96 protein-coding genes and 1 pseudogene (2 of these 97 cut by a window edge) are annotated in these 114,947 nt (G+C 64.9%); 50 read left to right on the forward strand and 47 right to left on the reverse strand.

Features of this window, described 5'->3' with window-relative positions:
- From fdxA to ACSYDV_RS03700, 4 genes are all read left to right on the forward strand, one after another.
- Nucleotides 1-322: the 3' portion of a ferredoxin FdxA gene (gene fdxA / locus ACSYDV_RS03685; protein ID WP_438322384.1), read on the forward strand. Its footprint begins 17 nt before the window's first position; only the last 322 of its 339 coding nucleotides appear in the window; its start codon lies beyond the left edge, outside the window; the stop codon is at nt 320-322.
- Nucleotides 323-457: 135 nt separating this feature from the next.
- On the forward strand, nt 458-1,108 hold the full coding sequence (locus ACSYDV_RS03690) for an ATP-dependent Clp protease proteolytic subunit (protein ID WP_438322385.1): 651 nt from the start codon (nt 458-460) through the stop codon (nt 1,106-1,108).
- Between the two features lie 169 nt (nt 1,109-1,277).
- Nucleotides 1,278-2,549 carry an ATP-dependent Clp protease ATP-binding subunit ClpX gene (gene clpX, locus ACSYDV_RS03695; RefSeq protein WP_438322386.1) on the forward strand — a complete coding sequence of 424 codons (1,272 nt, stop codon included), beginning with the start codon at nt 1,278-1,280 and terminating at the stop codon, nt 2,547-2,549.
- 273 nt (nt 2,550-2,822) lie between these two features.
- Nucleotides 2,823-6,269, forward strand: coding sequence for a TonB-dependent receptor (locus ACSYDV_RS03700; RefSeq protein WP_438322387.1), 3,447 nt, complete (start codon nt 2,823-2,825; stop codon nt 6,267-6,269).
- 103 nt (nt 6,270-6,372) lie between these two features.
- Here ACSYDV_RS03700 and ACSYDV_RS03705 read toward each other — a convergent pair whose 3' ends face one another.
- From ACSYDV_RS03705 to ACSYDV_RS03750, 10 genes are all read right to left on the reverse strand, one after another.
- Entirely contained in the window at nt 6,373-6,783 is a 411-nt protein-coding gene (locus ACSYDV_RS03705) for a SufE family protein (RefSeq protein ID WP_438322388.1), read from the reverse strand.
- Between the two features lie 150 nt (nt 6,784-6,933).
- Nucleotides 6,934-7,188, reverse strand: coding sequence for a hypothetical protein (locus tag ACSYDV_RS03710; protein ID WP_438322389.1), 255 nt, complete (start codon nt 7,186-7,188; stop codon nt 6,934-6,936).
- 25 nt (nt 7,189-7,213) lie between these two features.
- Entirely contained in the window at nt 7,214-7,477 is a 264-nt protein-coding gene (locus ACSYDV_RS03715) for a hypothetical protein (protein WP_438322390.1), read from the reverse strand.
- 28 nt (nt 7,478-7,505) lie between these two features.
- Entirely contained in the window at nt 7,506-7,703 is a 198-nt protein-coding gene (locus ACSYDV_RS03720; RefSeq protein WP_438322834.1) for a hypothetical protein, read from the reverse strand.
- A gap of 101 nt (nt 7,704-7,804) precedes the next feature.
- Complete coding sequence (locus ACSYDV_RS03725) at nt 7,805-8,125, reverse strand: hypothetical protein (RefSeq protein ID WP_438322391.1); 321 nt, start codon at nt 8,123-8,125, stop codon at nt 7,805-7,807.
- A gap of 14 nt (nt 8,126-8,139) precedes the next feature.
- Nucleotides 8,140-8,439, reverse strand: a complete 300-nt coding sequence (locus ACSYDV_RS03730; RefSeq protein ID WP_438322392.1) for a hypothetical protein — start codon at nt 8,437-8,439, stop codon at nt 8,140-8,142.
- A gap of 50 nt (nt 8,440-8,489) precedes the next feature.
- Nucleotides 8,490-8,870 (reverse strand): envelope stress response membrane protein PspC, encoded by a 381-nt coding sequence (gene pspC / locus ACSYDV_RS03735; protein WP_438322393.1) that lies wholly within the window; start codon nt 8,868-8,870, stop codon nt 8,490-8,492.
- A gap of 1 nt (nt 8,871) precedes the next feature.
- Nucleotides 8,872-9,147 carry an envelope stress response membrane protein PspB gene (gene pspB, locus ACSYDV_RS03740; protein ID WP_438322394.1) on the reverse strand — a complete coding sequence of 92 codons (276 nt, stop codon included), beginning with the start codon at nt 9,145-9,147 and terminating at the stop codon, nt 8,872-8,874.
- A 12-nt stretch (nt 9,148-9,159) separates the two neighbouring features.
- Nucleotides 9,160-9,822, reverse strand: coding sequence for a phage shock protein PspA (pspA, locus tag ACSYDV_RS03745; protein ID WP_438322395.1), 663 nt, complete (start codon nt 9,820-9,822; stop codon nt 9,160-9,162).
- A gap of 99 nt (nt 9,823-9,921) precedes the next feature.
- Nucleotides 9,922-10,092, reverse strand: a complete 171-nt coding sequence (locus ACSYDV_RS03750) for a hypothetical protein (protein ID WP_438322396.1) — start codon at nt 10,090-10,092, stop codon at nt 9,922-9,924.
- 171 nt (nt 10,093-10,263) lie between these two features.
- Between ACSYDV_RS03750 and pspF the strand changes: the two genes are divergently transcribed.
- Nucleotides 10,264-11,298 (forward strand): phage shock protein operon transcriptional activator, encoded by a 1,035-nt coding sequence (pspF, locus tag ACSYDV_RS03755; protein WP_438322397.1) that lies wholly within the window; start codon nt 10,264-10,266, stop codon nt 11,296-11,298.
- Between the two features lie 31 nt (nt 11,299-11,329).
- Here the strand turns inward: pspF and ACSYDV_RS03760 are convergent, their stop codons facing one another.
- Nucleotides 11,330-11,851 carry a hypothetical protein gene (locus tag ACSYDV_RS03760; protein ID WP_438322398.1) on the reverse strand — a complete coding sequence of 174 codons (522 nt, stop codon included), beginning with the start codon at nt 11,849-11,851 and terminating at the stop codon, nt 11,330-11,332.
- A 228-nt stretch (nt 11,852-12,079) separates the two neighbouring features.
- Between ACSYDV_RS03760 and rplU the strand changes: the two genes are divergently transcribed.
- The 3 genes from rplU (at nt 12,080) to ACSYDV_RS03775 (ending at nt 13,647) form a co-directional block, all read left to right on the forward strand.
- On the forward strand, nt 12,080-12,499 hold the full coding sequence (gene rplU, locus ACSYDV_RS03765; protein ID WP_438322399.1) for a 50S ribosomal protein L21: 420 nt from the start codon (nt 12,080-12,082) through the stop codon (nt 12,497-12,499).
- A 42-nt stretch (nt 12,500-12,541) separates the two neighbouring features.
- Complete coding sequence (rpmA, locus tag ACSYDV_RS03770; RefSeq protein WP_438322400.1) at nt 12,542-12,811, forward strand: 50S ribosomal protein L27; 270 nt, start codon at nt 12,542-12,544, stop codon at nt 12,809-12,811.
- Between the two features lie 239 nt (nt 12,812-13,050).
- Nucleotides 13,051-13,647, forward strand: a complete 597-nt coding sequence (locus ACSYDV_RS03775) for a GNAT family N-acetyltransferase (RefSeq protein ID WP_438322401.1) — start codon at nt 13,051-13,053, stop codon at nt 13,645-13,647.
- 90 nt (nt 13,648-13,737) lie between these two features.
- On the opposite strand, the gene ACSYDV_RS03780 is transcribed toward ACSYDV_RS03775, so the two are convergent.
- Nucleotides 13,738-14,370 carry a DUF937 domain-containing protein gene (locus tag ACSYDV_RS03780; RefSeq protein WP_438322402.1) on the reverse strand — a complete coding sequence of 211 codons (633 nt, stop codon included), beginning with the start codon at nt 14,368-14,370 and terminating at the stop codon, nt 13,738-13,740.
- A gap of 177 nt (nt 14,371-14,547) precedes the next feature.
- On the opposite strand from ACSYDV_RS03780, the gene ACSYDV_RS03785 reads away from it, so the two are divergent.
- The 3 genes from ACSYDV_RS03785 to ACSYDV_RS03795 all read left to right on the forward strand — a co-directional run bounded on the left by ACSYDV_RS03785 (nt 14,548) and on the right by ACSYDV_RS03795 (nt 17,680).
- A complete protein-coding gene (locus tag ACSYDV_RS03785) occupies nt 14,548-14,964 on the forward strand; it encodes a DUF3597 domain-containing protein (protein ID WP_438322403.1) in 417 nt (138 codons plus the stop codon).
- A 127-nt stretch (nt 14,965-15,091) separates the two neighbouring features.
- Entirely contained in the window at nt 15,092-16,936 is a 1,845-nt protein-coding gene (locus ACSYDV_RS03790) for a DUF885 domain-containing protein (RefSeq protein ID WP_438322404.1), read from the forward strand.
- A gap of 243 nt (nt 16,937-17,179) precedes the next feature.
- Nucleotides 17,180-17,680: a hypothetical protein gene (locus ACSYDV_RS03795; RefSeq protein WP_438322405.1), complete on the forward strand. Its 501-nt coding sequence runs from the start codon at nt 17,180-17,182 to the stop codon at nt 17,678-17,680.
- Here the strand turns inward: ACSYDV_RS03795 and ACSYDV_RS03800 are convergent.
- Together ACSYDV_RS03800 and ACSYDV_RS03805 are read right to left on the reverse strand one after the other, a co-directional pair.
- On the reverse strand, nt 17,665-18,129 hold the full coding sequence (locus tag ACSYDV_RS03800) for a hypothetical protein (RefSeq protein ID WP_438322406.1): 465 nt from the start codon (nt 18,127-18,129) through the stop codon (nt 17,665-17,667). The genes ACSYDV_RS03795 and ACSYDV_RS03800 overlap by 16 nt on opposite strands.
- A gap of 49 nt (nt 18,130-18,178) precedes the next feature.
- Nucleotides 18,179-19,780: a phosphoenolpyruvate carboxykinase gene (locus ACSYDV_RS03805; protein ID WP_438322407.1), complete on the reverse strand. Its 1,602-nt coding sequence runs from the start codon at nt 19,778-19,780 to the stop codon at nt 18,179-18,181.
- A 253-nt stretch (nt 19,781-20,033) separates the two neighbouring features.
- Here ACSYDV_RS03805 and ACSYDV_RS03810 point away from each other — a divergent pair, with 253 nt between their 5' ends.
- The 8 genes from ACSYDV_RS03810 to ACSYDV_RS03845 all read left to right on the forward strand — a co-directional run bounded on the left by ACSYDV_RS03810 (nt 20,034) and on the right by ACSYDV_RS03845 (nt 26,205).
- Nucleotides 20,034-20,744, forward strand: coding sequence for a response regulator (locus ACSYDV_RS03810; RefSeq protein ID WP_438322408.1), 711 nt, complete (start codon nt 20,034-20,036; stop codon nt 20,742-20,744).
- Entirely contained in the window at nt 20,737-22,350 is a 1,614-nt protein-coding gene (locus ACSYDV_RS03815; protein ID WP_438322835.1) for a sensor histidine kinase, read from the forward strand. The genes ACSYDV_RS03810 and ACSYDV_RS03815 overlap by 8 nt, the downstream gene beginning before the upstream one ends.
- Before the next feature lie 54 nt (nt 22,351-22,404).
- Nucleotides 22,405-22,851, forward strand: coding sequence for an HPr kinase/phosphorylase (locus ACSYDV_RS03820; protein WP_438322409.1), 447 nt, complete (start codon nt 22,405-22,407; stop codon nt 22,849-22,851).
- The gene (gene rapZ / locus ACSYDV_RS03825; protein ID WP_438322410.1) at nt 22,848-23,789 is read left to right on the forward strand and encodes an RNase adapter RapZ; all 942 of its coding nucleotides are present in this window, start codon (nt 22,848-22,850) and stop codon (nt 23,787-23,789) included. Before ACSYDV_RS03820 ends, rapZ begins: the two co-directional genes overlap by 4 nt.
- Nucleotides 23,790-23,827: 38 nt before the next feature.
- Complete coding sequence (locus ACSYDV_RS03830; protein WP_438322836.1) at nt 23,828-24,232, forward strand: PTS sugar transporter subunit IIA; 405 nt, start codon at nt 23,828-23,830, stop codon at nt 24,230-24,232.
- A complete protein-coding gene (locus ACSYDV_RS03835; protein ID WP_438322411.1) occupies nt 24,229-24,507 on the forward strand; it encodes an HPr family phosphocarrier protein in 279 nt (92 codons plus the stop codon). Before ACSYDV_RS03830 ends, ACSYDV_RS03835 begins: the two co-directional genes overlap by 4 nt.
- 5 nt (nt 24,508-24,512) lie before the next feature.
- Complete coding sequence (locus ACSYDV_RS03840; protein WP_438322412.1) at nt 24,513-25,334, forward strand: TrmH family RNA methyltransferase; 822 nt, start codon at nt 24,513-24,515, stop codon at nt 25,332-25,334.
- A 160-nt stretch (nt 25,335-25,494) separates the two neighbouring features.
- Nucleotides 25,495-26,205, forward strand: a complete 711-nt coding sequence (locus ACSYDV_RS03845) for an META domain-containing protein (protein WP_438322413.1) — start codon at nt 25,495-25,497, stop codon at nt 26,203-26,205.
- Between the two features lie 34 nt (nt 26,206-26,239).
- On the opposite strand, the gene ACSYDV_RS03850 is transcribed toward ACSYDV_RS03845, so the two are convergent.
- Nucleotides 26,240-27,595 carry a DNA recombination protein RmuC gene (locus tag ACSYDV_RS03850; protein ID WP_438322414.1) on the reverse strand — a complete coding sequence of 452 codons (1,356 nt, stop codon included), beginning with the start codon at nt 27,593-27,595 and terminating at the stop codon, nt 26,240-26,242.
- A gap of 251 nt (nt 27,596-27,846) precedes the next feature.
- On the opposite strand from ACSYDV_RS03850, the gene ACSYDV_RS03855 reads away from it, so the two are divergent.
- Nucleotides 27,847-28,941, forward strand: a complete 1,095-nt coding sequence (locus ACSYDV_RS03855; protein WP_438322415.1) for a hypothetical protein — start codon at nt 27,847-27,849, stop codon at nt 28,939-28,941.
- A gap of 20 nt (nt 28,942-28,961) precedes the next feature.
- Here ACSYDV_RS03855 and ACSYDV_RS03860 read toward each other — a convergent pair whose 3' ends face one another.
- Together ACSYDV_RS03860 and ACSYDV_RS03865 are read right to left on the reverse strand one after the other, a co-directional pair.
- Complete coding sequence (locus tag ACSYDV_RS03860) at nt 28,962-29,432, reverse strand: vgr related protein (RefSeq protein WP_438322416.1); 471 nt, start codon at nt 29,430-29,432, stop codon at nt 28,962-28,964.
- On the reverse strand, nt 29,433-29,963 hold the full coding sequence (locus ACSYDV_RS03865) for a copper chaperone PCu(A)C (RefSeq protein ID WP_438322417.1): 531 nt from the start codon (nt 29,961-29,963) through the stop codon (nt 29,433-29,435).
- 154 nt (nt 29,964-30,117) lie between these two features.
- Here ACSYDV_RS03865 and dnaK point away from each other — a divergent pair, with 154 nt between their 5' ends.
- Both dnaK and dnaJ read left to right on the forward strand, forming a co-directional pair.
- The gene (gene dnaK / locus ACSYDV_RS03870) at nt 30,118-32,022 is read left to right on the forward strand and encodes a molecular chaperone DnaK (protein ID WP_438322418.1); all 1,905 of its coding nucleotides are present in this window, start codon (nt 30,118-30,120) and stop codon (nt 32,020-32,022) included.
- Between the two features lie 60 nt (nt 32,023-32,082).
- Nucleotides 32,083-33,204, forward strand: a complete 1,122-nt coding sequence (dnaJ, locus tag ACSYDV_RS03875) for a molecular chaperone DnaJ (RefSeq protein WP_438322419.1) — start codon at nt 32,083-32,085, stop codon at nt 33,202-33,204.
- 100 nt (nt 33,205-33,304) lie between these two features.
- Here dnaJ and ACSYDV_RS03880 read toward each other — a convergent pair whose 3' ends face one another.
- On the reverse strand, nt 33,305-35,617 hold the full coding sequence (locus ACSYDV_RS03880) for a patatin-like protein (protein ID WP_438322420.1): 2,313 nt from the start codon (nt 35,615-35,617) through the stop codon (nt 33,305-33,307).
- A gap of 143 nt (nt 35,618-35,760) precedes the next feature.
- On the opposite strand from ACSYDV_RS03880, the gene ACSYDV_RS03885 reads away from it, so the two are divergent.
- The 4 genes from ACSYDV_RS03885 to ACSYDV_RS03900 all read left to right on the forward strand — a co-directional run bounded on the left by ACSYDV_RS03885 (nt 35,761) and on the right by ACSYDV_RS03900 (nt 43,029).
- On the forward strand, nt 35,761-38,013 hold the full coding sequence (locus ACSYDV_RS03885; protein WP_438322421.1) for a TonB-dependent receptor: 2,253 nt from the start codon (nt 35,761-35,763) through the stop codon (nt 38,011-38,013).
- Nucleotides 38,014-38,015: 2 nt separating this feature from the next.
- Nucleotides 38,016-39,104 carry a PepSY-associated TM helix domain-containing protein gene (locus tag ACSYDV_RS03890; RefSeq protein ID WP_438322422.1) on the forward strand — a complete coding sequence of 363 codons (1,089 nt, stop codon included), beginning with the start codon at nt 38,016-38,018 and terminating at the stop codon, nt 39,102-39,104.
- A gap of 151 nt (nt 39,105-39,255) precedes the next feature.
- Entirely contained in the window at nt 39,256-41,424 is a 2,169-nt protein-coding gene (locus ACSYDV_RS03895) for a primosomal protein N' (RefSeq protein ID WP_438322423.1), read from the forward strand.
- A gap of 123 nt (nt 41,425-41,547) precedes the next feature.
- On the forward strand, nt 41,548-43,029 hold the full coding sequence (locus tag ACSYDV_RS03900; protein WP_438322424.1) for a tetratricopeptide repeat protein: 1,482 nt from the start codon (nt 41,548-41,550) through the stop codon (nt 43,027-43,029).
- A gap of 6 nt (nt 43,030-43,035) precedes the next feature.
- On the opposite strand, the gene ACSYDV_RS03905 is transcribed toward ACSYDV_RS03900, so the two are convergent.
- The 3 genes from ACSYDV_RS03905 to ACSYDV_RS03915 are packed head-to-tail and all read right to left on the reverse strand — an operon-like array spanning nt 43,036 to nt 45,362.
- Nucleotides 43,036-43,794 carry an isocitrate lyase/PEP mutase family protein gene (locus ACSYDV_RS03905; protein ID WP_438322425.1) on the reverse strand — a complete coding sequence of 253 codons (759 nt, stop codon included), beginning with the start codon at nt 43,792-43,794 and terminating at the stop codon, nt 43,036-43,038.
- A 39-nt stretch (nt 43,795-43,833) separates the two neighbouring features.
- Entirely contained in the window at nt 43,834-44,895 is a 1,062-nt protein-coding gene (gene ada, locus ACSYDV_RS03910; protein ID WP_438322426.1) for a bifunctional DNA-binding transcriptional regulator/O6-methylguanine-DNA methyltransferase Ada, read from the reverse strand.
- On the reverse strand, nt 44,892-45,362 hold the full coding sequence (locus tag ACSYDV_RS03915; protein ID WP_438322427.1) for a DUF1203 domain-containing protein: 471 nt from the start codon (nt 45,360-45,362) through the stop codon (nt 44,892-44,894). Before ACSYDV_RS03915 ends, ada begins: the two co-directional genes overlap by 4 nt.
- Before the next feature lie 164 nt (nt 45,363-45,526).
- Between ACSYDV_RS03915 and ACSYDV_RS03920 the strand changes: the two genes are divergently transcribed.
- On the forward strand, nt 45,527-46,339 hold the full coding sequence (locus tag ACSYDV_RS03920; protein WP_438322428.1) for a DUF2306 domain-containing protein: 813 nt from the start codon (nt 45,527-45,529) through the stop codon (nt 46,337-46,339).
- Nucleotides 46,340-46,394: 55 nt separating this feature from the next.
- Nucleotides 46,395-47,939: a S1C family serine protease gene (locus tag ACSYDV_RS03925; protein WP_438322429.1), complete on the forward strand. Its 1,545-nt coding sequence runs from the start codon at nt 46,395-46,397 to the stop codon at nt 47,937-47,939.
- On the opposite strand, the gene ACSYDV_RS03930 is transcribed toward ACSYDV_RS03925, so the two are convergent.
- Together ACSYDV_RS03930 and ACSYDV_RS03935 are read right to left on the reverse strand one after the other, a co-directional pair.
- Nucleotides 47,914-48,441 (reverse strand): P-loop nucleotide/nucleoside kinase family protein, encoded by a 528-nt coding sequence (locus ACSYDV_RS03930; protein WP_438322430.1) that lies wholly within the window; start codon nt 48,439-48,441, stop codon nt 47,914-47,916. The genes ACSYDV_RS03925 and ACSYDV_RS03930 overlap by 26 nt on opposite strands.
- Nucleotides 48,438-49,115 carry a dienelactone hydrolase family protein gene (locus tag ACSYDV_RS03935; protein WP_438322431.1) on the reverse strand — a complete coding sequence of 226 codons (678 nt, stop codon included), beginning with the start codon at nt 49,113-49,115 and terminating at the stop codon, nt 48,438-48,440. Before ACSYDV_RS03935 ends, ACSYDV_RS03930 begins: the two co-directional genes overlap by 4 nt.
- Before the next feature lie 206 nt (nt 49,116-49,321).
- On the opposite strand from ACSYDV_RS03935, the gene ACSYDV_RS03940 reads away from it, so the two are divergent.
- The 6 genes from ACSYDV_RS03940 to ACSYDV_RS03965 all read left to right on the forward strand — a co-directional run bounded on the left by ACSYDV_RS03940 (nt 49,322) and on the right by ACSYDV_RS03965 (nt 55,909).
- The gene (locus ACSYDV_RS03940) at nt 49,322-49,888 is read left to right on the forward strand and encodes a F0F1 ATP synthase subunit delta (protein WP_438322432.1); all 567 of its coding nucleotides are present in this window, start codon (nt 49,322-49,324) and stop codon (nt 49,886-49,888) included.
- Between the two features lie 3 nt (nt 49,889-49,891).
- A complete protein-coding gene (gene atpA, locus ACSYDV_RS03945; RefSeq protein ID WP_438322433.1) occupies nt 49,892-51,421 on the forward strand; it encodes a F0F1 ATP synthase subunit alpha in 1,530 nt (509 codons plus the stop codon).
- A 71-nt stretch (nt 51,422-51,492) separates the two neighbouring features.
- Nucleotides 51,493-52,368: a F0F1 ATP synthase subunit gamma gene (locus tag ACSYDV_RS03950; protein ID WP_438322434.1), complete on the forward strand. Its 876-nt coding sequence runs from the start codon at nt 51,493-51,495 to the stop codon at nt 52,366-52,368.
- Between the two features lie 24 nt (nt 52,369-52,392).
- Nucleotides 52,393-53,916 (forward strand): F0F1 ATP synthase subunit beta, encoded by a 1,524-nt coding sequence (gene atpD, locus ACSYDV_RS03955; protein WP_438322435.1) that lies wholly within the window; start codon nt 52,393-52,395, stop codon nt 53,914-53,916.
- 47 nt (nt 53,917-53,963) lie between these two features.
- Nucleotides 53,964-54,221 (forward strand): ATP synthase F1 subunit epsilon, encoded by a 258-nt coding sequence (locus tag ACSYDV_RS03960; protein ID WP_438322436.1) that lies wholly within the window; start codon nt 53,964-53,966, stop codon nt 54,219-54,221.
- 194 nt (nt 54,222-54,415) lie between these two features.
- A complete protein-coding gene (locus tag ACSYDV_RS03965) occupies nt 54,416-55,909 on the forward strand; it encodes a TadA family conjugal transfer-associated ATPase (RefSeq protein WP_438322437.1) in 1,494 nt (497 codons plus the stop codon).
- Between the two features lie 3 nt (nt 55,910-55,912).
- On the opposite strand, the gene ACSYDV_RS03970 is transcribed toward ACSYDV_RS03965, so the two are convergent.
- A complete protein-coding gene (locus tag ACSYDV_RS03970; RefSeq protein ID WP_438322438.1) occupies nt 55,913-56,101 on the reverse strand; it encodes a hypothetical protein in 189 nt (62 codons plus the stop codon).
- A 78-nt stretch (nt 56,102-56,179) separates the two neighbouring features.
- Between ACSYDV_RS03970 and ACSYDV_RS03975 the strand changes: the two genes are divergently transcribed.
- Nucleotides 56,180-57,010 carry a class I SAM-dependent methyltransferase gene (locus ACSYDV_RS03975; RefSeq protein ID WP_438322439.1) on the forward strand — a complete coding sequence of 277 codons (831 nt, stop codon included), beginning with the start codon at nt 56,180-56,182 and terminating at the stop codon, nt 57,008-57,010.
- Entirely contained in the window at nt 57,007-57,786 is a 780-nt protein-coding gene (gene aat, locus ACSYDV_RS03980) for a leucyl/phenylalanyl-tRNA--protein transferase (RefSeq protein ID WP_438322837.1), read from the forward strand. The genes ACSYDV_RS03975 and aat overlap by 4 nt, the downstream gene beginning before the upstream one ends.
- 35 nt (nt 57,787-57,821) lie before the next feature.
- Here aat and ACSYDV_RS03985 read toward each other — a convergent pair.
- The 4 genes and pseudogenes from ACSYDV_RS03985 to ACSYDV_RS04000 all read right to left on the reverse strand — a co-directional run.
- Nucleotides 57,822-58,058: pseudogene (locus ACSYDV_RS03985) on the reverse strand (DUF2155 domain-containing protein); the annotation flags it as partial.
- A gap of 173 nt (nt 58,059-58,231) precedes the next feature.
- The gene (locus ACSYDV_RS03990) at nt 58,232-58,618 is read right to left on the reverse strand and encodes an NADH:ubiquinone oxidoreductase subunit NDUFA12 (protein ID WP_438322440.1); all 387 of its coding nucleotides are present in this window, start codon (nt 58,616-58,618) and stop codon (nt 58,232-58,234) included.
- 75 nt (nt 58,619-58,693) lie between these two features.
- Nucleotides 58,694-59,143 (reverse strand): DUF192 domain-containing protein, encoded by a 450-nt coding sequence (locus tag ACSYDV_RS03995; RefSeq protein WP_438322441.1) that lies wholly within the window; start codon nt 59,141-59,143, stop codon nt 58,694-58,696.
- 36 nt (nt 59,144-59,179) lie between these two features.
- A complete protein-coding gene (locus ACSYDV_RS04000; RefSeq protein ID WP_438322442.1) occupies nt 59,180-59,752 on the reverse strand; it encodes a regulatory protein RecX in 573 nt (190 codons plus the stop codon).
- A 181-nt stretch (nt 59,753-59,933) separates the two neighbouring features.
- Between ACSYDV_RS04000 and ACSYDV_RS04005 the strand changes: the two genes are divergently transcribed.
- The 3 genes from ACSYDV_RS04005 to ACSYDV_RS04015 all read left to right on the forward strand — a co-directional run bounded on the left by ACSYDV_RS04005 (nt 59,934) and on the right by ACSYDV_RS04015 (nt 64,877).
- A complete protein-coding gene (locus ACSYDV_RS04005) occupies nt 59,934-61,682 on the forward strand; it encodes a fatty acyl-AMP ligase (RefSeq protein ID WP_438322443.1) in 1,749 nt (582 codons plus the stop codon).
- Nucleotides 61,683-61,774: 92 nt separating this feature from the next.
- The gene (locus ACSYDV_RS04010; RefSeq protein WP_438322444.1) at nt 61,775-64,126 is read left to right on the forward strand and encodes a putative bifunctional diguanylate cyclase/phosphodiesterase; all 2,352 of its coding nucleotides are present in this window, start codon (nt 61,775-61,777) and stop codon (nt 64,124-64,126) included.
- Nucleotides 64,127-64,289: 163 nt separating this feature from the next.
- Nucleotides 64,290-64,877 carry a CHAP domain-containing protein gene (locus ACSYDV_RS04015; protein ID WP_438322445.1) on the forward strand — a complete coding sequence of 196 codons (588 nt, stop codon included), beginning with the start codon at nt 64,290-64,292 and terminating at the stop codon, nt 64,875-64,877.
- A 179-nt stretch (nt 64,878-65,056) separates the two neighbouring features.
- Here the strand turns inward: ACSYDV_RS04015 and ACSYDV_RS04020 are convergent, their stop codons facing one another.
- The gene (locus tag ACSYDV_RS04020; protein ID WP_438322446.1) at nt 65,057-65,329 is read right to left on the reverse strand and encodes a DUF3297 family protein; all 273 of its coding nucleotides are present in this window, start codon (nt 65,327-65,329) and stop codon (nt 65,057-65,059) included.
- Nucleotides 65,330-65,704: 375 nt separating this feature from the next.
- On the opposite strand from ACSYDV_RS04020, the gene ACSYDV_RS04025 reads away from it, so the two are divergent.
- Both ACSYDV_RS04025 and ACSYDV_RS04030 read left to right on the forward strand, forming a co-directional pair.
- Nucleotides 65,705-66,637: a hypothetical protein gene (locus ACSYDV_RS04025; protein ID WP_438322447.1), complete on the forward strand. Its 933-nt coding sequence runs from the start codon at nt 65,705-65,707 to the stop codon at nt 66,635-66,637.
- Nucleotides 66,638-66,690: 53 nt separating this feature from the next.
- A complete protein-coding gene (locus ACSYDV_RS04030) occupies nt 66,691-68,283 on the forward strand; it encodes a ShlB/FhaC/HecB family hemolysin secretion/activation protein (RefSeq protein ID WP_438322448.1) in 1,593 nt (530 codons plus the stop codon).
- Here ACSYDV_RS04030 and ACSYDV_RS04035 read toward each other — a convergent pair.
- From ACSYDV_RS04035 to ACSYDV_RS04045, 3 genes are read right to left on the reverse strand one after another with little or no spacing between them, the layout of a single operon-like run.
- Nucleotides 68,255-68,734 carry a hemerythrin domain-containing protein gene (locus ACSYDV_RS04035; protein ID WP_438322449.1) on the reverse strand — a complete coding sequence of 160 codons (480 nt, stop codon included), beginning with the start codon at nt 68,732-68,734 and terminating at the stop codon, nt 68,255-68,257. The genes ACSYDV_RS04030 and ACSYDV_RS04035 overlap by 29 nt on opposite strands.
- Before the next feature lie 31 nt (nt 68,735-68,765).
- Nucleotides 68,766-70,148, reverse strand: coding sequence for an ATP-binding protein (locus ACSYDV_RS04040; RefSeq protein ID WP_438322450.1), 1,383 nt, complete (start codon nt 70,146-70,148; stop codon nt 68,766-68,768).
- Between the two features lie 23 nt (nt 70,149-70,171).
- Nucleotides 70,172-70,885, reverse strand: a complete 714-nt coding sequence (locus tag ACSYDV_RS04045; RefSeq protein ID WP_438322838.1) for a response regulator — start codon at nt 70,883-70,885, stop codon at nt 70,172-70,174.
- 172 nt (nt 70,886-71,057) lie between these two features.
- On the opposite strand from ACSYDV_RS04045, the gene ACSYDV_RS04050 reads away from it, so the two are divergent.
- Nucleotides 71,058-73,421, forward strand: a complete 2,364-nt coding sequence (locus ACSYDV_RS04050) for a TonB-dependent receptor domain-containing protein (RefSeq protein WP_438322451.1) — start codon at nt 71,058-71,060, stop codon at nt 73,419-73,421.
- Between the two features lie 326 nt (nt 73,422-73,747).
- Here the strand turns inward: ACSYDV_RS04050 and typA are convergent, their stop codons facing one another.
- The gene (typA, locus tag ACSYDV_RS04055) at nt 73,748-75,580 is read right to left on the reverse strand and encodes a translational GTPase TypA (protein WP_438322452.1); all 1,833 of its coding nucleotides are present in this window, start codon (nt 75,578-75,580) and stop codon (nt 73,748-73,750) included.
- Between the two features lie 198 nt (nt 75,581-75,778).
- Between typA and ACSYDV_RS04060 the strand changes: the two genes are divergently transcribed.
- From ACSYDV_RS04060 to ACSYDV_RS04070, 3 genes are read left to right on the forward strand one after another with little or no spacing between them, the layout of a single operon-like run.
- Nucleotides 75,779-76,438 carry a GbsR/MarR family transcriptional regulator gene (locus ACSYDV_RS04060; protein WP_438322453.1) on the forward strand — a complete coding sequence of 220 codons (660 nt, stop codon included), beginning with the start codon at nt 75,779-75,781 and terminating at the stop codon, nt 76,436-76,438.
- A 2-nt stretch (nt 76,439-76,440) separates the two neighbouring features.
- A complete protein-coding gene (locus ACSYDV_RS04065; RefSeq protein WP_438322455.1) occupies nt 76,441-77,826 on the forward strand; it encodes a cytochrome ubiquinol oxidase subunit I in 1,386 nt (461 codons plus the stop codon).
- Nucleotides 77,823-78,830 (forward strand): cytochrome d ubiquinol oxidase subunit II, encoded by a 1,008-nt coding sequence (locus ACSYDV_RS04070; protein WP_438322456.1) that lies wholly within the window; start codon nt 77,823-77,825, stop codon nt 78,828-78,830. Before ACSYDV_RS04065 ends, ACSYDV_RS04070 begins: the two co-directional genes overlap by 4 nt.
- Before the next feature lie 20 nt (nt 78,831-78,850).
- Here the strand turns inward: ACSYDV_RS04070 and ACSYDV_RS04075 are convergent, their stop codons facing one another.
- Together ACSYDV_RS04075 and ACSYDV_RS04080 are read right to left on the reverse strand one after the other, a co-directional pair.
- On the reverse strand, nt 78,851-79,285 hold the full coding sequence (locus ACSYDV_RS04075) for a hypothetical protein (RefSeq protein WP_438322457.1): 435 nt from the start codon (nt 79,283-79,285) through the stop codon (nt 78,851-78,853).
- 455 nt (nt 79,286-79,740) lie between these two features.
- Nucleotides 79,741-80,403 carry a 5'-methylthioadenosine/S-adenosylhomocysteine nucleosidase family protein gene (locus ACSYDV_RS04080; protein WP_438322458.1) on the reverse strand — a complete coding sequence of 221 codons (663 nt, stop codon included), beginning with the start codon at nt 80,401-80,403 and terminating at the stop codon, nt 79,741-79,743.
- A gap of 212 nt (nt 80,404-80,615) precedes the next feature.
- On the opposite strand from ACSYDV_RS04080, the gene ACSYDV_RS04085 reads away from it, so the two are divergent.
- The 3 genes from ACSYDV_RS04085 (at nt 80,616) to ACSYDV_RS04095 (ending at nt 83,585) form a co-directional block, all read left to right on the forward strand.
- Entirely contained in the window at nt 80,616-81,575 is a 960-nt protein-coding gene (locus ACSYDV_RS04085; RefSeq protein WP_438322459.1) for a bile acid:sodium symporter family protein, read from the forward strand.
- Between the two features lie 62 nt (nt 81,576-81,637).
- Nucleotides 81,638-82,849 carry a toxic anion resistance protein gene (locus ACSYDV_RS04090; protein ID WP_438322460.1) on the forward strand — a complete coding sequence of 404 codons (1,212 nt, stop codon included), beginning with the start codon at nt 81,638-81,640 and terminating at the stop codon, nt 82,847-82,849.
- A 13-nt stretch (nt 82,850-82,862) separates the two neighbouring features.
- Nucleotides 82,863-83,585: a hypothetical protein gene (locus ACSYDV_RS04095; RefSeq protein ID WP_438322461.1), complete on the forward strand. Its 723-nt coding sequence runs from the start codon at nt 82,863-82,865 to the stop codon at nt 83,583-83,585.
- Here ACSYDV_RS04095 and ACSYDV_RS04100 read toward each other — a convergent pair.
- Together ACSYDV_RS04100 and ACSYDV_RS04105 are read right to left on the reverse strand one after the other, a co-directional pair.
- Nucleotides 83,582-84,985 (reverse strand): FAD/NAD(P)-binding protein, encoded by a 1,404-nt coding sequence (locus tag ACSYDV_RS04100; protein WP_438322462.1) that lies wholly within the window; start codon nt 84,983-84,985, stop codon nt 83,582-83,584. The two genes, ACSYDV_RS04095 and ACSYDV_RS04100, sit on opposite strands and share 4 nt — an antisense overlap.
- A complete protein-coding gene (locus ACSYDV_RS04105) occupies nt 84,982-85,875 on the reverse strand; it encodes a TauD/TfdA dioxygenase family protein (protein WP_438322463.1) in 894 nt (297 codons plus the stop codon). Before ACSYDV_RS04105 ends, ACSYDV_RS04100 begins: the two co-directional genes overlap by 4 nt.
- A 280-nt stretch (nt 85,876-86,155) precedes the next feature.
- On the opposite strand from ACSYDV_RS04105, the gene ACSYDV_RS04110 reads away from it, so the two are divergent.
- Entirely contained in the window at nt 86,156-87,730 is a 1,575-nt protein-coding gene (locus ACSYDV_RS04110; RefSeq protein WP_438322464.1) for an EAL domain-containing protein, read from the forward strand.
- Between the two features lie 30 nt (nt 87,731-87,760).
- Here ACSYDV_RS04110 and ACSYDV_RS04115 read toward each other — a convergent pair whose 3' ends face one another.
- The 10 genes from ACSYDV_RS04115 to ACSYDV_RS04160 form a co-directional block, all read right to left on the reverse strand.
- Entirely contained in the window at nt 87,761-88,273 is a 513-nt protein-coding gene (locus ACSYDV_RS04115; protein WP_438322465.1) for an Mpo1 family 2-hydroxy fatty acid dioxygenase, read from the reverse strand.
- Nucleotides 88,274-88,560: 287 nt separating this feature from the next.
- A complete protein-coding gene (locus tag ACSYDV_RS04120) occupies nt 88,561-89,412 on the reverse strand; it encodes an ROK family protein (protein ID WP_438322466.1) in 852 nt (283 codons plus the stop codon).
- 5 nt (nt 89,413-89,417) lie between these two features.
- Nucleotides 89,418-90,125, reverse strand: coding sequence for a FadR/GntR family transcriptional regulator (locus ACSYDV_RS04125; RefSeq protein WP_438322467.1), 708 nt, complete (start codon nt 90,123-90,125; stop codon nt 89,418-89,420).
- On the reverse strand, nt 90,122-90,871 hold the full coding sequence (locus tag ACSYDV_RS04130; RefSeq protein WP_438322468.1) for a helix-turn-helix transcriptional regulator: 750 nt from the start codon (nt 90,869-90,871) through the stop codon (nt 90,122-90,124). The genes ACSYDV_RS04125 and ACSYDV_RS04130 overlap by 4 nt, the downstream gene beginning before the upstream one ends.
- A gap of 53 nt (nt 90,872-90,924) precedes the next feature.
- Nucleotides 90,925-92,232, reverse strand: coding sequence for an MFS transporter (locus ACSYDV_RS04135; protein WP_438322469.1), 1,308 nt, complete (start codon nt 92,230-92,232; stop codon nt 90,925-90,927).
- Complete coding sequence (locus ACSYDV_RS04140; protein ID WP_438322470.1) at nt 92,232-93,635, reverse strand: FAD-binding oxidoreductase; 1,404 nt, start codon at nt 93,633-93,635, stop codon at nt 92,232-92,234. The genes ACSYDV_RS04135 and ACSYDV_RS04140 overlap by 1 nt, the downstream gene beginning before the upstream one ends.
- A gap of 2 nt (nt 93,636-93,637) precedes the next feature.
- Complete coding sequence (locus ACSYDV_RS04145) at nt 93,638-95,764, reverse strand: TonB-dependent receptor (protein ID WP_438322471.1); 2,127 nt, start codon at nt 95,762-95,764, stop codon at nt 93,638-93,640.
- 314 nt (nt 95,765-96,078) lie between these two features.
- Entirely contained in the window at nt 96,079-96,852 is a 774-nt protein-coding gene (locus tag ACSYDV_RS04150; protein ID WP_438322472.1) for an SDR family NAD(P)-dependent oxidoreductase, read from the reverse strand.
- A gap of 5 nt (nt 96,853-96,857) precedes the next feature.
- Entirely contained in the window at nt 96,858-98,342 is a 1,485-nt protein-coding gene (locus tag ACSYDV_RS04155) for a carboxylesterase/lipase family protein (RefSeq protein WP_438322473.1), read from the reverse strand.
- A gap of 137 nt (nt 98,343-98,479) precedes the next feature.
- A complete protein-coding gene (locus ACSYDV_RS04160) occupies nt 98,480-114,013 on the reverse strand; it encodes an autotransporter-associated beta strand repeat-containing protein (RefSeq protein ID WP_438322474.1) in 15,534 nt (5,177 codons plus the stop codon).
- Between the two features lie 487 nt (nt 114,014-114,500).
- Between ACSYDV_RS04160 and ACSYDV_RS04165 the strand changes: the two genes are divergently transcribed.
- Nucleotides 114,501-114,947 carry the beginning of a sulfotransferase family protein gene (locus ACSYDV_RS04165; protein WP_438322475.1) on the forward strand. 1,005 nt of this gene lie beyond the right edge of the window, so the window shows 447 of its 1,452 coding nt (coding positions 1-447); its start codon is at nt 114,501-114,503; its stop codon lies off the right edge, out of view.

Below are 114,947 nucleotides of genomic sequence, written 5' to 3' on the forward strand. Positions count from 1 at the left end.
CGATGCCTGTGTCCGGTGCAAATATATGGATTGTGTCGAGGTTTGCCCCGTCGACTGTTTCTATGAGGGCGAGAATATGCTCGTCATCAACCCCAATGAATGCATCGATTGCGGCGTTTGCGAGCCCGAATGCCCGGCCGAGGCGATCCTGCCCGATACCGAAAGCGGTCTCGAAAAATGGCTGGAAGTGAACACCAAGTTCAGCGCCGAATGGCCGAACATCACGATCAAGCGCGACAGCCCCGCCGACGCCGACGAATTCAAGGGCGTCGAAGACAAGTTCGACAAATATTTCTCGCCCGAGCCCGGCGAAGGCGACTGAGGCGCGTCGGGGCGGGACATTTCCGCCCCCACCTCCCCTCTTGAAACAATCGTCCTTGGCGCCGATGTAGATGGCGAAGGGGCCAGCCCGCCGATTCCTGGCGGGGCATCCCGGACAATGAAGGACGAAATACAAATGATCGATCCGCTGAGTGCGCTGGTACCCGTAGTCGTCGAACAGACGAGCCGCGGCGAACGCAGCTTTGACATTTTCTCCCGCCTGCTGCGCGAACGGATCATCTTCGTCACCGGCGAGGTCGAGGATAATATGGCCTCGCTCATCACCGCCCAGTTGCTGTTCCTCGAATCGGAAAATCCGAAGAAGGACATCTGGATGTACATTAACTCGCCGGGCGGAGTCGTCACGGCGGGCATGGCGATCCACGACACGATGCAATATATTCGTCCGCGCGTCGGCACGGTCTGCATCGGTCAGGCGGCGTCGATGGGCAGCTTCCTGCTCGCGGCGGGCGAACCCGGCATGCGCGTTGCGCTCACCAACGCACGCGTGATGATTCACCAGCCTTCAGGCGGCGCACGCGGCATGGCATCCGACATCGAAATTCAGGCGCGCGAGATCTTGCGGATCCGCAAGCGGATGAACGATCTCTATGTCAAATATACCGGCAAGCCGTTGAAAGAGATCGAAAAGGCGATGGACCGCGACACGTTCCTCGAGGCTGACGAAGCCAAGGCATTCGGCCTGGTCGATCAGGTCTATGACCGCCGCCCGGGTATCGCCGACGGCGACGCGCCCAAGGACGTCAGCGAAGGCCCGACGCCCTGATTTTTCTGCCCGGCCCGGGAACGGAAATCGCGTCTCTTGACGCCATCTTTACCGCTCCCTGCCAGGCAGACATTGTCCCCGTGTCACCCAATTGCCATATTGTAATTGGGTGACCGCGGACTAGGATGAACGCGGCAGCGCCCTTTTGGCGCCCGCCAGAGGAATATATATGACGAAACTAAGCGGCTCAGACAGCAAGAGCACTCTCTACTGCTCCTTCTGCGGCAAGTCGCAGCACGAAGTCCGCAAGCTGATTGCCGGACCGACCGTGTTCATCTGTGACGAATGCGTTGAACTGTGCAACGACATCATCCGCGAAGAGATCAAGGGCGGGATCGCCGCGCGCAAGGATGGCGCGGTGCCGACGCCGCTGGAAATCTGCCAGCACCTCGACGCCTATGTGATCGGCCAGAACAAGGCGAAGCGCGTCCTGTCGGTCGCGGTCCACAATCATTACAAGCGCCTTGCGAACAGCGGCCGCGGCGAAGACGTCGAACTGGCGAAGTCGAACATTCTGCTCGTCGGGCCGACCGGCAGCGGCAAGACCCTGCTCGCGCAGACGCTCGCGCGCTTCCTCGACGTGCCCTTCACCATGGCCGATGCGACGACACTGACCGAAGCCGGCTATGTCGGCGAGGATGTCGAGAATATCATTCTCAAGCTGCTGCAGGCGTCCGACTATAATGTCGAAAAGGCGCAGCGCGGCATCGTCTATATCGACGAGATCGACAAGATCAGCCGCAAGGCCGAAAATCCCTCGATCACCCGCGACGTGTCGGGCGAAGGCGTGCAGCAGGCCTTGCTCAAGCTGATGGAAGGCACGACCGCGAGCGTTCCGCCGCAGGGCGGCCGCAAGCATCCGCAGCAGGAATTCCTCCAGGTCGATACGACGAACATCCTGTTCATCGCGGGCGGCGCGTTCAGCGGGCTGGAAAAGATCATCGGCGACCGCCTGCAGGGCAAGTCGATCGGCTTCGGCGCGCATGTCGCCGGCCCCGACGAGCGCCGCATGGGCGAAGTACTGAAGAATATCGAGCCCGAGGATCTACTGAAATTCGGCCTGATCCCCGAGTTCGTCGGCCGGCTGCCCGTCATCGCGACGCTCGAGGATCTCGACATCGACGCGCTGGTCAAGATTCTGGGCGAGCCGAAGAACGCGCTGGTCAAGCAGTACCGCAAGCTGTTCGATCTGGAAGAGGTCGTCCTGACGTTCACCGACGATGCGCTGGTCGCGGTCGCCAAAAAGGCGATCGAACGCAAGACCGGCGCGCGCGGCCTCCGCTCGATCGTCGAGGCGATCCTGCTCGATACCATGTTCGATCTGCCCGACCTGACCGATGTGGTCGAGATCGTCGTCGACAAGGACGTCGTCGAGGGCCGCAAGGATCCCGTGCGCGTTTATGCCGACAAGGCGAAGGAAGCGGCTGGCGACGCCGCCTGAATCGAGTCGCGCCAAAAGCGGCGCGCCTCCTTTCTTTATGTTGCATTGCAGCAACAGTTGCGGGAAAAAACGCATCGCGGCCTGTGGATAACTCCCGGGCCGCGACGCAAATTCGCGCTTTCCCGTCCCTCATCTGATCGCCCGCCCCCTCGCGGCTTGCACTGTCACATTTGCTGTCACAATCGTGCCACATGCGGGCTTCAGGGGCGCTCGCAGGTCAAGCGCGCCCTATTGTCGCGCTGACAGACGCTACCAATTAGGGGACTTCCTGACATGAAACTTCGTTATTCGATCGCCGCTAGCCTGATGGCTATCAGCGTCGCGTCCGTCATCGCGGCGCCGGCGCAAGCGCAGCAGATCACCACCGGCATCCAGGGCCAGGTCAAGGACGACAGCGGCGCCGCGATCGGCGGCGCAACCGTCGTCGTCACCGACACCCGCACCGGTTCGGCCCGCACGATCACCACGAGCACCGATGGCCGCTTCACGACGACCGGCCTGACCACGGGCGGCCCGTACACGATCGCCGTCAACGCCGACAGCTTTGAAGGTCAGACGATCCAGGACGTCTATACCTCGCTGCAGGGCAACACCGACCTCACCTTCGCGCTCGCATCGGGCGGCGGCGAAATCGTCGTCACGGGCAGCCGCGTCAAGCTCACCCAGCTCGCCGTCGGTCCGGGCATCAGCTTCTCCACGGAAGTCCTTCAGAGCGCCCCGTCGTTCAACCGCGACGTGCGCGACATCATCCGTCTCGACCCGCGCGTCAGCCTCGACCGTGATGACACTGGCTCGGGCCAGGATCGCATTTCGTGCCTCGGCGGCAACGATCGCGGCAACGCCTTCACCGTCGACGGCATCAGTCAGGGCGACGTTTACGGCCTCAACGATACCGGTTTTTCGTCGCGTAGCTCGACCCCGATCCCCTATGACGCGATTCGCGAAACGCAGGTTCAGTTCGCACCGTTCGACGTCGATTACGGCGCCTTCACCGGCTGCGCGATCAACGTCGTGACCAAGTCGGGCACCAACGAATATAAGTTCGGCGGCTATTTCGAATATAGCGACAGCGGTATGCGCGGCGACTCGGTCAAGGGCCTGCCCGTTGCCCCTGTGAAACCCGAAAAGCGCTGGGGCGTCTGGGCCGGCGGCCCGATCATTAAGGATCGCCTCTTCATCTTTGGCGCCTATGAACATCATGAAGCCGGCCAGTCACAGGATGACGGCCCGACGGGCGCAGGCTATGCCAACCCTCAGACCGGTATCAGCGTCGACCAGTTTAACGCGATTTCGGACGTTCTGAGTGACGTATACGGCATCGAAACTGGCCCGCTCGTCACCAACCGTCCCTTCACCAACGATCGCTATTTCGGCCGCCTCGACTGGCAGATCAACGACGATCACCGCTTCGAAGCGACCTATCAGCGTCTGGAAGAAGGCTCGACCCGTCCCGATGATCTGTTCACGGGCAACTCGCCGCAAGCCATCGGCCTTAACACCTTCTCGGTCAGCGGCACCGTTTCCGATTATTATTCGGGACGCCTCTATTCGCAGTGGAGCGATAATTTCTCGACCGAACTGCGCTATTCGCGTTCGAAAGTAACCGATCGCCAAGATCCTGTCGGCGGCGGCGAAGCCCAGTCGGCAAACCCGATTCCGCGCATCATCGTCGGCATCGACAATGCAACCGGCATCGACGGCACCGTTCTCGCCGGCCCCGGCAACTCGCGCTCGGCCAACGACCTGCGCACCAGCATCAATCAGTATCGCGCCGTTGCGAAGCTGGTGTCTGGCGCCCACACGCTGAAGGTCGGCTTCGAACTCAACCAGGCCGACTTGTTCAACCTGTTCGTCCAGAATGCCACCGGCACGCTGGTGTTCCGGAACATTGCCGATCTGCAGGCCGGCTTGCTCTCGCCGGGCATCGCCAATGGCTCCATCTGTTCAGCGACGACCACAACGACCCCGATCAACGTTGTGAACGGCTGCACCGCCGGTGCCTTTGGAAACTTCTCGTCGACCGGCGACGTTAACGCAGCAGCGGCAGAGTTCCAGCGCAGCATTTACACGATCTTTGCGCAGGACGAATGGGAAGTCAGCGATCGCCTGACCGCTGTTATCGGCGTCCGCGCCGATTGGTATGACGGCGGCCGACCGAAGCTCAACCCGATCTTCCAGCAACGCTACGGCTTCCCCAACACCACCGGTTTCAGCAACCTCGCTCCGGTCGTAATGCCGCGCCTTGGCGTGACCTATGACATGGACGATTTCGCCGTGTTCGGTCGGCCGAAGCTGACGGGCGGTGTCGGCGTCTTCTCAGGCGGCGATCCTGTCGTGTGGTTCGGCAACGCTTTCCAGAACGACGGCCGCGGCTTTGCACAAGGCAGCAGCCAGTCGTCGAATTGCCCCACCGGCCAAATCAGCGTTCTGTCTGGGGGCACGTTCACGGGCGTTCCGGCATGCATCCGCGCCGACGGCATCTCGCAGGCCGCCGGCGGTCTTGGCGATACCCAGTCGATCAGCCCGAACATCAAGATGCCGACGGTGCTGCGCGCCAACATCGGCTTCACGTCGGAACTGAACTTTGCCTCTTCGGGCTTCTTCAGCGGCTGGAATGTGGCGCTTGACTACATCTACAGCAAGTACCGCAACCCGTTCACGATCGTCGATCTCTCGCAGACGATCAATCCGGCGCTCGGTCTCAACGGCTACACTGTCGACGGTCGCCCGATCTATCGTGCGATCGATACCAATGTTGCCGGCTGTAACGCCGAACTTGTTGGCCTGAATCCGGGTCCCGTCTACTCCGGCGTCACCGCAGCCTGCTTCAACACGCAGCGCGATGACGAACTGCAGTTGACCAACAGCGCCGGCTATCGCAGCCACAACGTGTCGTTCATCCTGTCGAAGACCTTTGACGGCGGATTGTTCACGCAAAATGGCAATGTCGATTTCAACATCGGCTATGCCTATACCGACGCACAGGATCGCCGGAACATGTACAACTCGACGGCCGGGTCCAACTATGACCAGACCGCCGCGTTCGACCGGCAGAACCCCGCAGCGTCGCGGGGCTTCTTCAGCAGCAAGCATAATATCTCGACGCGCCTCGCTTTCCGCGAGGAGTTTTTCGAGGGTCTGTCGACGCGCCTTGCCATCACGGCCATCGCACGCTCGGGTCGTCCGTACAGCCTGACCTTCACCGGCGGCAGCGTGTTCAACGACAGCCAGTCGGGTACCGAAAATGCACTCGTGTACCTGCCGACCGGCATCACCGATCCGAACATCTCGCCTTCGTCGAACATGACGGCGGTGCAGGATCTGGTTGCCTTTGCCAGCGGCCTTGGTTGCGCCAAGAAATATCTGGGTCGGACCGTTCCGCGCAACACCTGCTCGAACGACTGGTATTTCGACGTCGACCTCAGCTTCTCGCAGGACATTCCGGGTCCGGGTCGCCTGTTCGGCAAGAATGACAAGCTGAAGCTTTATGCCACGATGGACAACTTCCTGAACTTCCTCGACCAGGACTGGAACGTCCAGCGTCGCCGTGACTTCGCAGGGCGTCAGGACATCGCCAATCTGTCGTCGACGGGTGTCGATGCGCAGGGCCGCTACATCATCACGGGCTTCGCCGGTCAGGCGAACATCGATGCCGACAATGGCATCAATGTCAGCTCGTCGGTGTGGCGCCTGAAGGTTGGCGTATCCTACGAATTCTGATCACAGTCAGACAAAGGAAAAGGGCGCGGGAGGCAACTCCCGCGCCCTTTTTCATGCCCGATGAAAATCCATCAGCGGCGCACCCGCCGCTGACTAACCTACGTCAGCCCGCGGCGATACGCCGCGCGGTGTCCTGAACCAGCGCGATCATATTGGGGACGCCCTGCGTGCGGTTCGACGACAGCTGGCGCGTCAGCTCGAACGGCGCGAGCGCCGCCGCGACATCCATCTCCGCCACCTCGGCCGCCGGCTTGTCCTGCACCGCGGACAGCACCAGCGCGACGATGCCCTTGGTAATCGCGGCATTGCTGTCGGCAAGGAAGTGGAGCGCGCCGTTGCTCTGTGGAACGGGATAGACCCAGACGCTCGCCGAACAGCCGCGCACCAGTGTCGCGTCGGTCTTCAGCGCATCGGGCATCGGCTCGAGCGTGCGGCCAAGCTCGATCAGCAGACGATAACGATCGTCGCCGTCGAGGAAGTCATATTCGTCGAAAATGTCGGTGAGGCTGCGCATGCGACGTGCACTGGCAGAAACGGCGACGGGGCGAAAGGGGCAAGGCGCCCGTCGCCCTCCACCGTCATTGCGCGCGGAGTGAAGCAACCCGGAGCGGAGCAAGGCGGCCCCGAATTGCTTCACTGCGCGCGCAATGGCGGCAGCGAGAGGTCAAAGATCGACCCCCGCGGCGATCGCCTCAAGCTTGCGCAACCGTTCCTTGAGGTCGGCAATCTCGATCCGCGACCCGGCGTGCGGGACGGCGGGGTCGTGCTGGGCGTCACGCCCGGCGGCGAGTTCATCGCGCTTCAGCTGAATCCAGTCACGCCAGCCGCGCAGCGCGACCAGGCTCATGATGGTCAGCGCGATCAGCGCGACGGCGGCGGGGACAAGGTTGGTAGCAAGATCGGAAGTGATGGCGGCCATGCTTCGGCTCCTTCTTCGTCACATATCAGGGGACAGAGCGGTCGCGCAGTTTCTCGATTTCTTCGTCGAGGCTGGCGGCGCGGTTATGGTCGGTGGCGATGCGTTCGAGCACCTGGATGCGTTCCTTCAGCGCGCGGATTTCGGCCTGCAGCGCCTTGGTTTCTCCATTGTCCTGAGCGACGAAATACTCGCCGCCCTTATGATCGCGGCGGATGCCGTGCTTGGCGCGGACAATGCTGCCGATCGTCACGATCAATACGATGCCGACAACCATCTCGAATGGGCCCATGGGGAAGATCCTTTCCGTATATCTTGTTCTAGTTGAGCGGCGCGTCGCGCAGCTTTTCAATTTCGTCGGACACCTCGATGCCGCGGTCGGTCACGATACGTTCGAGAACGCGAACGCGAGCCTCCAGCCGTTCGGTGTGCGCCGCATATTGCGCCGCCTTTTCAGCGGTCTCGTTCGACAGCAGGGTCAGTTGCTTTTCCTTGAACTTCAGGTGGCGCTTGTACATGTCGCCGCCGATGCCGAGGATCACGGGGATCCCCACAACGATGAAGAAAAAGCCGAGGACGAAAGCACCGTTCATCGTTTCGCTCCGTTCAGTTCGACGTTTTAATTCGAGGGGCGCCGCAGCGCCTCAATCTCGTGGCTCAGCCGGTGGCCTTCGTCGGTGACGATGCGCTCGATCACCGCGAGGCGATCCTTCACCGAACCCAGTTCGGCCCGCAGCTGGGCATTTTCCTGACTGACCAGCTTGACGCGTTCCATCGCCTCGTCGCTGGTCTTGGGATAGACGGCCTGACCCCATGCGCCGTCGAGCGGATAGCCGTTCTTGACGCGCAGCCAGGTGGTGAAAACCCATCCGCCGATCGCGAGCAGCGCGATGATAACGGCTGCGGGCGAGATGGTGCTGAGTATATCGCTAGCGTTCATTGTCTTATTTCCTCTCAGCGCAGCCGGTCGATCTGGTTGGCGAGCTCTGCGGCCTGACCGTTGGTTTCGGTTGCGATGCGTTCGAGTACCGAAATGCGTTCTTCCAGCCGGCCGATTTTGTCTGCGAGCCTGGCATTGTCACCTGTCAGCAGCGCGATTTTTCGATCAGCGTCGGCGTCGGTTCGATGAACCGTACCGCCCCATTCATTCTCGACCGGATAGCCATGCTTGGCGCGGATCCATGTGGTGAACATCCAGCCGCCGATCGACAATGCGATGATTGCGATCACAAAAGTGGGACCACCCCAGCTCATCCTGTTTCTCCCTGTTGCCGTCCAACCGCCCTTGGTCCGCCGGCGCCCGATTAACGGAGCGCGTCGATTTCGTCGGCAAGGCGGCGGTTATGGCTGGTGTAATATTGTTCGATGTCGGCGAGGCGGCGGTCGATGTCGCGGAAGCGCGACTTGATGTCGCGGGTCGACGCGGTCGGGTTCGATCGCACGCCCTGCCAGAATTTCGCTTCCTCGTTCGATCCGTAAAGAGCGAACGGCTTGGGCGTGCCCATCCAGGCGACGATCCAGTAAGCGATCAGCGTCCACGGAAAGCCCCCCATCAAGGTCAGGAGGACCGCGCCGACGCGGACCCAGAGGACATCGACGCCGCTATAGTCCGCGATACCCGAACACACACCGCTCCATTTGGCGTTTTGTTTGTCGAGATAGAATTTGGTGCGACTGGCAGACATCTCAGTTCCTCCGCGTGTTATTTTCAAGCTGCGCCAGATCTTCGTCGCTCCGCACCGAAGGGCGGAAGTCGGGATGGTCGGCGCGGATGATGCGTTCGACGGTGTGCAGGCGGCCTTCGAGCCGTCGTGCCGTGTCGTACAGTTCATCGAGCAGTTGTTCGTCTTCCCCAGTCAGCGTCTTGGCCTGCTTCCACTTGGTGATGTAGTGGAGGATCAGCCAGGGCAGACCGAGGAAGAGCGTTCCGATGACGATCGGGACGATGATGATTTCTTCCATCGGTCCGGCTCCTTATTTCTTGGCCTGCGCCGCTTTCAGCGCGGCAAGTTCGTCGGCGACCTGATCGGCGGCCTGCAGTTCGGCGATTTCCTCATCGAGCGACTTTTTATAGCCCAGGCCCAGCGCATCCGCGCGACCTTCAGCCTCATCGACGCGGCGTTCAAGTATCTCGAAGCGCGAGAAGGCATCTTCAACGCGGTCGCCGTTGGTCATTTCACGCAGCTTGTAGCGATTTTCGGCGCTTTCAAGGCGATTGACGACGCTCGACTGACGCGTGCGCGCTTCGGAAAGCTTCTTCTGCAGCTTGGCGATATCGCCTTCATAGCCCGAGAGCGCATCGTCGAGAACCGCGATTTCGGTCTTCAGACGCGCGGCCATGTCGCCGGCCTTCTGCTTTTCGACAAGCGCGGCGGTGGCGAGGTCTTCGCGGTCCTTCGACAGCGCGAGCTCGGCCTTTTCCTTCCAGCTGTCCTGCAGGCTTTCCAGCTTGGTGATGTGCCGGCGCATTTCCTTCTGATCCGCGATCGTGCGGGCGGCGGAGGCGCGAACTTCGACAAGCGTTTCGTTCATCTCGAAGATGATCTGGCGGATCATCTTTTCCGGATCTTCGGCCCGGTCGAGCAGGTCGGTGACATTGGCGGCGATGATGTCGCGGGTTCGTGAAAAAATACCCATTTGAAAACTCCTGTCGAAAACCTTGAGACCATTGTCTGATTTAGAAAGGCTGGTGCCGGGGCGGGGCAAGGGGGGAGAGAGCCCCGGCACCAGATCCGGTCAGGCCAAGGGACTGACCGCCGGGGACGTGGCAGCACCGACCAGCGTAGCGGCGGGGGCGCCGGTGATGCTGGTGGCGATTTGCGGCTGGTCGATCACGCCGACGAGGATGGCCAGCGCTCCCGCCGCGCTGAGCGCGAAACTGGTGGCCTGGGCAAACATCACTGACATGGTCGAACCTTCCTCTGCTGCACCGGCACATCGTGCGCCGGTTCGATGGATACTATGCAGGAGCTGTGCCAATTGCCCGGCGCCCCGGAAAAGCGCCGGTTTCGAGCCGCATGCGGGTGTCCATCCGCATTTTCCTTGCCAATCAACGGGAAAATTTGCCAATGATTGGGAATGGAGCGCGAAACGCAGTTCATCGGCCAGTCGGCAACCTTTCAGGATGCGGTCGACCGCGCCAGCCAGGCAGCCGCGCTCGACCGCCCGGTGCTGGTGATCGGCGAACGCGGCACCGGCAAGGAATTGATCGCCGAGCGCCTGCACCGCCTGTCGACGCGCTGGGACCGCCCCTATGTGATCATGAATTGCGCCGCGATGCCCGAGACGCTGATCGAATCGGAATTGTTCGGGCACGAAGCGGGCTCCTTCACCGGGGCCACGCGCACCCGCGCCGGGCGCTTCGAGGAAGCCGACGGTGGCACGCTTTTTCTGGACGAACTCGCCACCATGTCGATGGGCGCGCAGGAACGGCTGCTGCGCGCGGTCGAATATGGCGAAGTGACGCGCGTCGGCTCGTCGCGCCCGATTCGCGTCGATGTCCGCATCGTTGCGGCGACCAACGAACATCTGCCCGCGCTGGTCGAGGCGAATCGCTTTCGCGCCGACCTGCTCGACCGCCTGTCGTTCGAGGTCATCACCCTGCCCCCGCTCCGCGCGCGCGAAGGCGACATCGAAGTGCTCGCCGAATATTTCGGGCAGCGCATGGCCGCCGTGCTCGGCTGGGACGAATGGCCGGGCTTCGGCCCGCGCGCCCTCGCCGCGATGGAGGGGCACGACTGGCCGGGCAATGTCCGCGAACTCAGGAACGTCATCGAACGCGCCATCTATCGCTGGGCCGATCCGGAAAAACCGGTCGATGCGCTGAGCTTCGACCCCTTCGCGAGCCCCTGGCAGCCGGCAACGCGCACCTCCACGGCAAGGACGCCGGACGACACCCCATCCCCCGCTACGCGCGACGTATCGCCTCCCCAAGCCGCCACGCCGTCCGGCACCGTCAGCGACCTACGCGCCGCCGTCGATGCCTATGAACGGCAAATATTGTCCGACACCATGGCGCGCTGCCGCTTCAACCAGAAGGTCGCGGCGGAGGCATTGGGACTAAGCTATGACCAGATTCGCCACGCGCTCAAAAAACATGGGCTGAATCAATAATCCTCGACTCACGGACGCGAGAAAAGACTTCTTACTGTCCCGGCAGCTGCGCGTTCAGCGCATTCAGCACCGCATCCTGCGTCGAAGCCAGGTCGGCCAGCCGGTCGCGCAGCGCATATATATCGGGCAGCCCGTCGATCGCCTCGTCGACACTGCGCTCGACATAGAGGCGGTCGATATCGGCGAGCGCGCCGGTGAGCGGCGCCCGCGCGGCGGTGAGGCGCGAAATGGCCTGCTGTGCGACGACCCAGCGCTCGCTGGCGACCGGCGCCCCCGCAGCGGCCGCCACCTGCGACGCGGTGGAATTGCGCTCGGCGGCAAAGGCCTGCTGCGCACTCGCCGCATCCGATTCCCAGCGCGCGAGTCGCCCGGCGAGGTCGGCAGGCAAAGGCCCCGGCGGCGCCACGACCACAGGCGGCGGCGCCACGTCGAATCGCCCCTCGACCGCACGCTTGGCGAGCGACGGCCCATCGCCGCCTTGCGCGGCCGCACACGCCGACATCATCGGAGTCGCGACCAGGATCAGGGATCCCAAAAGAAAAGCACGCTTCATCACCAACCCTGATATGGGGGGGCGAGCGAGGCAGCAAGTGCCGAATCGGCAATGCGCGCGATAATCCGCCCCGCACCGGGCTTTTGGACGAAAAGCACGGGATTTGGCGGTTGACAGCAACGGCATGGCTCGCTAGTGGCGCTGACTTTCCCGCATGCCGGAAAAATCGCCAGCTTCGGCCGGTGACTGGTGCGCGGGTGACTTAGTTTTTTGATTGGATGGAAGACCATGTTCGCAATCGTGCGCACGGGCGGCAAGCAATATCGCGTCGCCGCTGGAGACAAAATCGCTATCGAGAAGATCGAAGGCGAAGCTGGCGATACCGTGTCGCTGGGCGACATTCTGCTGGCCGGTGACGGCGGCGACGTGAAGGACGCGAAGGGTCTGACCGTCTCGGCCGAGATCATCGCGCAGACGCGCGGCGAAAAGGTCATCGTTTTCAAGAAGCGTCGCCGGCACAACTACCGTCGTCGTAACGGCCACCGCCAGTCGCTGACGCTGCTGCGCATCCTTGCTGTCGGCGATGCCAAGAAGGCCGCGCCGAAGAAGGAAGCCGCACCGAAGGCCGAAAAGGCTGAAGCTGCTCCGGCTACCGAAGCCGCCGCCAAGCCCGCTGCCAAAAAGGCAGCCCCCAAGAAGGAAGCCTGAGCGCGGTAACGCAGCTCGGCCCAGATTTAAGGAGCATCCCTCATGGCACATAAAAAAGCAGGCGGTTCATCGCGCAACGGTCGCGACTCAGCCGGCCGTCGCCTTGGCGTGAAGAAGTTCGGCGGTCAGGAAGTGATCGGCGGCAACATCATTATTCGCCAGCGCGGCACGCGCGTCTATCCGGGCGTCAATGTCGGCATGGGCAAGGACCACACGCTCTTCGCAACCGCCGAAGGCCGCGTCCGATTCCACGACGGCAAGCTTGGCCGCAAATATGTATCGGTCGACATGATGGCCGAAGCCGCCGAATAAGGACGATCGCTGACGGGTCGTCCTATCCAAGGGATGACCCGGAGCTGTCCTTTCCGCCCCAAGCGGAAACCAAGTTCGAAAAGAGGGAGACGGGTCACCCCGGACTCCCTTTTTTCTTGCCTGAAATCCGTGCATTAGCGGTCAGGCGTGAAAATCGGGCCTTCCATCTCCCTCCACATCGATTGTCGTCAAAGCGTCACCATCTGGCGTCAGGGCGACAGGCAAATGGGAGTGATAAGATGTTTGCGCGTACCGAAAGACTGTTGCTGCGGCCCGGCTGGCTGGAAGATGCGCCCGCGCTGGCGCAGGCAATCGGCGAGGAAAGCGTCGTCCGCAATCTCGCGACCGCACCCTGGCCCTATGGCGAAGCCCAAGCGCAGGAGTTTCTGAGTAAGCCGCTCGACCCCGATCAGCCGCGCTTCCTGATCTTCGCCCGCACCGGCGGCGCGCCGCGCCTTGTCGGCGGCTGCGGCATTTCGCCGGACCCCGAGGGCGCGCTGGAAATGGGTTACTGGATCGCCCGGCCTTATTGGGGTCTTGGTTTTGCGACCGAGGCGGGACGCCAGCTCATCCGCATCGCCCGCGCGATGGATATGCCCCGGCTGACCGCGGGCCATTTCGTCGACAATCCGGCGTCGGGCGCCGTGCTGCGCAAGCTGGGCTTTCGTCCCACCGGGCGTATCGCACCCCGCTACAGCCTCGCGCGTGGCGGCCTGTCCGATTGCGCCCTGTTCGAAGAAGGCCCCGGTGACGCCGATGGAGCCGTCACCCCGATGCGAACCCGCATCGGGGTGGACGAGGATTTTCGTCAGGAACTACGCCTGATGGCTGCGTGACAATCGGCATCGCCCCCGCGAAGGCGGGGGCCGCCGGCAAACTTGTGCCACGTCGATAACGGCCCCCGCCTTCGCGGGGGCGACGCTATTTTATCCACGCAGCTTGTTCGCCATACCCATGATGTCGTCGAGCGGATTGCCGTCGCCATCGAGGTCGAGCATATTGGCGAGGCCGCCCAATCCGCCCGCCGAAGGCGCCGCACCGCCCCCCATCGCGCCGCCCAGCACATTGCCGAGCATGCCGCCAAGGCCGCCGCCACCGCTCGATCCGCCGCCGAGCGCGCCTCCGATCAGGTCGCCAAGACCGCCGCCGCCCGACTGGCCGCCGCCCTGCTTCGCCATATAGCCCGCAACCATCATCGCGAGGATCGGCAGCATCTGTTTCAAAAGACCGCTGTCGATCCCCGTTTGCGTCGCCGCCTGCCCCGCGACGGTGCGGCTGACATCCTTCGACCCGAAAATCTGTCCGAGCACATCATTGCCCTGATCGACCGGGGTCGGCTGCGACCCCAGCACCGAATCGAGCAGGCCGCCGCCGCCAAGCTGGCCGAGCAGCCCGCCGAGCCCCTCGATCCCCCCGCCCTCTGCCTGTTTCTTGAAACCGCCGAGAATCGCGGGGAGCAGCGCGTCCGCACCCGCTTTCGCGATCGAGGGCGACACGCCAAGTTCTTTCGCCATCGATTCGATGCCGCCCGCCTGGGCCAGAATATCGGTGAGATTCATTTTGCCATTCTCCCTCTCCGGCGCGGATCGAACGGCGCCGATGCGGCGTTACTATACCAGCGCGCGGGCGGAGGACGAGATGTTCATTTCGCTGTCATTCGGCTGTGCGTAACCTTAGCATGCGGCCATGCGACTCCCATCCCGGGGACCGCAGCGCAATTTAGTGGGAGCAAGTTCATGGGCATTTTCAGCAGTATCAAGGATGCTATCTTCGGCAAGAAGGCCGTGGCCGCAGAGCCCGCCGCTCCGTCACCGTCGGCCAGTGCCGTCGGATCCGCACTCGACGCCGCAACCAGCGCCATGGCTGCCGCACCCGCCGCCCCGACCGCGATCAGCGAAGTCGATGTCGTTGCGATCCTGTCGGCGCAGGCCGCAAACGCCGGTCAGCCGCTCAACTGGGACAGTTCGATCGTCGACCTGATGAAGCTTGTCGGCATCGATCCCAGCCTCGACAACCGCAAACAGCTCGCCGAAGAGCTTGGCTATACCGGCGAGCGTAACGGCAGCGCCGAAATGAACATCTGGCTGCACAAGGCCGTGATGCGCGAACTCGCCGCGAACGGCGGCACCGTGCCCGCCGCCCTCACCGACTGAGGGACGGTCCATAAATTCGGCAGGGGTCGGGAGGGCAATGGCTTTCCCGGCCCCTTTTCGTTGACCACCACGCGCATGCGCTCCAGACAGGTTTCAGAAGAAACAAAGTCGCCAAGGGAGCGCTCACGTGCACGACAGTCTTTCCACCCCCATAAGCCGCCGTCAGACCCTCGCCGCCCTCGGCGCGGGCACCGCCAGCCTCTCGCTCGCCGCGCCGGCATGGGCCGCCGACGCCCCCGCAGCGTCGGGCGCGGAGACCTTGCTCGCATCGGTCGCCGAAAATCTGCTGGCGCATGGGCCGGAGGGCGCAACGTCGCTCGGTATCGACACCGGCGTTCGCGCCGCGATGCGCGCGAAGCTCGGCGATCGTTCGGCGGCCGGCGTTCAGGCCCTCGCCGACACGCTGAAATCCGACCTCGCGCGTGTCCGCGCGTTCGACAAAGCGGGTCTCGACCACAGCAACCGCACCAGCCTCGCGGTGGTCGAAAGCGCCTATGGCGTTGCACTCGACGGCTTTGCCCTGCCCTATGGCGATGTCGCGGTCGGCGGCTGGCGCAACACGCCCTATGTGGTGATCCAGAATGTCGGCGCCTATCTCGATGTGCCCAAATTCCTCGACAGCGACCACCCGGTAAAGAACGCCGCGGATGCCGAGGCCTATCTGTCGCGGCTCAACGCCTATCCGGGCGCGCTCGACGGAGAGACCGACCGGCTCAAGGCCGCAGGCAGACAGGGCCTGATCGCGCCTGCCTTCCTGATCGACAAGGCAGTCAGGCAGATGGAGGCAAGCCTCGCCGACGCGCGGAATGGCGGCGGCCTGGTCGACAGCCTCGCCAGGCGCACCCACGAAGGCAAGATCGCGGGCAATTGGGGTCCGCGCGCCGATGCGATCACGCGCGGCGCGGTCGTCCCCGCACTCGAACGCCAGCTCGCCGAACTGAAGGCGCAGCGCGGCAAGGCGACGATGGATGCCGGCATGTGGGCGCGGCCGGGCGGCGACCAATGGTATGCCTGGGCGCTGCGCGCCTCGACGACCACGCGCATGACCCCCGAAGAGGTTCACCAGATGGGCCTCAGCGAACTGGCCGAACTCCATGGCCGTATGGACCCGATCTTCAAAAAGCTCGGCTATACGAAGGGTTCGGTCGGCGACCGGATGAACGCGCTCGCCAAGGATCCGGCCTATAAATTTCCCGACAATGATACGGGGCGCGCCGAAATCGTCGCTTATATCCAGACTTGGCTCGGCAAGATCCGGGCGCAGCTGCCGCGCGCCTTCCGCACGCTGATGAAGGGCAATGTCGAGGTCAAGCGCCTGCCGCTCGCCGAGGAGCCGGGGGCGCCCGCGGCCTATGGCGGCGCAGGGTCGATCGACGGTTCGACTCCGGGCCGGATGTGGATCAATCTGCGCACCACCGATCTCCACAGCAAATACAGCCTGCCCGACCTGACGATGCACGAGGCGATTCCCGGCCATGCGTGGCAGGGTGAATATGCGAACCAGATGCCGCTGATCCGCTCGATGCTGGCGTTCAATGCCTATTCGGAAGGCTGGGGCCTCTATGCCGAACAACTCGCTGACGAACTTGGCCTCTATGATGATTTCGAGGTCGGTCGGCTCGGCTATCTCCAGTCGATCGCCTTTCGCGCGTGCCGTCTCGTCGTCGATACCGGCATCCACGCCAAGCGCTGGACCCGCGAAGAGGGCGTCCGCTTCTTTGTCGAACAAAATGGCTCGAACCCGCTGGAGGTCGCGAGCGAAGTCGACCGCTATTGCAGCTGGGCCGGACAGGCGTGCGGCTACAAGGTTGGCCACAGCGAGATCAACCGTCAGCGCGGGCTGGCGCAGGCAGCGCTGGGCGCGAAATACGACCTGCGCGACTTCAACAATGTCGTCGTCGAGGGCGGCAACGTCCCGCTCGACGTGCTGGCGAAGAATGTCGATGCCTATGTGGCGAGCGCGAAGACCTGAGGCGAAGCGCGTCAACCGTCCGGTGCTGGCGGCGCAGTTCGATTGGCTCGCTGCCCGCTATCCCGCCGGACCGATGACCCATGATCCGACCATGCCCTTTGTTCGTTGCGCCACCGAAGCGCAGCGGCGATCGAGGCAGCCTTCCTCGCGGCAAGGGGCTGCAAACCCGGCGCGGTTAGGTATTGATCGGCAGCGCCGAAAGGCTCAGGATTATCCTTCGATATCAAGGGGGGATGACGATCGATGCTTTCGCTATTGCACGCCGCTGCGCTGATGATGACCACAACCCCTGCCATTACGGCACCGGCGGGCTGCCCTGACACAGCGGCCGAGGCCGACGCTGTCCTGAAGCAGGCAGCAGACACTTCGGGCATTGCCGAGATGCAGCGCATGATCGGACGCTATGAGCCGGTGGCCATCGAACGGCTGGGGGTAGTTTCAAAAAAAGCATATCGGCAGCAAAGCGGGCTTTCGACCAAACATCTCTCCGACGTCAATTTTTACCTCGACGGCGCACTCCCCGATTATCACGCAGCCTTCCTTTCCGCGCATCCGGCGCGCAAGAAGTTCAAGGTCGACTGTACGGATGAGCGCTGTTCGTGGCGTCCGGCCGACGGCAACGACTTGAACGAAGACCGGATCGACAAGCTTGTTCCGAAAAGCGGTCTCTACATGGCCCGCATTTCTCCATCGAAGGATAAGGCGGGGCAAGTGATTCTCTCCTGCATCTATCGCGGCCCCTGAATCTTCGGCAGCGGAGCCAGATCGGGTTCAACGAACCCCCGCCGCGCGGGCACGGAGAACAGCAGATCGCGGCTATAGAAGCGCAGCGGCCAGTCGCGCCGCCCCATCGGCGATAGCAGCAGCGCATTGGCGCGTGCCGCCAGCCCGGTCTCTGCGGTCTGCGCCAGAAACAGCCGGACCCCCGCGACATAGGCGCGGGTGATGCTGTCGTGATAGCCATTCTGGTCGTCGTTCACGCCGCCGACGCTCTCGTTGAAGCGGCGGATGATCGGGCCGATCTCGAGATCGATATCGATGTCGGGGCGCTCCGCGAGCAGCCACAGGCATGCCCCCAGATGCGCCTCGTGCGTCCACGCCTCGCGTGGCAGGGCGCAGGCGAGCAGCCCCTCGCCAATCGCGCGGATTTCGGTATCGCGCTCGAACAGGCGCGCGGTAAATTCGGTGGTCATTTTTCCGGTCCTTCCGGGTGAAGTGTCACCCGGAAGATATCCGGGTCAATTATGCCGCGACTGCAGCCTGCGGAGCGGCCTGACGGACGCCTTCGTCGACATGGTCCGCAAATTGCGCGAAATTGTCGATGAATTGCTGGACCAGCCCCTGCGCGGTGCGGTCATAGTCGGCCTTGTCGGTCCAGGCTTCGCGCGGATCGAGGATCGCGCTGTCGACGCCCGCCACCGCGACCGGAAATTCGAAACCGAAGTTCGGGTCTTTGCGGAATTCGGCGTCGTTCAGGCTGCCGTCGAGCGCCGCGTTGAGCAGCGCACGCGTCGCCTTGATCGGCATGCGGCTGATCCCCGGCATCGTCGCCTTGCCGCCGGTCCAGCCGGTGTTGACGAGCCAGCACTGGACGCCGCCCTTGGCGATGCGCTCTTTCAGCAGATTGCCGTAAACCGAGGGATGGCGCGGCATGAAGGGCGCGCCGAAGCAGGTCGAGAAGGTCGCCTCGGGCTCGGTCACGCCGATTTCGGTGCCCGCAACGCGCGCCGTATAGCCCGACAGGAAATGATACATCGCCTGTTCGGGGGTCAGCTTGGCGATCGGGGGCAGCACGCCATAGGCATCGGCGGTCAGCATGATCACCGTCTTGGGCACCGGGCCCATATTCTCGGTCGAGGCATTGGGGATGAAGTCGATCGGGTACGAACCGCGGCTGTTCTCGGCGAGGCTCGCATCGTCGAAATCCAGCTCGCGGGTCGCGGGATCGATCACGACATTTTCGAGCACGGTACCGAAACGCTTGGTCGTCGCGAAAATTTCGGGCTCGGCCTCGGGCGACAGGCGGATCATCTTGGCGTAGCAGCCGCCTTCAAAGTTGAAGACCGCGGTGTCCGACCAGCCATGTTCGTCATCGCCGATCAGCGTGCGGCTGGCATCGGCCGACAGCGTCGTCTTGCCGGTGCCGCTGAGGCCAAAGAAGACCGCGGTGTCGCCATTGGCGCCGATGTTCGCCGAACAATGCATCGGCATCACGCCGTCGACGGGGAGCAGATAGTTGAGGATGCCGAACACCGACTTCTTCATCTCGCCGGCATAGGCGGTGCCGCCGATCAGCACGAGCTTCTCGGTAAAATTCACCGCGACGACGGTTTCGGTGCGCGATCCATGTTTCGCCGGGTCGGCGCGGAAGCTCGGCAGGTCGATGATCGTATATTCGGTCGCAAAGGCTGCCAGTTCGGCGTCGGTCGGACGGACGAGCAGGGTGCGAATGAACTGGCTGTGCCATGCAAATTCGGTGACGACCTGCACGCTGACGCGATGCTCGGGCTGCGAGCCGCCGAACAGCTGCTGGCGATAGACGCGCGGACGTTCGGCGAGATGCGCGAAGAAATCGGCCTTGAGCGCGGCAAAATGTTCCGGGGTCATCGGGACGTTGGTCTTGCCCCACCAGATGGTGTCGGCGGTTTCCGCATCCTGGACGATGAACTTGTCCTTGGCCGAGCGGCCGGTGTGCTTGCCGGTCGCGACAACGAGCGGGCCATCCTTGGCGAGCAGGCCTTCACCGTGGCGAATCGCATCCTCCACCAGCTGCGCCGTGCCCCAGTTTTCAGCGATCTCCGCCCGCGTTTCGACGGTCGCATTGCCGATCACCAACTGTGTCATTGTCTTGCCTTTCCCTTGTCCGGTCCGGATCTGCGCCCGCTCCCTTGCATAGGTATGCATCACCTGCCGAACAGAAGGGCAGGCCCGCATCTGCATGGGTGCCGACGTGACGCCGATTCCGTAGATGCGGCCGCGTTAGCGAGGATGAACGGAGAGGTCAAAAGATTATAGCCGCATTGCGCGCCGATCCGTGGCAGTTGTCGGCCGGGATCGGATCGGCTAGCTTTGTCGGCGACCTCGCAACGGAAAGAGCATGACGGCAACCATCGCGCTGGTCGACGACGACCGCAACATCCTGCAATCGCTGTCGATCGCGCTCCAGGCAGAGGGGTTCGTGACGCGCGTCTATTCGGACGGCGAGGCGGCGCTGAAGCCTCTGCTCGACAATCCGCCCGACCTTGCCGTCTTCGACGTCAAAATGCCGCGGATGGACGGGCTCGAGCTGTTGCGGCGGCTCCGCGAAAAAAGCCAGCTTCCGGTCATATTCCTGACCAGCAAGGACGACGAAATCGACGAGGCACTGGGCCTCGCGATGGGGGCCGACGATTATATCGCGAAGCCCTTTTCGCAGCGGCTGGTGATTGCCCGCATCCGCGCGATCCTGCGCCGCGTCGAACTCAACAGGAATTTGCCCAGCGAGGATGACGAGCCCGTCGCCGAACCGATCACCCGCGGCCGGTTGCAGATGGACCCGGCACGCCACAAGGTCAGCTGGGACGGCAAGGACGTCACCCTGACCGTCACGGAATTTCTGATCCTCGAAACCCTCGCATCGCGTCCCGGTATCGTGCGCAGCCGCAACCAGTTGATGGACGCCGCCTATCAGGACGATGTCTATATCGACGACCGCACGATCGACAGCCACATCAAGCGCCTGCGCCGCAAATTCCGCGAGGTCGATCCCGAATTCGACGCGATCGCCACCCTTTATGGTGCGGGATACCGCTTTGCCGACGATGTCTGACGCCAAAAGACCCGAAGGCAGCATCGCCGAGCAGGAGGAAGCTCCGCTCGTCTGGTCGTCGCGCTGGTCGCTGACGACGCGCATCCTCGCGGTCAATATTCTGGCCGTCGCCTTGCTCGCGGGCGGCTTTTATTATCTCGACACCTATCGCAGCCGGCTGGTCGATACGCGCATCGAGGTGATGAAGGATCAACTCGCGATGCTCGACGCCGCGCTTGAGGCAGCGCGGCCCGACCAGCGGCAGCGGCTGGTCGACGAGTTCGCCGCGACGACCGAATCGCGGCTGCGATTCTATGACCCCGCGGGCAAGCGCGTGTTCGACAGTTTCGCGGTCGGCCCGCAAACCTACACATTGCGGGACCCCGATCTGCAGGCGTGGCAGCGCGATGCTGCGCGCGCGATGGACCGCGGCATCGACTGGATTGTCGGCGCGCCCAGCTATCCCGACTTCCACGAACCCGCCGTCGACGTCGCCGCTGCCTGGCCCGAAGTCCTCGAGGCGCAGCGCAGCGGCGACGTCGCGAGCCGTTTTCGCTATGCCCCCGAGCGCACACCATTGCTCAGCGCGGCGCGCGTCGTCGACCTCGAAACGCCGCAGACGGTACTGATGACGCTGAACGCGCGCGACATCACCCGCACGGTGCGCGCCGAACGCTTTCGCCTGGCGATCGTCATGCTGCTCACGCTGCTGACCTCGACCCTGCTTTCGCTCTTTCTGGCCCGCACCATCGTCCGCCCGCTGCGCCGTCTCGCCCGCGCTGCGGTGCGTGTGCGTTTGGGGCGCGCGCGCGAGGTCGTCGTTCCCCGCCTGCCCAGCCGCCGCGACGAAATCGGCACGCTCGCGCGGGCGCTTTCGGACATGACGCAGGCGCTGCGCGAACGCATCGACGCAGGCGAACATTTCGCCGCCGATGTGACGCACGAACTCAAAAATCCGATCGCCTCGGTCCGATCGGCGATCGAGGGACTGGGCCGCGTCCAGACCGACGAACAGCGCGTGCAATTGCTGGCGATCGCCGATGAGGATGTCCGCCGCCTCGACCGGCTGGTCAGCGACATCAGCGAGGCGAGCCGCGTCGATGCGCAATTGTCGCGCACTTTGTTCGAACCTGTCGACGTCGGGATGATGATCGAATCGATGCTCGCCGGCCGAGCCGCCCGCGCCGAGCAGGGGGCGGGCCAGCCGCGCATCGCCTTCGCCCGCCCGCGCAAGGACACGACGACGGTGATGGGCGACGGCCACCGGCTCGAACGCGCGATTGACAATGTCATCGACAATGCGATCAGCTTTTCCCCCGAAAATGGCCTCGTCTGCATCGCCGCGACGCGGCTGGGCGATGAAGTCCATATCCGCATCGACGACGACGGCCCCGGGATCGACCCCGATCAACGCGACGCCATTTTCCGCCGGTTCCACAGCGAACGTCCCGCCGGCGAAGCGTTCGGACGTCACAGCGGCCTGGGGCTCGCGATCGCGCGGACGATCATCGAGGGGCATGCAGGAACCATCGCCGCGCGCGACCGCGAGGACGGCAAGCGCGGCGCCAGCCTGCTGATCACCCTGCCCGCGCGTCCCGACCGCGAAAATCATACCGAAACGGGATAGGCCGGGCCCGGTATCCGCCTTGCAGCCCCGCAGCGTCGCCGGTAAGCCTGCGCGATGCTTCCCGACCGGACCCAGCCCCAGATTGCCAATGTCCACGCGAGTTGCGTCGCGGCAGGCAGTCGCGGCATTTTGCTGCTCGGTCTGTCGGGTCAGGGCAAGTCGGACCTTGCGCTGCGTCTGATCGATCGCGGCGCGCGGCTTGTTGCCGACGATCGCTGCGACATCTGGTTCGATCGGGGCCAATTGTGGTGCCGCCCGCCCGCGGCGCTCGCCGGCAAACTGGAAGTGCGCGGCATCGGCATCGTCGAACAGCCTTGGACCGCTCCGGTTCCACTCGCCCTCGCGGTGCGGCTGGCCGACCGCTACGAACGCATGCCGCCTGCAGGACAGGTCGAAATCGTCGCGGGGCACGCCCTCCCGGCCATTTTCCTGTCCGCCTTTGAGGCATCGGCGCCGATCAAGATATTGCTGGCGCTCGACAACCCGCCGGCCAACCCATGACCGAACATATCGAACCCCGCTTATTGCTTGTCACCGGCCTGTCGGGCGCGGGCAAGTCGACCGTACTCAAGGTACTCGAGGATCTGGGGTGGGAGGTTGTCGACAATCTTCCGCTCGCGTTGCTCGACGCATTGATCGATGCGCCCGCCAAAAACAGCGAGGCGGAGCGCCCGCTCGCCGTTGGGATCGACAGCCGCAGCCGCGGCTTCAAACCCGCCGCGCTCGCACGTCAGATCAAGGATTTGCGCGACAAGGGCGGGCATGATGTCCAGACCCTGTTCCTCGACTGCGCGGGGGCAGAGCTCGAACGCCGCTTTTCCGAAACCCGCCGCCGCCATCCGCTCGCCGAGGATCGCCCCGCCGCCGACGGCATCGCGCGCGAGCGCGAGATGATGGAGCCGCTGCGCCGCCGGGCCGAGCATGTCATCGACAGCACCAACTACAGCAGCAACGACCTGCAACAGGAGGTGCGCCAGCGTTTCGGCGACAGCGGCGACGGCGAACCCGCGCTCAACATATTGAGCTTTGGTTTCGCGCGCGGACTGCCCCGCAACGCCGATCTGGTGTTCGACATGCGCTATCTGCGCAACCCGCATTGGGACGCGAAATTGCGCCCCGGCACCGGGCTCGACGCCGACGTTGCCGAATATATCGTCGCCGACCCGGCCTATGAGGCAACGGTAGCGCAGATTGAGGCGCTGATCCTTGCCCTGCTGCCGCGCTACCGCGCCGAAGGCAAAAGCTATGTCACCATCGCTTTTGGCTGCACCGGCGGGCGGCACCGCTCGGTCCATGTCGCCGATCGTGTTGCAAAGACGCTACGCTCGGCCGGCCATCGCCCCACGCTGACCCACCGCAACCTTGACTCTGCCCCGCAAGATGGGCTTGAGGGCAGGCCCCCGCCCGCATCTCCCGCGTCCGGCGACGAACAAGCATAAGGGTCCCGCTTTTCATGCCCACCGATAAAGCATTGCCACTGCTGGGAATGGTCCTGGTCACCCACGGACGACTCGCCGAGGAGATGGTGACCGCGATGGAGCATGTCGTCGGTCCGCAGCGCGCGATCGCCACCGTCTGCATCGGTCCGAACGACAATATGGAAATGCGCCGCCGCGAAATCGCCGAGGCGCTGCGCAAGGTCGATGAAGGCCGCGGTGTGATCATGCTGACCGACCTGTTCGGCGGAACCCCGTCGAACCTCGCGATCAGCCTGCTCGAAAGCGGCCGGACCGAAGTGATCGCCGGCGTCAACCTGCCGATGCTGATCCGCCTCGAAAGCGCGCGCAAGACGATGGAGCTTCGCCCCGCAGTGATCGCCGCGAAGGAAGCCGGACAGAAATATATTTCCGTCGCATCGGAAATGCTGGGGGTGGGTTCATGAGCGAAATTTCGGAAACGGTCGAAATCACCAACCAGCGCGGGCTTCACGCGCGCGCCAGCGCCAAATTCGTCACCTTCGTCAGCCGCCTGCCCGAAACGGTGAGCGTCGAGGTCGAACGCAATGGCTCGCGCGTCAACGGGACCTCGATCATGGGGTTGATGATGCTCGGCGCGGCCAAGGGCGACACGATCACCATTTTTACCAAGGGTGACGGCGCCGACGCCGCGCTGCTGAAGCTGGTCGGGCTGGTCAAGGACAGCTTCGGCGAGGATTGACGGCCATGACCGAGCCGGGCCGCCGTTCCACCATCGAAAGCCTGTCCAATCCGCTGATCAAGCGGATGCGGCTTCTCCGCGAGAAGCGCCATCGCCGCGCCGAGGGCCTGTTTCTTGCCGAGGGGTTGCGCATCGCCACCGAAGCGCGCGAGGCCGGTATCTTGCCGCAATGGCTGTTCCTCGGTCCCGACGGTGACGCGCATCCGCTCGCTGCCGCGCTCGCCGCCGACACGCTGAAGGCGGGCGGCGAGGTGATCGACACGACCGGGGCGATCCTCTCGAAATTGTCGGGGAAGGACAATCCGCAGACCGTCGTCGGCATCTATGCCGAACCCGAAACGAGCCTCGCCGATCTCGACCGCAGCGCATCGCCGATCTGGCTCGTCGCCGAACGGCTGCGCGATCCGGGCAACCTCGGCACGATGCTGCGCACCGGCGATGCGGTCGGCGCGGGCGGGCTGATTCTGCTCGACGAAAGCACCGACCCCTATGCGGTCGAGGCGGTGCGCGCGAGCATGGGCGCGATCTTTACCCAGAAACTTGTCCAGTCGCGTTGGGACGAATTTTTGCCATGGCTACGCGGCGGCCCCGGCCAGCTCGTCGCAACCTGGCTCGGCGACGATACCGAGGATTATCAGGCCGTGCGCTACGCGGCGCCGACTTTCATCCTCACCGGAAACGAATCGCAAGGCATGCCCGCAGACTATGCCGCCGCCGCCGACGTGCGCGTCAAAATGCCGATGATGGGCAAGGCCGACAGCCTCAACGCCGCCGTCGCCACGGCAGTGATGGCCTATGAAGTGCTGAACCAGCGGCGTCGAAGCTGAACAGACGCCTGCAATAACGTTCAGCATGCCGCCATTCGCATGCTATTATCCGGCCGCCTTTCCCGCCCCATTGCGCGAGGGCGCGTGGGTTCCCGGCTTTGCACGATGGCCGCAGGTTCTCGCCGTCTCGCAGCCCGGGCGAAAGTCCAAGGAGTATCCGATGTCGAAAACCCTTCCCCTGCTTGCTCTCGCTGCCACGCTCGCGGGCTGCACCGCCGCCGGAGCGCCGCCGCAAGGCCCCGGTGAACCGCCTGCGGCCGCCTATATGGCGCTCGGCACCGAACCTGGCTGGACGCTCGAGATCACCCCGGGGCGACTGAACTACGCCGGCGACTATGGCGAGACGAAGATCATCGTGCCGAACCCCGGTGCGAAACCCTCCTTCAACGGCGAACGCTATGTCACGCCGCGCCTGACGGTCGACGTCACCCGCACGGCCTGCAGCGACGGGATGAGCGACCGGCGCTACGCCGATACGGTGACGGTCACCGCCGACGGCAAGACGGTGAAAGGCTGCGGCGGTGCGATCCTGCCGCCCGATACGCTGGCGGGGTCGAACTGGACCTTCGTCTCGATCGGCGGGGTCGCGGTGACGGCCGACCGTCCAACCTCGCTGCAATTCGACGGCGAGCGGCTCAGCGGCAGCGCAGGGTGCAACCGCTTCGGCGGCGACTATAGCGTCAAGGACGGCGTATTGACCGCGGGCCAACTCGCGGCGACCGAGATGGCTTGTCCCGGCCCCGGCATGGAACAGGAGCGCGCCTTCTTCGACCTGATGTCCGCGCCCGCGGACGTCGGCTTCCCCTCCGACGGCACGATGGTGCTGACCGGCAAAAACGGCAAGACCGCCGTGCTCAAACGGGTGATCTGACAATTTCGGCTCCTGCGACCGCGGGGGCCGAAACCTATTCCCCGGCGTCGTTGACCGCCGCCGGCGCCGCCGCCAGCTTGGCGAGCGGACGCGCCGATTGCTCGGCCACCGGCAGTGCGGGAATCTCCTTGTCGCCGGTTTCGATATCGAGGCTTTCGAACCGCCGCGCCTGCGTCAGCACCTGCGATTCGAAACTGCCGACAAAGGCGTTGTAGGCGCCCGTCGCCTGATCGAGATTCTTGCCGACCCGCGCGATATGCGCCCCCATCGTCGCCATGCGCGCATAAAGCTCCTTGCCCAGCGCCGCGATCTCGCGCGCCTGATTGGCCAGCTTTTCCTGCCGCCACACCGCCGCGACGGTGCGCGCGATCGCGATCAGATTGGTCGGGGTCGCGAGCAGCACCTTGCGCTCGAACGCATAATCCCAAAGCGCAGGATCCTGATCGAGCGCGGCGGCGAGGAAATGCTCGCCCGGCACGAACATCACGACAAAATCGGGGGTGTCGTCGAACTGGTTCCAATAGGCCTTGGCGCCCAGCGTGTTGACATGCGCCTTCATCGCGGCGGCGTGGGCAATCAGATGCGTGGCCTTCTCGCGCTCGTCGACCGCGCCGAACGCATCCTGATAGGCGTTGAGCGAAACCTTGGCGTCGATCACCAGGCTCTGCCCGCCCGGCACCTTGACGACGACATCGGGACGCAGCCGTCCGCCGTCGCCGTCGGTCACGCTGACCTCGGTCTGGAAATCGGCATGCTCGCTAAGCCCGCAGCTTTCGAGCACGTTGCGCAATTGCTGTTCGCCCCAGCGCCCGCGCGCTTTCGGCGCGTTGCGCAGCGCGTTGACGAGCTTCGCCGCCTCGCTCGACACGCGCTCGGTGCCCTCGCGCATCGCCGCGATCTGACCGTGGAGCAGGCCGAATGCGTCACGCCGCTCGGCCTCGACCTTCGCCACGGCCGCCTCATATTTCTCGAGCCGGTCGTGGACCGGATGCAGCAGCGCCTTCAAATTCTGTCCTGCGGTCGCCTCGCTCTCCTTGAAGCGCGCCTCGGCGCGTTCGAGGAACGCTTTTTGCGCGCCGTCGAGCATCACCTGCCCCACCTCACGAAACTGCGCGGTCAGCGCCGCCTGCGCGTCCTTCAGCTGCGCGATCTGCGCATCATGCGCCACGTCGCGCGCGCGCTGTTCGCTGAGCAGCGAGGCAAGCTCGATATCGGCGCGCTTGCGCGCCTCGGCCTCGGCCGCAAGGTCCGTAACCGCGCCCCGGAACCGCTCGGCAAGCCCGTCGCGCTCGGCCTTGAGCCCGCCCGCCTGCCGTCCGGCAAACAGCCAGCCGATCAGGGCACCGATAGCGAGGGCGACAAGGGCGACGAAAAGCGATGACATATCCATGCGCAGAACATAGGACGAACACCGCCCGGCTGGCTAGCCGCTAATTGCGGAAAGCGTCAGGCCGGCCCCCCGGGGGCGAGCCCGAAAGCTCTGTGGCCGAGTGACCGGAATCACGGCCTGTGCCGAAAGGTTCGGGAATGGAAGGCCCTTGGGCATAGAATTCTGATTTCGCGCGAATTAGACGATGCCAAGGACTTTGGACCGCAAGTCCGTCTTTAGATCGGGCAGAGTCCCCAGTCGGGAGAATGGGAATGAGGAAATGCGGCATTGCCGTCGCCGGCATGGTCACCCTGCTAGCATCGCCCGCGACCGCGGGCGAACGGTGGCTCGTCTACACCGGGGGCGAAAAACCGGGCCGCATCTTCGTCGCCGTCGATGAAACCTATCTCGACGCCGTGCCTTTCACCGAAAAAACCTACAAGCTCGAAACCATCACCGTGCTCGAAAATGCGAAGGCGCCCGACTGGGTGTCGTCGAACATGATCATCGATTGCGCCCGGAACACGCTCGAAGAAAAACTCATTCAAGTCTCGCCGCGCGGCGGGAAGCTCACGACCGCGCCCGACCAGCCGGCGAAACAACCGACGAATGCGGTCGGCGAAGCGCTGATCGCCTTCGCCTGCGACATGGGGCCGAAAAGTGCTGAACAGCGCCTCGCAGCGCGCAAGACCGACCTCACCGACCGCGGCTGGATGTATATGGGGCCGGTCACGACCAGCGACGTCACCGATCTTGCGTGGAACTCGATGTGGACCGACGGCAAGCGACCCGCTGGCACTCCGCGTTCGGCGGCAGAACTCGAGCGCGAGATGGAAAGCCTGAACGCCCGGCGCCAGAAAGCGCTGGCCGAGGTACAGGCGATCACGGGCGAGGTTGTCGAGGCGGACAAGAGAGACCAGCAGCGCACCGCCGCGATCATGGCTCAGGCGGAGGCAAATGGCGCGATCGCCAAGGCGCGCAAAAGGCGCGAGCCTGCGGCAGTATTGCGCGCACTCGAATCATGGATCACCCACAGCGAACCCGAACTGGTTGCAAGTTGGGGCCCGCCGACGAACTTCGAGGACCGCGCCGGCAAGCGCTTCCTGCGCTATTACAGGACGGGAGTCATGCTGGGACCCGATCCGTCGCAGGGATGCGGCGCCGGGAATATGTATGTCCCCGATCCCAATTCGAAGAACGGCGGTATGATGTGCGTCGGCGGCGCCCCGGCGCGGAGTGAAACGCCGATCGAATGCACCGCCAGTTTCGAACTGCAGGGCGGCATGATCGTCGACTATGCGACCAAGGGCACCGAAGTCACCTATAGCTGGGGAGGCAATGGCTGCGCGCAGCTGTTCGGCAAATAGCCGGATCGGGTGCCGCCGCCCTAGCGCGTGTCGAACGGCAGGATCGCGCGATAGGCGTCGACCCCCGGCGCCCCGCCGACAATCATCCCCTGCGTCAGCAGCCAGTAATGGCGCACAATCTCGGCCTGCTGCTCCAGCCCATAGCGTTCGAGCATCCAGCCGGGCCTCAGGCTGTAATGATAGACCGCGAACGGATGACGCATCAGCACCAGATACCAGCGCCCGCGCGTCTGCGCCTGCCACACATGGACCATTTCGTGGATGAACAGCCCTTGCAGGCGCTGCGACGCGGCGCTGAAATCCTCGCAATACAGGTCGCCGTGCGGGTTGAAATGCAGACTGCCCATCGGCGCCATAACGATATGGCGCGGCTGGAAGAAAATCCATTTATGGTGGCAGATGCGCACCCGGTCATAGGCGATCGCGTCGCCGAACACCGGGCGCGCGAGCGCGACCTCGCCCGGGGTCAGGGGGCGCGAAGGTCGCGGCACTTATTTCTTGGCCGCGTCCGGAGCCGCCTTTGCGGAGCCATGGTCCATCGCACCATGATCCATTTCGCCCTCGGCGCCTGCGGCACCTTCCGGCTGCTTGATCACCATGTCGAACAGGATGCGTTCATTATTATTGTTGGTGAAGACGAACGCCATCGGCAGCTTGCCCGCGCGCACCGCCGCGCCATTGATGCCCCAGATCATCAGATGCTTGCCGCCCTGTGCGAAGCGCAGCTCGCCCTTCGCGGGGACGTCGGCGCTGGCCAGCGGCTTCATCGTCATCATGCCGTTTTCCTTTACGCTTTCGTGCATCTCCACCCGCTGCGCGAGGTCGGAGGTCACCGCCATCAATTGCACCGCGCGCGGTCCGCCGGTGATCCGGAAATAACCGACCGCCGGCCGGTCGGGGGTCGCCCCCATCACGATATGGCCGCTGACGACATTGAGCTGGGGGCCCTTGCCCAGATTTTCGCCGCAGGCCGTCAGGGAAAGCGCGGCAGTGGCGGCGGCGATGATCGCAAAGGGTTTCATTTTGGGAGGACTCCGTAAAAGCGCATGATCTTGCACTTCCGATAAGCCTTCAAAACCCTTGTGCCAAGGATAAGCGCACCTATATCGCCCCCAGAAACCCAACATACGGCGTGCCTCTTCAGGGCGCCGACGAAGCAACAAGGACGAGTATAATATGGCCAAAGTGATCGGGATCGACCTCGGCACCACCAACAGCTGCGTGGCGGTGATGGAAGGCGGCAAGCCCAAGGTTATCGAAAATGTCGAAGGGACGCGCACGACTCCGTCGATCGTCGCCTTCGCCAAGGACGGCGAACGGCTGATCGGTCAGCCGGCCAAGCGTCAGGCCGTGACCAATCCCGAGAATACGGTTTTCGCGGTGAAGCGCCTGATCGGCCGTCGCTTCGACGATCCCATGACCAAGAAGGACATGGAACTCGTTCCCTATAACATCACCAAGGGCAGCAACGGCGATGCCTGGGTCAAGGCGGGCGGCGAAGATTATTCGCCGTCGCAGATCAGCGCGTTCATCCTTCAGAAGATGAAGGAAACCGCCGAAGCCTATCTGGGTGAAAAGGTCGAACAGGCCGTCATCACCGTTCCCGCATATTTCAACGACGCCCAGCGTCAGGCGACCAAGGACGCCGGCCGCATCGCCGGGCTCGAAGTGCTGCGCATCATCAACGAGCCGACCGCGGCCGCGCTCGCCTATGGTCTCGACAAGACCGAGAACAAGACGATCGCGGTCTATGACCTTGGCGGCGGCACCTTCGACATCTCGATCCTCGAGGTTGGCGACGGCGTGTTCGAGGTGAAGTCGACCAACGGCGACACCTTCCTCGGCGGTGAAGATTTCGACAGCAAGATCGTCGCCTTCCTCGCCGACACCTTCAAGAAGGACGAAGGCATCGACCTTCGCGGCGACAAGCTTGCGCTCCAGCGCCTGAAGGAAGCCGCCGAAAAGGCGAAGATCGAACTGTCGTCGGCCGCGACGACCGAGGTCAACCTGCCCTTCATCACCGCCGACGCCAGCGGGCCGAAGCATCTGGTCAAGACGATCACCCGCGCCGACCTTGAAAAGCTGGTCGAAGACCTCGTCAAGCGCACCCTCGAGCCGTGCAAGAAGGCGATCAAGGACGCCGGCATTTCGGCGAGCGAAATCGACGAAGTCGTGCTCGTCGGCGGCATGACGCGCATGCCGCGCGTGCGCGAAGTCGTGAAGGATTTCTTCGGCAAGGAACCGCACACCGGTGTGAACCCTGACGAAGTCGTCGCAATCGGCGCTGCGATTCAGGCCGGCGTTCTGCAGGGCGACGTCAAGGACGTTCTGCTGCTCGACGTCACCCCGCTGTCGCTCGGCATCGAGACGCTGGGCGGTGTGTTCACGCGCATGATCGATCGCAACACGACGATCCCGACCAAGAAGTCGCAGGTTTACTCGACGGCTGATGACAATCAGTCGGCAGTGACGATCCGCGTCTTTCAGGGTGAGCGCGAAATGGCCGCCGACAACAAGGCGCTCGGTCAGTTCGACCTCGTCGGCATTCCCCCCGCCCCGCGCGGCGTGCCGCAGATCGAGGTGACCTTCGACATTGACGCCAACGGCATCGTGTCGGTCCATGCCAAGGACAAGGGCACCGGCAAGGAACAGCAGATCAAGATCCAGGCTTCGGGCGGCCTGTCGGATTCGGACATCGACCAGATGGTCAAGGATGCCGAACAGTTCGCCGAAGAGGACAAGGCACGCCGCGAAGCGGCCGAGGCGAAGAATAACGCCGAAAGCCTCGTCCACTCGACCGAGAGCCAGCTCCGCGAGCATGGCGACAAGGTCGATGAAGCGCTTAAGTCCGAAATCGAAGCTGCGGTCGCCGAAACCAAGACAGCGATCGAAGGCGGCGACGCTGCTGCGATGACCGAAAAAGCCCAGGCCCTCGCACAGGTCGCGATGAAGCTCGGTCAGGCGATCTACGAGAAGGAGCAGCAGGCAGCCGCGTCCCCCGGCACCGATGCTGAAGAAGCGAAGACCGACGAAGACGTCGTCGACGCCGAATTCTCCGAAGTCGAAGACGACAAGAAGTAAGCATGAGCTCTCCCCGTCGCGCCGATCCGGCGCGGCGGGGCAGAGGGGACCTTTTGACCTATGTCACTCGACATCGATTATTACGAACTGCTGGAAGTCGAACGCACCGCCGATGATGCGATGCTGAAGGCCAGCTATCGCAAGCTCGCGATGAAGTACCACCCCGACAAAAATCCGGGGTGTGACGACAGCGAAGCGCGCTTCAAGGCGATCAGCGAAGCCTATGACTGCCTGAAAGACCCGCAGAAGCGCGCCGCCTATGACCGGTTCGGCAAGGATGGCGTGCGCGGCGCAAACGGCGGCGGTGGCAACGCCGACTTCGGCGACATTGGCGATATTTTCGAATCGATCTTCGGTTCGGCCTTCGGCGGCGGCCGCCAGCAGCGCGGCCCCGCGCGCGGCGCCGACCTGCGCTACGACATGGAAATCAAGCTGGAGGACGCCTTCGCCGGCTGCACCCGCGAGATCGAGGTCGATGTCGCCGCGCGCTGCGACAGCTGCGACGGCTCGGGCGCCAAGCCCGGCACCCGGACCAACCGCTGCGGAACCTGCGCCGGACACGGCAAGGTGCGCGCGCAGCAGGGCTTTTTCATGGTCGAACGGGTTTGCCCCGCCTGTCAGGGCGCGGGCGAGGTCATCGCCGACCCCTGTAATTCATGCCACGGTGAAGGCCGGGTCGACCGCCGCAAGACGCTGACGGTCAACATCCCCGCCGGCGTCGATGAAGGCACGCGCATCCGCTTGTCGGGCGAAGGCGAAAGCGGCGCGCGCGGCGCGGCGCCGGGCGATCTTTACATCTTCCTCCACATGGCGCGGCACAAGCTGTTCGAACGCGAGGGCACGACTTTGTTCACCCGCGCGCCGATCAGCTTCACCACCGCTGCATTGGGCGGCGACATCGCCATCCCCGGTCTCGACGGCAAGAAGCACGATATCCACATCCCGGCAGGCATCCAGTCGGGCAAGCAGCTCCGCCAGCGCGGCGCGGGCATGCCGGTCCTCAACGGACGCGGCCACGGCGACCTTGTCGTCCAGGTCGATGTCGAAACCCCGACAAAGCTCAGCGCGCGCCAGAAAGAGTTGCTCGCCGAGTTTCGCGAGACCGAGACCGGCGACGAATGCCCCGCCAGCCAGGGCTTTTTCGGCCGCATCAAGGATATGTGGGACGATCTGACGGATTGAGAAATCGTCGCCCCCGCGAAGGCGGGGGCCGCTGGAGGCTTACTCGGCGATGAAAGGCAAGAACGACGGCGGCCCCCGCCTTCGCGGGGGCGACGGATAACTAACCGATCTCACTCCGAAGCTCGTCGATCAGCGCCGCCACCTTTGGCAGCCGCGCCTCCTCTTCATCCAGTATCGCATGGAAAGCGCGCCGCTTGATCGCCGCCAGCGCGTCGGCGGGCAAAGCCGCGTCGCCGGTCACGCTGCTCGCGACAATGTCGATGAGCCGGTCGGCGCCGTGGAGCCGTCCCCACAAATAGTCATTCTCGCGATACGCCCGGCTGAAGAAGGCGCCAAAGCTGTTGAACTCGATCCCTTTCAGCATCGCCGCCGCGCCGCCGGTCCGGATCGCCGTCGCGTCCGACGGCGAAATGCGGTCGATCTTGATCGGGTCGAATTCGTCGAACCCCTCGCCCTGCAGCAGCGGCAGCGTCGCAATGTCGTAAAAGGGATAGCCGAGGTAAGCGAGCAGCATCACCCGCCGGTCGTCTTTGGGCAGCGCGGCAAGCGCCGCCGCGATCAGCGCATCAGCTTCGCGATCAACGGCGGTCAGGTCGCGCCGCGCGGCGATGGCATCGATCCACTGTCCCGGATCGGCATCGGCGGGCAGGTCGAGGTCGGCGAGCCACGCGTCGCCCTCGCGCTCCAGATATAATCCCAGCGCAGTAAAAATCGCCCCGCGCATTTCCTCGCATGCGGGGTCACGCTCGGCGCGCCGCGCCTCGACCGACGCATCCAGCTCGCGCGCCAGAAAGCGCAGGCGGCGGATGCGAAAGCCCATGTCGTGGGTGCGGAAAAAGGTGACGGCATCGCCGCTCGCCCCGGCGCCCTTTTTGCCCGAAATCCGGTCGAGCCCGCGCGCGCGCACCTCCTGCCACAGCGCGCGGCGCCGATTGGCGCTGTGCACGCCGCCTTCCGCCGGCGCCAACCGGTCGATCGCCGACACCAGTTCCTCGACCACTGCCGACAATTTCAGATGGCCATAAGGGGCATAGGCGAAGCCCGCGCGCACCGACGCCTGATCCTGTGCCTTGGCGCGCCATTTATCGAGCCGCGCCGGGGTCGGCGTGTCGAGGAAGAAGGTGCTGCCAAACAACGCTGCAACCTGTTCTTCGACCTCGACCTTCATCGCGTCGACAATATACTGCATCCGCCGGATCCGGCGCGACATGCCGCCGATCGCCTCGACATTGTCGCGGATCGGCTGCTCGCGCGGGATTTCGGACAAAGCGCCGAGGATCGTCGACAGAAAGCCGGGCAAGCGCGCGGGTTCGCCCTCCGCGATCGCGCCCGGCTTGCCAAAGCTGATCGAACGAAAATCGGGCTTGGGGTCGATATAGACGAAGCGCCGATCAATCTCGCGCCGCGCCGGGCGTTGCTTCAGCGCCGCGATGGCCGGGCGGAACGGCGCGTTGGCCAGCACCGATCCATCGATCAGCACCCGGTCGGCGGGATCGGCCTCGCCGCCAGTCGGCAGCTGGACGCGGATGAAATCGTCGCGGCCGCTCCAGTCGATCCCGCGCTTTTCGAGCACGGCGTCGAGTTCGCGCAATGTGAAGGGCGGAAAGGCGCCGGGAAAACTCGCGGTCGCGCGCGCCGCCGCCGTCAGCCCCGGGACATCGCCGAGGTGCTTGCCGCTCCGCCCGTTCTGCCGGAAATGCATCACCAGCCGATGCTCCTGCTCGGTCACCCGCGGCGGGCTGTTGAGCGCGAGCGGCGCGCTGTGCCCGGCGAAGTCGGTCACCGAAACGAACAGGTCAACCGGCTGCCCCGCCGGCACCAGTATCGGCCCCTTCGGCCCCGCCTCCATCGCATCGAACGCGTCGAGCAACAGGTTGCAGAAGGTCGCGCCGCCGAACGGCGGTTCGAACCAGCGTGCACGGACGAAACGCGACAGCTTGGCGCGCACCTCGTCCTGCGCGCCTTCGCCGACGGTGCGGTCGATCACATTGCCGCGCTTCTTCATCGCCCAGCCGGCGATCGGCACCGCCCAGAATTTGGTCGCCGCCGACAGCGGCCGTGCGTCGGGGTCAAGCAGGCTGTCGACGTCGGCGCCCCCCAGCCACAAGTCGGTCAGCGGATCGAGCGACTGGCCCGTCGCCAGCGCGCGCGCGAGGAAAATGCCGTTGATCCCGCCCGCGCTTGCCCCCGCGACGATATCGGCCATGACGCGCAGCCGGACATTGCTGTGCGCTGTAATCGCCGCCAGCAATTCGCCATAGACCGCGCCGGAACCGGTCGGCGGAGTGCCGTCATGCCAGGCACGCGACGCTGCGGCCAGCCGCCAGGCCTCCTTGGTGATGCCGTGCATATAGACGGCGAGGCTGATACCGCCGTAGCAAATCAGGGCGAAGCGCAGTTCCTTTTCCCGCATCCTCAATCTGATAGCGCGATTTGCCGGGTGTGGCGAATTTTCCACAGCCCGGCGCCAAAGCAAATCGGGCCTGCGATTCAGGGGCTTTTTCCTTGCCTCTGCAAATCTCTCGCATTAGCGGCGCTCCCGAACAGGAGTTAAGAATGATTCGCAAATTCGTCGCCGCCGCGCTGGTCACCACTGCGCTTTCCTCCCCCGCCTTTGCGCAGGACAATGCGCCGGTCGACGAAGGCACGAGCGGCGAAGCGACGATCGTCGTCACCGCGGCACGCACCATCCTTCCGCCCAACGCGCTGCCGCTGACGATCGACATCATCGACAAGGATACGCTCGATCAGCAGATCGCGATTTCGGGTTCGGTAACCGACGCGGTATCGACGCTGACCCCCAGCTTCTCGCCGACCCGCCAGAAATTGTCGGGCGCGGGCGAAACGCTGCGCGGCCGTTCGCCGCTCTATGCGATCAACGGCATTCCGCAATCGACCCCGCTGCGCGACGGCAGCCGCGACGGTTTCACGATCGACGGCTTCTTCGTCGACCGCGTCGAGCTGATCTACGGCTCGAACGCGTTGCAGGGCGTCGGCGGCACCGGCGGCATCGTCAATCAGGTGACGGTCGGCGCACCGAAGACCGAAGGCCTCAGCGGCCGCGTGCTGCTTCAGGGCACCGCCGACGACGGCTTCAGCGGCGACGGCATGGGCGGCAAGGCCGCGGGCCTCGTGCAATATAAGGCGGGGCGCTTCGACGCGACCGTCGGCGCGGCATGGGAAAAGCGCGGCGCCTTCTACGACGGCGAGGGCCGCCGCGTCGGGCTCAATCTGACGCAGGGCGAAACGCAGGATTCGCGTACGCTCTCGCTGTTCGCGCGGCTCGGCTACGAACTCTCCTCCTCCGCACGGCTCGACCTGATCGCGAGCCGCTATGAGCTGAAAGGCGACGGCGACTATGTCGCGGTCGCGGGCAACCGCGTGCTTGGTATCCCGACCAGTTCGGTCCGCGGCACCCCGCCGGGCAAATCGGCGTCGAACCGCACCGAAAGCGTCGCGCTGTCACTGACCGACACCGATCTCGGCGGCGGCAATTTCGTCAGCCAGATATTCTTCAACCGCAGCCGCGATACGTTCGGCGGCGAACTGGTGACGCAGGCCACCTTCCAGGACCCCGCGCTCGCACCGATCGGCACCCTGTTCGACCAGTCGCAGAACCGGAGCCGGAAGCTCGGCGGCAAGTTCAGCTATGAACGCGCGGCGCCGGGGCTCGAAGCGCTGACGATGACGATCGGTTTTGACGCCTTGTTCGACAAGACCGAGCAGGCGCTGATCGCAACCGGCCGCACTTGGGTGCCGTCCAGCGATTTCCGCAGCCTCGCACCCTTCGGCCAGGCGAACCTCAAATTGTTCGATGGCGTCGTCCGCCTCGCCGGCGGCGTGCGCTGGGAAAATGTCCAGATCAAGATCGACGATTTCCACACGCTCGCCTCGACGACCTTCGTCCCCTGCACGACCCCGCCTGACGCCCCGGTTTCGCCATGCGGCGTATCGACCTATGGCGGCGTCGCTGTCGCCGGGGGCAAGCCCAAGTTTCAGGATCTGCTGATCAACGGCGGCGTGATCGTTGAACCCTGGGCGGGCATCCGCGCCTATGCGAGCTATGCCGAGGGCTTCTCCGTCCCCGACATCGGTCGTGTCACCCGCGCGATAGACCGCACCGGCATCGACATCGACAATTTCCTCGATATCTCCCCCGTCGTGTCGAACAATCGCGAGATCGGGTTCGAAGTGAAGCGTGGACCGCTCGATGCCAGCGCCGCCTATTTCTGGTCGTCGAGCGACAAGGGCCAGGTCCTCGTGACCGGCACCGACCGCAATTTCGACGTTCAGCGACTGCGCGTCGAAATCCAGGGGCTCGAAGTCAATCTCGGTATCCAGACGCCGATCGACGGGCTCAAGCTCAATGTCGGCTATGCCCATCTGAACGGCCGGTTCGACAGCGACGCCATCCCCGTCGCCCCTAACATCCCCGCCACTCCGGATGACATCGTCGATACTGACCTCGACGGCACCAACATTTCGCCCGACCGCGTCAACCTGTCGGCGAGCTACAACAAGGGGCCGCTGTCTGCATTGGTGCAGACGCAATTCTTCCTGTCGCGCAATTTCCACGCCGATGCCGGCAAATCGCGGCCGGACCCACGCAACAGCTTTGGCGGCTATAATATCACCGACGCCAGCATTCGCTATCAGACGGGCTTCGGCGGCCTCAGCCTGTCGGTCCAGAATCTGTTCGACAAATTCTATATCGATTATTCGAGCGACACGCGGCTACCCAACGACAATCTTTCTCTTTTCGCGGGACGCGGCCGCACCTTCACCCTCGGCTGGGATTATCGGTTCTAAGGATGAAAACGCTCGACACGCTCCATCGCTGGATCGGCGGCCTCATCGGCCTCGTCCTCGCGCTGCTCGGCCTGTCGGGCGCGATCCTCGTCCATAAGGAGGAATGGATCGGCCTCGCTCATGCGGGCGATCCGCTCAACGGTGACCTTGCGACCGTCGCCGCGACGACCGAAAAACTGATGGCGCTTCCCGGCGATCCGCAGGGAATCATCTACGCAGCTCCGCGCCTCGGACTGCACCAGCTGCGCTTCGAAGATGGCGCGGGGCTTTACGCCAGCCAGTCGGGCGAGGTCGTTTCGCGCTGGACGAGCCAGTGGGAGCGCCCCGAAATCTGGCTGTTCGATTTCCACCATCATCTGTTCACCGGCGATTTCGGCGAATGGGTGTCGGGGATCGCAGGTCTCTGCGCGCTCTTCTTCATCATTTCGGGCGCGATCCTGTGGTGGCGGACGCGGCGGACCTTCGCCTTCCGCCTGTGGCCCAAGCGGATGAGCCGCCCCGCGATCGTGATGCAGCATCGAGACCTTGGCATCATCGTCGCGCCCTTGCTCATGCTCTCGGTCGTCACCGGAACGATGATGCTGTTTCGCCCGTTTGCCGCAATCATGGTCGCGCCCTTCGGCTCGATGGCCGAGACTGCAAAAGCCCTTGAGCCACCCAAATATAAGGGCGGCCTGCTCACCGCAAAGCCCGACTATACCGCCATGCTCAGCGAAGCCCGCCGCCGCTTCCCCGACGCCGAATTTCGCATCCTCAGCCTGCCGCGCAAGCCCGGCGACCCGATCAGCCTGCGGATGAAGCAACAGGCCGAATGGCTCCCCAACGGCCGCTCGACCCTGTGGTTCGACGCTGCCACGGGCAAGCTGCTCGGCGCGCGCGACGCGCTGGCGATAGCGCCCGGCGCGCAGGCCTTCAACATCGCCTATCCGCTCCACGCCGGAAAGGTCGGCGGGCTTCCTTATCGCCTGGCTCTCACCATCTCGGGACTCGCAATGGCGCTGCTCGGCAGCCTCACCGTCTGGACCTTCTGGTTCCGCCGGCCGAAGCCCGCAAAGCGTCCGGCGAAAAGGGCGGCGCTGGCGACCAGCTAAACATCATCGTCACCCCGGACTTGGTCCGGGGGCCATAGTGCGGGCGCGGAAATGGATGCCGGATCAAGTCCGGCATGACGAAGGAATTGAGGTCGGGCCGCATCCACGGCGCTTTCCTATTTTAACGGCAGCCCTATATCCTGCCCGACCCATGACCCGCGCCCGCGTCCTCCTTCTGACCGCCGCCCTCGGCCCGCTCGACTATCGCGTCCCGCGCGAAAGCGAAGCCCCGCTCGGCAGCGTTGTCGTCGCGCCCTTAGGCCCCCGGCGGCTCGGCGGCGTAGTGTGGGAGGATGCGAGCTTCGGCGCGCCCGAACCCGTCGGCGACAACCGCCTGCGCAATCTTTACGAAATCGTCGCCGTTCCGCCGATCCAGGCCCCCCTGCGCCGCCTCGTCGAATGGACCAGCGACTATTATCTCGCCCCGCCCGGCTCGGTGCTGCGGATGGTGCTGCCCGGGGTCGCCTTTGCCGACGCCCGCCGCCCGATCGTCGAATATCGCGCCACCGGCGAGATTCCCGCGCGAATGACGCCGCAGCGCACCGTCGCGCTCGAAGCGATCGGCGACCGGCAGGGCATGGTGCGCGAACTCGCCGCGCTCGCCGAAGTCAGCGAGGCCGTGATTCGCGGCCTCGTCCAGACCGGCGCGCTCGAGGCGGTCAGCGTCTCTGCCGACGCCCCCTATCCCATACCCGACCCCGCCTTCGCCCCGCCCGACCTCTCCGACGAACAAACCGCCGCGGCGGCGCAACTCAAAGCCGCCGTCGCCGCCGCAAAATTCGAAACGCTGCTGCTCGACGGGGTCACCGGATCGGGCAAGACCGAAGTCTATATGGAGGCGATCGCCGCCGCATTGGATGCGGGCAAGCAGGCGCTGGTGCTGCTCCCCGAAATCGCGCTCACCGAACCGATGCTCACCCGCTTCGCCGCGCGCTTCGGCTGCGAGCCCGTCGGGTGGCACAGCGGCCTCCGCTCGGCCGAACGCCGCCGCGCATGGCACGCGATTGCCAGCGGCGACGCGCGCATCGTCATCGGCGCGCGCTCGGCGCTCTTCCTCCCCTATGCCCGGCTCGGCGTCATCGTCGTCGACGAAGCGCATGAGACGAGCTTCAAGCAGGAGGATGGCGTCCATTATCACGCGCGCGACGTCGCGGTGATGCGCGGACATTTCGAGGGGCTGCCGGTCGTCCTCGCCAGCGCGACCCCCGCGCTTGAAAGTCTCGCGATGGTCGAGGCGGGCCGTTATCGCCACATCCAGCTTCCCGCGCGTTTCGGCGGCGCAACGCTGCCCGATCTCGCTGCGATCGACATGCGGACCGACCCGCCCGACCGCGGACGCTGGCTCGCCCCGCCGCTCGTCGACGCGCTCGCCGACCGGCTCGCCAAGGGCGAACAGAGCCTGCTCTTTCTCAACCGCCGCGGCTTCGCGCCGCTGACCCTCTGCCGCACCTGCGGGCACCGCATCCAGTGCCCGAACTGCACCGCGTGGATGGTCGAGCATCGCCTCGTCCACCGCCTCGCCTGCCATCATTGCGGCCATGTCATGCCGCCGCCGCGGCTCTGCCCCGAATGCGAGGATGAGGACAGCCTCGTCGCCTGCGGCCCCGGGGTCGAGCGCGTCGCCGACGAAGTGACGCTGCGCTTTCCCGAAGCAAGGACGGCCATCGTCACCTCCGACACGCTCTGGTCGCCCGCCAAGGCCGCCGAGTTCGTCGACAATGTCGAAGGCGGGCTGGTCGATATCATCATCGGGACGCAGCTCGTCACCAAAGGCTATCATTTCCCCAACCTCACCCTCGTCGGGGTGGTCGATGCCGATCTCGGGCTCGACGGCGGCGACCTGCGCGCCTCCGAGCGCACCTTCCAGCAGATTGCGCAGGTGGCGGGGCGCGCCGGGCGCGGGGTCAAGCCCGGCGAAGTGCTGATCCAGACGCGCGTTCCCGACGCCCCGGTGATGGCCGCGCTCGTCGCAAACGACCGCGACGGATTTTATTCGGCCGAGGCCGCGGCGCGAAAACATGCGGGCGCCCCGCCCTATGGCCGCTTCGCCGCACTCGTCATTTCGTCGGAGGATATCGAGGTCGCGCGCGGGGTCGCCAAGCGGCTGGGCGACAAGGCTCCCGTCGCCGAAGGCCTCGCCGTCTATGGCCCCGCCCCCGCCCCGCTCGCGATGCTGCGCGGCCGCCACCGCTTCCGCCTGCTCCTCCACGCCCCGCGCAGCTTCGACCTGCAAGGCACGATCCGCGATTGGGTCGGTCAGATCGACTGGCCGGCAAAAGTGCGGCTCGCAATCGACATCGATCCCTATAGCTTTGTTTAAACATCAGTGTTTACATCGTCGCGGCACACTGGCAGCAAGATTTAAGGCGCCAACCGGGGGGATAGCGGGCCAATGCGGGGGACGAGAATAGCGATAGGGGTTGCAGGGCTGGTGATGCTGGCCATGCCAGCGCAAGCAAAATGGCTTCGTGCCGATACCGAAAATTTCATCATCTATAGCGAAGGCAACGAGAAATCGCTGCGTAGCTTTGCCGAAAATCTTCAGCGTTTCGATGCGACCTTGCGCATCCGGTTCAAGCTGACCCAATCCGAAGAGCCCAATCGCCTGACCGTCTATCTGGTGCCGCGCGCGGCCGACGCCGGGCGCCTGATGACCGGCAAGAGCGGATCTTCGATCGCCGGCTGGTACAGCCCCGCCCCCGACGGAAGTTTTGCCGTCTCGCACCGCGAGGATGTGGTGATCAAGGGCACGCCGCAGTCGCAGCAGACGCTCTTCCACGAATATAGCCACCACTTCATGCGGCGCTATGCCGCCGCGGCTTTCCCGGCCTGGTTCATCGAGGGTTTCGCCGAATTTTATTCAACGGTCGATTTCACAAAGGATGGCAAGGCGGAAACCGGAAAGCCCGTTTACGCGCGCGCCTATGGTTTGTTGACGATGCCGAAAATCCCGGCCGACAAACTCCTGTTTCAGCAACCGGGCGAGATGCGCAATTCGGGGCAGAGCGACGTCTATTATGGGCGGTCGTGGCTGCTGACGCACATGCTTTACAGCGATGCCGCACGCACGGGTCAGCTCGGCCGCTACGTCGATGCGATCAATCGCGGCGAGGATAGCAGGAAAGCGGCAGCCGATGCGTTCGGCGACCTTGCCGAGCTGGACAAGGATCTCAACCGCTACATGGGCAAGCCGATGGTCTACAGCACCTCGGCGGCGCCCATCGCCGTTGCCGGGAATATCGCTATAGCGCCATTGTCGGCGGCAGAAGATGCCCTGTTGCCGCTCCGCCTCGAACGAATCAGCGCCCATGATGACCAGACCCGCATTGCGAAGGTGCGCGACGAGCTGAAGGCGCTGAGCCTCGTGCATGGCGGCGAAGCGGGCGTCTGGTTCGAGCTGGCAAGCGCCGAATGGGCGATCGACGACGACAAGCGCGATGCCGCGGCCGCCCGCGCCGCAGTCGACAAAGCACTGGCAATCGACCCCAAACATGTCCGCGCCAATGTTCTGCTCGGCCGGATACTGACCGCGGAGGTCGAGGCGAAGGACGACCCCCAGCCCGCCGACTGGGACGCGGTGCGCAAACCGATCATTCTCGCCAACCGCACCAACCCCGACGATCCGGTGCCGCTCTACGCCTATTTCCGGAGCTTCATCGATCAGGGACGACGGCCGCCCCCGATCGCGATCGACGGCCTTGGCCGCGCCTTTCAGCTCGCCCCCGAAAACATCAACACCCGCATCGGCTATGCCTTCGCGCTCGCCAATGACGGCAAGTTCGACGACGCGCTGAAACTGGCGCGAGCAGTCGCCTTCGACCCGCATGACGGCGGGCAGGGCGAAGAATTGCTCGAGCAGCTCGAAACGATGCGCAAACAAAGCAACGAGCGGGCGTCAGCCGCGGATGACGTGGCCGAAGACTAACCCCGCTCAATAATCGGGTTCGGCGCCGCCCAGCACCTGCCGCGTCTGCGCCGTCAGCCACGCCATTGCCGCCGCCCACGACTGATGGCCGTGGCTGATCCGCGCGACGCCCAGCCCGGCGAGTTCCTTGTGCGTCGGTCCGGCTTTCGAGCGCAGGATATTCACCGGCAACGGCGATCCTTCGCAAATGGCCCCGATGCAGCGCGCATCGCCGAGGAAGGGCACGAACAGCGATCCCGCACCCGCATCGGCATAGGTGCGCGCGCGTTCGAGCGTCGCGGCGATCAGCGCGTCGCCGTCCTTCGCGGCATCGGCCCCGCGAAACACATCGCAGCGCGCATTGACGAAAATGCCGGTGTCGGCGGCGGCGCGATAGCGCACGCCAGCCTCGGCGATCGGCAGCAAATCATCGGCGCCGGGCATCCGGTCCTCCATATTGATGCCCGCCGCGCCCGCATCTTTCGCCCGGCCAACCGACACGCCGACGGCTGCCGCATCGGCGCCATAACCCGATTCCATGTCGATCGTGACCGGCAGGTCGGTGACCGACAATATGCGCGCAAGATTTTCGAACACATCCTCCAGCGGGAAATCCTCGCCATCGGCGCGGCCCTGCGCGCCCGCAACGCCATAGCTGCCGGTCGCGATCGCCTTTGCGCCCGCCGCAGCGACCGCCTTTGCGCTCCCCGCATCCCATATATTGACGAGGATCAGCGGATCGCCGGGGACGTGCAGGGCCCGGAAGGCGGCAATTTTGTCAGTCATGCGAAAGCTCCATCTTATTTCGGTTCGGGGGACGCTTGCTCAGAAATCGTCGAGGCGCGGCTGGCCGGGCGCACCCTCGCGGCGCAGCAACTCATCCTTGATCGGCAGGCCATAGGCATAGCCGCCCAGCGATCCGTCGCTCCGCACGACGCGGTGGCACGGGATCAGCACCGCCACGTTATTTGCGCCATTGGCACTCCCCGCCGCGCGCACCGCCTTGGGCTTGCCGACCGCCGCCGCGATATCGGCATAGCTGCGCGTCTCGCCCGCAGGAATCTTGCGCAACTCGCGCCACACCGCCTCCTGAAAGGCGGTGCCCTTCACATCGATCGGAATATGGTCGAAACCGCGCGTCGGTGCCTCGACCGCCTCCACGACCTGCCCCAGCAGCGCCGCGAACGCGTCGCCGCCCTCGATGAGTTCGGCCGCCGGAAAGCGCTCCTCCAGTGCCTCTCGTCCTTCGGCAAAGGACAGGCGGCACACCCCCTTTTCGGTGGCGGCGACCAGCATCTCGCCGAGGCTGGTGGGCACGACCGCCCAGCGAATCGTCGCGCCCTTGCCGCCATTGACCCACGCCGAAGCCGTCATTCCCATACGTCCCTCCATATTCTCGTAGAAACGCGACGGCCCCGAAAAGCCCGCGTCGTAGATCGCATCGGTCACCCGACTCCCGTCGCTCAGCGCCTGCCGCGCCCGCTCCTCGCGCAGCGCGCGGGCATAGGCGGCGGGCGACAGCCCGGTGTGGCGGGTAAAGACGCGCTGAAAATGCGTCGGCGAATAGCCGGTGCGGCCCGCCAGATCGGCGAGCGCGAGCGGCTCCTCGCTTTCCTTGATCGCCGCGATCGCCGCGAGCACCGCGCCCTCGTCGCGTGCGACATCGTCGGGCAGGCACCGCTTGCACGGCCGCAGCCCCGTGGCGCGCGCAGCGCCGCCGTCGGCGAAGAAACGCACATTGTCGCGGTGCGGGTGCCGCGCGGCGCAGCTCGGCCGGCAATAAATGCCCGTCGTCAGCACCCCGGTAACGAAGCGCCCGTCGAGCGCACGATCGCGGCGGAGTACTGCGGCCCAGCGCGCATCATCGTTCATCAGGTCGCCGCTCATGCTGCATCCCTTTCGATCCGCGCCGCGAAACAGCCGTAAGCGGCGTTGTGGGCATCGATATAGTGAATGGCATCGCCCGCGAACAGGTCGCGGATCGCGCCATCGGCCTCACCCGGCCCCATAAGCCGCGCGGTCTGCAGCATGCCGCCGCTGTCGAAAGCGCGCAACGCGAGCGAACGCCCCTCGAACACCGGCGGCAGTTCGTCGCGATAGCTCGCCGCCGTCACGCCCGGCCTCACATAAATCGCATAGGCGCTGCGATAGGGCGTCGCGACATCGTGGCTCACATGGTGGAGCAGGATCAACTGCTCGCCCGCACGCGCATCCTGAAGGCTGATACGGCACGGAAAGCCGCGGTCGGCGGTCGCGGTGACGCGGCGGGCGTTGCACGCCGTCAGTTCGGCGTCGTTCATCGCAAACAGCGGGGCGAAGCGATCGGGGCTGAGCCCGTGGATCAGATAGGTCATCGGCGCATCCTTTCTCCTGGCGTTGACCACGCAATGCCATGTCGCGGCATCAGCCGCGTCCCGATGCTTGCGTTCAAAGCGGCAAGCCCTTGGTGTATTGCTGTATTATATCATTGACTCACCAACGCCTGTCGGCCATTCTGCGGCATATCGGAGGGTTGGGCATGGCATCCATCGACGCAGCAATCGTACCCGCAAAACCGACACGCCGTACCGATTGGCTGAGCCCCGCCGCGACCTTCTGCTACCTCGCCATCGCGGCCGGGCAGCTGCTCTTCATCGCTTTCATACTGCTCTTCTATTACCCTCCGACGCTGACCGGCCATTTCGCCGCGTGGAACGCCAAGCCGCTGATCACGGGCTTCGTCGCCGGCGATACCGCGGGCAATCTCTTCTTCGCGGTCCATGTGCTGATGGCCGCTGTCATCACATCGGGCGGGCTGGTGCAGCTGCTTCCCGCAGTGCGCAATCGCTGGCCCGCGCTGCACCGCTGGAACGGCCGCCTCTATCTGATCTGCGCGCTGGCCCTTTCGTTCGGCGGGCTGTGGCTGACATGGGGGCGCGGGACGTGGCTCGCACTCGGCGGCGCGATCGGCATCACGCTCGACGCGCTGCTGATCGTCGGCTTCGCCGCGATGGCGTTTGGCGCCGCCCGCGCGCGCCGCTTCGCCGAACACCGCCGCTGGGCGATCCGGCTGTTCGCCGTCGCCAGCGCGGTCTGGTTCATGCGCGTCGGCTATATGGTCTGGGGCCTCGCCACCGGCGGCGCGGGGATCGGCGAGGCGATGGACGGCCCGTTCGACCTGTTCCTCGCCTTCGCCAATTCGCTGCTCCCGCTCGCCGTAGCCGAAGCCTATCTGCGCGCAGCAACTCCGGCGGCGCGGCGGGCCGTCGCGGGATTGCTCACCCTCAGCGGCCTTGTCATCCTTGCTGGCAGTGCGGGAGCGTGGATGGTGATGTGGGGCCCCTATATCTAGTCCCCCTGCGCTCGCTTCGCTTGCCTTCGCGCGGCGCGCCTCTAATCTGCGCGCCATGAACCGCATCCTGCTTTTGCTCGCCGCCCTCTTCACCCTCACCCTGCCCGCCCGCGCCGCCGACGATATCAGTGCGGTGTCGCGCAGCGTCGTGCGCGTCGTCACCGTGGCGATGGTCGATGGCGAGGTGGTGGGCTTTGGCCATGGCAGCGGCATCGCGATTTCGCCGACACGCATCGTCACCAACGCCCATGTCGTCGAATCGGCGGTCAAATATCCCGGCAATGTCGCGCTGGGCGTCGTCCCGTCGGAGGGGCAGAAAAGCTATGCCGCGAAACTCATCGCGATCGACGTCGCGCGCGACCTTGCGCTGATCGAAATCACCGCCGCCCGGCTTCCCGCCGCCACGGTCTACACCGGCCCGCTCGAATCGGGCACCGACGTCGTCGCGCTCGGCTATCCGGGCAATGTCGATCTCGCGACCGCGCGCAGCGCCAACGACTATATCACCCCGCGCAGCCCGGTGCGCAGCGAGGGCAATCTGTCGAACACGCAGGCCGTCGACGGCGTCGCAATGCTCGTCCACACCGCGAAAATCTCGCGCGGCAATTCGGGCGGCCCGCTTGTCGACCAGTGCGGCCGCATCGTCGGGATCAACTCGGCGATCACCCGCGCCGACGACGGCGATTCGCCCTTCGCCTTTGCCATCTCGACCCGCGAACTTGCGCGCTTCCTCGCCGACGCCGGACAGGAATATGCCAGCATCGGCACCCCCTGCCTGTCGCTGGCGGAGGCCGACGCGCGCGACCGCGCCGTACTCGACGCCGCCGCACGCGCCGAGGCCGAGGCCAATAACGCCAAGGCCGCAGCGGAAAAGCTCGACCGCGAACTCAAACAGGCGCGCGCCGCAAAAGAGGCGCTCGCCGCGCGCGAGAATCGCATCGCTCTCGCCGGCGTCCTGTTCGTGATCGGCGCGCTCGCCGCGGGCGCGGGCCTGCTCTTCTACAGCCAGCGGAATGTCAGAAACGCCAAAATCGCCGGCGGTGCGGGGACGGTCCTGATGCTCGCCGCGGCGATCCTGTTCGTCACCCGCCCCGATGTCCTCGCCGCCACGACCGACGAACCGGCCAAGCCCGGCACCGCCGCAGCGCCAAAGCTTGCCGAGGGCCGCTTCCTCTGCACCATCCGCCCCGATCGCAGCCGGATCACCGTGTCGGCGACCACCGACGTCCCGGTGACGATCAGCGGCGGCGGCTGCGTCAACGACCGCACCCAATATGCGCAAGGGTCCGACGGCCGCTGGCAGCGCATCCTCGTGCCCAACGACGAAGCCACCGTTACCATCGCCTCGATCGATCAGGCCGCCGAGGAATATCGCGTCGACCGCTATCTGCTCGACGCCGACACGATGACGAAGGCGCGCGAGATTCGCGCCGGCGTGACGCTCAAAAGCTGCACCGTCGATGCGAACGAACTCGCCGGACTCGCGACCCAGCAGGACGCGATTCGCAGCGCGCTTCCCGCGGCTCCGAACGAACGGCTGGTCTATCGCTGCCAGCCGATGGCGAAGGGCGCGGCTAACGCAGGCCCAGCGACTCGCTGATACGCACAGCTGCTTCGCCCGGGTCCATCGCCCCGGTATCGATCGTGACTGCGGCGGGCAGCGGCGGATAGGCAAAGGCGCCCTGCGCTTCGAGCTCGCGAAAAAGCGCGACCGAGGACAGTTTTCCGGTCGCCTGCCGCGATGCGGCCTCGATTCGTGCCTCGACCAGTTCGGGCGCGCAGGTCAGCGCGACGAAATCGACCCGCCCGCCCGCTTCCTCGACAACTGCGGCCACGCGATCGGGGAAATCAGGCGCGACGCTCGCCTCGGGATGAAAGGTGAAGATCAGCGAGCGATCTTCGGCCGCAGCCGCGCGAAACACATCGAGCCACATCGCCTCGCGCAGTGCGACAAATCCCGGGCTGCCGAACGGAAACACTGCGAGCAGCGCATCGACGACCAGATGATTGTGGAACAGCGGCAGGCCGGTCAGCCCCGCCAGTTCGCGCGCGACGGTCAGCTTGCCGCTCGCCGCCGGGCCATGGATGAAGACCAGCCTCATCCCCCGCACGCCTTGAACAGCATCAGCGTGCGCTCGCGCGCAAGGCTCTCGCTCGGTTCGTGATAATCCTTGCGCCGGTCGCTGTTGAAACCATGCCCCGCCTCATAGACGAAAATCTGCGCAGTCGGATGGTCGCGCGCGATCAGTGCCTCGACGCCCTCCATCGGGATACCGTCATCGAATCGCCCGAAATGAGCGATCGTCGCGCAGGCGGGCGCCTGATCGGCGAACTGCGTCGGCACCAGACTGCCGTAATAGGATGACGCCGCCGCCAGATCGGGGCTGATCTGCGCCATCCGCCACGCGACCGAGCCGCCATAGCAATAGCCGGTGATGAAAACGGGGCCTTTCCCCTTCAGCGCGTCGATGCACGTCTGCGCATCCTTCAAACTCTGCTCGAACGGATGCAGCTCGCGCGCCAGCTGCACTGCGCGCTCGAACTGCGGGCCCGAATAATCGCTTTCGAATCCGGGATGCTCGCGGTCGAACAGCGCAGGGGAAAGCACTTCATAGCCATCGGCGGCATATTCGTCGCTGAGCTCGCGGATATGATCGGTGACCCCGAAAATTTCCTGCACGAGCACCAGTCCACCACGGCGCTCGCCCGTCGGCTGCGCGTGATAGACCGCAACCTCGGCGCCGTCGTCCATTGTCATCCGGATCATCTCGCCCATCGCTCACCCTCTCCGTTTGCGTTCACATTTTTTGCCCGGACCGTCCCTATCGCACGAAGACCCAAAAGCAATCGCGGCCCCGCCTTGCATTGCAGCAAAATCGTTGCTAGGCGCGCCGCGACTTCGCTGCGGGGGAGGTTCTTCGAATTTCCGCCAAAACCCGCGCGGCCCATCCCCCTCGGGATCGTAGTAAAGGACTTTCACGCGTGGAGAATTCCGGCGGCATTCAGGGCAACATCACGGCGGGCCTCGCGGGCCGTTATGCGGTCGCTTTGTTCGATCTGGCTCGCGAATCGAACGCGATCGACGCGGTGGCCAAAAGCCTTGGCACCCTCCGCGCCGGTCTCGCCGAATCGGCCGATCTTTCGGCTCTCGTTGCGAGCCCCGTCGTCAGCCGCAGCGATGCCGCAAACGCGGTCGGTGCGGTCGCCAAGGCGATGAAGCTCGATTCGCTGACCGCGAAGTTCCTTGGCGTCCTCGCCGAGAATCGCCGTCTTGCCGATCTGCCCAAAATGATCGACGCATTCGATGCGATCGTTGCCGGTCATCGCGGCGAAGTGACCGCCAGGGTCACCAGCGCGCACCCGCTTTCGGCCGCCCAGCTCAAGGAGCTGACGGCCAACCTCAAGACCCGTGTCGGCCGCGATGTCAGCATCGCCACGACCGTCGACCCCGCCATCCTCGGCGGCCTCGTCGTCCAGCTGGGCAGCCAGCTGATCGACGGCAGCATCCGTACCCGTCTCAATAGCTTCGCACAGGCGATGAAAGGCTAAACCATGGAAATCCGCGCCGCTGAAATCAGCAAGGTCATTAAGGACCAGATCGCCAATTTCGGGACCGATGCAACGGTCAGCGAAATCGGCCAGGTTCTGTCGGTCGGCGACGGCATCGCCCGCGTCCACGGCCTCGACAACGTTCAGGCCGGTGAAATGGTCGAATTCGCCAATGGCGTACAGGGCATGGCGCTCAACCTCGAAGCCGACAACGTCGGCGTCGTGATCTTCGGCTCGGACGCCGAGATCAAGGAAGGCGACACCGTCAAGCGCACCGGTACGATCGTTGACGTCCCCGTCGGCAAGGGCCTGCTCGGCCGCGTCGTCGATGGCCTCGGCAATCCGATCGACGGCAAGGGCCCGATCAAGGCCGACAAGCGCATGCGCGTCGAAGTCAAGGCGCCGGGCATCATCCCGCGCACCTCGGTTCACGAACCCGTCCAGACCGGCCTGAAGGCGCTCGACGCCCTCGTCCCCGTCGGCCGCGGCCAGCGCGAACTGATCATCGGCGATCGCCAGACCGGCAAGACCGCCGTCGCGATCGACACCTTCATCAACCAGAAGGCCGCCAACGCAGGCGACGATGAATCGAAGAAGCTGTACTGCATCTACGTCGCCGTCGGCCAGAAGCGCTCGACCGTTGCACAGATCGTCCGCCAGCTCGAAGAAAATGGCGCGATGGAATATTCGATCGTCGTCGCCGCGACCGCGTCGGAGCCCGCTCCGCTGCAGTTCCTCGCACCCTATACCGGCTGCACGATGGGCGAGTTCTTCCGCGACAACGGCATGCACGCCGTGATCGTCTATGACGATCTTTCGAAGCAGGCCGTCGCTTACCGTCAGATGTCGCTGCTGCTGCGCCGCCCGCCGGGCCGCGAAGCCTATCCGGGCGACGTTTTCTATCTCCACAGCCGCCTGCTCGAGCGTTCGGCAAAGATGAATGCCGACAATGGTTCGGGTTCGCTCACCGCGCTGCCGATCATCGAAACGCAGGCCGGCGACGTTTCGGCGTATATTCCGACCAACGTGATTTCGATCACCGACGGCCAGATCTTCCTCGAAACCAACCTGTTCAACGCCGGTATCCGTCCCGCCATTAACGTGGGTCTGTCGGTGTCGCGCGTCGGCTCGGCCGCGCAGACCAAGGCGATGAAAAAGGTGTCGGGCTCGATCAAGCTCGAACTCGCGCAATATCGCGAAATGGAAGCCTTCGCTCAGTTCGGTTCGGACCTCGACGCGTCGACGCAGAAGCTGCTCAACCGCGGTGCGCGCCTGACCCAGCTTCTGAAGCAGGCGCAGTTCCAGCCGATGGCGTTCGAAGAGCAGACCGCCTCGATCTTCGCCGGCACCAACGGCTATCTCGACAATGTCGCGACGACCGATGTGAACCGCTACGAACAGGCGATGCTCGCCTATCTGCGGAGCGACCATGCCGATGTGTTGAAGACGATCCGCGACACCAAGGATCTTGGCGACGACGCCAAGAAGGGCCTTGTTGCCGCGCTCGACGCATTCGCCAAGATTTTCGCGTAAATCTGTTCCCCGGCGCAAGCCGGGGCCCACAGCGATCCCGGCCTTGCGCCGGGATACAAGGATAGGGCTTCATGGCCAATCTGAAGGAACTCAAAGGCCGGATCGGCTCGGTCAAATCGACCCAGAAGATCACCAAGGCCAAGAAAATGGTCGCGGCGGCAAAGCTGCGCAAGGCGCAGGCTGCGGCCGAAGCCGCGCGCCCCTATGCCGAACGCCTCGAAGGCGTCGTCGCCAGCCTGGCGTCGAAGGTCGGCGGGTCGGACAGCGCGCCCAAGCTTTTGTCGGGCACCGGCAAGAGCGACACCCATCTGCTCGTCGTGCTCAACAGCGACCGCGGCCTTGCCGGCGCGTTCAACTCGAACATCGTCAAGGCGGCACGCGACAAGGCGCTCGAACTGCAGGCGCAGGGCAAGAAGGTCATTTTCTACCTCATCGGCCGCAAGGGTCGTCCGGTCATCGCGCGCCTGTTCCAAGGCCAGATCGTCGAGCAGTATGAAACGACCGGCATCCGCGACATCGGCTTCGAACAGGCGCATGAGGTCTCGGCCAAGGTCATGGAGCTTTACGAAGCCGGTGCGTTCGACGTCGCGCATCTCTTCTATTCGAAGTTCCGCTCGGCGCTGCTTCAGGAAGCGACCGGCCAGCAGTTGATCCCCGTTCCCGCACCCGTCGATGTTCCGGCATCGAGCGGCGCGGCGGTCGAATATGAACCCGACGAGGAAGCGATCCTTGCCGATCTGCTCCCGCGCAACATCACCATCCAGATTTTCAAGGGCCTCCTTGAAAACGCCGCGTCCGAACAGGGTGCGTCGATGACCGCGATGGACAATGCGACGCGCAACGCGGGCGACCTGATCAACAAGCTGACGATCATCTACAACCGCACCCGTCAGGCGGCGATCACGACCGAACTCATCGAAATCATCGCTGGCGCCGAAGCGCTGTAAGCTATCCAAGCAAGGAAGAAGACAATGGCAACCGCACCCGCCCCTGAAAAGAAGGCACCCGCCAAGAAAGCTGCAGCGCCCAAGAAGGCCGCCGCTCCCAAGGCTGCAAGCACCGGCACCGCGACGGGCCGCATCGCCCAGGTCATCGGCGCCGTCGTCGACGTCCAGTTCACCGGCCCCCTGCCCGCGATTCTGAACGCGCTCGAAACCGAGAATAACGGCAACCGCCTCGTTCTCGAAGTTGCGCAGCACCTCGGCGAAAACACCGTCCGCACGATCGCGATGGACGCGACCGACGGCCTGACGCGCGGCCAGCCCGTCACCGACACCGGCGCGCAGATTTCGGTTCCCGTCGGCCCGCAGACGCTCGGCCGCATTCTCAACGTCATCGGCGAGCCCATCGACGAACGCGGCCCGGTCAACGCCGCCACGCGCGCACCGATCCACGCCAAGGCTCCTGAATTCGTCGACCAGTCGACCGAAAGCAGCATCCTCGTCACCGGCATCAAGGTCATCGATCTGATCGCGCCTTACGCAAAGGGCGGCAAGATCGGCCTGTTCGGCGGCGCAGGCGTCGGCAAGACCGTTCTCATTCAGGAACTGATCAACAACATCGCCAAGGGCCATGGTGGTACGTCGGTGTTCGCGGGCGTCGGTGAACGCACCCGCGAAGGCAACGATCTCTATCACGAATTCCTCGACGCCGGCGTTATCGCCAAGGACGCCGACGGCAATCCGACGCCCGAAGGATCGAAGGTTGCGCTGGTTTTCGGCCAGATGAACGAACCCCCGGGCGCTCGCGCTCGCGTTGCACTCTCGGGTCTGACGATCGCCGAATATTTCCGCGATCAGGAAGGCCAGGACGTGCTCTTCTTCGTCGACAACATCTTCCGCTTCACGCAGGCAGGTTCGGAAGTGTCGGCACTGCTCGGCCGTATTCCTTCGGCCGTGGGTTACCAGCCGACCCTGTCGACCGACATGGGTGCGCTGCAGGAACGCATCACCTCGACCAACAAGGGTTCGATCACCTCGGTGCAGGCCATCTACGTTCCCGCAGATGACCTTACCGACCCGGCGCCTGCTACGTCGTTCGCTCACTTGGACGCGACCACGACGCTGAACCGCGCGATTTCGGAACTCGGCATCTATCCGGCGGTCGATCCGCTCGATTCGACCAGCCGCGTTCTGACCGCCGCGATCGTCGGCCAGGAGCATTATGAGACCGCTCGCCGCGTTCAGGAAACGCTGCAGAAGTACAAGTCGCTTCAGGACATCATCGCCATTCTCGGCATGGACGAACTGTCGGAAGAAGATAAGCTGGTCGTCGCCCGCGCGCGCAAGATCCAGCGTTTCCTGTCGCAGCCGTTCCACGTCGCCGAAGTCTTCACCAACATCCCCGGCAAGTTCGTCGCGGTCGAAGACACGGTGAAGTCGTTCAAGGCGGTGGTCGATGGCGAATATGACCATCTTCCCGAAGCGGCCTTCTACATGGTCGGCGGCATCGACGAAGCGATCGCCAAGGCTGCGAAGCTCGCCGAAGACGCATAAACCTACCGAACCCCTCCCTTTCGGGGGAGGGGGTTGAGGACAAGAAAATGGCCCTGAAGTTCGAACTCGTCACCCCCGCCCGCCTCGAGCGGACCGCCGAAGTCCATATGGTCACCGTGCCCGGCTCCGAAGGTGATTTCTCGGTGCTCGAAGGCCATGCGCCCTTCATGGCGACGCTGCGCAACGGCCCGCTGACGATCTATGCCACCGCGGGCGCCGCGCCCGAGGTGATCGAAGTCGAAGGCGGCTTTGCCGAGGTTAATGAGGGCGGCCTGACCGTCCTCGCCGAGCATATCGCCGGATAAGCTTCCCACCGTCCACAGGTTGGATCAGAAAGCCCGCATCCACCCGGATGCGGGCTTTTCTGTGTCCGCTGCAATCGTCGCCGGCCATTAGGACAATATCAAAGTTTCCGGTTTATTCACCCTGTCCGATGGCGGTGTGCAAGGCTTCGGCTGCAGCGCATCCCGCAGGATTGAGTCGAAAGCAGGATGAGATAATGAGCGCATTCGGACGTCGCCCCGGCACCGCTGGCCGCCCCGCCTTTGGCGTCGCGAAGCCGATGCAAGGCGGATCGGGCGTGCCCGGCGGAACCCAGTTTCCCGCGATCGACACCCCGGCCCCCGCCCCCGAAGCCTATTCGGGACCCATGACCCCCGAAATGGAGGCGATGGAGCGGCTCAACCAGCGCTCGACCGCCGAGGCGGTGGAACCCGAAAAGGCGCAAGGGTTCGAAGCGAGCGTCCACAAGATCAAGGAACAGGTGCTGCCGCGCCTGCTCGAACGCGTCGACCCCGAGGCCGCGGCGACGCTGAGCAAGGACGAGCTGACAGAGGAATTCCGCCCGATCATCCTCGAAGTGCTCGCGGAACTGCGCATCACGCTCAACCGCCGGGAACAGTTCGCCCTCGAAAAAGTGCTCGTCGACGAACTGCTTGGCTTCGGTCCGCTCGAAGAATTGCTGTCGGACCCCGACATCACCGACATCATGGTCAATGGCCCGTACCAGACCTATGTCGAAAAAAAGGGCCAGCTGATCATCGCGCCCATCCAGTTCCGCGACGAACAGCATCTGTTCCAGATCGCCCAGCGCATCTGCAACATGGTCGGCCGCCGCGTCGACCAGACCACCCCGCTCGCCGACGCCCGTCTCAAGGACGGCAGCCGCGTCAACGTCATCGTCCCGCCGCTGAGCCTGCGCGGTACCGCGATCTCGATTCGTAAATTCTCGGCCAAGCCGATCACGCTCGACATGCTGTGCCAGTGGGGCGCGATGAGCCAGAAGATGTGCACCGCGCTGAAAATCGCAGGCGCCAGCCGGTTCAACATCGTCATCTCGGGCGGCACGGGCTCGGGTAAGACGACGATGCTCAACGCCCTGTCGAAGATGATCGACCCCGGCGAACGCGTGCTGACGATCGAGGATGCCGCCGAACTTCGCCTGCAGCAGCCGCACTGGCTGCCGCTCGAAACGCGCCCCGCGAACCTCGAGGGTAATGGCGCAATCCACATGGGGGACCTTGTGAAGAACGCGCTGCGTATGCGTCCCGACCGCATCATCATGGGCGAAGTTCGCGGCGCCGAATGTTTCGACCTCCTCGCCGCAATGAACACCGGTCACGACGGGTCGATGTGTACGCTCCACAGCAACTCGCCCCGCGAATGCCTCGGCCGTATGGAAAACATGGTTTTGATGGGCGACATCAAGATTCCGAAGGAAGCGATTTCGAAACAGATCGCCGATTCGGTCGACATGATCGTCCAGATCAAGCGTCTGCGCGACGGCTCACGCCGCGTGACCAACGTCACCGAGGTGATCGGCATGGAAGGCGACGTCATCGTCACCCAGGAACTGTTCAAATTCGAATATCTGGACGAGGACAAGGACGGCAAGATCGTCGGCGAATATCGCGCGATGGGTCTGCGCCCCTACACGCTCGAAAAGGCGCGCCAGTACGGCTTCGACCAGCCCTATCTCGAGGCGTGCCTCTAGACCTTAGCGCCCGCTCAGCCAAAATGCCGTAGCGAACAACGCGATCGCGGCCGACGCGAGCGCGATGCCCCGCCAGGGCATGAAACCGACCTGTTCGACGTCGCGCCGGTTGTTCCGACGCCAGCTTGCGACCTCGGCCACACAGAACAGGATCGCGGCGCCGATCCCCACTGACAGCATCGACACTTGCATTGCCGCGCATCCCTTCGCAAACAGGGCTTTCCCCCGGTCTCCGCAAGGAGACAAATCCCTGCGCAGAGAGGTGCCCATATGCGTTCCCTATTGTTGCTTGCAAGTGCCGCCGCCCTGATCGCCGTTCCCGCAACCGCGATGCAGCATGCCGGCCATGACGCGCACGCCGCCCACAAGGGTCATGACGTCATCGCTACTGCGGTCGCCGCACCGACTCGCACCCCCGCCAATCTGGCGCGCGACACCTATCGCCACCCCGCCGAAACCCTTGGCTTTTTCGGCGTGAAGCCCGGCGATACCGTCGTCGAACTCTGGCCCGGCGGCGGCTGGTACACCGAAATCCTCGCCCCGCTCGCCAAGGCCGGCGGCGGCACCCTCTATGCAGCGGCGCCGTGGGAACGCGGCCTCAATCGCCTCAAGGAATGGCAGGGCGCAAAACCCGACGTCTATGGCGCGATCAAGCTCGCCGAATTTCCGAACGCCGGGACCAACCCCAAGGTCCCCGACGGCAGCGCCGATGTCGTGCTGACGTTCCGCAACGTCCACAACTGGCGCTTCGGCGGCAGCGACAACACCGCCAACGCCTTCAAACAGATTTTTGCGATGCTGAAGCCCGGCGGGACGCTTGGCGTCGTCGAGCATCGGCTGAATGAAGGCGACGATGCCGCCAAGGAAGAAAAGTCGGGCTATCTGAAGGAAAGCTCGATCATCGCTTTTGCCGAGGCCGCAGGCTTCAAGCTCGCTGACCGCAGCGAGATCAACGCCAACCCCCGCGACACCAAAGATTATGAAAAGGGCGTGTGGACCCTGCCGCCGTCGCTGACCGAAGGCGACAAGGACCGCGCCAAATATGTCGCGATCGGCGAATCGGATCGCATGACGCTGAAATTCGTAAAGCCGGCAAACTGAAGCCCTTTGAAACCATAGACCCTGCGCTGCTGCTCAGCGCCTATGCGCAGGGACTTTTTCCGATGGCCGACGGGGCGGATGACCCGTCGGTCCATTGGGTCGAACCCCGGCTGCGCGCGATCCTGCCGCTCGACGGCTTTCGCCTGTCGCGCAGTCTGAAAAAAGTGATCGTCTCCGACCGATTTCGTGTCACCACCGACACCGTCTTTGCCGATATGGTCGCGCTCTGCGCCGAACCCGCCGATGACCGCCCGACGACGTGGATCAACCCGGTGATCAAGGCGAGTTATGACCGGCTGTTCCGCCTTGGCCACGCGCACAGCATCGAATGCTGGCACGAGGGGGATCTGGTCGGGGGGCTTTACGGCGTATCGCTCGGCCGCGCTTTTTTCGGCGAATCGATGGTCAGCCGCGCGCGCGATGCATCGAAGGTCGCACTTGCGCATCTCGTCGCGCGCCTGCGCGCCGGCGGATGGCAATTGCTCGATTGTCAGTTCATCACGCCGCACCTCGCCAGCCTGGGGGCGATCGAAATCCCCCAGCGGGACTATCTGAAGCGGCTTTATTCGGTGTTATCGGGTGCCGACGGCGCCGCCTTGGGCGCGGGCGCGGGGGGCGGGACAACCGCCGGCGTACCTTCGCCGCCGTTCGCCGCCGGCGACTGGGGCGCGCTCGACGCCTTGGGTGCCGCGGAAGACGCCGCCTTGGGCACGGACCGCGCGAGCGGCTCGCCGCCCGGATATGTCATCGCACAGCTTTTGACGAACACGTCATAGATCGGATGCTCGATCACATTGCGTTCGGGCCGTTCCTTGAACAGCCAGCCCGAAAAGACGCGATACCATTTGTCGTCGCGCTGATCCTGAACGGTCAACTGGACAAAGGCGCCGGTTTCGGGCGGATCTTCCCACGGCGCGGTCTGCTCGCACGCGCGCAGGCGGACGATCACGCGGTCGACGCGCGCCGATTCGCCGGGCTTCATCTCGAGGTCGCGGACCAGCCCGTTGCGCTTGTTGAGCAGGCCCAGCACCGCGACGCGCTCGGCCATCGGGGTCGCGCCCTCGATCCCGCCGACTTCCTGCGGGACATTGGCCGATTTCGCGATTTGCGGCGTCTTGTCGCTGCTACCCGCTTTGGTCGCGGGCGAACGGTCGCAGGCTGCCAGCGTCGCGGCCGCCAGAACGGCCAGTCCGACAGTCGTGGTCAGCCTCGACACGGCGCTCACTCGGCGCCGGGCCGCCAGGCCTCATAGTCGCCGGTCGCCGCCGCACGGCGGCCGCCGCGTTCGAGCGCGCCCGCAGGGCGATAGGCGCCCGCGCTGCCGGTCAGGTTCGGCGTCGCTGCCTGCTCCCATGCGCGCGGCGCGGGCAGGACATCGGACGGAAGTTCGTCGAAGGTGCGGTGCAGCCAGCCATGCCATTCGGGAGGAACCCGGCTCGCATCGTTCGCGCCATTATAGATCACCCAGCGGCGGTCGCCCTTGCGCGCGCGAAAATAGCGGTTGCCGAGGCTGTCCTCGCCCACTTTTTCGCCGGTGCGCCAGCTGTTCAACAATGTGCCGACGGTCGCGCCGTCCCACCAGGTGAAAATCTTGCCCAAAATGCTCATGGTCGTGGCGTTTACAGGCAAGCCACCACGCTTCGCAAGCGCCAAACCGCGCGTGCGCAGTGTTTCACACGCGCTTCAACGCGCTTTCCACGTCACGACCGCATCCTCGTCGATGCCCAGCCGCGCGGCGGTGCCGCCGGCGAGCTCCAGCACCGCGCTCACTTCGCCGCCGCTCGCGACGGGCTCAAGCGATTCGGGGATGGTATTTTCGGCGATCCGATCGATGCTTCCGTCGGCGCGGACGAAGATCATATCGAGCGGAATCAGCGTGTTCTTCATCCAGAAACTCGCAAATCGCGGCTTCTCGAAAGGAAAGATCATGCCGCCGTCGGCGGGCAGGCTGGTACGGAACATCAGGCCCTGCTGTTGCTCTTCGGCGGTGCGCGCGACCTCGACGTTGAATTTATGGGTCATATCGCCGTCGCGGATCGTCAGCGGCACCGTCGCCGGGCTTTCGGCATCCCGGCTGCACGCAGCCATCGGCAAGACCGCCGCCACGGCCAGCGCCACCATCATCGTACGCATCGGAACATCCTTTCGCCCGGGTCGGGGCGTCATCGCCTAATCGAGCGCTCCGCCGTCGTCCAGCGCCGCCAGCGCCTCCTCATCCCCCGGCGCGATCGCGAGGATGCGCCGCGCAAGGCCCAGCGAATGGCCGGCGCGGGCAAAAGCTGCGACCTGCCGCTCGCGCTGCGCCGGATCGTCGATCGTCCGCGTTGCAAAAGGTCCGAATCGCCGTCGCCGCGCAAAACCGATCGCGGCGCCCGTGGCTGCCCCTTCGGCGGTCTCGACCGCCTCGCCCGAATCCTCGGGCGCGATCCCGTCGATCCACAGCTGTGCCTTTACCCGGCGCAGCCCCAGCCCCCGCCGGGTCATCGCAGCACCGCGCATCGCGGCATATTGGCGGTCATCCAGAAAGCCCAGACCTTCCATCCGCAGCGTTACCGCCTCGGCCGCCGCGAAGGGGTCCGTTTCGCCGACCCATTCCGATTCGCGGATCTTGCGGGTCAGATAGCGCGCCAATTTTGCCTTTGACGTCGCGAATCGCGCGACATAGGCGAGCGCCAGTTCATCGAGCCGCGCTGCGTCGAGTGACCTTCTGGACCGGTCGGATGGAGCGTGGCGGTTGGCCATATGCCATGTTTATGCCATAGTCAGGCCCGATTGAGAACGATCAGCGCCGCCATATCGAGCCATTAGAGCCCGAAAAAAGGCGATTTTGTTCCAACAACCGGGGATCGCGCAAACAATCATGACGCAGAAAGATGACATGCTTGTTGCTGTGCACCCCGCTTTCCGGGACCTAGCACCCAATATGACCGATATGATCACCATGGCCGAAGAGCTTGCTCCGACGCCGACCCATTGCGCCCAGCCGCGCCGCTTTTCCGATTTCGCCACCGTGGGCGAAGCGCTCGACTATGCCGCCAGCGGCACACGCGGGCTCAACTTCCACGATCCGCGCGGGAAGCTGGTGCGCCCCTATCCCTATAGCGAGCTCAAGCACGACGCGCTTGCTGCGGCCTATCGGTTGATCGGGGCCGGCGTGAAGCCCGGCGACCGCATCGCGCTCATCGCCGAAACCGGGGCCGAATTTGCCGCCCTCTTCTTCGGCACCATCTATGCCGGGGCATGGCCGGTGCCGCTGCCGCTGCCGACCAGCTTCGGCGGGCGCGACTCCTATGTCGGGCAGTTGGTGGTCCAGCTGTCCAGCTGCGACCCCACCATGCTCTTTTTCCCGCCCGAAATCGCCGCGATGGCGGTCGAGGCGGCCGGGAAGGAAGGCGTCGCGCCGATGGATTGGAGCGAATTTTCCGCTCGTCCCGCACCGGTCGCCGACCTTCCCGCGCAGCAGTCCGACGAAACCTGCTATCTTCAGTACAGCAGCGGCTCGACGCGCTTCCCGCACGGGGTCGCCGTGACCCACGCCGCGCTGCTCAACAATCTCGCGGCGCACAGCCATGGCATGGAAGTGCGTGACAGCGACCGCTGCATCTCGTGGCTGCCCTGGTATCACGACATGGGCCTCGTCGGCTGCCTGCTCTCGCCGGTCGCCAATCAGGTATCGGTCGACTATCTGAAGACCGAGGATTTCGCCCGCCGCCCGCTCGCGTGGCTCGACCTGATCAGCCGCAACCAGGGAACGACGCTCAGCTATTCGCCGACCTTCGGCTACGACATCTGCGCGCGCCGCGTTTCCAGCCAGACGCATGTCGCCGACCGGTTCGACCTGTCGCGCTGGCGCGTCGCGGGCAATGGCGCCGACATGATCCGCCCCGACGTGATGCAAAGCTTCGTCGACGCCTTTGCCGACGCGGGCTTTAGCGCGAGCGCTTTCCTGCCAAGCTACGGCCTCGCCGAAGCGACCCTCGCGGTCAGCATCATGCCGCCGGGCGAAGGCATTGTCGTCGAACTGGTCGAGGAAACCGAGCTGTCGGGCGCCGCGAACGACGCCGACCGCCCCACCCGCTACCGCGCCATCGTCAACTGCGGCCGCGCCGCGCGCGACATGGTGATCGAGGTTCGCGACGAAGCCGGAAACGCCCTGCCCGACCAGACTGTCGGCAAAGTGTGGTGCACCGGCCCGTCGCTGATGACCGGCTATTTCCGCGACCCCGAATCGACCGCGGCCTGCATGAAGGACGGCTGGCTCGATACGGGCGATATGGGTTATCTGTCGGACGGCTACATCTATATCGTGGGCCGCGCCAAGGACATGATCATCATCAACGGCAAGAATCACTGGCCGCAGGATATCGAATGGGCGGTCGAACAATTGCCGGGCTTCAAGTCGGGTGACATCGCCGCCTTTGCGATCACCGCGCCGGGGGGTGAGGAAACCCCCGCCGTGCTCGTCCAGTGCCGCACCAGCGACGATGCCGAACGTGCTGCGTTGCGCGAAACGATTCGCGACCGGGTGCGTGCGATCACCGGCATGAACTGCCTGATCGAACTGATTCCGCCGCGCACCCTGCCGCGCACCAGTTCTGGCAAGCTCAGCCGGTCGAAGGCGCGCGCGCAATATCTCGCCGGGGAAATCCAGCCTTTCGCGATCGCGGCCTGATTCGGCACAATCTGTCCCTTTAGGGGACAGAAACCGCACCAGAACCATGCCGTGGTTACTTTCGGGTAACCCATCGCGGCTAAGTTGGCGTGGTGAAAAGCCTGACTGACCATTCGGCTGCCGATGATATTCCCGCGCGGACCCTCTTGGGGCTGGGACCACGCGACGAAGATATCGGCAAGCTCCGCCAACTCCAACTCGCGCCGCTTCGCAACAAGGGAAGATTGCGCCTGTCGATGGGTATCGCGCTGGCGCTGATCGCCGGCGGCACCATGTCCATGCACCTGCCACTGGCCATCGCCGGCGCATGGGCCTTGGCCACGATGCTCTTCGCCCTCTGGTCGCGCCACCGCTTCCGCGCGCTGCCGTTCGGCAATCCCGGGCTGGCGGGTGTCGCCGAACACCGGCAATGCAACCGCCACGCGCTGTATGGAGCGGTCCTGTGGGGCGTGTCTTTCTGGCTGCCCGGACTCGCGCCCCCTCTCGACCATGTCCTCTCGATGTGGACGATCGCGCTGCTGGTGATGCTGATGCTCGCGATGCTTGCTCACAGCATTCCGATGACCTGCATTCTGTTCATTGCGCCGGTCAGCCTGTCGGCAGCTGTCGCGCTCGCCCGTGCCGGTGCGCCGCAACTCGCCGGGATCGCGCTGATCGCAGGACTGCTGCTCAGCGTCTTCTGCATCCGCTTTGCCCAGACCCATATCCGCTTCCGCCACGCCGAGGAAACGCTGCACGAAAAGACCGAAACGGTCAGCCTGCTGCTGCGCGAATTCGAAGAAACCTCGGCCGACTGGCTGTGGCAGACCGACAACGCCCGCCGCCTCGTCCATGTGTCGCCGCGCCTCGCCTATGCGCTGGGCGCAGGCGCCGAGACGCTGGAGGGCGTTCCGCTGCTTCAGGCGCTGTCGGGCGACGCATGGGAAAGCGGAAACTTCCCCAAGGCGCTCCACGCCATGGCCGAACGGATGAAACGCCGCGAAAGCTTTTCCAACCTCACCGTCCCGGTGACGATCGGCGGCAAGCCGCGCTGGTGGGAATTGTCGGCCTCGCCGCGCCTCGACGAAGCGGGCAAATTTCTCGGCTTTCGCGGGGTCGGTTCGGACGTCACCGAACAGCATGCGACCGCCGAACAGATCGCCCGCATGGCGCGCTTCGACAATCTCACCGGCCTGCCCAATCGGCTCAGCCTGAACGAAGATCTCGCGCGCGCGCTGACCCATGCGCTGGAAACCAAGTCGCGCTGCGCGATGCTGATAATCGACCTCGACCGGTTCAAGGCGGTCAATGATACCCTCGGCCATCCCGTCGGCGACAAATTGCTCGCGCAGGTCGCCGCGCGGCTGAAGGGGATACTGGACCGCGGCGCGACCTGCGGCCGCCTCGGCGGTGACGAATTCGCCGTGGTGCTGCACAATGTCCCGTCGGCGGACACTGCCGAAGATCTCGCCAAGCGGATCATTACGACGATCAGCCGTCCCTATGTGGTCGATAATCACCAGCTGTTCGTCGGCGCCAGCATCGGCTTCGCCATCGGCCCGCAGGACGGTGCAACGGTCGAAACGTTGACGCGCAACGCTGACTTGGCGCTCTATAAATCCAAGGACCGCGGCGGCAATGTCGCCGCAGGCTATGTTCCGTCGCTCCACGCTCAGGCCGAGGAACGGCGGGTGATGGAACAGGAATTGCGCGGCGCGCTCGAACGCGGCGAATTCGAACTTCATTATCAGCCGGTGGTGACCGCCGCCGACGGAACGTTGAACGGCTTCGAAGCGCTGATCCGCTGGCGCAACCAGAGGCTCGGCAATGTGTCGCCGGGCCGCTTCATTCCGCTCGCCGAGGATGCACGCCTGATCTCGCCGATCGGCGAATGGGTGCTGCGCACCGCGTGCCACGAAGCGATGCGCTGGCCATCGAACCTCAAGGTCGCGATCAACGTGTCGGCCGAACAGCTGACCGACCCCAATTTCGCCTCGGTCGTCGTCTCGGCGCTCGCCCAAAGCGGCCTTCCCCCGCACAGGCTAGAGATTGAGGTCACCGAAAGCGTCTTCCTGCGCGACGGCGGCGGCGCGGCGCAATTGCTCGACCAGCTGATCGGCCTCGGCATCCGCCTGTCGCTCGACGATTTTGGCACCGGCTATTCGTCGCTCGGCTATCTGCGCAAGACGCAATTTTCGACGATCAAGGTCGACCGCAGCTTCGTCGTCGGCGCAGCAAAGGGCAGCATCGAATCGATCGCGATCATCCGCGCCGTCGTGGCGCTCGCTGACAGCCTTGGCATGTCGACCACGGCCGAAGGCGCGGAAACCGAGCTGGAAGTCGACACGATCCGCGCGATGGGGTGCAGCAATATCCAGGGCTATTATTATGGTCGCCCGATGCCCGCCGCCGATGTGCTGACGCTGTTCAACCGCCCCGCACCGCCTTCGATCGCGGCAGCCTGAGTCGGTAAGCCGAGCGTCCAGAGCGACGAATTGAACCCGTTAACAAAAGGTTCCCCCGCTCACCGCACGACCGATGCAACTCACCGCTATACGGGTGGTGGAACCGGATCGCCGTGGCAAAGACGCTCCAACGCTTGAAGACAAGCCAAGGGGGTCGCTTTCCATGTCCAACCGTCGTTTTCTGGGTGCCGCCGTCGCGTCCGTGATGATGCTCGCGGGCATGTTGACCAGCGCCCCGGCGATCGCCCGCGACTATCTGCAGTGCGTCCCCTTTGCCCGCGCCGAATCGGGCGTCGAAATTCAGGGCAATGCCAAGACCTGGTGGGCGCAGGCCGCAGGCACCTACGAACGCGGCGAAGAGCCCCGCAAGGGCGCCGTCATGGCTTTTTCGGGCACGCGCAGCATGCCTTACGGCCATGTCGCCGTGGTCAAGAAAGTCGTCAGCGACCGCGAAATCCTGATCGACCACGCCAACTGGTCGCCGATCAACGGCCGCCGCGGCCAGATCGAGCGCAATGTCCGTGTCGTCGATGTCAGCAGCGATGGCGACTGGAGCATGGTGCGCGTGTGGTACGCACCGATCGGCGATCTCGGCCTGCGCGCCAATCCGGTTCAGGGCTTCATCTACGCCGACGGCGACAACCGTGACGCCGCTCCCCAGCGCCGCGCATTCGACGAACCCCGCTGGGCGAAGAATGACTGGAAGCCCGGCAACGGCCTCGAAGTTGTCGTCGCTTCGCTCGGCAGCTAAGCCGAACAACAAATACCCCATATTTGCAGGGCTGGCGCCGCTAGCGGAATGCTGTCGCTCGTACATAATATCGGGCCGGCCACGCACCGGCGGCGCAGCATGGACAGAGCCGCGCGCGGCCCAAAATCATGCAGATGGAAAACGCGCCCCTTTCCCGCACAGGAAAGGGGCAAAGGGCGTCAGGCCTCGCTGGCCTCTTCGCCACCTTCGGCAGCGGTATCTTCGAACCAGGCCTCGACCGGACCCGACAATTTGATCGTCATCGGCTGACCAAAACGATCCTTCGACTTGCCCGCGGCGACGCGGATCCAGCCTTCCGAGATCGAATATTCCTCGACGTCGGTGCGTTCCTGCCCCTTGAAGCGGATGCCGATACCGCGTTGCAGCACGTCCATGTTGAAATGGGGCGAACGCGGGTTGGTCGACAGATGGTCGGGAGGGGTGTCGGTCATCTCAAAAAATCTCCAATGCTTGCCGCGCGGCTAGGCGAGCGCACCCCTGAAATCAAGCGCCACGCGGCCGCCGCCGCCCTCATGCAGCCTGCCGGATGGCAAAAAATCGCCGCCGGCGCCGGGCATGCCGACTCCGCCAATACTCTAACTGTACCAAAATGAGCCATTTTTAGTCAGTAAACAGGACACGCAAAGCGCGCTGGATATCAATCCAAATAAATACTGAAATTTTTACTTGGTAAAAATGCCAAAGATAATAGGCGTTTGATCATTAAGTTTCGCGGTAACAATTGTTAACCACTTAATTTTCGGGAACTTTCCTTCGCTCGCATCATTTCCTGTCTCAGGGACCTATTCCCACGAAGGAGATGCCTCATGCGTTCGTCACGTCTCGAGTTTCGTCCTGCCCACCTCATCCTCATACCGGCATGCCTCGCGCTCGCCGCCTGCGAATCGTCAGGCAGCTACCGCGTCGGCAGCGTCGGTCCTGCGGGACCCACAGGCGCCGCCGGCCCACAAGGCGCGGCTGGCCCCGCCGGACCCGCTGGCCCGGCCGGCCCCGCGGGAGCATCCGGCGCGGGCGGAAGCAATCTTGGCCTCGGCAATGCCGGCGCGCTCGCGGTCGGCGGGCTGGTCGGCCCCGGCGGCATCGCCGGCACCGGACTGCTCGCCAACACCGGCGATCCGGCCAGCGTCAATCCGGTGATCGGTGGAGTGCTCGTCAAAACCGGCGGCCTCGTCAATGTCGTCGCCGACAAAGGTCTGTTGCTCGCCAATGCCGTCGACAGCAAATTGCCCGGCGGAACCAATCTTGTCGGCACCGTCGTCGGCGTGGTCAAAAGCACCGGGGTCGCGCTGGTCCAGACCGGCAATGGCCAGCAATATCTGGTCGACGGCCTGACCGCTGCGCCCGGCCAGCTGATCACCGCAACGATCGGCAAGGCAACGGCGATCGGATCGCCCGCAGCTTCGCCGTTGCTCGGCGCCAGCCTGTTGTCGCCAACACAGACCAGCGGATCGCTGCTGACCGTTGGCGTCGGTTCCGGCGGCCAGTTGGTGACAGTACAGCCTGGCACCGGCGGAAATCTGCTGGGCGCGATAGCAACGCCCGCGGGCGGCGCGACGGGTAGCCCGGTCGCGCTGGTCGGATCGACCGTTACCGCGGTAACCGGAACGCTGGCTCAGGTCGCAGGTGGTGCGACCGGCGGCGGCGGAACCGACGGCAACGCCGTCACCGGCCTCGTCACGGGCGTCACGGGCACCGTCGGCGGCGTGCTGGGCGGCCTGAAACCAAAGGGCGGCAACTGATCCGCTCGCTGCGCAGTCTGCGCAGCGCCTGGACTGCGGCGGCGACGGGAGCCTTGCTCCTTCCCGCCGCAGCCTCGGCAGCGCAGCCGGCCGCCACCCCGCTCGACGGACGGCCGCCGCTTTCGCCCTCCGACAATCGTCGCGATCCGCTGCCCGATCCCGAAACCGCGAATCTCTCGCTCGGCAAGGTTGAACTTGGCGCGCGCAGCGACATCATCATCCGCGAAATTCGCTTCGTCGGGTCGGGCGTTCCCGCCAATGTCGCGCGCGCCGCCCGGCGCTTTGTCGGCAAGCCCGCGTCGGCGGACAATCTGGCCCGCCTCGCCGGTGTTATGACGCGCGCCTACAGCCGCTCCAGCGTCGCGCTCTTCACCCTTGTCATCCCAGAACAGGATTTGTCCGGGGGCGTCGTCACCGTCGCCTCGGCCGAGGGCCATGTCGGCGCGGTGACGATCAGCGGCGAACAGAACAGCGGCCCCGTACCGCTGATCGCCAGGATGGCGGGAACATTGCCCGGTCAGCGCCCGCTGCCGCGCGCGCGCTTCGAACGTGTGCTCGGCAATATCGGCGAAATTCCCGGCGTCACCGTCACCCCGACACTGGCGCTATCGGGCGAACCCGGCGCAGTCGTGCTCGACCTCGCGGTCGATGCCAAAAAGCCGACGGTCGGCCTTGGCTTCACCACGCGCACCAGCCGTTTCGTCAATGACGGAATAGTCGAGGCGAACGCCCGCGGGTCCAGCCTGCTGCGCAGCGGCGACGAAACCCGGCTGACCGGTGCCGCCGCGCTCAACTTCAAATCCCTGCTCTATCTTGCCGCCAGTCATTCGACCCCGATCGGGAGCGGCGGCACGCGTGCCGAGATTTCGGGTGCCGCGCTGCGTACCCGCCCGGCGGGGCTGGCCGTCGACGGTGAAGCGTGGAGCGGGGGGCTCGGCATTACCCACCCGATCGTCCGCGCGACACGCCGCAACCTGACCCTCGCGGCGCGGCTCGACTATCTCGATTCGCGCAACGCGCTGTTCGGGTCGACGATCGCCGCCGAAAAAACCTGGACCGCCAGCAGCAGCCTCGCCTTCCGGTTCACCGAGGATCGCACCGTATTGGGGGCCCGCATCGGCGCGTCACAAGGCCTGGGCTTTGCGGGGGCACAGGTCGATCCCGGCGTCGGCGAAGAAGATTTTCTCGCCGTCGATGGCGGGCTGGAAGCCAATCAGGCGGTCGGCAAGGTCGCGGTCATTCGCCTTGCCGCGACCGGCCGCTGGACGCGCGACCGCGTCCCGGCGGCGCAGCGGTTCAGCGTCGGCGGTGCCACCTTCGGCCGCGCCTTCGATGACGGACTCGTCAACGGCGACCGCGGGGTCGCCGGCTTCACCGAAGTTGCACTGCGCCCGCTGCGCAGCGGCAAATTCAGCAAAAGCGAAATCTATGGCTTCGCCGACTATGCCGATGTGACGCTGCTCGCGCGTCCGGGCATCGCGCAAACCGGCTTCCAGCTCGGCAGCTTTGGCGGCGGGGTGCGCCTCGCCTATGGCGAATATGCCAATATCGGGATCGAGGTCGCCGACGCGTGGAAACAGCCGGTACCGGGCTTTGATCAGGGTTGGCGGGTGGCGCTCAGCTGGAAATTGTCCCTCCGGCCCTGACGGCCGGATCGACAAGCGCGGCCTGGGCGACCGCGACACGCTCGACCGCAGGATAAAGCTCCTCATTCTCGCGCTCGATCCGTACCGCAAGCAGGCTCAGGACGGCGCGCGTCTCTCGACAAAAGCCCGGCCAATCGGCCGCGACCTGCTCCTCGGTCCATTTGCCGTCATAGGCCTGAAAGTCGCTGGCGATATCGCCCATCTCGGCGACAAATTCGGCCGCCATCCGGATAAGCGCAACATCCCCGCTCGCCTTCAGCCGGGGATAGAGAACCCAATCTTCGCATTTCAGGTGGCGCACCAATGTATCGCGCAGCATCCCGCGCACCGAGCAAAGCTCTGCTGATGGCGGCGGATGCGGCTGATCTACAAGCTCCGTTATGATGCGGGACAAGGTGGCCAATGCATCATGTTCGGCGCGCAGCCGACGCATTTCATGTCCGATAGACATAGAGCTCCCGTTTCGAGTGGCCCCTCGGATATTAGGTTAGCGGCGGATGATGAACAGTGGGTAAAATCGCGGTCGTCGCCGGATTGGCAGCAATCGCTCGCGGCAGAATGAGCCGGGCCGTGAGGCCGCCCAGCCGGCTGTCTTCCAGCACCATGTCGCCGCCCATCGCGCGCGCGGTCTTGAGTGCAGTCGCCAGCCCCAATCCCGCCCCGCCCGCATGCCTGCCCCGCGCGCTGTCGAGACGGCGGAACGGCAGCAGCGCTTCGGCGCGCTGATCGTGCGGGATACCGGGGCCATCATCCTCGACCGCAATGGCGATCCGGTCGCCCCCTGCGTAGGCGCCTGCACCGGCAAGCGTCAGTTCGATATGGCTGGCATGGCGGCGCGCATTGTCGATCAAATTGCCCAATATCCGTTTGATCGCCAACGGCCGCGCGGTGACGAGGCATTCGTCGGGGCCATGATAAACGATATCGTCGCCCATATCGGCGGCGCTGTCGGCAATGGTCGCGACGAGCGCAGCGAGATCGATCAACCGCGGCTGCTCATCCTCGCCGCTGCGGACATAGTCCAGCGTCGCGTCGATGAAATGCTCCATCTCGCCCAGGTCGGCGGTGATCGCATTCTGCGCTTCACCATCCTCGATCATCGACGCGCGCAGGCGCAGGCGTTGAATCGGGGTACGCAAATCATGCGATACGGCGACCAGCGCATGCGTCTGGTCCTCCATCGCCTTGATCAGCCGCGTCTGCATCGCGGCAAAGGCCGTCGCGACCCGCTGCACTTCGGGCGGGCCTTCGGCTTCGAATATGCCGACGGCCCGCATCCCCGTGGCGTCGGCCGCCTCGGCCAGTTTGCGCAGCGGGCGCACCAGCCGGTGGATCATCAGCAAGGCGACCCCGAGCACCGCAGCGATGAGCAGCATATGCAACAGAACGACCGCCGCCGGATTCGGCGGCGCGCCCAGAAAGGCGCCGACACGAAAACTGATATACGACCCGTCGGCCAGCCGCAGCGCACCGACCAGATCGCGCGCGCCGGCATCGGTCGACGGCATCACCGTCAGCCGCAATTCGTGCTTCGTCAGCGTCGGCGCCGCCTGCACCAACCGTGCGCGCATCGCCGCCAGTTGCTCGAACGCCGGGCTGAAATCGGTGATCACCGTCCGTGGGACCCAGTTGAGCGCAACCCCGTCGCCCGCCATGCCATGCATCAATCGCTCGCGATCCCGGGGATGGTTCGCCAGCGCCACGCGCTCGCCCTCTACCAGCCGTGCCGCGATCCGTTCGACCCGCTCTGCTGGCACCAGCTCGCGCTCCTGCCAACGATGCAGCGCAACATTGCCCATAAATTCCAGCGCGACGGCGCAGACCAGCACCAGCGCGATCCGCGCCACCATTCCCAATCGTGCCATACGCGATCTTGAACCCGCCATCCTCAGGCGACGGTCACATCGGCCGCGAACATATAGCCGACCCCGCGCACGGTGCGGATCAGCGGACGCGATTTGCGGCCGTCGCCCAGCTTGCGGCGCAGCCGGCTGATCAGCACGTCGACGCTGCGGTCGGTCGCCGACCCGACACGGCTGCGCGCGAGTTCCAGCAGCCGGTCGCGCGCGATCATCCGCTGCGGATAGCGCACGAGCGCGAGCAGCAATTCATGCTCGGCCGCGGTCAACTCGACCTCGGCTCCCGACGGCGCAATCAGCTCGCGGCGGCGCGCATGATAATGCCAGCCCGCGAAATCGAAACGCTCGGGCGCCGGAATGTCGAGCGGGACATGGACGTCATGCGCACGCCGCAACACCGCGCGCACCCGCGCCAGCACCTCCGACCGCCCGAATGGCTTGGCGATATAATCGTCGGCACCCAGATCGAGGCCCGCGACCCGGTCGCTTTCCTGACCGCGCGCGCTGATCATGATGATCGGCACCCGGCTGCGCGTCCGGATATCACGACACAGGTCCAGCCCGTTTTCACCCGGCAGCATGATGTCGAGCAGGATCAGATCGATCTTCCGCTCGCCCAGCGTGGCGGCAAGTTCGGCGCCGTCGGCGGCGCCCGTCACATCATATCCGCACTCGCGCAGGATACGCGCGAGCAGCGTCCGCACCCCGGCATCATCGTCGACCACGACGATATGATGCGGGATAGCGGGGGCGCGCGGGACCGGCCCCGGCGTTGCGCGATCGATGATGGTCGTTTGTAACAAAGCATTGCTCCAGCGCTGCGTTGGCATCTTCACGATTGACGCGGCGCCCTGTCCGCACCAGTTCGCCCCGCAAATGTCAAATGATAATTATTCGCATTATCGGGGGTATTCCGTGATCAAGTCTCTTCTTTCGCCTGCCGCGCGCGGCGCCAGCGCCGCCGCCATCGCGGCCTTTCTCGCCACGCCGGCGGCTGCAGCCGAGGACGATGCTGCGCCCGGCAGCGATATCGTCGTCACCGCCGCAGGCTATGAGCAGAAGATCACCGACGCGCCGGCCAGCATCACCGTGGTCACTGCCGAGGAACTGCGCCAGCGTCCCTATATCACGCTCATCGACGCGGTTCGCGACATCGAGGGCGTCGATGTCGGCGAAACCTCCGACAAGACCGGCCAGCGGACGATCAGCATTCGCGGCATGGGGTCCGACTATACGCTCATCATGATCGACGGACGGCGCCAGAATAATCATGGCGACATTTATCCGAACAGCTTCGGCGGCAATCAGTTCAACCACATCCCGCCGCTCGACACGATCGAGCGTATCGAGGTTATCCGCGGTCCCGCCTCGACCCTCTATGGCGCCGATGCGCTCGGCGGCGTGATCAATATCATCACCAAAAAGGTGCTGGACCGCTGGACCGGATCGGCAACCTTCGGCCGCAGCATCCAGGAAGACACCGATTTCGGCGACGACATGACCTTCGACGCCGCCGTCAGCGGCCCGATCGTGCCCGGCCTCATCGGTGTGAAACTGCGCGGATCCTATTACAAGCGCTATCCGTCGGAACCCGATTTCGCACCGACCCTCGACCCCGCCGGACAGCCGCACGTCCGCGGCCTCGGCTTCGGCGGCGGCGGCAAGACGGTGCAGAACACCAACCGCAGCTATGGCGGCTCGATCAACTTCACGCCTTCGCCCGATCACAGCTTCACCTTCGACATCGACTATTCGAAACAGGTGTATGACAATACGCCGATCGTCGATCCCGACACCGGTGCGATCAGCTATCCGCTGGGCACCCTCGACGGCATCGAAAGCATCTGGCGCGCCACCGGCGGCATCGTACAGCCGCGCGTCGGCTATACCGAGAATCAGGTCTTCGACCGCCTGAGCTGGGCCGGGACGTATCATGGCGACTGGGGCTTTGCCCGCAGTTTCCTGTCGCTTGCCTATATCGAGACGAACAACAAGGGCCGTACCATGCCCTTCTCGGTCGCCGAACGGCAGCTGCTGCAACAGATGTTCAGCGGAACCGGCGCCTATGCCGGCATGCCCACCGCCGCGCGCCGCGCGCTCGCCGCAGAAACCTTCCTGCCGCGCCCGCTCCGCAAGCTCGAAAGCGCGCAATATACGCTCGACGCCCGCGTCGACATTCCGGTCGACAATCTCGCCGGCCGCCACAATTTCGTGATCGGCGGCCAATATATCGACGGCACGCTCGATGACGGCGTGTTCGGGCTCGAAGCCTCGGTCGGCGGCATCGAGGCGGTGCAGGATCACAAGATCTGGTCGCTGTTCGCCGAGGACAACTGGACCCCGTTCGACGGCTTCTCGATCACCGGCGGCGTCCGCTACGACAATCACAACCTCTTCGGCGGCCACTTCAGCCCGCGCCTCTATGCCAATTACACCATCACCCCGACCCTGACGGTGAAGGGCGGCGTCAGCACGGGGTACAAGACCCCCAAGACTACCGATCTCTATGACGGCATCCGCGGCTTCGGCGGCCAGGGCACCAGCCCCTTCATCGGCAACCCCGACCTCAAGCCCGAAACCAGCGTCAACAGCGAGATCGCGCTCTACTGGAACCCGACCGCCGCCAGCGGCATCAACGTCACGCTGTTCCACAACAAGTTCAAGGACAAGATCGACACGACGCTCGTCCAGCCGTGCGCGGTCACCAATTTCGTGCGCCCCTGCGCCAACCTCGGCGACTATTGGGAAGTGCTCGGACTCGGCAGTTCGATCAGCATCCCGTTCAACGTCGACAAGGCCCGGATCAAGGGCGCCGAAGTCGCCGGCCGTTACGAATTTTTCGACGGCCTCTCGATCCGCGCCAACTATACCTACACCGACAGCAAGCAGCTCAGCGGCGCTTCGAAGGGCGAGCCGCTCACCCAGTCGGCAAAGCATATGGCGAACGCGACCATCGACTGGGAACCGCTCGACGGCCTGTCGACGCAACTCTCGGCCGAGCATCGTTCGCGGCGCTATCGCGGCACCCTCGCCACCAACGGCTCGCTGCTTTATTACAAGAGCTACACCGTGCTGAACTTCGGCGCCCAATATCGCCTGAACGACCATCTGACGCTCAGCGGCCGGGTCAACAATCTGCTTAACCAGGACTTCCGCGGCTATGACGCGGTATTCGGCAATCCGGTGGGCGGCGTCTATCCGGCGCCGACCTACGTCGACCATTACAACAATAAGGACAAGGCACGCAGCTATTGGGTCAGCGTCAACGCGCGCTTCTGATCCGCTCCGCATCAAAATCAGGGGCTGGCGCCTGGCGCGCCGGCCCCTTTTTTCGCCCCGCGCCGCCGCTTCTCATTTCCGCCATGCTATCGGACGCCGCTGCGCCCGGAACGACGCCGGCGCAACCTCGCCGCGCGCCAGGCCGGGGATCAACGCCCCGGCTCGCCTTCGACCTCCGCCAGACAGATTTGGGTATCTTGTGCTTCGGTGACAAAGTCCGCGCCTTCAGCGCGCGCCGTCGGCTTATGGCCGCTCGGCCCACAGCGCCTCAGCGCACCTTTCAGCCAAAGAAAAACCGGCGGCCGATGGGGCCGCCGGTCTGTTTCTTATGCCGCTTCCTTCTTCCGCGACGCCTTCTTGCGTTCGTTCGGATCGAGGATCGCCTTGCGGATGCGGATGTTCTTCGGCGTCACTTCGACCATTTCATCATCGTCGATATAAGCAATCGCCTGCTCCAGCGTCATCCGCTTCGGCGGGGTCAGGCGGATCGCGTCGTCCTTGCCGGTCGAACGGAAGTTGGTGAGCTGCTTCGACTTCATCGGGTTGACTTCGAGGTCGTCGGGCTTCGCATTCTCGCCGATGATCATCCCTTCGTACAGCGCCTCACCGGGCGAGACGAACAGGATGCCGCGCTCTTCGAGCGGGCCGAGCGCATAAGCCACGGCTTCGCCATTGCCGTTCGAGATCAGCACGCCATTCTTCCGGCCTTCGATCACGCCCTTGTGCGGCCCGTACTTCTCGAACAGGCGGTTCATGATCCCGGTGCCGCGCGTGTCGGACAGGAATTCGCCATGATAGCCGATCAGGCCGCGCGACGGACCGCTGAAGGTGATGCGGGTCTTGCCGCCACCCGACGGACGCATGTCGGTGAGGTCGGCCTTGCGGATCTGCATCTTTTCGACAACCGTGCCCGAATGCTCGTCGTCGACGTCGATGACGACGGTTTCATACGGTTCGGTGCGCTTGCCATTTTCGTCTTCGCCGAACAGCACCTTCGGGCGGCTGATGCCGAGTTCGAAGCCTTCGCGGCGCATCGTTTCGATGAGCACGCCCAGCTGAAGCTCGCCGCGGCCCGCGACGTCGAAGCTGTCCTTGTCGGCGCTTTCGGTGATGCGGATCGCGACGTTCGTCTCGGCTTCACGAAGCAGGCGGTCGCGGATCATGCGGCTCGTGACCTTGCTGCCTTCACGGCCCGCCATCGGCGAATCGTTCACGGCAAAGCGCATCGACAGCGTCGGCGGATCGATCGGCTGCGCGGCGATCGGTTCGCTGACGCTGGTGTCGGCGATGGTGTTCGCGACGGTTGCGTTGGTCAGGCCCGCGATCGCGACGATGTCGCCCGCCTTGGCTTCTTCAACGGGGACGCGGTCGAGCCCGCGGAACGCCAGCAGCTTCGAGGCGCGGCCGGTTTCGATAACCTTGCCGTCCATGTCGAGCGCGTGGACCGGCTGGTTGACCTTGACCGTCCCCGACTGGACGCGGCCGGTCAGGATGCGACCGATGAAATTGTCGCGGTCGAGCAAAGTCGCAAGAAAGGTGAAAGGCGCATCTTCGTCGAGGCCCGGGGTCGGGACGTGCGATACGATCGTCTTGAACAGCGGCTCGAGCGTGCCCTCGCGCGCGTCGGGGCTGTCCGAGGCATAGCCACCGCGGCCCGAAGCATAGAGGATCGGGAAGTCGAGCTGTTCGTCATTGGCTTCGAGCGCGAGGAAAAGCTCGAACACTTCGTCGAGCACTTCGGCGGCGCGCGCGTCGCTGCGGTCGATCTTGTTGACGACGACGATCGGCTTGAGGCCGAGCGCCAGCGCCTTGCCGGTCACGAACTTGGTCTGCGGCATCGGGCCTTCGGCCGAATCGACGAGCAGGATGACGCCGTCGACCATCGACAGGATGCGCTCCACTTCGCCGCCGAAGTCGGCGTGACCCGGGGTGTCGACGATATTGATGCGGGTCGTGTCATCGCCCTCGCCCCATTCGACGCTGGTGCATTTCGCGAGGATGGTGATCCCGCGTTCCTTTTCCAGATCGTTCGAATCCATCGCGCGTTCTTCGACGCGCTGGTTGTCACGGAAGGTGCCCGACTGGCGGAACAATTGATCGACGAGGGTGGTCTTGCCATGATCGACGTGCGCGATGATGGCGATATTGCGCAAAGACATGCGGATTTTACCTTGATGATTGAGGGCCGCGCGCGGAGCGCCGCATAACGCCGCGCCCCTAACAGAAGCCGTGCTGCGGCGCAACAAAATTGCCGGGGTCGCGCAATTTGTCTATCATTGCCCACATCGGGGATGGGTCCGGCGTGAAGTTTCAATAATTATTGAAACTTCAGAAATAAAAGCCTATTGCGCGAGACCATGGACACGCCCCCCGCCCCCAGCCCTGCACCCGGCCCCGCGCCCGGTTCCCCAGCCTCCCCGTCTGCGCCGTTCCGGCTCTCCCCGCTTGCGCAGGCGTTCGTCCTGCATTTCGGCGAGATGGGAAGCCGCTGGGGGATCAACCGCACCGTCGGACAGATTTACGCGATGCTCTTCCTCGCCGAAGTGCCGCGCCATGCCGAGGAAATCAGCGAAGCGCTGAGCCTGTCGCGGGGCAGCGTGTCGATGGGCCTGAAGGAGCTCGCCAGCTGGAACCTCGTCCAGCTGCGGCATTTTCCCGGCGACCGGCGCGACTATTATGAGACGCCGCGTGACGTCTGGGCGATCTTCCGCACGCTGGTCGAAGAACGCAAGAAGCGCGAGATCGACCCGACGCTGTCGATGCTGCGCGGACTGCTGATCGAACCCGCGCACGACCCCGCCGACCGCCACGCGCAGGAGCGGATCGCGGCGATGCACGAACAGATCGAACTGCTGACCGACTGGTACGCAGAAATGAGGCGTCTCGACAATGAACGCCTGCTCCAGCTTTTGCGTTTGGGGTCGCATGTGGTAAAGGCGCTGGAGTTCAAGGACCGCATACTTGGGCGTGGCGGTGCCCAGGCGGACAGCGATTTGCTGTCGGACAGGGGACGCTAGGCATGGACGCGATCGATCCATTGATGCTCGCCCGCATCCAGTTCGCGGCCAATATCAGTTTCCACATCCTGTTCCCGACGATCACCATCTCGCTCGGCTGGGCGCTGCTCGGTTTCAAGCTCGCCTATAATCGCACGCAGAATGAAGCGTGGATGGACGCCTATCGCCTGTGGGTGAAGATTTTTGCGCTGAGCTTCGCGATGGGGGTCGTCTCGGGCATCACGATGAGCTTTCAGTTCGGCACCAACTGGCCGGGCTATATGGAGCGGGTCGGCAATGTCGCCGGGCCTTTGCTCGCCTATGAAGTGCTGACCGCCTTTTTCCTCGAGGCCGTGTTCCTCGGCATCATGCTCTTCGGTTTCCGGCGCGTCCCCAATTGGGTGCACACGATGGCGACCTGCCTCGTCGCGGGCGGCACGACGCTGTCGGCCTTCTGGATCATCGCGCTCAACAGCTGGATGCAGACCCCCGCCGGTTACGAGCTGCGCGACGGCATCGTCCATGCGACCGACTGGTGGGCGATCATCTTCAACCCGTCGATGCCCTATCGGCTGACCCATATGCTGCTCGCCTCGGCGCTCACCGTATCCTTTCTGATCGCGGGGATGTCGGCCTGGCGCTGGCTGAAGGACGGCGGCGGCGAAGGCGTCCGCCGCACGCTGAAAGCCGCCATCTACGCCGCCGCGCTGCTGGTTCCGGTGCAGATTTTCGTCGGCGACATGCACGGGCTCAACACGCTGGAGCATCAACCGCAGAAGGTCGCGGCGATGGAGGCGAATTGGGAAACGCGCAGCCATGTCCCGCTGGTCCTTTTCGCGATCCCCGATGAAAAGGCGCGCACCAACCATCTGGAAATCGCCATCCCCTCGGGCGCCAGCCTGATCCTGAAACATGAAGCGGCGGGCGTCGTCCCGGGGCTCAACGATTATGAGGGCAATCATCCGCCGGTCGCCCCGCTGTTCTGGGGCTTTCGCATCATGGTCGGGATCGGGGTGCTGATGCTGCTGACCGCCTGGACCGCGAGCTGGACGATCGCACGGCGCGGGGTCGATGCGCTGCCGCGCTGGCTCGCCCGCATGCTCGTCGCAATGACCTTTTCGGGCTGGCTCGCGACGCTCGCCGGCTGGTATGTCACCGAAATCGGACGCCAGCCGTGGCTCGTCACCGGTGTCCTCAAGACCGCCGATGCCGTCGGGCCGATCGGCGCCGGCATGGTCGCCAGCTCGCTCGCGCTCTATCTCACCGTCTATGCCGTGCTGCTCGCCGCCTATATTGCGGTCCTTTATCGTCTCGCCCGGCTCGGCAAGGCGGCGCCCGGCGCGAAGCCGATGTTTCCGCTGCCCGGCGGCGGCGAAGGCCCCGCCGAAGCGCTGGAGGTAAAGTCATGACCCCCTTTTTCGACGCATGGTGGTTGCCGGTGATCTTTGCCGGGCTGATGGGGCTGTCGATCCTGCTCTATGTCATTCTCGACGGCTATGATCTGGGCGTCGGCATGCTGACGCGGCTGGAAAAGGACGAGAATCGCGACCTGATGGTCGCCTCGATCGGCCCTTTCTGGGATGCCAACGAGACATGGCTGGTGCTGGGCATCGGCTTGCTGCTCGTCGCCTTTCCGGTTGCGCACGGGCTGATCCTGACCCAGCTTTACCTGCCGGTCGTCCTGATGCTCGTCGCGCTGATCCTGCGCGGCGTCAGTTTCGAATTTCGCGCCAAGGCGCCGCCCGAACAAAAGCATCGCTGGGATGCGGCCTTCTTCTATGGCTCGCTGATCACCGCGCTGTGCCAGGGCTATATGCTCGGCGCCTATGTGCTGGGGTTCGACCAGAGCCTTTCGTCGGTGCTTTTCTGCCTGCTCGCCGCGCTCGGCCTTGTCGCCGGCTATTTGTTCGTCGGCGCCTGCTGGCTGATCTACAAGGTCGAGGGCGAGCTTCAAAAGCGCGCGGTGCGCTGGGCCGAGGTCACGCTGTGGCTGACCGCGCTCGCGATGGCGATCATCTCAATCGCGACGCCGCTCTTGTCGGAGCGCATCTTCGACCGCTGGTTCCGCCTGCCCGAGATTATCGCGCTGCTGCCGATCCCGATCGCCGCCGCGACCCTGTTCATCGGCCTCGCCATCTTCCTGCGCCGCCCGCTGCGCCCCAAGGACGAACTGTCATGGGTGCCGCTGGCAACCGCGGGCGTGCTGTTCGCGCTGGGCTTTGTCGGCATTGCGTACAGCTTTTACCCCTATCTGATCGCCGACCGGCTCGACATCTGGCAGGCGGCAGCGAGCCCGGAATCGCTGATGATCATTTTGGCGGGGGCGGTGTTCGTGCTGCCCGTGATTTTGGGATATTCGATCCTCGCGCACTGGATCTTCCGGGGGAAGGCGACGCATTTGAGTTATGATTGAGGGATGGCGCGGCGAAAATGTCAGCGATTTCCCGATAGGATACTGCCCTTGAAAATTCGCCGGACGAGCAGCCCGATCACCGACCTGTTTCCTGACAGCTTGTAACTCAATGTCCGCATATATCTTGAAAAAGAAACTTCATTCATTTCCTGAAGCTTTTCTCTGACCAAATGCCGCTCCGCCCTGTCCATTTCCTTGATCGCGACTTCGATCACTCTCTTTACCGCATCCATGTCGTCTTTATTAAATCGGGTTCCCATTTTGTCGGAGGATATATTGCTATGCCGTAGCGCATGGTTGACGTCTGGATCCTTGGAGACAGCTTCCTCGACCACACGAGCAAAGACATCGCGGGTTTTCTTTTGCGCGATAAATTTCGACGCCGACGATATCAATGCCGTGAGCGAAACTGTCATGGACAATATGGCGGCCATCAAGGCGATTTCGATTTCCATCCTATTCCCGTCCCAATTCCCAGAACAGCTTTCCATCTATGACATGCTCATTATACTTCGATAGTATAAGAATGACCGACCATATCACGATCGTCGCGACGGCAAACCAGTGATAACCTTCCGGAATAAGCCCCGGCGATTCATACTTCGAAAATGTGATGCCGTGGAGGAAGGTCAAAATGAACAGATTCGGTATCGAAACGGCAAAGAGCATGATGCTTTTCGTGACGAACCCGATCGATAGGCAATATATGGCTGAAGATATCAGCAGCGACGACGTGTTTGCGCTTCCTTTCACCATAAGCTCTGCAAATATTGGGAGCAAAGGACAAATACCCACGATTATGAGGCATGCCACATATTCCCGCCAATTTTGAGGAACGATAAGTAATTTTCCCGACACTTTGCCTCCCCGCAATTTCCGTCGTTGTTAGCTCGCTTCTTTTTAGAACGATTCAGACATATGCCAATAGGCGCGTTAGCCGCTCGACCTGCTCCGCAGCCATTCGCGCCGCGCGGATCAAATTCGCCTGGAAATCACCGTCGCTCGCGTCGTTCGCTTCGTCGGTGACCGCCTTGATCGCCGCCCACGGCTTGCCCAGCCGCGCCGCGACCTGCGCGACCGCGCCGACCTCCATATCGACCAGCGTCGCGCCGACATGATTTGCAAGATCGGCGGCGGCGTCGGGGCAGGCGACGAAGCTGTCGCCGCTGGCGATGCGCGCGTGCGGCAGGTCGAGGCCGGGGTCCGGCATGGCGGTGAAATGCGCCTCACCCGGCTCGCCGATCGGCCATTCGCCGGCGCGGTAGCGGCGGAATAGGCCGGGCTGGGCGGCGCCATAGTCGTGCTGCACCGCCTCGGCGATCCAATAGGCCCCCGGGGCGGCGCCGAGCGCGCCGCAGGTTCCGGTCATCAGCAGCATATCGGCGTCTGCGCCGTGCATGCCAGCGCAGAGCGCGGCGTTGACCTTGCCGAGGCCGCAGGTCGCGATGGTGAGGTTGTGGCGATCGACGACGAGGCGGCGGGCCGCGAAGGGGTCGGCGTCGCGAGCGCAGGTGTTGGGGAAGAGCGCGTCGGCCTCTTCGGGGAGCGCGGCGAGGATGAGGATATGGGCCATGGTGGCGGTTTACGCGACTTGCCGGATTATCCAATCCTCCCTGTGCCGCAGGCATGGGGAGGGGGACCGTCCGCGAAGCGGATGGTGGAGGGGCGCAACCTTGGCAAGAATTGCCCCTCCGTCAGCGCTTCGCGCTGCCACCTCCCCATCGCTTCGCGACAGGGAGGATTGGTTTACTTGCCAACCGCCCCGCATCCCGGCATCGCGGCCCCATGCTGTCCCGTATCTTCCCCGACCGTTTCGTCCCCCTGCTGCTGGCGACGATCCTGCTCGCCAGCCTGCTGCCGGTGCGCGGCGGCGCGGTGCCGATCGCGCAGGGGCTGTCGACCGCCGCGATCGTCTTTCTCTTTTTCCTGAACGGCGTCCGCTTGCCGCGGGATGAAGTGCTGCACGGCATCCGCAACTGGAAGCTGCAGGGCGGCGCGCTGGCCTTTTGTTTCGGCGCGATGGCGCTGCTCGGGTTGGCGGCACAGGCGGCGACCGCGTCGTTGCTGCCCGCGACGCTGGCGCTCGGCTTCCTCTTCCTCGGCATATTGCCCTCGACCGTTCAGTCGGCAACCGCGGCGAGCAGCCTTGCCGGCGGCAATGTCGCCGCAAGCGTCGTCGCCGCGGCATTGCTCAACCTTAGCGGGGTGATCGTCTCGCCCTTGCTCTTCGCCGCGCTTGCGGGCAGCGCGGGCGAGATCAGCGGCGCCGGGGCGCTGCGCATCGTCGCGATCCTGCTGCTGCCCTTCATCGCCGGGCAGTTTGCGCAGCGCTGGCTGCGCCCGTGGGTGCTCGCGCATCGCGGCCTTGCGACCTTCATGGATCGCAGCGCGATCGCCATCGCGGTCTATGTCGCCTTTTCGGCGGCGGTGGTCGCGGGCATCTGGGATTTGCTCGACGGGCGCGAGATTGGCATCGTCATGGGCGTCGTCGTTCTTTTTCTTGCGCTGTCCTTTGGCTGCGCGTGGCTTTTCGGGGCGCTGCTGCGGCTTCGGCGGCCCGACCGCATCACCCTGTTGTTTTCGGGCGCGCAGAAAAGCATCGCGGTCGGCGCGCCGCTGGCGGCGACGCTGTTCCCGCCCGCGGTGGCCGGCATGGTACTGGTCCCGATCCTCGTCTATCATATGGCGCAGCTGATCCTGTCGGCGTGGATCGCACCCGTGTTGAATCGATCAGCGCAGGTGTAGTGCTTGAACAACACAGACCCGCATGCCATATAGGCAGAGGCATCGGGGTGGAAGGAAGACGAATGAGCGAAGCAACTGCAACCGCAACGGTCACCGACGAGCTGAAGCTGACCCCGCCCGATCCGGTGCCGGCGGTCTCACCCGAAAAGGCGGCCGGGCTTGTCCCGCTGTCGGGCGAGCAGAAATCGAAGCTTGAGGAACGCGTCGACGGATTCATCGACGATCTGGTCGCGCAGGACGTCAACTCGCCCGCCTTCGGCCAGAAGGTCGATCAGATCACCAATATGGGCCGCAAGGAAATGCTGGAGGCGGCGAACCAGTCGAACCGTTTCCTCGACCGCCCGATCAAGGCGATGGACCGCGACACCGACATCGGCCAGAATCTGATCGAACTGCGCAACACCGTCGAACGGCTCGATCCGTCGGCGAACGGCAAGTTCCTGACCAAGCGTGGCTTTTTCGACAAGCTTCTGGGCAACAAGGTCGGCAATTATTTCGCCCAATATCGCAGCGCACAGACGCATATCGGCGGCATCCTGACCGCGCTTGCCAATGGCAAGGACGAGCTGTTGATGGACAATGCCGCCATCGACGTCGAACGCCGCAAGCTGTGGGAAGCGATGGGCAAGCTGGAACAGATGGTCCATATCGCCGGCACGCTCGACGCGAAGCTGGAAGCCAAGGCCAACGAACTCGACGGGATCGATCCGGCCAAGGCCAAGGTGCTGCGCGAAAATGCGCTCTTCTATGCGCGCCAGCGGACGCAGGATCTGCTCACGCAAATGGCGGTGACGGTGCAGGGTTATCTCGCGCTCGACCTCGTCAAAAAGAATAATGTCGAGCTGGTGAAGGGGGTCGAACGCGCCTCGACGACGACGGTCGGCGCCTTGAAGACCGCGATCACCGTCGCGCAGGCGATGACGAACCAGAAGCTGGTGCTCGAACAGATCACCGCGCTCAACACCACGACCGCGAACATCATCGACGGCACGTCGAAGATGCTGAAGGACAATACCGCGCGCATCCACGAACAGGCGGCGTCGAGCACGATCCCGATGGAAACGCTCCAGCGCGCCTTCCAGAATATCTATGACACGATGGACGCGATCGACACGTTCAAGCTGAAGGCGCTCGACAGCATGAAGACGACGGTGAACACGCTGGAGGGCGAAGTCGCGAAGTCGAAGGGCTATATCGCGCGCGCCGAGGGCGCATCGCAGGCGCAGGCAAGCGTCGGCGGTGCCGACAGCCCGCTCGCGTCGCTCGAAGCCTGAGGCGCCCATGACGATGAGCGAAGTCGACAAGATCCGGATTTCGGCGACATCGGCGATCGAGAGATCGCGCGAACGCCGCCGCCCGATCGGGACGAAAAGCGTCGCGTTGCGCCGGCAGCATATTTTCAAGAAGCTCGGGCGCATTCTCGTCGCGGGCGGGGTGGTGCTCGTCGGCGCCGCCTTGTTCGGGACATTGATCCAGCCGCTCGGTTTCCTCGGCCTGCTCGCGCTGATCGTTTTGCTGGTCGGGGTCGGGGTATTGTTCGGCAAATGGCCGCCCTTCCCTGAGCCGCGCCAGGCCGATCTGCCCAAGACCGATCTGAAACAGCTCGCGGGGCGCACCGAAATCTGGCTGGAGGCGCAGCGCCCGATGCTGCCCGCGCCGGCCAAGACGCTGGTCGACGACATCGGGGTCCAGCTCGACCTGCTCGCGCCGCAGCTCCAGACGCTCGATGCGGCGAGCCCGGCGGCGGCAAATATCCGCAAGTTGGTGGGCGAAGATCTGCCCGAACTGGTCGCGGGCTATCAGCGCATCCCGGCGGGCCTCCGCAAGGAAGCGCATGCCGGGCGCACCCCCGACGAAACGCTCGTCGGCGGGCTGAAAATGCTGGAAAGCGAAATCGGCAATGCGGCGCGGAGCCTCGCTGCGGGCGATCTCGACAAGCTCGCAACGCGCGAACGCTATCTCCAGCTCAAATATCAGGGCATCGACGGCGAGGACACGCCCGGCGGCTAAAGCCCCTCGCCGCCCATCCAGTGGGCGTTGACCAGCCGCCGCGCGAGCGCGCTCACCTGAATGCGAATGTCGGGGACGGCGACGACTTCCCACAAATCGCCGCGCGTCATCGGGCCGATCGCCAATATATGCTCGGACGCGCGGCCCTGGGCATCGACGACATGGCTGTCGCGATCGATGTCGAGCCCCAGCCGCAGCGCATCGGGACGGATGCGCCCCTTCGCCAGCATATGGCGGACGAGCGGGTCGGACGAGCGGAGCAGATCGCCCTGCGGGCCGGTGCAATTGATCATCCGCGCCGCGCGCGTCGTTTCCAGCCCCGCTTCCCCGCGCGGCCGCCACGATATGGCCAGACCATCGCGCTCGACCGCCACATCGGCGATCTTGCCCGCGCGAAAATGCAATTGTCCCGATGCGACCAGCGCGTCGATCCGGTCGGCCACATCGGGCGCCAGCCGGTGGCGATGGACGTCCCAGAAGGGACGGAGGTGACGCAGGAAGCGCGCGCGCTTTCCGGCATCGGCGGACGCCCACATCATCTGGGTGATCGGGCGGATTGAGTCGACGACCAGCCGCCAGTCGCGTGTCCCGGCTTCGCCGCGCGCCCAGCCCACCAGCTCGGAAAGCTCGGGCGCGGGCTTGGCGAGCACCGGGCGCGGCGCGGGAAGCCCGTCGAGGTGGCGGTGCGGGCGCAGCCCGCGGCGCGACAAGGCGGTGATCGGGCCGGTAAAGCCGCGCGAAGCCAGCCGCAGAATGACGTCGATCGCGGTGAGCCCGGTGCCGACGACCAGCAGCGGCGCATCGCGCGGCAAGCCCTCGTCGAAGGGCGCCGCCCACGGGTCGCCGATATAGCGATGCGCCGGAAGGCCCGCCCCCGCGAGAGCGGGCGGGTCGTGCGGCGGCAGATTGCCGATGGCCAGCACCGCGCGGTCGGCCTCAACCAGCCCGCCGTTGACGAGCCCCAGCGTCACCTGTCCGCGCTTTTCCTCGATATCGAGTACTTCGTCATCGATCAGCTTCAACCGGCGGCTGTGACGCTCCATCGCGGCGGCCAGCGTTTCGCGCAAATAACGGCCATAGGTCGCGCGGGTGACAAAGGCATTGCCGCACCCCAGCCCGCGCGCCTCCAGCCATTGGCAGAAATGGTCGGGGCGGTCGGCAAAGGCGCTCATATTCGCGGCGCGCACGTTCAGAAAATGCGCCGAATCCGAACTGCTATACGCGACCCCGCCGCCCATCCGGTGCCGGTCGCGCTCGATCAGCAGCACCTCGACATCGGCCTGCTCGACAAGGTTGATCGCGAGCAAGGTCCCCGAAAAGCCCGCGCCGACGATCGCGACGCGGGTCGCGGTGCGCAGGCGCGGACGCGGATGGTGAAGCTCGGTCCCGACGAAATTCACGGGCGCACCACATCGCCCGAGACGGTGACGCGTTCGAGCACGCGGTGCGCAGGCCAGTAATCGCCGACCGCATAATGCTGGGTCGACCGGTTGTCCCAGATGCCGATGGCATTGGGGGTCCAGCGGAAACGCACCTGATATTCGGGCACCTTGATGCGGTCGAACAGCAGGCGAAGCAGGCTGTCGCTCTCATCCTCTTCCAGCCCGACAATGCGGCTGGTGAAGGTGTAATTGACGTACAGGATCTTCTCGCCGGTTTCGGGATGGGTGCGCACGACGGGATGGCGGACCGGCGGGAAGTCGCGGGCAAGCTGTGCGCGCTTTTCCTCCGACACCCGGCCGCCGAAGCTGCGCACGATGTCATGTTCGGCCTCCAGCCCCTCGATCCGGTCCTTCACCGCTTGCGGCAGACCGGCATAGGCGGCGGCGGTGTCGGCCCACATCGTATCGCCGCCCAGCGGCGGCAGGGTCCGCGCGCGCAGGATCGACGCGATCGACGGCCGCTCGCGGAAGGTCACGTCGGTGTGCCATTTGTTATAAGCCTGAAAGGGCGCGAGCGTGTCCGCCGAAAGCTGGACGCCCTCGACCCCCTCGATCCGCAGCACCTCGGGATAACCCGGGACATGCGGGATCACCGGATGGCCTTCGATCTCGCCGAAAAACTGCCCCAGCCGGACATGGCTTTCATAGCTGATGTCCTGATCGCGAAAAAAGAGGACTTTGAATTCGAGCCAGGCGTTGCGGAGCAGATCGCCCTCTTCGGACGACAGCGGCCGGTTGAGGTCGAGCCCGCCGATTTCGGCCCCGATCGTCGGGGTCGAAGGCAGAATCGCAATGCCCAGCGAACGGGCGGTATCGAACAGATCGGGGGTCTCGGCCTTGCTGGCCATGGGCACTCTCCTCTTATCGAAAATGGACATCGGCCCGGTCGACTCGTGTACGTCCCGACGCCGCAACATTAACTCAATCAATTTAATTGACAAGATGGTCGCGCCCAGACGAGCGAAAGCCGCGACTGATCGTGCCCGCGCCGCCCGGCAAAATCGCACGGCTGCGGCAATTCCCTTGCGAAGACCGATCGGTTAGGCATTTGTCCGATTGGGACAGATGGATGTCAGTGTCGCGACAATGTGGCAAACGGCATCCTGAACAGGTCGGGCGAGGACCAGCATGCAGCGACGAACGATCTTGATCATTGCGGCATGCCTGGCGATTTGCGCCGGCGTCGCGCCGCTTGCGGCGATGGCCTATCTCTCGCAGGCCCGAGCGACGCGGGCCGAGCAGGACCATCTTGCCGAATATGCGCGGTGGACGCTGACGCGGGCCGACCGGACGCTGAACGAAGCCGGGAACAGCCTGGAGCAGCTGACGGGGCTGGGCAACTGCACAGAAGCGCATATTGCTCGGATGCGCCAGCTGGCGGTCGATGTGCGCTCGGTCGAGGAAATCGGCTATTATCAGGGCGGAAGGCTGGCATGCACCAGCTGGGGCCCGGTTCAGGATATCGTGCCCCAGGGCAAGCCGCATGAGCGGCTTGCGAACGGGCAAAGCCTGTATTTCGATATCATGCCCCGCATCAGCCGGGGCGGCAAAATGCTGGTGCTCAGCGATGGCACGCACAACGCGCTGATCCAGCCGCAGCGCATGGTCGATGTCCTGCTCGACAGCCATATGACGGTGGGCGTCGCGACCCGGAAGGGGCGGCTGATCGCCCTGTCGGGCCAGGCCGATCCGCGCCTCGTCGCGCGGCTGACCCGGACGGCGGCCAGCGGGATGGACGATCAGCATATGTTCGCGGCCGCAAGCACACCGACGCTGATCGCCTTTGCGATCAGCGACCGCTCGGCGATCGAGGACCATCTGGGCCGCGAACTGCGGCTGCTGATCCCGATCGGGCTGATCGTGTCCGCCATTTTGATCGGGGTGATCGCCTGGGTATCGCGCGACCGGCTTTCGCCGCAAAAGGAACTGGCACACGCGATCCGCAAGCGCGAGTTTATCGCGCATTATCAACCGATCATCGAACTTTCGACCGGATTATGCGTCGGCGCCGAAGCGCTGATCCGGTGGCGCGGCCCCGACGGCAAATGGATCGCCCCCGACCTGTTCTTGCCGCTGGCCGAAGAAACCGGCCTGATCGCGGGCATCACCGATCTGCTGATCGAACGCGTCGTCGAGGATATGGCGCACATGCTGACCACCGAACGATCGGTCCATGTCGCGATCAATATCGCCGCCAGCGACATGGAAAGCGGACGCTTTCTGCCGGTTCTGAAAGCCGCACTGGCGCGGTCCGGGGTCGCGCCGTCGCAAATCTGGCTGGAGGCGACCGAGCGGGGCTTTATGGATGCCGAAGCGGCGCGCCGGACGATCGAGGCGGCCCGTGCCGAAGGGCATATGGTCGCGGTCGACGATTTCGGCACCGGCTATTCCAGCCTCTCGCTGCTCGAAACCCTGCCGCTCGACGCACTCAAGATCGACCAGAGCTTCGTCACAGCGATCGGCAAGGATACTGCGACCAGCATCGTGACGCCGCATATCATCGACATGGCGCACAGCCTGAAATTCCATATCGTCGCCGAGGGTGTCGAGACGGCCGAGCAGGAGGAATATCTGCGCAAGGCCGGGGTCGAATTCGTTCAGGGCTGGCTCTATGCCAAAGCACTGCCAGCCGATGCGTTCGTCACCTATTATCGCGAGCGCAACGGCGGGAAGGTCTCGTCCTTCCTGAAATTTCCGCAATAGCGCGAGCGGGGCCGTTCGCCCCACCGCCCCTCAGCGCGTGGCGGCGCGAACCGGGCCCGAGCGTTCCTCGACGACGCGGCGCACATCGTCGCGCAGCCCCAGCCAGAAGGCGACTTCGGCAACGATGAACAGCGGCCCGACGGCAAGCCCCATCACATCGTCGACGAACGCCGGTTTGCGTCCCTCATAATAATGGCCGACGAACTGGATGACCCAGCCGACCAGAAACAGGCCGAGCCCCCATCCCAGCCACACGGCGGTCGATTCTGCCGCGAGTATCTGTCCGGCAAGCACGCTCAACGCGAGCAACAGGGTCATCACGGCGCCGAACCGCAGATCGAGCCGCAAATAGAAGAGCGAGCCGACGACGCCGACCAGAACGGCCGGCGACAAGGGCCAGCCAAACAGGAGCAAAGACGGACGCGACAATAATATCGCAACCGCAACGACGATCATTGGAATCCCGATCACATGGGTAACAATATTACGGGAATCGCGGTGATAGGCGGCATATTGCGCAAGATGGTCCGTAAGCGATTTCATCGACACTCTCCTCATGCGGCTTTTCATATCATTATCATGGCGCCTTACCAGATTGTTTTTGGCAATCCATCAAGACAATCATTTCGTCGACATGAATATTACTTGGACGAGATATGAAACTACAGCGTACAGCGGCAACATACGGCCCGTCCATTCACGACATGGCCGAGAGCCGCCTTTGCTTTACTGATAATCGACGTGTCGGCGGCCGCACCATCGACCGGCTGATAGGCCGTAGCCGGTCTCGGCGTGGCCTTCGGCTACGGACTTTCGGAAAAATTCAGACGCTATTTCCCTGCGTCCAGCGCCAGCGCGAGCGACCCGTAAGGGCCAGCACAGGCTCCAAGGCCCGGCGTTTCTATCAAAAGGTCATAATCTCTGTCGGCGCCGTAACCACCCAGACTCTTTTGGAGATACTCGCGGATCAGCTCCAGCAACTGCGGCTGACCCAGCGCCACACCCCCGCCGATCAGGATGCGTTGCGGCAGGGTGGTCAGCACCAGATTGTGACACAAGGAGGCAATCGCGTGCGCGGCATGGCGCCACGCGTCGTCGTCTGACGCAATATCCCGGCCCCGCTTTCCGGCGCGCGCCTCGATCGCCGGACCGCTTGCCAAGCCCTCGACGCAGTCCCCGTGATAGACACAGCATCCTTCGAACAGGTCGCCCGGCAGCTTCGGCACGCGCTGATGCCCCGCCTCGCTATGGCCCGCTCCGCGCAATATCCGGCGTCCGGAAATGGAACCAACGCCGATGCCCGTGCCGATCGTGACATAGGCCCAGCTGGCGAGCCCCTGCGCCGCGCCCCAAAGCCCCTCCGCAAGCGCCGCACCATTCACATCGGTGTCGATGACAAAGGGGATCCCGCGCGCCAGCGAAGTGAGGTCGGCACCGCTCCAGCCGGGCTTGGGCGTCGAGATGATGCTGCCGAATTTCGGCGACGTGCGGTCGAGATCGAGCGGCCCGAAACTGGCGATGCCGAGCGATCGGAAATCCCACACGTCGAGAACATGCGCGATCGCCGCGAGCGTTTCTTCCGGACTATTGGTCGCAATCTCGACCTGCGCCCGCACATCGTCGGGCCCGGTGCCCAACGTGCAGATACATTTGGTGCCGCCCAGTTCTACGCCCGCCAACATGCGCTTTAATATTGATCCCTGAGCATTTCGCCGATCGAGTTGTTGAAATGGCTTTCCATCGCGGAGCGCGCCCTTGCGGCATCGCGCGCCGCGATCGCTTCGGCGACCTCATTGTGCAGCGCGAGCGTCTCCTTACGCTCTTCGTGCGTCGTCCGCCCCGCCCAGGCGCGCGGGATCGCGACCGCCATCAACTGCTCGAACGAGCGGACGATCTGATAGAAAAGCTGGTTGCCGCTCGCTTCCGCGATCGTCTGATGAAAAGCCGTGTCGGCGGCCGTGCGCGTCGCCTCGTCATGACCGACCGAGAGGCCGTGCGCCGCGGCGAGGATCGCGCGCGCCTGCTCGTCGCTCCGGTTGATTGCCGCGAGTTCGGCGGTGCGCAGTTCGAGCGTCCGCCGCACCTCCCACACATCGGCCAGGCTGACCTGCGCGGTATTGACCGCGTGGCCCATCGACGCCGCCATCACCGATCCGTCGATCGCGCCGACGCGCGGCTTGCGGCCGTTGCCGACGTCGACGAGGCGGAGCGCGGCCAGCGCGCCGAACGCCTCGCGCATCACCGGGCGGCTGACGCCGAGTTGCTGCGCAAAGCTTCCCTCACCCGGCAGGGTGTCGCCGACTTTCAGGTCGTTGATACGGATGAAATCGCGCACCGACTCGACCGCCCGTTCGACCAGCGAGCCGCGCGCTCCGGGATCGAGCATCCCGGTCATGCCGCAATTCCCACGCGCCGCATGGCGGTCGGCGCCATGCCGAAGCGGCGAGAGAAAGCGCGCGTGAAGCTGGCGTTGTTGAGATAGCCGCAGCGATAGCCGATGCTCGCGACCGGCAGGTCGCTCGCAGCCAGCATTTGCCGCGCGTGCCGCAGGCGGCGCTCGCTCAGCGCCTCTGCAATGCTGCATTGGTATAGTTCACGAAAACCGCGGGTGAGCTTGTCGCGGTTTATGCCGCAGCTTTTGGCGATATTGTCGATCGTCAGCTTTTCATGCCAGCGCGTATCGACGATCTGCCGCGCCGCAGCGATCCGCGCGATGTCGCCTTCGGTCAGGCTCGACGGGCCCTCTACCGGAACCAGATCCCCCGCACGCAGCGCGGCGAAAAACTGGCAGAGGAGTTCGATGCTGCGCGCAAGGCGCAACGTGTCCGCTGCCGCATCGTCGCAATCGGGGGCGACGATCGATTGGCCGAGCGCGCGGAGGTCCGAGGGCAAATACCAGCGCGCATCGGAATCGGGCAAATCGCCGAACAGACGGCGGCAGGCGCCGCGCGATACCGCGAAAACGAGCAGATGCTCCTCTGCCTCAAGCTCGGAAAAGCTCAGCATACGGACGATGAGTTCGCCGAAATCGCCAAAGCCGAGCAGCAGCGCGTCGGGCGGCAGCAACAGGCGATCGCATGCTCCGCGGCCAATATAGGTCGTCATTTCTGGCGACACGATCACCGGATGTTTTGAAGGCATAGCCCAACTCTCCCTGCGTTCGGCCTAGACCTATCTTACAGCTTTTGCAAGAGCTATCTTACAGGTTCCGGCGCGCGCCGCATCGCGAGCAGGAAGGCAAAGAAGGACAAGGCGCTGACGATGACGCCGACCAGCGCCAGCGCCTCGGCCAGCATCGCCTCGCCGCCCATCAGCGCGCTCACCCGCGTGACGACCCATGGCGCAAGCCCGAATCCGATCAATCCGGCGATCGCAATGAAGGCGCCGATGCAAAGGCCGCGCAGCTCGTTCGGCAGCATCACGGTCAGCGCGACCGATACCACCAGCCCCGTGACCGCACCGCACATCGACATCACACCCAGCGCGACCGCAAGGCCGGTCACGCTGGGCATCAGCGGGAACAGCGCGGCCGGCACCCCGATCCCCGCCGCGATGACCGCGCCCAGCAGGATGCCGCCGCGGCGGCGGCTCTTCTGTCCCAGGTCGGCGGAAATCCCGCCAAGCACCGCACCCGCGACGCCGGTGCCGAACATCAGCGCGCCGACCCAGCCGGCAAATTGCTGCGGCTGCAGCCCGAAATCGCGCGACAGGACCGGCGCGACCCACACGGTCGCCGCGACGTCGGCCATGACGACCGCAACCTGTCCCGCGAAAAGCGGCCCGAGAAACGCGCGGCGCGCCCACAGTTCGGCGGCGACGATGCGGAACGGCGCATCGGGGCTCGCCTCGACCTCGCGCCGCACGGGTTCGCGCAGGAACAGCAGGGGCAGCAGGCAGAGCGCGCTGATCGCGGCCAGCAGTACATGCGCGCCGCGCCACGGCGCGAGGCCGGCAAGCCAGCCCGGCGCATCGAAATCGGTAAGCAATCCGAACAGCCAGCCCGTCAGCGCAAAGCCGAGCGCGACGCCCAGCGCCTTGCCCAGATTGACGATCAGCATGGCGCGACCGCGCTGTTCGGGCGCGCAAAAATCGGCGCATAGCGAGAGCGCAGCGGTGAGCGCCCCGGTCGAGCCGATGCCGACGAGCATCCGCGCCGCGGTGAGCAGCCCCGCGCTCGGCGCGAAAGCGGTGAGCAAGGTGCCGAGCGTCCAGAGCAGCGCCAGTCCGATGGTCAGCCGCACGCGGTTGCGGCGATCGACGAGGATGCCGATCGGGATCGAAAAAATCACCATCGGCACGGCGGCGCCCAGCCCCTGAATCAAGGCCAGCGCATCGTCGCTCAGCCCCAGTTCGGCCTTGGCGCTTTCCTGAACCGTGCCGAAGCTGCCGAGCGCGGTGAAGCCCATCGTCGTCGCGAGCGCGAGCAGCAACAGCGGGACGAGCGTCGCGGGCGCGGTCAGGCGCGAAGCGGGCGCGGCGAGCGGTTCGGCGTGCGTCGCCATCAAAGTGTGAAAATCTTGCCCGGGTTGAGCAGATTTTGCGGATCGAGGGCGCGCTTGATCATCCGCATCTGTTCGACCGCGCCGCCCAGTTCGGCGACGAGCCATGCTTGCTTGCCGATGCCGATGCCATGCTCGCCGGTGCAGGTGCCGTCCATCGCGAGCGCGCGCTCGACGAGGCGGGCGTTGATCGCCTCCACCTCTGCCATTTCCTCGGGGGCGTCGGGATCGATCGAAAAGATGACGTGGAAATTTCCGTCGCCGACATGACCGAGGATCGTCGCGGGGACGCTGGCGGCATCGAGATCGACATGTGTCTCGGCGATGCATTCGGCCAGCCGGCTGATCGGCACGCAGACGTCGGTGGCCCAGCCGATCGCGCCGGCGCGCATGTTGATCGCGGCATAATAGGCCTCGTGCCGCGCGCGCCACAGCCGGGTGCGCTCCTCGGGCAGGTTCGACCAGCTGAACGCGCTGCCGCCGTTCGCCTCGGCGAGCGACTTTACCGTTTCGACCTGTTCGGCGACGTGGCCCGCGCTGCCGTGAAATTCGAAGAACAGCGTCGGCGCTTCGGGATAGTCGAGCTTCGACCAGCGGTTGACGGCTATCATCTGCTTTGCGTCGAGAATTTCGACGCGCGCCAGCGGCACCGCGCACTGGATCGACTGGACGACGGTATCGACCGCGCCGCCGAGCGTGTCGAAGCTGCACACCGCCGCCGATATGGTGTCGGGCACCGGATGCAGGCGCAGCGTCACTTCGGTCAGGATGCCAAGCGTCCCCTCCGATCCGACATAGAGCCTGGTCAGGTCATAACCCGCCGCCGATTTGCGCGCCCGGCGCGCGGTGCGGATCACCTCGCCCTGCGGCGTCACGACTTCGAGGCTGAGCACGGCGTCCTTCATCGTTCCGTACCGCACCGCGTTGGTCCCCGATGCGCGGGTCGATGCCATGCCGCCGATCGTCGCATTGGCGCCGGGGTCGATCGGGAAGAACAGCCCCTGATCGCGCAGATGGACATTCAGCTCCTCGCGGCGCACGCCGGGCTGGACGACGCAGTCGAAATCCTCGGCATTCACCGCGACGATCCGGTCCATCAGGCTCATGTCGAGCGAGATACCCCCCTGAACCGCGAGCGCATTGCCCTCGATCGAGGTCCCCGCGCCGAACGGGACGATCGGAATGTCGGCGGCCGAGCACAGCTGCACCAGCGCGACAACATCGTCGGTCGACGTCGCGAAGACGACGGCGTCGGGCAGCACGGGCGCGAAATGCGATTCGCTCGATCCATGCTGTCCCAGCACCGCTTCGCTCCGCTGGAAACGGTCGCCAAACCGTTCCTCCAGCGCCGCCACCAGACTGGCGGGAAGCGGCTTGCGCTCCCCTGTATGCGCCGTTCCCGCCATGGTCAGAACTTCAGGCTGGCGCGCACGCCATAACGGCGGCGGTCGCCGGTGATACCGAGGTCAGACGCCGGCAGGTTGGCGAGCTGAAGCGTCGTCTTTTCGATATAGCTTTCGAAATATTCGGTGTTGAAGATGTTGCTCGCGAAAAGCGCGACCTCGATCGGGCCGGTGCGATAGGCGATCGACGCGTTGGTCAGCCAATAGCTGTCGAGGATCGTCGGGGTCGTCTCGTTGAGCGTCGCGGCGAGGCGGCTGCCCTTCCCGACGAGGCCCGCGCTCAGCGTCAGGTCGGTGTCCCCGCCGGTCTCGATCCGGTAATCGGTCGCGAAGCTTGCGGTCCAGTCGGGCTGGAAGGTCAGGCGGTCGGACGACAGCTGGCGCTTGGTGGTGTCGAAATAGGCGCTACCGTCGGTGATGCGCGCATGCATCCAGGTCAGACCGCCGCGCAGCGTCCAGTTCCGCACCGGGCGGACCATCGCTTCGAGTTCGACACCATAGCTTTCGACGTCGCCGGTATTGAGATCGACGGTGACGAGCCCGCCGCCCGCCGCCGGAGCGATCGAGTTGAGCCCGATATAATCCTTGTAATCGCTGTAGAAAACGCTGGCCGACAGATTGAGGCCCGGCGAGGCATATTTGGCGCCCGCTTCATAGGTCCAGGCCGAATCGCCGCGATAGGTGCGGGTCGGCGCGGTCGGCGCGTTAAACCCGCCGCCGCGATAGCCGCGCGCGACCGACACATAGGTCATCAGGTCGGGCGTCCATTTGCGCGTGACCGACAGCTTGGGCTGCCATTCGCTCGACTTGATGCGGGCGGTGGGGACGATCGCGCCCGACACCGATCCGTTGGCGACGCGATCTTCATGATCGTAACGCGCCCCGAGCGCGATTTCCCAGTCGAGGTTCGGTTTCCAGAAAACCGTACCGAAGGCGGCATAGGTGTCGGCGACATTTTTTGCGCTGGTGGTGCGCACGATGTTGATGGCCCCGAGCGAAATCGTGTCGCGGGCCTGCGCCTGCACCATCTCGTTGCTATAGAATACACCGAACAGCGTGGAGAACTGGTCCGACCACTCGCTGTCGAGCCGCGATTCGAGCGTCATGGTGCGCAGGCTGTCGCGCGCGACCGTGCGGACGATGTTGGCCGGTCCGAAATCGCCCTCGCCGTCCGGCGTAAAGCCGTTGCGCATGTCATAGGCGCCGATCACGCTGAGCTTCGACCCGCCGCCCAGATCGCCCTCTGCCCGCACATTGATGCCGCGATATTTGTACGACACGGCGTTGAGCGTGTTGAACTGCACGTCGCGCGAATAATCCTTCGGCCCGGTGACCCGCGAATAGGGCGTGTTCACCCCGTCGACCCAGTCATAATAGCCTTTGACCGTCAGCGTGAAATCGTCCGACGGCGTCACGCGCAGCGTTGCGTTGATCGTATCGGTGTTGAACGGATTGGCATCGCCGCCGATCACGCTGTTGCGCAGGAAACCGTCCTGCTGGCGATGCGCGGCAGCGACGCGCAGCGCGACCTTGTCGGTGACGATCGGGCCCGAGACCGAACCCGACACCATCCAGCTATTGTCGGGACCGGCGTAGCTCGCGTTCGCGCGCACTTCGAAATCATTGCCCGGCTGGCGCGTGATGACGTTGATCGCGCCGCCCATCGTGTTCTTGCCGTACAGCGTCCCCTGCGGCCCGCGCAGCACTTCGATGCGTTCGACGTCGACCAGCGGATTGTTGAGATAGGCCGTATTCGGTTGATAGATGCCGTCGATGAACAGCCCGACGCCCGGCTGGACGCTCTGCACCAGCGTCACCCCGACACCGCGGATCGAAACGAAGGCGCGGCCGGTGCCGTCGCTGTTGATGTTGAGGCCGGGCGACAGAACCGCCGCCTCGCGCACCGAATTGAGCCCGCGCGCGGTCAGCGTGTCGCCGTCGATCGCGGTGACCGCAATCGGCACATCGGCCAGCGTTTCATCGCGCTTGCGCGCGGTGACGACGATCACGCCATCGTCTTCGGCTTCGGCAGCGGCCGGAGTGGCGGCGCTATCCTGCGCGACAGCAGGCGCGGCGCCCAGTGCGGCGGCGAGAACGAAGGTCGAAACGGCGGCAAATCGGAACTTGGTCATCAGGCATCCCCAAAAACGGCGGTCTCAGCCGCCCGTCGAAGACCTATATGACAGCTTTCCAACCTATATGAAAGGTCTGGTCATTGTGCCGATCCGCAGACTGGGTTTGCAGGGATGATTGGGGAAGCCGCCTTCCCCCTCGATGGGGGAGGGATACGCAGCCTTATCGCCACGGGCGATTAGGCGAAGTTGGATGGGGGTGACGGCGCGTCCTCGCACCATCGCTTCGGGACGAGGCCACACCCCCACCGCTGCGACCAGGCGATTGCATCGCCAAGTCTCGCTGCCTCCCCCATCAAGGGGGAGGTGGGGATTTACCAGCAGCTATAGCCGCCGTCGGCCAGCACGATGCTGCCGGTCATCAGGCTGGCCATGTCGGACGCCAGAAACAGGATCACCGACGCCACTTCCTCGGGCTCGCCCAGCCGCGCCTGCGGCGTCCCGTCGATCCAGCGGCGATACATCTCGCCCTGCTTGTCGGCGAACGCATTGAGCGGGGTGGCGATATAGGTTGGCGCGACCGCGTTGACGCGCACGCCCCGCCCCGCCCATTCGGCGGCGAGGCTCTTGGTGAGCTGGTGCACCGCCGCCTTCGACGCGTTGTAATAGCTTTGCGGCTGCGGCCGGTTGACGATGAAGCCCGACATCGACCCGACATTGACGATGCTCCCACGCCCCGCCGCGAGCATGTGCCGCCCGAACGCGCGCGCGCACCAGAAGCTGCCGTTGAGGTTCACGTCGAGCACGTTCAGCCAATGTTCGTCGGCGACATCCTCGGCCGCGGTTTCGCTGCGCGCGATCCCGGCGTTGTTGATCAGCATGTCGATCCGGCCGTCGCGCACCAGCATCGCGGCGGCGGCGGCATCGACCGCCGCGCTGTCGGTGACATCGAGCATCTGGGCAAAGACATCATAACCCTTGGCGGCGAGCGCGGCGACGGCGCGATCGAGCGCGGCGGTGTCACGATCGGCAATCGTCACCTTCGCGCCCGCTTCGGCCAGCGCCTCGGCAGCGGCAAGGCCGATGCCCTGCGCGCCGCCCGTGACGAAGGCGGTGCGCCCATCGAGACGCAGCTTGTCGAGATACATAGAAATTACTCCGGAACGAAGGCGGCGGCGGGCATCACGGGTTCGTGCAGCGCCTCGCCGCGCGTCGCCTGATACACCATCCGGTACGCGCCGAACTCGGGCCAGGGCATGGCCCCCTCGCGCGCGAAGCCGGTCCACAGGTCATGCACGCGATCGGCCAGCGCCTGCGGCGGATCCATCCCCGCCAGCCCGCGCGGGCCGGTGACGCTTGGCAGCGTCTTGAACACGAACGGCATCTCGATCCCGTGGCACGCGCCCAGTTCGCCGTCGCATGCGGGCGAGCGCCAGTCGAATTCATACATCCACGTCTTGCCCTGATGCGCGGCGGCATATTGCCGTGCGGGCCAGCGGAAGACGAGGTCGGTCATCGCGTCGGTCATCGCCGCGCCCGGCCGCACGCCCCGCTGTTTATAACCATAGGCCTTCAGCACCGCCTTCGCCTGCGGATGCGACCGGCCGAGCAGCCACCGCGCGAGCAGCCCGCCGATTTTCCGGCGCACCCCCGTCGGCACGAAATAGAGGTTCATCTCCTCGACATTGCTGCCGATGACGACTTCGACGTCGCGGCCGGCGCCTTTGCGCAGTGCGTCGATCGGCTTTTCGGGAAGCACATCGTCGCCCCAGACCGGAATGAAACGGCTGATCCCATAGACGGGTTCGTGGCCGTCCCCGTCGCGCAGGTCGAGGGCCCATGGCTTGCCGACCTTATCGAGCGCATCCATCGCGGCGGCGTGCGACACGGTACGAAAGCCGGCGGCGTCCGGGGTGACGCGCAATATTTTCGCAAGCTTTTTCACCAGCCGCCGGGCGACATCCACCTCCCGCACCATCGCGCCATGACCGCTCTGGATGATCGCGCGCCGGAACAAGCCGGTCGCGAGCGGCGAGGTGACGAGGTCGGCGATCGCCATGGCGCCCGCGCTCTCGCCGAACACGGTGACATTGGCGGCATCGCCGCCGAACGCGGCAATATTGCGCTGGACCCAGGCAAGCGCGAACAGCATGTCGCGCAGGCCAAGGTTGGTCGGCGCGCCGGGCACGGGCAGGAAACCGTCGATACCCATGCGATAGTTGATCGCGACGCACACGATGCCCGATGCGGCAAAGGCGGTGCCGTTGTGAACCGACGCATCCTTGCAGCCGCCAACAAAGCCGCCGCCGTGGATGAAGACCATCACCGGCGCGGCTTTGGCATCCTTCGGCGCCCAGATGTTGAGGCGAAGATAGTCGCCGTCACGGCCGTCGCTGCCCGGGCCGACGAGCGGCAACAGGTCGATTGCGGGAAAGGGCCTGATCCGGTGCGGCGCGGTCGGGCCCGGGTCGTCCATATCGCGCACGCCGTCCCAGCCGGCCGGCGGCTGCGGCAATTCGAAACGCTGCGGCGGAGCAGCGTAGGGGATGCCGAGAAAGCGCACGACGGAGCCGCCGATGCGGCCGCGGATTGCCCCGCCTTCAATCTGAACCAGCCGGCTATCTTGTTCTTCGATCATGGCGCCAGCGTATCATGCGATCCTCTTTTGCGCCTATGGCCATCACTGTGCCTCGCGGATGAAGGAGTTTGCCCAGACAGAGAGAGCGGGGGTTCCAAGGAACCCGCAGCACCTTCTATTGCGCAAACTCCTTCGGCCTAGAAGCGCAGCCGGAATCCGGCCGTGCCCTTCAGATTATAGCCCGCGCCGAAATCGGCGACCGCCGTATCGCCCGACACTTCGGTATAGAGGGTGAAACGATCGTCGCCCCAGCTGTAGCTGCCGCCGAGCCCCAGTTCGCCCCACAGGCGATGATCGCGGTTGGCGATCGGCGTTCCCGACACATCGGCAACCGCCCCGTCGAGCCATTCGTAGCTGAGGTTCATCACCGTATAGAGGCGGGTCCGGCGGGTGTCGCCCGCACGGCCCTTCCAGCTTGTCTGATGATCGATCGCCAGACCCCAGCGGGTCTTCAGGCTCTCGCCCTTCCCAACCAAAACCCCGGTCGCCGACGGATCGGCGAAGCGATCGAAATCGACCTTGGCATAGCTCATCTGGACCTGCGGCGTGATCGACAGATTGCCGCCAATCGGGGTCTGCTTGCCGAGTTCGAGGCTGAACGCCTGTCCGTCGCCCTTGTTGCCGCGCGTGAGCGATCCGAGGACGCTGGATTCCAGATCGCTGTCGAACCAGCTGAGCTTGACCTGTCCATCGACATAAAAGCCCTTCGGTCCGTACCAGGTCATCGTCGCGCCGACGCCATAGCCCTGCGTGTCGATCGTGCCGTTACCGAAGATCGACGCGACGCTGCTGTCCGCCTTGCCATAATGCGCGGTCAGCCCGCCGACGAGCGCGGCGCCGTCGCTCCGCTCCGCCACCACCGCGTCGAGCCCGATCTGCGCCTGCCACTGGTCGACCTTGCGGTCGGCACCGGTCGTCGAGACGAGCGCGTCGGGGCGCTGGCGTTCGGATTCGAAACGGCCCCACAGGCCCGCACCGGCGATCGGCGAAGCGGCCCACGACCGGTTGCCGACGCGCTGTTGCAGGGTCGGCAGACGGTTCAGCGACTGCAAGGCGCCGACATAGGCCTCATAGACCGGAACGCCCGGCTGATAGAGCGGGACTTCCGGATTCTCGCCATCGAGAAGCGCAGAGCGGAGATACCAGTCGCCGTCCTGCGGCGTCGATATGCCGTTCTTGTAGAGGCGATAGCCATAAGCCCCCACGACCACCGCCTGCTCGCCGTCGAACAGATAGTCGCCCTCAAGCGCGAAATTGCCGTTCGATGCACCCGCGACGTCGACGATCTTGATCCCCTCGACCGTCTGTGCGCCTAGGCCGCCGCGGTTGATCACCGTGACCCGCGTGTTGCCCGATGTGGCACCGTTCACGATCAGGCGATCGGCTGCCGAGGCATCGCCGCCCAGTGCGGCTTCGATCTCGAGCGTGCCGCCATTGCCGACATAGTCGCCCGCGACGGTCAGCGAACCGATGCCGCTGCCCGGCGCGACGACGCCGGCATTGGCGAGGCTGCCGACGCGGCCCGCGCCTTCGACGCGGCCCGCCGCGCCGACGCTGACTGCACCGCCCAGGCTTCCCTGCACCGCCAGCGTGCCGCCGGCGACCGCCGTGCTGCCGCTGAAGCCGCCGTTGTCGGCGGTGACGAGCAGCGTGCCCGCACCATTTTTGGTCAGCGCGCCCGTTCCCGAGAAGAGACCGTTATAGGTAAAGACCGTGTCGGCCGCGGTCGCGATCGTGCCGCCGCCCGAAACGACGAAGCCACGCGCGCTGGTGACATTCGCGCTCGCTTCCAGCGTCCCGCCATCGAACGTCACGTCGCCGCTCGCCGCGCCGAGGTTGGCGTCGTTCGAAATGCGGAGCGTGCCGCCGACGATCTGCGTGCCGCCGGTGTAGCTGTTCGTGCCGCCGAGGACGAGCGTCCCCGCGTCGGTCTTGACCAGCTGCGCCGTTCCGGTGAGCGCCGAAGCGATCGTCGCGGTGAAGGCTGCGCCCGCCGTGCTGCCGTCGCCGACGCGGATCACTGCCTGCGCCCCGTCGAGTGCGACGGCGTCGCCGGTGATGACATAGCCGTTCGCCGCGAACTGCATGCCGTTGACCGACACCGCGCCCGGCGCATTGTCGACCGTGACCGTCCCCGCCGTGCCGCCGAAGATCGCAAAGGCGCCATCGGCATAAGGCGCGCTGAGGTTGCCCGTCGCGTCGGTCCAATTGTTGTTGCCCGCGCTGTTCTGCCAGACGCCGTCGCCGCCGTTGATCACGCCGTCGACCTTGGGGCCCGCCGCGCCGTCCCAGAAGTTCAGCGTCAGGCCACCCGAATTGACCAGATTGACCTGCCCCGCGATCGAGGTCTGGATGGCGGTGTTGGCGCCCGCCGGCATGGTGCCGAAGGTGACGCCATTGTTGGTCAGCGCACCGCCATAGTTGAACATGCGATAGATGCCGGTGTCGAACGCGCCGCCCGTCGGCACGCTGACATTCAGAACACCGTCGAGGATCAGATCGCCGCCGACGTTGACAAGGTCGTTGAGCGCGCCGCCCGCGACGCCCGCCTGACCGAATTCGAAATCGAGCTGCGTCCCGGCGGCAAGCGACAGATTGCCACCGATCGTCAGCGTACCCGTGCCGCCCGCGCCCGGCGCCAGCGTGGCCCCGCTGGCGAAGTCGACATTGCCGCCGATCGTGCCCGTGCCGCCGAGAGTCGCGCCGGAAAGGACATTTGTGGAGCCGGTCGCCGCCGCATAGTTACCGTTGACGAACATCGTGCCGCCCGCAACCGTGGCGCCGCCAAAGGTACCGCCGCCGCCCAGAACCAGCGTGCCGGCGCCATTTTTGGTGAAGCTGCCCGCACCCGACAGCGCGCCGGTAAGCGTCAGCGTCGTACCGCCATCGGTGCGGAAACCGCCGGTACCGATCAGCTGAGCATCGCGCGCCGAGGTGAAGGTCGCCGTCGTTTGCAGCGTGCCGCCGTCGAAGCGGACTGCACCGCCCGCGTCGCCCAGATTGCCGTCGGCTTCGATCTGCAAGGTACCGCCGTTGATCGACGTTCCGCCGGCGTAGCTGTTGCTGCCCGTCAGGACGAGCGTGCCCGCGTCGGCCTTGACCAGCGCAGCCGCGCCCGTGAGTTCGGCATCGATCGTCGCGACATAGGCCGCACCCGCAGCGGTGCCGTCGCCCACGCGGATCACGGCCTGTGCGCCGTCCAGCGACAGCATGTCGCCGGTGATCCGGTAGCCGTCGGCCGCGAACTGCATCCCCGACGCGGACACCGCGCCAAGGCTGTTGTCGATCGTCACGGTTCCCGCGGTGCCCGAGAAGATGGCAAAGGCGCCATCGTCATAGCCCGCGTTGACCGCGCCGCTGATGTCGGCCCAATTGTCGTTGCCGGTGCTGTTCTGCCAGACGCCGTCGCCGCCGTTCACCGCATTGTCGAACTTCGGCCCGGCGGCGCCGTCCCAGAAGTTGAGCGTTGCGGCCCCGGTGTTGATCAGGTTCACTTCGCCCGCAATCGACGTCTGCACCTGCGCATTGGCGCCCGCCGGCAGCGTGCCGAGGGCCAGACCATTGTCGGTGAGCGTGCCGGCATAGTTGGCGACGCGATACAGGCCGATATCGAAGCTGCCCCCCACCGGCACCGATATGTCGAGGGTGCCATCGAGGAGAAGGTCGCCACCGACGTTGATGACATCGTTGAGCGGGCCCCCGACGTCGTTCGCGCGGCCGAATTCGAAGCCCAGCGTCGCACCCGCCGCAAGCGAGAGATTGCCGTTGATCGTGAGCGTACCGGGAGCATTCACGCCGGGAGCAAGCGTCGCGCCGGTGTCGACGAACACATTGCCGCCGATGATGCCCGACCCGCCTAGCGTCGCGCCTGAGCCAACATTGGTCACGCCCGTCGCAGCCGACTGGTCCCCATTTACGAGCAGAGTGCCCGCACTGACGCTGGTCGTCCCGGTATAGCTGTTGCTACCGGTCAGGATCGTGGTGCCGGGACCGTTCTGATCGACCGCACCGCTACCCGAAATCACGCCCGCGAAGGTCTGTGCGTCCGCGCGGCTGAAGACGAGCAGGCCATTGTTGACGACGTCGCCGACGATGGAGCCCGAGGTGCCGCCATCGCCAAGTTGCAGCGTGCCGCCCGAAATCGTCGTGCCGCCGGTGAAGAGATGATCGCCGGTCAGGATCGTCCTTCCCGAACCCATCTGATCGAGCGAACCGCCGCCCGTGATCAGGCCGGCAAACAGCATGTCGTCAGAACGGTTGAACGCAAGCACGCCATCGTTGACGACATCGCCCGCGATCGCGCCGCTTGTTCCGCCGGCGCCAATCTCCAGCCGCCCGGCGAGGATCGCCGTGCCGCCGGCATAATCATTGTCCGCCGTCAGGACGAGCGTCCCCGCACCGTCCTTCGTCAGGTCGCCCGCGCCCGAAATCACACCCGAAAGGGTGAGGCCTGCGTCGGTCAGGAACGTCGCGCTGCCGGCAAGGTCGACCGCACGGCCCGACACGATATCGGCGGTCGTGTGCAGCGTGCCGCCGCCGAACGCCAGTCCGCCTGCCGCATCCCCAAGATGGGCGTCGGACGAAATGCGGAGCGTGCCGCCATTGATCGCCGTGCCGCCCGTGTAGCTGTTGGCGCCCGACAGGACGAGCGTCCCGCTGTCGGTCTTGACCAGCATCGCCGTTCCGGTCAGGTCGCTGCCGATCGCCGCGGTATAGCCCGCGCCTGCGACACTGCTGTCGCCGACCTGCACGATCGCCTGCGCGCCGGTCAGCGTCAGCGTGTCGCCCGTCAGGACATAGCCGTCGCTGGCGAATTGCATGCCAGAGGCAAGGACATTGCCGTCGCTGTTATCAATCGTGACCGTGCCGGACGCACCCGCGAAGATCGCGAAGCTGTCCTGCGCATAATCGGCGTTGATCGATCCATTGGCATCGGTCCAGTTGTTCTGGCCGCCCGCGGCGCGCCACACACCGTCGCCGCCATTCAGCGCATCATCATTTTTGGGTCCGGCCGCGCCGTCCCAGAAATTGAGCGTGAGGCCCTGCGAATTGACGAGGTTCACCTGGCCCGCGATGCCCGTCTGGACCAGAACCCCGCCGGGACCGCCGGGGATCGTTCCCAGCGTCAGCCCATTGTCGATCAGCGCGCCGTCATAGTCGAACACGCGATAGATGCCGGGACCAAAGCTGCCCCCCGCCGGGACCGTCACATTGATCGTGCCGTCGAGCGTCAGGTCGCCGCCGACATGGACCAGATCGTTGAGCGCGCCGCCCGCCACATTGGCCTGTCCGAACTCGTAATTCAGGATCGAACCGCCGGCGAGCGACAGATCGCCGTTGATCGTCAGCGTACCGGCGCTTTGGCCCGGTGCCAGAATCGCGCCGCCCAGAATGGCGACATTTCCGCCAATCGTCCCGGTGCCGCCCAGCGTCGCGCCGGAGACGACCGTCGTCAGCCCGGTCGCCGCCGACTGGTCGCCGTTGACGATCAAGGTGCCCGCGTTGACGAACGTCGCGCCCGCATAGCTGTTGGCGCCGGTCAGCGTCAGCGTGCCGAGGCCGTCCTTGGTCAGCCCGCCCGCACCGGTGAAGCGCGGCGCGATGCCGATATCATGGCCATCGGTGTCGATGAAGCCGCCGTTCGCGCCGACGATGATGTCGTGCGCGCCGAAGTCGGTGAAGAACTCATCTTCGTCCTGCGTGGCGCGCAGCACACCGCCGTCGAGCGAGAAATTGACGGTCCCCAGACCGCCACCGATCTGGCTGGTTTCGATAACACCGCGATTGCCCGCCGTTCCCGTGACGGTGACGGTTCCACTGGAACCGGCCGCAACGGCCAGCGCGAAGCCGTCGGCCCGGACGAGCCCGCCGTTTTCGATCAACAGCGAGCCGGCCCCCTCATTGCCGACGGTCATCGAGAAATCGGTGACCAGCCAGTTCGACCCGGCACCCGTCACCACGGCGCTGCCGGTGGCATTGGCACCGATATAGCCCTGGTTGCTCGTGACGTTTGCGCCATTTTCGATGCGCAGCGAGCCGGTGCCGAAGCTGCCGACACTGAATTGCTGGGTGTTGACCCACGAGGTGCCCGCACCGGACAGGATGGCGTCGCCCTGCGCCGAGGCGCCGACGACCCCGTCGTTGCTGGTAACCGTGGCGCCACCTTCAATGCGCAGCGTTCCGGCCCCGAACAGCCCGACGTTGATCCGTCCGCTATTGTCCCACGACGAACCCGCACCGCTGACCAGCACCTCGCCGACCCCGTCAGTGTCCCCGCCGATATCGCCCCCGGCGCTGACGACCTTGCCGCCGTCGGTGATGTTCAACATTCCGTTGCCGGAATATCCAACGCGCAGATCGGCGTTGTTGGTCCAAGTCGACGCGACGCCATTGGCGCCGACGCCCGAGACGTTGACGATACCCTGTGCACCGGCGTTCGCCCCGATCCAGCCCGTCTGGTTGCTGACCTGACCGCCCGCAGTGATGTTGAGCGTGCCGTTGCCGAACTCGCCGATGACAATGTCGCTCGCCCCGGTCCAGGTCGAGGCATTGCCGCTGGCGTCCTGTCCCGACACGGTGACCGTCCCGCGGCCGCCCACCTCGTCGCCGACATAGGCGATGTCGCCGACGGTCACGAGACCGCCGTCGAGGATATTGAGCGTACCGGTGCCAAGGCGACCGACGCGGAGGATGCCCGTATTGGTCCATGTCGAGGCGTTGCCGCTGCCGTCGGTGCCGACCACGGTCAGCGTGCCCTGCTCGCCGCTGTCGCTGCCGATCACGCCCTCCGCATTGGTGAGCGTGCCGCCGTTCGCAAGCCGAAGTTCGCCGCCCCGGACGTTGGCTTGCCCTGCGAAAGCGTTCGTCCCGGTCAGGACCAGCGTGCCGAGGTCGGACTTGATGACATCACCGATGCCGGTCAGATTCGACGCGATCGTCGCGACATAGGCTGCCCCGCCGATCGAGCCGTCGCCGACGCGAAGGATCGCCGCCGGATCGACGAGCGCGATATCCTTGCCCGCGATGACATAGCCGTCGCTGGCGAACTGCATCCCCGACGCGGTGACGGCGCCAAGCGTGTCATCGACGGTCACCGTGCCGCCGGCGCCCGAGAAGACCGCAAAGGCATCGTCGGTGAAGGGCGCGTTGGCCGACCCGTCGAATTCGGTCCAGTTGTCGTTGCCGCCGCTCGCCTGCCACAGGCCGTCGCCGCCGGTGATCGCGTTGTCGTTCTTGCCGCCGTACACGCCGTCCCAGAAACGCATGGTGAGGCCGGTCGTGTTGACCAGATTGACCTGGTTCGCGACCGAGGTCTGGACGAAATAACCCGAATCGGCGTCGAGCCCGTTGTCGGTCAGCGTCCCGGCATAGTTGATGATGCGATAAAGGCCCGGATCGAAGCTGCCGCCCGGGGGCACAGATACGTTGAGCGTACCATCCAGCGTCAGGTCGCCGCCGACCTCGATCAGATCGTTGAGCGCGCCGCCGACGACATTCGCCTGACCGAAATCGACGTTGAGCGTCGCGGCCGATGCGAGGTACAGATTGCGAGCGATGGTCAGCCTGCCCGGAACCCCACCGACATCGCCCGGATTGAGGTTGCCGTCAAAGATATCGACATTGCCGCCGATGGTGCCCGTGCCGCCCAGCGTGCCGCCCGTCGCCACGGTCACGAGGCTCACTCCGGCCCCGAGAATGCCGTCGACGAGCAGCGTGCCGCCCGCAACCGACGTCGTGCTGATGAGGGCCGAGCTGTCGCCGGTCAGGCGCGTGGTTCCCGCGATATGGTTGACCCTTCCAAAGCCCGTCATCGCGTTGGCGAAAATATAGTTCGTCTCCGTGTGGTTGAAGTTCAGCTCGCCCGTACCGGGTCCGAAGGTGATGGTACCATTGAGGAAGCCAGCCGCCGCTGCCGGACCGCCCTCGACACCGCCGATGTTGAGCGTGCCGGTCGCCCCGGCGTTTCCGGCAAGGATCAACGCCCCGCCGACATCGACCTGCCCGCCGTCGGTCAGGGTGAGCACACCGGTGCCGGTACCGCTGCCGATGACCAGATCGCCCGTCGTGGTGAAGCTGGAGCTGGCCCCCGACACGGTCAGGCTCGCGGTCTGCGGCGCCCCGCCGAAGGTTGCCGACGTGAAACTGGCCGCCGCCCCTTGGTCGACGGTAAAGTCGCCGCGGTTCATCAGCAGCGAGCTGCTGCTCGTCCAGTTGGAACCGGTGCCGGTGATCGCGACCGCAAGAGGATTGGTATTGCTGACAGCGGTCCCGATCTGGCTCGCACCCGCGGTGCGCAGCGTGCCGCCCGCCCCGACTGTCAAGCTGAACGGGGTGTTGAACGTCGCGCTTCCCCGGATTCCGCCCGACACATCGGCCACCGAGTCCGCGCCGGTGACATTGATCTGGGTCGAAGCGGCCGTTGTACGCAGATCGATATCACCAGCGGTGATCCGCAGCGTACCGCCCCCGGTCACGTTCACAATCGTCGATCCGGCGAAAGCAATATTTCCGCCGAGCGCGGTGGTGCTGAACTCCGACCCCGCGCCGTCGATGCTGAGCGTCGAGCGGCCCATGGTCGTGGCGCCGCCGGAAGCGACTTTCGCCCCGCCGGCAATGCGCAGTTCGCCGCCCAGGCCAATAACACGCGTCCCGCCGCCATAGCTGCTGTTGCCAGTCAGCGTGGTCACGCCGAGGCTGGCGATGTCGAGGGAGCCGGTACCCGTGATCGACCCGCCATAGGTATAGGCGTCCGAGCGGCCGAGGCGCAGCGTCCCGTTATTGACCACGTCGCCGACAATCGATGCGGTCGTGTTGACGCCGAGGCTGCCGATGAAGAGTATGCCGTCCTCGATCGTCGTGCCGCCGGTGTAGCTGCTCGCGCCCGTAAGCTGGAGCGTGCCCGCGCCAAGCTTGGTCAGCCCGCCGCTGCCCGTAATCCCGGTGGTGATGAAGGCGGAATTTACAGAATTGGTCACCTCGATCGCGCCGCCCGCCGCGCCCAGATCGAACGCGCGCGCGCTGTTGAAGCTGGCGCTCGTCACCCGCAGCGTGCCGCCGTCGAGCGTGACACCCCCGGTGGACGCGCCCAGGCGGCTGTCGGTGCTCACTGAAAGCACACCGCCGTTGATTAGCGTGCCACCGGTATAGCTGTTCGCCGCGGACAGCACGAGCGTCCCGGCGTCGGTCTTGACCAGTCGGCCCGAGCCGGTGAGATCGGCCGCGATGGTCGCGGTAAATCCTGCGCCTGCGGCCGTGCCGTCGCCGACACGGATGATCGAATCGGGACCCACAAGGGTCAGCGGTCCGCCGTCGATCACATAACCGTCGGTCGCAAACTGCATCCCCGTCGCGGTGACCGCGCCGCCGCTGTTGTCGACGGTGACCGTGCCCGCTGCGCCCGCGAAAATCGCATAGGTGCCGTCGGCATAGGCCGCATTGATGCTGCCATCGCCGCCCGTCCAGTTGTTGTCGACGCCGCCCAGATGCCAGCTGCCGTTACCGCCGTCGATGACATCGTTGAACTTGGGTCCGGCGGTGCCGTCCCAGAAGCTGAGCGCCAGCCCGTCGCTGTTGATCAGATTGACCTGACCCGCGACCGAGGTTTGCACGGTGACATTGCTCCCGGCGGGCATCGAGCCCAGAGCCAGTCCGTTGTCGACGAGCGTGCCGCCATAGTTGAACACGCGGTACAGGCCGCCGCCGAAGTTGCCGCCGGCCGACACATTGACGTTGAGCGTCCCGTCGAGCATCAGATCGCCGCCGACATTGACGAGGTCGTTGAGCGGGCCGCCCGCAACATCGGCCTGTCCGAATTCGAAGTTCAGGACCGAACCGCCCGCCAGCGTCAGATCGCCGTTGATGCTGAGCGTGCCGGGGCTGTTGCCCGGCGCAAGGATGCCGCCGTTCAGGACGTTGACGTTGCCGCCGATCGTCCCGCTGCCCGCCAGCGTCGCGCCCGACGCCACGGTCACAAGGCCCGTCGCCGCCGACTGGTCGCCATTGATCCGCAGCGTCCCGGCGTTGATGCTGGTCGCGCCGGCGTAACTATTGTTCCCGCTCAGCGTCAATATGCCCGCGCCCGCTTTGGTGAAGCCGCCCGCGCCCGACATCACGCCGCCGAGTGCGAAGTTCGTTCCCGCATCGGTCAGGATCGTGCCCGCGCCGGTCAGGCTGGCGTTTCGCGTGCTCGCAAAAGATGCGGTGGTACGCAGCGTGCCGCCGGAGAAGATGAGGCCGCCCGCCGCAGCGCCGAGGTTGGCGTCAGCGGAAACCTGCAGCGTACCGCCAAGGATCGACGTGCCGCCGGCATAGCTGTTGATGCCCGAAAGCACGGTCGTGCCGGCTCCGGTCTGCTGCACAGCACCGCTGCCCGAGATGAGTCCGGCAAAATTGACGAGGTTCGACCGGTTGAACATCAGCAAGCCGTCATTGACGACATTGCCGAGGATGCTGCCCGTCGCCCCGCCATTGCCCAGCTGGAGCGTGCCCGCGTTGATCGTGGTGCCGCCCGAATAGCTGTTCGTTCCGGTCAGGATCGTCGTGCCCGCGCCATTCTGGAACACGCCGCCGGTGCCGACGATCGTGCCGCCATAGGTCAGGCTGTCGGACCGGTTGAACGCGAGCGTCCCGAAATTGTTCACGACCGCGCTGGCGATCGACCCCGTCGTGCCGCCACCACCGATCGACAGGATGCCGCCGTTGATGTTGGTCGACCCGGTGTAGCTGTGATTGCCGGTCAACACCCACGTACCGCTGTCGTTCTTCGCGAGCGTGGTGACGCCGGTGCCGGCGTTGCCGATCGAACCGGCCAGCGTATTATTGCCGCTGTTGGTGCCGCCCAGCGCGATCGTGCGCGCCTGATTGCTGTTCGCAAGCGTCACCGGTCCCGTGTCGGTAAAGACGATCGCGCCCGTCCCCGACGATTCGATGAAGGTCACGCCCTGCGACAGGGTGAACAGACGGTTCGTGCTGTCGCCCGCGCCGGTATAGCGCAGCGTCGAGCCGTTGCCGATGACGAGATTCCCCGCCGCCGCCGACGAAGCGCCGATGCTGCTCGCCACGCCGCCGTTCGCCAGCTTGTCGACGCCCAGCACGCCGCCGCTGATCGTCGTGATACCGGTATAATTGCTGTCCGGATTGGTCAGAATCCAGGTGCCTGCGTCGGTCTTGGTCAGGCGGGTTACGCCCGTCCCGTTGTTCGTGATCTGCCCGGCAAGAATATTGTTCGCCGTGCTCGTGCCGCCCAGCGTCAGCGCCTGCGCCGTGTTTGCGCTGGCAAAGGTCAGCGGCCCCGCATGGGTAAAGACGATCGCGCCCGTGCCCGATGCGTCGAGCTTGCTGGAATTCGACGCGCCCAGCGTGAACTGGCGGTTCGTGCTTCCGCCTGCGCCGACATATTGCAGCGTACCGCCGCTGATGACCAGGTTGCTCGCCGCCGAGGATGAGGAGCCGATCGAGCTGTTCGCACCGCCATCGTCAAGGCAGGCAACCGCGAGCGTGCCCTGATTGATGACGGTCGTCCCGCCATAGCTGCTCGAACAGCCCGACAGCTGCTGATATCCGCCGCCGGCCTTGATCAGGCCGCCGCTACCCGAAATTTCACCGCCGAAGATGACCCCGCCGCTGCCGCCGTTGGTGATGGTCAGCGTGGCATCGCCAAGCGTGACCGCACCGCCCTGTGCGCTACCCGTCGTGATCAGAAAGGCGACGCTGTTGTCATATCCGTCGAGGTCGAGCGTAGCGCCCGGTACATTCTCGAACTGCACGCCGCCGCTACCAAGCGCGGTGGTCGATCCGGCCCGCAGCGTCCCGTCATAGATGCGCACCGACCCCGTCGAGCCATTGTTGCCCGACAGGAGGAGCGTGCCGGCGCCTGATTTCTGAAGCTGACCACCGCCGGTGATATTGCCCGAAAATTCCAGCACGGTCGCCGCATTAGTGATGTTGAACCCGCCGTTTCCGCTCAACGAAAACCCGCGATCGGTCGAAGCGCTGGCGCCGGTATAACCAAGCGCCCCGTTCGCGAAGACAAGGTTCGATCCCGCCGCCGACGAGGCCCCGATGCCGCTCGCCAGCCCGCCGTTCGCGATACAGTCGATCGCGAGATTGCCGCCGATCGTCGTGACGCCCGTATAGTCGTTGCTGCAGCCGCTGAACGTCTGGCCGGAACCGGCCGTCCGCGTATAGCCTCCGGTTCCGGTGATACGGCCCGTGAAGTTACCGGCACCGCCGCCGGTGATCAGCGTGCGTCCGCCAAGGTCGATCAGACCGCCGCCGATGACCGCGGCGAAGTTCAGGTCGAAACCGCCAAGGTCGAGCGTCGCGCCGCTGTTGACGGTCATGAAGCGGCCACCCGGACCGAATGCGCGGACCGATCCGGCGCGCAGGGTGCCCGCATTGACGATCGTCTCGCCGGTATAGCTGTTGGTCCCGCTGAGGACGAGGGTTCCCGCGCCGTCCTTGAAGAATGTCCCCGGCCCCGCCGCGACACCGCTGATCGTCAGCGTTGTTCCGGCATTGGCGACGTCGATGCCGCCCTGCCCCGCCGCAAGCGTAAAGCCGCGATCGATGGCCACGGTGCCGCCGGTATATTGCAGCTTCGCCCCATTGCTCATCACCAGATTGGCCGAATCGCTGCTCGCCGCGCCAAGGCCGCTCGCGACGCCGCCATCGGACAGCGTATTCACCGAAATCATGCTGTTTCCGGCGGCTGACGACTGGGTGATCGTCGTGACACCGACATAATCATTGGCGGCGTTCGACAGCACCAGCGTGCCCCAGCCGGTCTTGGTCAGCCCCGCATCGTCAGCGCTGGTTACCAGCCCGGAAAATTCGACGGTTCGGCCCGAATCGACCTGGATCGCGCGTTCGGCTCCGCCGTTGACGAGCGTGATCCCGCGATCGGTGACGGCATCGACGCCGCCGGTATAGGCAAGCGTACCGCTTTCGATGACCAGATTCGCCGCGCTGGCGCTCGACGCGCCAAGGCTGCTCGCGGCCCCGCCGTTCGCCAGTTGCGCGACCTCCAGCCGCCCGCCGCTCAGCGTTGTACCGCCGGTATAGCTGTTCGCGGCGTTCAGGCGGACGGTGCCGCTGCCGCTCTTGGCGAAACCGGTCGCGCCGCCATTGTTCACGATCGTCGAGGCAATCGTGAAAATACCCGAGCCATTGTGCTGGACGCCCAGCGTCCCGCCGCCCGCACTACCGGTCAGCGAACCGCCGGTAATGGTCTGGTTCGTGGCGAGCGTGCTGGGCGCGACGATGATCGTTCCGTCGATGCCCAGCATATTTCCGGCACCGATCGCGACGGTCGATGGCGTCGCCGCGGTGTAGCGGAGGCCGCCAAGCTGAACGCTTCCCGTCACCGTCCCAAAGAACGGCGTGTTCGCGGCGTTGGCCGTATCGCTGATGATATCGCCGTTCGCCCATGTCCCGGCGTCGTCCTTGGTCGTATAGTCGCTGGCGTCGAACGCGAGGATGCCGCCCCCGACCACCTTGGCATAGTCGGAACCGTTGATCGTCGCCCAGCCGCCCAGAACGCCGTCGGCATTGCTCGTCGTGATCGCGCCGCCGGTCGGCAGCACGAAATTGACCAGCCCGCCCGCGCGCGTGATTGCCCCGAGGTTGAGGTTGACGATGCCCCCCGCACCATTGAGCGCGCGGACCGTGTTGCTGCCGGCGCTGACCGTCACGCCGCCGAAACTCTGGTTGTTGGTCTCACCCGCGGCGCCCGTCACTTCGAGCGTCCCGCCTGACAGGACCAGCGGCGAGGATGCCGAAAGGATATTGCTGGTGGGCCCGCCGGCGCCCGAGAAATCGAGCTTGAGCAGGCCACCGCCGATCGTCGTCGCGCCCGTATAGGTACTGGTGCCCGTGAGCGTCAGCGACCCCGCGCCGTTTTTCCGCAAACCACCGGTTCCGGTGATGCTGCCGGCAAAGACCTGCGCGTTTTTCGCCTCGACCGTCAGCGTCTGCGCGCCGAGCGAAACCGTGCCGCCCGAGCCGCTCAAGGATGGCGCGACCAGGTCGAAATTGCCAAGGTCGAGCGTGCCGCCGCTGATGATCAGGCCATTGGCGGGCCCGAGGGCCGCCGCATTCCCCAGCTTCAGCGTGCCCGCCGTTACCGTGACATTGCCGGTGAAATTATTGGCGCCACCGATGACCCAGGTACCGCTACCGTTCGAAATGAGGCTGCCGACGCCCGAAATCACGCCCGAAAAACGACTCTCGCCGGCAAAGCTGCCGCCCAGCGTCAGACTGTCGACGGCACCGCCGGGCGCAAAGGTGGCGTTGCCGCTCAAATCGAGCGCGCCCGTCCCGTCGTTCGAGATACCGCCGGCACCAGCGATGGTCCACGCGCGATCGCTGGCGTCGCCCGTGCCGGTATAGCTCAGCGTCCCGGCGCTGAGGCCGATGGTGGCCCCCGTGCCCAGCGAACTGACGACATTCGTGTCGGCAAGCACCGACGCCTTCACCAGACCCGCGATGGTCGCCTGTCCGGTAAATATGTTCGCGCCGCCCAGCGTGACAGTATTTCCGGCCGCGCCGTTGAAACCATAGGAGCCCCCGCTGAGGACGCCCAGCAATTCCATATTGGCGGTATCGGCGACGAAGGTGCCGCCAACCGAAACATCGATGTCGCCGGTGATGGAGAGCGTTCCGGTCCCCTGGTTGCGAATGATCGCACCGTTGCCGTTGATGTCCCAGTTCCGGTTCGAACTGTCGCCATCGCCCAGATAGATCAGGCTGTCGCTATACTGGCTCTGCTGGTTGAAGATGATCGTGCCGTCGGCGATCGTGACGGGGGCACCCAGCGAACTCGCCTCGCCGAGGTTACGGAGCGAAGTGAAGCGTGCCGAGCAGGTGCCGTTACACCCGACAAAGACCGTCTGGCCGGTATAGGTGCTGAGGTCGTTGCTCATCGTGACGCCGCTGGCGGCCACCGAAACCCTGCCATTGCCGGATATCAGCGCCGAACCCGCGCCGCTGCCTTCGAGGATCAGCGTCCCGCCGTTGCCGATGGCGACCCCGCGGTTCGTCGATGCACCCGCGATCGACAGCCGGACCGTCGCGCCTGCGGCGGTCACGATGTTGTTGCTCAATGCGCCCAGCGCCGCATCATTGGCCGCATATATGCTACCCAGATTGAGCGCGATGCCGCCGGTGAAGCTGTTCGTGCCGTTGAGGATCAGCCCGCCGGCACCTGCCTTGATCAGGCCCGACGAGCCCGCGATCGCCGAGTTGATCGCCGCGTTGCCGTTGTTTGTCGTGATCGTCGAGGAAGGCCCGCCCAGCGTCAGCGTGCTGCCGTTCAGGACGTAACCCGCCGAGTTGAAGGTAACATTGCCGACCGTAACCGGAACCGCCACGGTCACCGTGCCCGCAGTGCCGCCGAAAATCGCATTGTCGATATCGCCATTTTTCCACGGCTCGACGAACGGCCCGCTGACGCCGTCGCCGTTCGGGCTCCAGTTGAGGTTGGCAAGGTTCCAGGTGCCCGTCCCGCCCGATCCGACCGCCGTGACATTGGCGTCCCAATGCCGGTCCTCGGCATGTGCCCCCGTCGAAATGCCGCATGCGAGCACCGCCGCCAGCGAGGCCCCGCAAAGAAGGCGCCGCGAACGAGCCTTTGCATTCCGGTCGTTACGGCGGGGCATTTTCTTCTCGGTCATGACGCATCCTCGAACGCAAAAAAACCGCCCGGACGGGCGAGCGGGGTAATGGACGAATTGATTATAGGACGAAGGCCGGGTGCCATATCGAACGGCACGCGGAGACAGGCATGCGAAGGGTGGACAGACCGCGACGTGACGCGTGATCCTGGTTCATGCGACGCCCCCTGGTTCCAGCGCCCCCCGCTCATCGAACGAGCAGCGCTTCAATCGACTGTCTCGCGCGCCGTTGGACGGCCCGCTCGATCTGCCCCGACATCATGCCCCCTCCGCCGAAGCGGATGGTCGCGAAGAGCAAGACCAGATCCATATGCCCCGCTACAAAGCATTGGTTATCAACTAATTACCAAACGCCTGATAATCAGCGTATGTCACGGTATCGACACGGGAAGATGATGCCGGGTAACATGTTGAGCGGGCCGTTCCGAAGCGGTCGCAGGCCACGCAAAGCTTGCCCCGAGGACGGTTGCGTCCCTAGACCTTCCCCATGCCGACGACACACCCGCACGCCCCCTCCCCCGACAGCGAGCAGGCACTGCGCCGGGCTATCGCCCGCCATCCCGGCGACGCCCGCGCGCATGCCGCGCTCACATCCTTCCTCTGCGACGCGGGCCGTGTGGACGAGGCGCTGGCGCATATCGCGCACGAGACGGACCGGCACCCGGCCAGGCTCTGGCCGCTGTCGATAAAGGCCGGCATATTGTCCAGCGCGCGGCGCGCGGCCGAGGCGCTGGAGGTCCACCGGCTATTGGTCGCGATGGCCTCCGACGTGCCGCTGCTGTGGGCGAATTTCGGCGGCGATCTGGCGGCCGTCGGCGACGTCGACCAAGCCGCCACCGCCTTTCGCGCAGCGGTCGAACGCGCGCCCGATTACGGGACCGCGTGGCTGGGACTGGCCAATCTGCCCGGCGCGCCGTTTGACGACGCCGATCTC

This window comes from Sphingopyxis selenitireducens (assembly GCF_051550705.1).
GTDB lineage: Bacteria > Pseudomonadota > Alphaproteobacteria > Sphingomonadales > Sphingomonadaceae > Sphingopyxis.

Bases quoted from the DNA above. Each gene is read 5' to 3' on its own strand.
- ACSYDV_RS04085 (WP_438322459.1), top strand. From the start codon at position 80,616: ATGCTGTCCCGTATCTTCCCCGACCGTTTCGTCCCCCTGCTGCTGGCG.
- ACSYDV_RS03960 (WP_438322436.1), top strand. From the start codon at position 53,964: ATGGCCCTGAAGTTCGAACTCGTCACCCCCGCCCGCCTCGAGCGGACC.
- ACSYDV_RS04005 (WP_438322443.1), top strand. From the start codon at position 59,934: ATGACCGATATGATCACCATGGCCGAAGAGCTTGCTCCGACGCCGACC.
- ACSYDV_RS04095 (WP_438322461.1), top strand. From the start codon at position 82,863: ATGAGCGAAGTCGACAAGATCCGGATTTCGGCGACATCGGCGATCGAG.
- ACSYDV_RS03950 (WP_438322434.1), top strand. From the start codon at position 51,493: ATGGCCAATCTGAAGGAACTCAAAGGCCGGATCGGCTCGGTCAAATCG.
- pspB (WP_438322394.1), bottom strand. From the start codon at position 9,147: ATGGAAGAAATCATCATCGTCCCGATCGTCATCGGAACGCTCTTCCTC.
- ACSYDV_RS03865 (WP_438322417.1), bottom strand. From the start codon at position 29,963: ATGAAACCCTTTGCGATCATCGCCGCCGCCACTGCCGCGCTTTCCCTG.
- ACSYDV_RS03915 (WP_438322427.1), bottom strand. From the start codon at position 45,362: ATGACCTATCTGATCCACGGGCTCAGCCCCGATCGCTTCGCCCCGCTG.
- atpD (WP_438322435.1), top strand. From the start codon at position 52,393: ATGGCAACCGCACCCGCCCCTGAAAAGAAGGCACCCGCCAAGAAAGCT.
- ACSYDV_RS03795 (WP_438322405.1), top strand. From the start codon at position 17,180: ATGCTTTCGCTATTGCACGCCGCTGCGCTGATGATGACCACAACCCCT.
- typA (WP_438322452.1), bottom strand. From the start codon at position 75,580: ATGTCTTTGCGCAATATCGCCATCATCGCGCACGTCGATCATGGCAAG.
- pspA (WP_438322395.1), bottom strand. From the start codon at position 9,822: ATGGGTATTTTTTCACGAACCCGCGACATCATCGCCGCCAATGTCACC.
- ACSYDV_RS03885 (WP_438322421.1), top strand. From the start codon at position 35,761: ATGATTCGCAAATTCGTCGCCGCCGCGCTGGTCACCACTGCGCTTTCC.
- rplU (WP_438322399.1), top strand. From the start codon at position 12,080: ATGTTCGCAATCGTGCGCACGGGCGGCAAGCAATATCGCGTCGCCGCT.
- ACSYDV_RS03815 (WP_438322835.1), top strand. From the start codon at position 20,737: ATGTCTGACGCCAAAAGACCCGAAGGCAGCATCGCCGAGCAGGAGGAA.
- atpA (WP_438322433.1), top strand. From the start codon at position 49,892: ATGGAAATCCGCGCCGCTGAAATCAGCAAGGTCATTAAGGACCAGATC.
- ACSYDV_RS04035 (WP_438322449.1), bottom strand. From the start codon at position 68,734: ATGTCTATCGGACATGAAATGCGTCGGCTGCGCGCCGAACATGATGCA.
- ACSYDV_RS03720 (WP_438322834.1), bottom strand. From the start codon at position 7,703: ATGTACAAGCGCCACCTGAAGTTCAAGGAAAAGCAACTGACCCTGCTG.
- rpmA (WP_438322400.1), top strand. From the start codon at position 12,542: ATGGCACATAAAAAAGCAGGCGGTTCATCGCGCAACGGTCGCGACTCA.
- ACSYDV_RS03730 (WP_438322392.1), bottom strand. From the start codon at position 8,439: ATGAGCTGGGGTGGTCCCACTTTTGTGATCGCAATCATCGCATTGTCG.
- ACSYDV_RS04070 (WP_438322456.1), top strand. From the start codon at position 77,823: ATGACCCCCTTTTTCGACGCATGGTGGTTGCCGGTGATCTTTGCCGGG.
- ACSYDV_RS04155 (WP_438322473.1), bottom strand. From the start codon at position 98,342: ATGATCGAAGAACAAGATAGCCGGCTGGTTCAGATTGAAGGCGGGGCA.
- ACSYDV_RS03840 (WP_438322412.1), top strand. From the start codon at position 24,513: ATGACCGAGCCGGGCCGCCGTTCCACCATCGAAAGCCTGTCCAATCCG.
- ACSYDV_RS04130 (WP_438322468.1), bottom strand. From the start codon at position 90,871: ATGCCTTCAAAACATCCGGTGATCGTGTCGCCAGAAATGACGACCTAT.
- ACSYDV_RS04150 (WP_438322472.1), bottom strand. From the start codon at position 96,852: ATGTATCTCGACAAGCTGCGTCTCGATGGGCGCACCGCCTTCGTCACG.
- ACSYDV_RS03725 (WP_438322391.1), bottom strand. From the start codon at position 8,125: ATGAACGCTAGCGATATACTCAGCACCATCTCGCCCGCAGCCGTTATC.
- ACSYDV_RS04020 (WP_438322446.1), bottom strand. From the start codon at position 65,329: ATGACCGACACCCCTCCCGACCATCTGTCGACCAACCCGCGTTCGCCC.
- pspC (WP_438322393.1), bottom strand. From the start codon at position 8,870: ATGTCTGCCAGTCGCACCAAATTCTATCTCGACAAACAAAACGCCAAA.
- ACSYDV_RS03810 (WP_438322408.1), top strand. From the start codon at position 20,034: ATGACGGCAACCATCGCGCTGGTCGACGACGACCGCAACATCCTGCAA.
- ACSYDV_RS03880 (WP_438322420.1), bottom strand. From the start codon at position 35,617: ATGCGGGAAAAGGAACTGCGCTTCGCCCTGATTTGCTACGGCGGTATC.
- rapZ (WP_438322410.1), top strand. From the start codon at position 22,848: ATGACCGAACATATCGAACCCCGCTTATTGCTTGTCACCGGCCTGTCG.
- ACSYDV_RS04000 (WP_438322442.1), bottom strand. From the start codon at position 59,752: ATGGCCAACCGCCACGCTCCATCCGACCGGTCCAGAAGGTCACTCGAC.
- ACSYDV_RS03935 (WP_438322431.1), bottom strand. From the start codon at position 49,115: ATGGGCGAGATGATCCGGATGACAATGGACGACGGCGCCGAGGTTGCG.
- ACSYDV_RS04110 (WP_438322464.1), top strand. From the start codon at position 86,156: ATGCAGCGACGAACGATCTTGATCATTGCGGCATGCCTGGCGATTTGC.
- ACSYDV_RS03785 (WP_438322403.1), top strand. From the start codon at position 14,548: ATGGGCATTTTCAGCAGTATCAAGGATGCTATCTTCGGCAAGAAGGCC.
- ACSYDV_RS03845 (WP_438322413.1), top strand. From the start codon at position 25,495: ATGTCGAAAACCCTTCCCCTGCTTGCTCTCGCTGCCACGCTCGCGGGC.
- dnaK (WP_438322418.1), top strand. From the start codon at position 30,118: ATGGCCAAAGTGATCGGGATCGACCTCGGCACCACCAACAGCTGCGTG.
- ACSYDV_RS04160 (WP_438322474.1), bottom strand. From the start codon at position 114,013: ATGACCGAGAAGAAAATGCCCCGCCGTAACGACCGGAATGCAAAGGCT.
- ACSYDV_RS03690 (WP_438322385.1), top strand. From the start codon at position 458: ATGATCGATCCGCTGAGTGCGCTGGTACCCGTAGTCGTCGAACAGACG.
- ACSYDV_RS04080 (WP_438322458.1), bottom strand. From the start codon at position 80,403: ATGGCCCATATCCTCATCCTCGCCGCGCTCCCCGAAGAGGCCGACGCG.
- clpX (WP_438322386.1), top strand. From the start codon at position 1,278: ATGACGAAACTAAGCGGCTCAGACAGCAAGAGCACTCTCTACTGCTCC.
- ACSYDV_RS03930 (WP_438322430.1), bottom strand. From the start codon at position 48,441: ATGAGGCTGGTCTTCATCCATGGCCCGGCGGCGAGCGGCAAGCTGACC.
- ACSYDV_RS03780 (WP_438322402.1), bottom strand. From the start codon at position 14,370: ATGAATCTCACCGATATTCTGGCCCAGGCGGGCGGCATCGAATCGATG.
- ACSYDV_RS03760 (WP_438322398.1), bottom strand. From the start codon at position 11,851: ATGAAGCGTGCTTTTCTTTTGGGATCCCTGATCCTGGTCGCGACTCCG.
- ACSYDV_RS03970 (WP_438322438.1), bottom strand. From the start codon at position 56,101: ATGCAAGTGTCGATGCTGTCAGTGGGGATCGGCGCCGCGATCCTGTTC.
- ACSYDV_RS03895 (WP_438322423.1), top strand. From the start codon at position 39,256: ATGACCCGCGCCCGCGTCCTCCTTCTGACCGCCGCCCTCGGCCCGCTC.
- dnaJ (WP_438322419.1), top strand. From the start codon at position 32,083: ATGTCACTCGACATCGATTATTACGAACTGCTGGAAGTCGAACGCACC.
- ACSYDV_RS04120 (WP_438322466.1), bottom strand. From the start codon at position 89,412: ATGTTGGCGGGCGTAGAACTGGGCGGCACCAAATGTATCTGCACGTTG.
- ACSYDV_RS03705 (WP_438322388.1), bottom strand. From the start codon at position 6,783: ATGCGCAGCCTCACCGACATTTTCGACGAATATGACTTCCTCGACGGC.
- ACSYDV_RS04075 (WP_438322457.1), bottom strand. From the start codon at position 79,285: ATGGAAATCGAAATCGCCTTGATGGCCGCCATATTGTCCATGACAGTT.
- ACSYDV_RS03820 (WP_438322409.1), top strand. From the start codon at position 22,405: ATGCTTCCCGACCGGACCCAGCCCCAGATTGCCAATGTCCACGCGAGT.
- ACSYDV_RS03800 (WP_438322406.1), bottom strand. From the start codon at position 18,129: ATGACCACCGAATTTACCGCGCGCCTGTTCGAGCGCGATACCGAAATC.
- ACSYDV_RS04065 (WP_438322455.1), top strand. From the start codon at position 76,441: ATGGACGCGATCGATCCATTGATGCTCGCCCGCATCCAGTTCGCGGCC.
- ACSYDV_RS03905 (WP_438322425.1), bottom strand. From the start codon at position 43,794: ATGACTGACAAAATTGCCGCCTTCCGGGCCCTGCACGTCCCCGGCGAT.
- ACSYDV_RS04060 (WP_438322453.1), top strand. From the start codon at position 75,779: ATGGACACGCCCCCCGCCCCCAGCCCTGCACCCGGCCCCGCGCCCGGT.
- ACSYDV_RS03890 (WP_438322422.1), top strand. From the start codon at position 38,016: ATGAAAACGCTCGACACGCTCCATCGCTGGATCGGCGGCCTCATCGGC.
- ACSYDV_RS03995 (WP_438322441.1), bottom strand. From the start codon at position 59,143: ATGCGTACGATGATGGTGGCGCTGGCCGTGGCGGCGGTCTTGCCGATG.
- ACSYDV_RS03775 (WP_438322401.1), top strand. From the start codon at position 13,051: ATGTTTGCGCGTACCGAAAGACTGTTGCTGCGGCCCGGCTGGCTGGAA.
- ACSYDV_RS04140 (WP_438322470.1), bottom strand. From the start codon at position 93,635: ATGGCGGGAACGGCGCATACAGGGGAGCGCAAGCCGCTTCCCGCCAGT.
- ada (WP_438322426.1), bottom strand. From the start codon at position 44,895: ATGAGCGGCGACCTGATGAACGATGATGCGCGCTGGGCCGCAGTACTC.
- ACSYDV_RS03975 (WP_438322439.1), top strand. From the start codon at position 56,180: ATGCGTTCCCTATTGTTGCTTGCAAGTGCCGCCGCCCTGATCGCCGTT.
- ACSYDV_RS04090 (WP_438322460.1), top strand. From the start codon at position 81,638: ATGAGCGAAGCAACTGCAACCGCAACGGTCACCGACGAGCTGAAGCTG.
- ACSYDV_RS03835 (WP_438322411.1), top strand. From the start codon at position 24,229: ATGAGCGAAATTTCGGAAACGGTCGAAATCACCAACCAGCGCGGGCTT.
- ACSYDV_RS03990 (WP_438322440.1), bottom strand. From the start codon at position 58,618: ATGAGCATTTTGGGCAAGATTTTCACCTGGTGGGACGGCGCGACCGTC.
- ACSYDV_RS04145 (WP_438322471.1), bottom strand. From the start codon at position 95,764: ATGACCAAGTTCCGATTTGCCGCCGTTTCGACCTTCGTTCTCGCCGCC.
- ACSYDV_RS04115 (WP_438322465.1), bottom strand. From the start codon at position 88,273: ATGAAATCGCTTACGGACCATCTTGCGCAATATGCCGCCTATCACCGC.
- ACSYDV_RS04040 (WP_438322450.1), bottom strand. From the start codon at position 70,148: ATGGCACGATTGGGAATGGTGGCGCGGATCGCGCTGGTGCTGGTCTGC.
- ACSYDV_RS04125 (WP_438322467.1), bottom strand. From the start codon at position 90,125: ATGACCGGGATGCTCGATCCCGGAGCGCGCGGCTCGCTGGTCGAACGG.
- ACSYDV_RS03750 (WP_438322396.1), bottom strand. From the start codon at position 10,092: ATGTCAGTGATGTTTGCCCAGGCCACCAGTTTCGCGCTCAGCGCGGCG.
- ACSYDV_RS03805 (WP_438322407.1), bottom strand. From the start codon at position 19,780: ATGACACAGTTGGTGATCGGCAATGCGACCGTCGAAACGCGGGCGGAG.
- ACSYDV_RS03965 (WP_438322437.1), top strand. From the start codon at position 54,416: ATGAGCGCATTCGGACGTCGCCCCGGCACCGCTGGCCGCCCCGCCTTT.
- ACSYDV_RS03850 (WP_438322414.1), bottom strand. From the start codon at position 27,595: ATGGATATGTCATCGCTTTTCGTCGCCCTTGTCGCCCTCGCTATCGGT.
- ACSYDV_RS04135 (WP_438322469.1), bottom strand. From the start codon at position 92,232: ATGGCGACGCACGCCGAACCGCTCGCCGCGCCCGCTTCGCGCCTGACC.
- ACSYDV_RS04025 (WP_438322447.1), top strand. From the start codon at position 65,705: ATGCGTTCGTCACGTCTCGAGTTTCGTCCTGCCCACCTCATCCTCATA.
- ACSYDV_RS03920 (WP_438322428.1), top strand. From the start codon at position 45,527: ATGGCATCCATCGACGCAGCAATCGTACCCGCAAAACCGACACGCCGT.
- ACSYDV_RS03715 (WP_438322390.1), bottom strand. From the start codon at position 7,477: ATGGGCCCATTCGAGATGGTTGTCGGCATCGTATTGATCGTGACGATC.
- ACSYDV_RS03900 (WP_438322424.1), top strand. From the start codon at position 41,548: ATGCCAGCGCAAGCAAAATGGCTTCGTGCCGATACCGAAAATTTCATC.
- ACSYDV_RS03855 (WP_438322415.1), top strand. From the start codon at position 27,847: ATGAGGAAATGCGGCATTGCCGTCGCCGGCATGGTCACCCTGCTAGCA.
- ACSYDV_RS04015 (WP_438322445.1), top strand. From the start codon at position 64,290: ATGTCCAACCGTCGTTTTCTGGGTGCCGCCGTCGCGTCCGTGATGATG.
- ACSYDV_RS03710 (WP_438322389.1), bottom strand. From the start codon at position 7,188: ATGGCCGCCATCACTTCCGATCTTGCTACCAACCTTGTCCCCGCCGCC.
- pspF (WP_438322397.1), top strand. From the start codon at position 10,264: ATGGAGCGCGAAACGCAGTTCATCGGCCAGTCGGCAACCTTTCAGGAT.
- ACSYDV_RS04105 (WP_438322463.1), bottom strand. From the start codon at position 85,875: ATGGCCAGCAAGGCCGAGACCCCCGATCTGTTCGATACCGCCCGTTCG.
- ACSYDV_RS03925 (WP_438322429.1), top strand. From the start codon at position 46,395: ATGAACCGCATCCTGCTTTTGCTCGCCGCCCTCTTCACCCTCACCCTG.
- ACSYDV_RS03700 (WP_438322387.1), top strand. From the start codon at position 2,823: ATGAAACTTCGTTATTCGATCGCCGCTAGCCTGATGGCTATCAGCGTC.